The organism is Mucilaginibacter robiniae, from assembly GCF_012849215.1.
Classification (GTDB): domain Bacteria; phylum Bacteroidota; class Bacteroidia; order Sphingobacteriales; family Sphingobacteriaceae; genus Mucilaginibacter; species Mucilaginibacter robiniae.
In genome coordinates this window covers 1,498,667-1,614,009 of record NZ_CP051682.1, presented here as the reverse complement: position 1 = coordinate 1,614,009, position 115,343 = coordinate 1,498,667, and the positions used below count along the sequence as shown (strand labels likewise).

The following is a 115,343-nucleotide window of genomic DNA, read 5'->3' as shown; positions in this document are numbered from 1 at the left end:
AAAAAATTACATGGGGTAAGCTGGATATCCATACACCTAAGTTTATTGTTGAGTCTGACGCTACAATTGTAGTCCCTTTGATATTTGCTTGGATACTTAACCAATAATGGTGGTTTATAAACCTGCAATATATTAAATGAATAAACTTTTAAAACTATATAGTAAAAAAGCCCTTTTAAACAATATAAAGGGCTTTTTTTATTTCAGTTTAGAACGATTATAAATTAGAAACAAGTGTCACTAATTTGTCAGGCATAGTTTATAAAATTTTACTTTTGTGGACTGAAAAAGGCAGGCTACCTCTGTCTTTACAGCAGAATTGTTTCACAAACACAGAATTATTCAGCATAAATACGCTTTATGAGAAATATCTCATTACTTTTTAAACAGTTTTCAAGGTCGGTTTTACTCATCGCAGGATTAACTGTAATGAGCTTAGCTGCCCATGCGCAGGGCGATGCGGCTAAAGGCGAAGCTTTGTACAAAGCCAACTGTACCTCGTGTCACAAAATTGATCAGCGGCTTACCGGTCCTCCGCTGGGTTCAACTATATCATCAGAAACTGATGACAAGTGGTTAATCAAGTGGATTCAGAATAACCAAGCATTAATTGCTGCAAAGGATCCTAAAGCACTTAAGATTTATAATGAGTACAACCAACAAGGCATGAACGTGTTCACGAACTTGTCTGATGGTGATGTAACTAACATTATCACTTACGTTCGTGCTGAGTGGAAGAAAATGCAAGCTGCTCCTGCCGCTGGAGCTGCTGCCGGAACAGGTGCCGCTGCTGCTTCAGAAACCGGACCAAGCAGTACTTTGATTTTAGGCTTAATCGGCGTTATCATTGTTGCCTTTATTATTATACTGGTATTAAACCGTGTAATTGGCACTTTAGAACGTGTTCTGCTAAAACGTAAAGATTTACTGCCAGAAGAAGAAACGGTAACTACTGAAGGTGTTGCAGTTGATCGCTTTGCTTTAGTTAAGCAATTAGCTAAAAACAAAAAGCTGGTATTCTTCCTGATCTTGGCGGGTACAGTAGCTTTAGGTAGCTGGAGCTGGGTAACTATGTGGAACACCAATGTTCACCAAGGTTATCAGCCAGTACAGCCTATCAAATACTCTCACGAGTTGCATGCCGGCGTAATGAAAATCAATTGTCAATACTGCCACAGTCCGGCTTATAAAGGTAAAAACGCAACCATTCCATCGTTAAATATATGTATGAACTGTCACAAGGTGGTTAAAACCGAGTCGCCAGAAATTCATAAGATCTATGATGCATTGGGTTATGATCCGCAAACACAGAAATACGATACTACTAAGGCTCGTCCTATTCAGTGGGTACGTATTCACAACCTGCCTGATTTGGTTTACTTCAACCACTCACAGCACGTAAAAGTAGGTGGCTTACAATGCCAAACCTGCCACGGCCCTATCCAGACCATGAAAGAGGTGTACCAATATTCACCGCTTACCATGAAATGGTGTATTCAGTGCCACCGTCGTACTGAAGTAAACGGGAAAGGTAACGCTTATTATGACAATATCTTGAAATTGCATGATAAGCTGAAAAAAGGTGAAAAGGTAACAGAAGCCATGATGGGCGGTACCGAGTGTGCTAAATGCCACTATTAATTAATAACAAGAAACTTAGCAATTACAGTTTATATAGCTTAAATGGAAAGCAATAAAAAATACTGGAAAGGTTTAGAAGAGCTGAACAATACCCCGGAGTTTGTTGAATCAAACAAACACGAATTTGCTGAGTCTCTTCCGATTGAGGAAGTTTTAAGCGGCAATGGTCTTGCCGGTAAAACACCGCGCCGCGACTTTTTGAAAACTTTAGGTTTTGGTATCGGTGCAGTTTCACTGGCTGCTTGTCAAAAAGTTCCGGTTCATAAATCAATTCCTTACTTAATTAAACCTGAAGAGGTAACTCCAGGTGTAGCTAACTACTACGTATCTAGCTACAAAGGACATTCACTTCTGGTTAAAACCCGTGAAGGTCGTCCAATCAAAATTGAAGGTAACCCGAACGATGTACTGTCTAAAGGCGGTGTAAATGCTCAGGTGCAAGCTTCAATACTTAATTTATATGATGCAACCCGCCTAAAAGGGCCAATGCAGGATAATGGAGATGTAGCTTGGTCGCAACTGGATGAGTATGTAAAAGCTGAGCTGACTGCATTAAAAGCTAGTGGTAAAGCTATTTATTTAGTTTCATCAACTATCAACAGCCCTTCTACACTGCGTGCTATTGCTGACTTTACTGCGGCTTATCCAGCTACTAAACATATAACTTATGATGCGGTATCCTATACCGGCATCATTCAGGCTAATCAAAACAGCTTTGGTAAAGCCGTATTACCACACTATCGTTTTGATAATGCTGATGTAATTGTAAGCTTTGGTGCAGATTTCCTAGGTTCTTGGATTTCACAGGCTGAGTTTATGAGCCAATATGCGTCAAAACGTACCTGGAAACAAGTTGACGAAGGCAAAAAGATGTCTCGCCATATCCAGTTTGAAAGCCGCATGAGCTTAACTGGTAGTAACGCCGACGTTCGTATTCCGATTAAAGTTTCTGAAGAAGGCCCAGCTTTAGTTAACCTGTACAACGCCATTGCAGGCACTACTTTACCAGGTACTAAAAAGCTGAACAATGCTATAGCTGAAAATGCTATTGCCATTGCTGCTAAAGAACTGTTGAACGCTAAAGGCCGTGCCTTAGTGGTATCAGGCTCAAATGATGTAGCTACACAAGTATTGGTTAATGCTATCAACTCTTTACTGGGCAGCTACGGTACTACTATCGATTTAGATAATCCATCATACCAATACGCTGGTAATGATAATGATATTGTGGCTTTGATGGAGCAAATGAAAGGCGGTGCAGTAGGTGCCGTGTTATTCATGGGCGCAAATCCGGTTTATGATTACTATCAAAGCAGTGCATTTGCTGACGCATTAAAGAAAGTACGTTTAAAAGTATCTTTCGCAGGTCATGCTGATGAAACTGGTGCAGAGTGTAACATCTTAGCTCCAACACATAATTACCTTGAATCATGGGGTGACGAAAACCCAATTGAAGGTTACTATACCGTTGTTCAGCCAACCATCAACCCGGTATATGATACCCGCCAAGCTGAGCAAAGTTTACTGATTTGGGCTAATGCTCCGGTAAAAGATTATTATACCTACGTACGCAACACCTGGAACACTACATTGCTGGCCAAAGGCAATTTAGCCGGACAAGGTGGTTGGGAAGCGTTGCTGCAAAGCGGCTTTGTTAAGGCTGCTAATAAACCAGCAACTACTTACACCTTTAGCCGTGATTTGAATGCAGTAGCACAAACCATTTTGGCTCAAAGTGCTAAAGTAGCGGCCGACCAAGGTAAATTAGAGTTGCAGGTATATGAAAGCAACACTATTGGTGATGGTAATTATGCCAATAACCCTTGGTTGCAGGAGTTACCTGATCCGGTATCAAAAGTTACCTGGGATAACTTTGTATCCATGGCTCCTAAAACAGCCAACGATCTGAAAATTGAAGAAGGCGATTTAGTTAACATTAAAGCCAATAATTATTCAGCACAATTACCTGTGTTGCTGCAACCGGGTCAGGCTCAAGGCACCATTTCAATTGAATTAGGTTATGGCCGTACCAAATGTGGTAAAGTAGGCGAGGGTGTAGGCCGTAATGCTTTCCCGTACCGTTCTTTTGTTAATGGCACTTTCCAAGGTAACTTGGTAGCTGAAATTGAGAAAGTTGGTGGTGATAAAGTAATTCTGGCACAAACACAAACACACCACTCTTACGAAGGTCGTGATGTAATACGTGAAACTACACTGCAAGAATTTGTTAAAAATCCTGAAAAAGCGTTAGGTAAAGGCGAAAAGCATAAAACTTACGATTTGTGGGATGAATACGAGTACCCACAATATAACTGGGTAATGGCTATCGACCTGAATGCTTGTACAGGTTGTGGCGCTTGTGTGGTTGCTTGTAATGTTGAAAATAATATTCCGGTTGTAGGTCGTGATGAGGTTCGTCGTCGTCGTGAAATGCACTGGATTCGTATCGACCGTTACTACAGCTTTGACAACAAAGGTGAAACTGTAACCAAAGAGAAAGAGATTGATAAGTTAGATAACCTGGATCACGTATCGGTAACTTACCAACCGATGTTGTGCCAGCATTGTGATCATGCTCCTTGCGAAACAGTGTGCCCGGTATTAGCTACCACACACTCTTCAGAAGGCTTGAACCAAATGACTTATAACCGTTGCGTAGGTACACGTTATTGCGCGAACAACTGTCCATACAAAGTACGTCGTTTCAACTGGTTCAATTACTGGAACGATTCACGTTTCGAAAACTACCTGCAAAATGATTACACCGAGCTGGTATTGAATCCAGATGTAACTACACGTTTCCGCGGTGTAATGGAAAAATGTTCTTTATGCGTACAGCGTATTCAAGCTGGTAAATTACAAGCTAAACTGCAAAAACGTCCGTTGAAAGATGGTGACATTAAAGTAGCTTGTCAGCAAACCTGCCCAACTAACGCTATCGTTTTTGGTAACGTAAATGATCCAAACTCTGAAGTAGCTAAGGCGTTAAAGAGTGAAAGAACATACTATGTACTGGAAGAATTAAACGTGAAACCAGGTATTGGTTACCAGGCAAAAGTTAGAAACAGAACTGCAACAGAGGCTTAAACATTTACAAGAGACTATAAATATGGCATCTCACGGTGAAGCAATAATCAGGGAACCGTTAATTACGGGTAAAAAAATCACCTACGCTCAAATTACGAACGAGGTATTAAACCCTGTTGAAAATAAACCTAATATGGCTTGGTGGATTGGTTTCACCATGGCCTCATTGGGGGCAATGTTATGGACATTCTCTATCGGCTGGACTTTCTGGTACGGTATCGGAGCCTGGGGTTTGAATAAAACTGTAGGTTGGGCTTGGGATATCACCGGTTTCGTATGGTGGGTAGGTATCGGTCACGCTGGTACATTGATCTCTGCGGTATTATTAATTTTCCGCCAAAACTGGCGTAACTCTATCAACCGTTCAGCAGAAGCGATGACTATCTTCGCGGTTATTTGTGCGGCAACTTACATCTTTGGTCACATGGGCCGCCCATGGTTAGCTTACTGGACTTTACCACTACCTAACCAATACGGTTCATTATGGGTTGACTGGAACTCGGCCCTGATGATGGACGTGTTTGCGATTTCTACATACTTTTCCGTATCATTAGTATTCTGGTACACTGGTTTATTACCAGATATCGCCAGTATCCGCGACCGTGCTACTGGTTTACGCCGCCGTATCTATTCTATCCTTTCTTTCGGATGGACTGGTTCGGTAAAAACCTGGCAACGTTTTGAAACTGTATCATTAATCCTGGCTGGTATATCAACACCATTAGTACTTTCGGTACACACCATCGTATCTTTTGACTTTGCTACATCATTGGAACCAGGCTGGCACACTACCATTTTCCCACCATACTTCGTTGCAGGTGCGATATTCTCTGGTTTTGCCATGGTACAAACGTTGTTGCTGGTAGCTCGTAAAGTATTAGGCTTAGAAAACTACATTACCATGTTCCACATTGAATCTATGAACAAGATTATCTTGTTAACAGGTTCAGTAGTAGGTGTGGCATATATTACTGAGTTCTTCATCGCTTGGTACTCTGGTGTAGAAGCTGAGCAATATGCTTTCATCAACCGTTCAACTGGTCCGTACTGGTGGGCTTACTGGAGCATGATGACTTGTAACGTAATTACGCCGCAGCTGTTCTGGTTTAAACGTGTACGTATCAATATTCCACTTTCATGGATTCTATCTATTGTGGTTAACATTGGTATGTGGTTCGAGCGTTTCGTAATTATCGTAACCTCATTACACCGTGACTTTATTCCATCAAGCTGGGCTATGTTTTACCCAACCTGGACAGATGTGGGCATCTTCGTAGGATCAATCGGTTTATTCTTTACCATGTTCCTGTTGTTTATCCGGGTGCTGCCATCTGTAGCTATGGCAGAAGTGAAACTGCTGCTGAAATCATCTAGCGAGCAGGCCAAGAAGAAATTGCTTGATGAAGGGCATATAGAGCCTGAGCAAGCAGAGTTCTATAAAGAATCATTAGAAAAGTACGACAGTGTTGAACTATCTCAATACCAAAAAGCATAATCATGAGCAGCACTAAATTTATACTGGGTTGTTTTGACGACCCGGATGATATGATGCACGGCATCGAGAAATTACAAAAGAGCAGTATTCCAATTTACGATGTGTATTCGCCAATGCCTATACACGGTATAGAAGCAAAGTTGGGAATCAAAGAATCACGTTTGGGTTATGCTGCATTCTGTTTCGGTTGCTTAGGTGCTACAGTTATATTCAGCTTGGTGTACTATACACTGGTGCATGACTGGCCAATGAACATAGGTGGTAAACCGCATTTTGCAATTCCAAACTTTGTACCGTTTACTTTTGAGTGGACTATTCTGTTTACTGCATTTGGTATGGTGATTACCTTTTTCTACGCTACACACCTTTTTCCGGGCCGGGCACCACGAGTAATGGACTTGCGGGCTACTGATGACCGTTTTGTGATAGCAATTAATGCTAAAGGCAATGTGCCACATGATGATATTACCCGCCTGTTGAAAGAAGCTGGCGCCGTTGAAGTTAAGCATAACGACAGAAAATATGTTAGCTATGAGTAAAATGAAAATATTTGGTGTAACCATAGTTACAGCTGCTGCGGCTATATTGGCAACAGCTTGTAATGACAAGCGTAGCACCGGTTGGGAATATGCGCCAAATATGTACGAGCATATTGCCTTTGAATACGACCAAAAGAATCCAAATTTCAAAGACGGTAAAACTGCACAATTGCCTCCTGCTGGAACTATTCCGCTGGGCTTTACCCGCTTTGATTATCCTAATACCCGCGATGGTTACAATCTGGCCAGTACAGAAGTGAAAAACCCACTTGCAATGACCCAGACTAATTATGCAGAAGGTAAAGTATTGTTCGAGCACTTTTGCTCACCTTGTCATGGTATGACCGGACAAGGCGACGGATTAGTTGTTCAGCATGGTTATCCAGCTCCGCCTTCTTATTCTAAAGGACAATCATCACGCGGTGGCGCAATGAAAGATCTGACAGACGGTAAAATATATCATACGGTTACTTACGGTGTAAATGCTATGGGCTCTTATGCCTCTCAATTGGCACCTGATGAACGCTGGAAAGTAATCATGTATGTTCACCATTTACAAACTCTATAACTATTTATTTGAATGAGCACTCATCAACATAATTTTACAGAACGATTTGAATTTGCCGGCAAAGCCAAAACGCTGAGCTTGGTTGGTATCGTTTTAGGTGTGCTGGGTATTATTTACGGCTTTTTAAGTGGTGAACAAAATATCCAGCGTACGTTTTCAAACCTATTGCTGGGCAGTTATTATTTTGTAGGCATAGGTTTAGCTGGTGTATTCTTTTTAGCTTACCAATATGTAGCACAGGCTGGCTGGTCAGTAGGTTTATTGCGCATCCCCCAAGCTTTTGCACGTACGTTAGGTATTGGTGCTGTTATCTTGATTGTTATAGTAACCGCAGGTTTGTTAACCAAGCACCATATCATGGAAGAAGGCAAAGAAGTACTAGCTCCTTACCTGTATGCACATTGGGCTACTCCGGGCTTAACTACTCCGGGTAGCGAAAACTATGATGCTGTAATTGCCGGTAAAGCGCCTTTCTTAACTATACCTTTCTTCTTTGGTATGTTAATCATCTTATTAGGCTTATATACCTTATTTGGCCGTTTGCTGGTTAACTATTCAAATAACGAAGACGTTTTAGGAGGTATGCTGAATTACAACAAAAGCTTTAAAATTTCAGCGATATTCCTGGTAATATTTGGTTTTACTTTCCCGATTTATGCTTTTGGTACCATCATGTCATTAGAAGCACACTGGTTTTCAACAATGTTCGGTTGGTACAACTTAGCAGCCATCCACGTTACTGGTTTAGCAGTAATTGGTTTAACCTTGATTATACTAAAACAAAACGGTTACTTCTCATGGGTAAATGAAAACCATTTACATGATTTGGGTAAACTAATGTTTGGTTTCTCAATCTTCTGGACTTACGTATGGTTTGCACAATTCTTCCTGATTTGGTATGCCAACATGCCTGAAGAAACAGTATACATCTACCAGCGTTGGGAGCCGGAATATAAATTTTGGTACTGGTTGAACATTGGTTTAAACTTCGTTGCACCATTGTTTCTGTTGATGAAAAATGATGACAAACGTTCATTAAACAGAATGAAGATGGTTTGTATCATTTTAATCATCGGTCACTGGTTAGATTTTTATCAAATGATTATGCCAGGTACTATTGAGAAGACTAAAACTTTCGACATTCTTGAATTTGTACATTGTGCTTTAATTTTCTCAGGTTTCGCCGGATTGTTTACTTATCTGATGCTCACTGCGTTAAGTAAATTTGAATCGCTCGTACCTAAAAAGCACCCATTCATTGAGGAAAGTCTGCATCATCACATATAATATTTGCTAACTTTGTAAAACATTAGAAGACCAAACAAACATTTACAAATGGGATTCAATTTAATAAAATATAAAAAGTTTTTTTCGCTGTTAGCCGTTATGCTGTTGGGCATCAACTGGGTAATGGCTCAGGCTACCAGCTCTAATACAACGGCTGTAGATACTGGCGACAAAACCGCACAAACAGCTGGCATGTGGACAGGTGTTGGTTATTATGTATTATTGTTCCTGGTTGTTTGCATCGTTGTTGGCATTATTGGAAAAATTTTGAAAGTATACGACTTGACTTTGCAGATGCAAGGTAAAAAAGGCGTAAACTGGAATAATGTGATGTCTGTATTATTCATCGTTTTCATGCTGCTTGGCTTGGTTGGTGTATATTACTCCTTCACTGTACATGGCAGTATGATTTTGCCAGAGTCAGCATCTGTACATGGGGCTACCTTAGATACTATGATGTGGATTACGTTTGGTATTACAGTGGTGGTTTTCTTTGCTACACAAATCATGCTGTTCGTATTTGTTTTCAAATACCGTCAGTCCGATAAACGTAAAGCATACTACGTTCCTCATAATAACACTATTGAAAAGTTGTGGACTATTGTACCTGCGGTAGTGTTAACTATCCTGGTTGTATTCGGCTTCTTCGCTTGGAGAAAAATTACTAACACGGTTGATGCTAAAGGTGAAACAGCATCGTTAAATGTAGATGTGACCGGTCACCAGTTTGCTTGGGAAATTCGTTATCCAGGCCGTGATGGTAAATTAGGTGCTAAAAACTATAAATTGATTAACGGTACTAATAAATTAGGTATTGATTACAAAGATCGTAACAGCTTTGATGATTTACAGGCTGATACTCTAATGATACCTGTAAATAAATCAGTAAGGTTAAACATTATTGCACAGGATGTTATCCATAGTGTTTACATGCCTAACTTCCGTGTGCAGATGAATGCTGTACCGGGTTTACCTACCTTCTTCAAATTTACGCCTACTATCACGACTGCCGATATGCGTCAGCGTTTAGATCAGCCTGATTTCAACTATCACTTATACTGCAACAAAATCTGTGGTGGTAGCCATTACAATATGCAAAAGCTGGTTGTAGTTGTTACTGAATCGGAGTTCCAAAACTGGTTGGCTCGTCAAAAGCCATATCTAACCGATCAGATGAAAAAAGAAATGAAGCTGGCTGATAATCCGCTTTATCAAAAATCGGTATTACAAAATAGTTTAGCGTCAAATAAATAATTCAAGACTAGCGATTATGTCAACATTATCAGTTCAGGGTCACGGGGTTGCGCATCATGATCACGATCACGAACACCACCATAACGAAACTTTCCTGACAAAGTACGTCTTTAGTCAGGACCATAAAATGATTGCCCGTCAATTTTTGATTACGGGTATCGTAATGGCTGTTATAGCCATGGTATTGTCTATCTTATTCCGTATACAATTAGCATATCCTGATAAATCTTTTCCTTTTATGGAAACTTTGTTAGGTCGTTTTGCACCTGAAGGCCGTATCGATGCTAACTTTTATTTGGCATTGGTTACTATACATGGTACCATCATGGTATTCTTCGTATTAACAGCCGGTTTGAGCGGTACCTTCAGTAACTTGCTTATTCCTTACCAATTAGGTGCAAGGGATATGGCTTCACCTTTTATGAACATGCTTTCATACTGGTTCTTCTTCATTGCAAGTATCATTATGTTAAGTTCATTCTTTGTACAAAAAGGTCCTGCTGGTCCGGGATGGACCATTTATCCGCCGCTTTCTGCTATGCCAAAAGCTATGCCGAACTCAGGCTTAGGTATGACGCTGTGGTTAGCTAGTATGGTATTGTTTATTGCTTCTCAGCTAATGGGGGGTATCAACTATATCAGTACCATTCTGAACATGCGTACTAAAGGTATGGACCTTTGGAAAATGCCTTTAACTATCTGGGCTTTCTTCTTAACTGCTGTATTAGGTTTATTAGCTTTCCCGGTATTAGTTGCAGGTGTGGTTCTATTGATCTTTGATCGTAGTTTCGGTACTAGCTTCTATTTATCTGATATCGTTGTACAAGGTCAGCAAATGCCTTACGAGGGTGGTAGCCCAATTTTGTTCCAGCATTTGTTCTGGTTCTTAGGTCACCCTGAGGTATATATTGTAATTATGCCTGCAATGGGTATCGTATCTGAGGTAATGGCAACTAACTCACGTAAGCCTATCTTCGGTTACCATGCCATGGTTTACTCATTAATTGGTATTACTGTATTATCATTTATCGTATGGGGGCACCACATGTTTGTAACGGGTATGAATCCGTTCTTGGGTGGAGTGTTCATGATTACGACGTTGATTATTGCGGTACCATCGGCAGTTAAAACGTTCAACTGGCTGGCAACACTGTGGCGTGGTAATATCCGCTTCACACCTGCTATGCTATATTCTATCGGTTTCGTTTCCTTCTTCATTTCTGGTGGTTTAACTGGTATTTGGTTAGGTAATGCAGCGTTAGATATCAATTTACATGATACCTACTTCGTGGTAGCTCACTTTCACTTGGTAATGGGTTCAGCTGCTATATTTGGTATGCTGGCTGGTGTTTATCATTGGTTCCCGAAAATGTTCGGTCGTGAAATGGACGATAAATTAGGTTACCTGCACTTCTGGCTTACTTTCATTGGTGCTTACCTGGTATTCTTCCCAATGCACTTCATGGGCTTAGATGGTGTACCACGTCGTTATTATTCATTCACTGAAATTGAATCATTAAAACAGTGGATCTCAGTAAACACCTTTATCACTTGGGCTGCGATTATTTCAGCTCTGGCACAAGTAGCGTTCTTGTTCAACTTCTTCTATTCTATCTTCTTTGGTAAGAAAACCACGCAAAATCCTTGGGGTTCTACCACACTGGAATGGACTACACCAATTGAGCACATCCATGGTAACTGGCCAGGTGAAATACCAACTGTTTACCGTTGGCCTTATGATTACAGCAAGCCAGGGCATGATTCAGATTTCATCCCGCAAACTGTACCATTCTCACAAACTTTAACCTCAAATCTGCCACATGATTTTGAAGATAATCCTGTAGCGTTGGAAAAACATAAAGAGTGGGTGAACACTCAAAAGTCAAATGAGCAACAAGTAAAATAATACTTTTCTCAGGCTGATTATTTATAGGGTATCTGTTTAGGAAAAGTTTTCCGGTACAGATACCCTAATTTTTTAATATTTTTAAATGAGCATAGCAACAGCAAAAACAAAGTTTCAACAAATAAACCTTATTACTATTGTTTTGCTTTTTGTGTTAATATTAGCTGGTGGAGTAGTGCGTAGCAGTGGTTCTGGTATGGGATGCCCTGATTGGCCTAAATGTTTTGGCCGTTATATTCCACCTACTGATGTAAACGAACTACCTAAAGATTATAAACAAACGTACGTAGCTAAACGCATGAAAAAGAACCAACGCTTTGCCAAAACGTTGGATGTATTTGGCTATAGTGATTTAGCTACCCGTATCAGGCAAGATAAATCTATATTAGTTCCTGAAGAATTTAATGCTACCCGTACCTGGACAGAGTACATCAACAGGCTTGTTGGGGCACTATCAGGCTTATTTCTACTGTTATCTGCCGTTTACGCGTTCAATTACTGGAAGCAAGCTACCCGCATTCCGGTATTAAGCGTTGCTAACGTGATTTTAGTAGGCTTTCAAGCATGGCTAGGATCAATTGTTGTATCTACCAACTTGGTGGCTTGGATAGTTACCGTACACATGATATTGGCTCTTGTTATTTTAGCTATAACTATATATACTTATTATTACTCAAAAGTTCAGAGTAAGCCAGCCATAGAAAACAAGCTTATACCTCGTCTTTTAACAATATTAGCCGTGTTATTGAGTACTGTACAGATTGTATTTGGAACAGAAGTACGCGAAAAAATAGATGCAGTAGCTACTCAATACCAAGATCAGTCTCGTGGGAACTGGGTAAATGCAACCGGTAACATATTTACGCACCATCGCGACTTTGCTCTATTAGTGGTGCTGGCTAACGTTATACTGTTCTACTTTATTCGCAAAAGCTTTAATCCGCATTCTATTCACCAACAATTAATGAGCTTTGTGTTTTTGTTGATTATGTTGCAAGTGGGCACTGGTATTGCTTTATCCTATGCAGCCTTACCGCCAATAGCACAAGGGGCACATATTATACTAGCAAGCCTGATTTTTGGTGCACAATTTTACTTATTACTGAACTTAGGCCGAACAGCTAATTATACGGAGGTACGCAGATGAAGTGGGGTGATTTAATTAAACTGGTTAAGTTCAGGCTTACTTTCTTAGTCGTATTCTCTGCTTCTATCTCATTCCTGATTGGAAGTAAAGTGAATGGTGGTGACATTAACTGGATTAACTGGATCAAGCTGATTATAGGTGGGTTTTTGATTACCGGTGCGGCCAATGGCTTTAACGAGATTATAGAAAAAGACCTGGACCGTTTAATGAAACGTACAGCCGACCGCCCATTACCTGCAGGACGTATGACTAACGGACAAGCCTTGGTATTAAGTTTATTGATGGGAATGGGAGGTACTTATCTGTTGGGTAACTTAAATCTCCTTACAGGCTTCTTATCCGTATTTGCTATAGTATTATATGCATTTGCTTACACCCCTTTGAAACGTAAATCGCCTATTTCGGTGTTTGTAGGCGCTATACCCGGTGCCTTGCCACCGCTTATTGGCTATGTGGCCGCTCACCCTAAAATTGATCAGATTGCCTTAATTGTATTTGGCATTCAGTTCATGTGGCAATTGCCCCATTTCTGGGCTATTGCATGGGTTATTGATGATGATTACAAACTGGCAGGATTCAGATTATTGCCTACCGGAACCCGTAGTCGTGTAAGTGCTGTAGTCATCTTTATATTCACGCTGGCTTTACTGCCTGTAAGCTTACTGCCAACCTGGTACCATTATGGTGGCTATTATGTAGGAGTGGTCTCTTTAATTTGCAGCGTTATATTTTTGTACCAGGCATTTGTTTTAATGCGCACTTTAGAAGTAAAATCGGCCCGTTCATTAATGTTCGGCTCTTTCCTGTATCTGCCTATTGTGCAGTTAATGTTTTTGTTTGATTTTATCAATAAGTAAAACTTATGGCTCAATTACCTCAAGATAATACAAAACTTAATTTAGCGCCTAAACGCTTTAACATGTGGATATTTATATTCACTTCCTTTATGTTTTTTGCTGCATTAACCAGTGCTTTCATCGTGTATAGCGGCAGCAAAGGGCATGCACTTAATGTAATATTGCCTAAGGCTTTCATGTTTAGTACTGCTGCCATTATACTAAGTAGTAGTACCGTGTACATGGCTACACAGGCTGCCAAAGGCTTGCAGTTTGCCAAGCAGCGGTTGTATTTGTGGCTTACGCTGGCTTTGGGTATAATATTCTTTGTTATACAGATTTATGGCTGGTATGTATTAGCATTCCGCATGAATGTGTATTTCATCAATCCAAATGCTTCACAATCCTTCATTTATGTATTTTCAGGCATGCACCTGCTACACATTTTGGCAGGTTTGGTGTTAATAATTGTAAGCTTAGTTGGCACTTACCGGAAAACGCCACAGGTAATAAATTTGTTCCGGATGGAGATGGGTTCTATTTTTTGGCATTTTGTTGATATTATATGGATTTATCTCTACGTTTTTTTACTTTTGAACCAGAATTAATAACCATTTTTTAATAAGTACACATGAGTGCAACAACGGTTACATCACCTATAGATGAAGTGAAAACTACCCCTTGGTCGGGTGGAAGATCGCCGTTTTCAGTTGAATACGGCAAAATGATGATGTGGTTTTTCCTGTTATCGGATGCGTTTACCTTTTCGTCATTATTGATTGCTTATGGCGCCTTACGTTTCAGCTCCAATAGCTGGCCCGCGCCTGATCGAGTTTTTGAATCTATCCCGTTTGTAGTTGAGCATGGTGCGCCACTGGTATTCGTGGGTATCATGACCTTTATCCTCATTATGAGCTCAGTTACTATGGTATTAGGCGTTGAAGCCGGACATCGTGGTGCTCGTAAAGAAGTAGCCGGTTGGATGGTTGCTACTATTATTGGTGGTTTTATGTTTTTAGGATGCCAGGCTTTAGAGTGGACTCACTTACATAAAGATGGTTTTTGGTGGGGCAGTATTCCTCATCCTGAAGTATTGAAAGAGTTCTTCAACCACGGTCAGCCTGTATCTACTACTTACGCACAGCAGTTTGCTAATTTGTTTTTTACTATCACTGGTTTTCACGGTTTTCACGTATTCAGTGGTGTAATCATTAATTGTATCATCTTGGCAAATGTATTAGCTGGTACCTATGATCGTCGTGGTAGCTACCTGATGGTTGAAAAAGTAGGCTTGTACTGGCACTTTGTAGACTTAGTTTGGGTATTCGTATTTACCTTCTTTTATTTAGTTTAACCTCATAATCTGATTTAATTATGTCATCAGAAACACATCATCATACAGAACATCATGCCGATGAGCATGATACCATGACTCGTTCTAAAATATGGCAGGTGTTCTTCGTACTGCTGGGTATTACCGCAGTCGAATTCATTATAGCCTTAGCCTTGGTTCCGAAAGGTATCATTCCATTACATTTTGCCAACCCAATCTATATTCTGCTTACTTTAGCTAAAGCATTTTATATTGTGGCTTATTTCATGCACTTAAAATTTGAAAAAGTAGGTTTACTATATTCTATTTTAGTGCCTATTATTTTCATCATCGGTTTGATACTCGTATTAACCAATGAAAGTCACCACTGGGTGGATTTAAGGATGTAATGAATAACCTAAAAGGTACATTAAAAAAAGGTATAATCCTGGTGCTCATCTTAGCAGTACCAGGATTTTTATATTATTTACTAACTGTAAAAGGTAAAAACCGGTACAAACCTTTACCTTTTTACGGCCCCAAAATAGTAGCTAAAACCGGGCATAAGTTTCACGGTAAATACATTCCTGATACCATCTATCATAAGCTGGATGATTTTAAACTGATTGACCAGAATGGGCATCCAGTATCATTTAAAACTTTCCAGGGAAAAATTTTTATAGCCAGCTTTTTTTATACGCATTGCCCTACAGTTTGCAACGAAGTAAATAAGCATCTGGATAGCTTGGTATCAGCCTATGTTAAAAACCGAATGGTAAAGTTCATCACCATTACAGTTGACCCGAACCGTGATACACCTGACGCTTTAAAGCAATACGCACAGAAGTATAAAAAGCCTGATAGTAAATGGTTGTTTGCTACAGGTGATACTACTACCATCTACAATTTGGCACGTAAAGGCTTTCTGGTAAATGCAGCACGGGCTGGTGATGATTTTATTTACGATAACAATTTAATACTGATAGATCAGGATAAACGCATACGAGGCTACTATACCGGAACATCACCCGTAGAAGTAAGTCGGCTTAACGATGAGATAAAAGTGCAGATAGCCGAAGAGCTGCGTAAAATTAAAGCCCCTGAATTATAAACATGACTATAAGCGATAAATTTATATTCCGGTTTGTGGCCGGTATATCTGTATTTGTTTTTGTGGTAGTGGTTATACTAAGTATGAAAGTATTGCCAAAGCCGCATGTATCATCTGAACTGTTGTACTTTTTACCTAAGCTAAATGCCATATTAAATGGTAGTTGCAGTGTCTTGCTGTTACTATCACTTTATTTCATTACACATGGTAAAGTAGTGTTACACAAGCGCACCAATATTTTGGCTTTTACCTTGTCTTCACTATTTTTGGTATCTTACATTCTATTCCATTGGTTAGCGCCTGAAACCCGCTTTGGCGACTTAAATGCCGATGGGTCATTATCGCCAGAAGAAAAAAGTGCAGCAGGCAATATACGCTATGTGTACTATGTTATATTAATAACACACATTATACTGGCAGCTGGTGTTTTACCTTTAATACTGCTAAGTTTTTATCGTGGTTTGCAAATGCAGATAGCCAAACACAAAAAGCTGGTACGATGGACTTTTCCCATCTGGCTGTATGTAACCATTACTGGTGTAATTGTTTACATGATGATTGCACCATACTATAATTTTTAACACAGAATAAAGTATTTTTGTAAGAATATGAAGCGTTTAAAATTTGCATTATTTAGTGTACTGTTTATAGGGTTAGTGATAGTGAATGCAGTACCTGCAAAAGCACAATGCGCTATGTGTACCGCTAATGCCGAGGCTGGTACTAAAAACGGAAGTACGGTAGCCAAAGGTCTTAACGGCGGCATTATGTATTTGCTGGCTGCACCTTATCTGGCTGTAGCAGCTTTGGGCTTTGTTTGGTATAAAAAATACCGTCGTAAAAGCGTTGACATGAACATGGGCAACGAAAAATTTCACTTAAACTAAACTCTCTGGTTCTGCTTAGGCAGAAAAATTTAATAAAAGCTGATTATGGCACATACACCAAAAGCATGGGCGATGTTGCACGGCATGTGTCCGCGCTGTCGGCGAGGCAAAATGTTTAATGGCATGATGTACAGCATAAGCGGCAACAAAATGAATGAAGTATGCTCGCATTGCGGACTGCATTTTGAAATTGAACCCGGGTACTTTTATGCTGCCATGTACGTAAGTTACGCCTTAAACGTAGCCGAAGCTGTAACTCTGGCAGTAGCTACTTATGTGCTAACAGGCAATCTGGAATCGCCATGGTTGTATTTAGTTATCATATTACTGGGATGCGTTCTACTATCTCCTTTTAATTACCGTTACTCCAGAGTTATGTTGTTGTATTGGTTGTCACCCAAAATACATTACCAGCCTCAGTTAGATACCGATGATGATAAAGCCTGAAACATTCGCATTCCTGGCTGATTTAGCTGAGAATAATAACCGTGACTGGTTTCAGACCAATAAACAGCGGTTTAATGATGCCCAGGAAAACATGACAGCCTTTGCAGCCGAACTGATTAAGGCATTGGCTAATACTGATAGTTACGTAGATGCAGCAATAGAGCCTAAAAAAACGGTAATGCGTATTTACCGGGATGTGCGGTTCAGTAAGGATAAAACGCCTTACAAAACCAACATGGCTATAGGTAGGCTTACTCGTTATAACATACCTGAAATAGGCTATTGGCTGCAAATTGAACCCGGGCAGTCATTTATAGCTGGTGGTTACTGGATGCCCTCCAATGAACATTTAAAAGCTATACGGCAAGAAATTGATTATAGCGGATCAAAGCTGATACGAATTGTTGATGCCCCTGAATTTAAAGAGCTATTCGGTGAATTTCGTGATCAGGAACAGCTGAAAACATTACCGAAAGGCTACGAGGCCGATCATGAAAACATTCGTTTGCTCAAGCTGAAAAGCTTTATTGCTTATCGCGACTTGACCAATGAAGAGTTACAAGCTGAAGATGCAGTTAAAAAAGTAGCTTCGCTATGTAGTAAAATACAGCCGCTTAATGTATTTTTAAACCAAGCTATTAACTAAGCTTATACTTAAACAGATCATGAAAATAAAATATGGTTTACTGGCAGCCATTATATGCCTGATGATGCATTCGTGCGTTGTGTTATCTCCTAAAAAATACAAAACTTTAGTAGCTCAGCGAGATTCACTACAAAGCCGTACCAACAATTTAGAGGCAGAACTGGCCCGTTTGCAATCTGATACCGCTCGCTTACACCGTGAAATGACAGAGTTACAGCGCAACTACAACACGCTAAACGGAAGCTACAACGCTTTAAACAGTGAAAATAAAGCCAACTCCAGTCGGTTAACCAAATTGTCTGGGGATTTACAACAACGTGAAGCCCGTTTACAGGAAGTAGAAGATATATTGCGCAAGCGTGATGCTGCAACCAACGCTTTGAAAGATAAGCTGCAAAAAGCATTATTAGGCTTTCAGCAAAGTGGGTTATCGGTTGATATACGTAATGGTAAAGTATATGTATCGTTAACAGATAAGCTGTTGTTCCCATCAGGCAGTATTGTGATTGATGAACATGGTAAAGAAGCGTTAAAGCAACTAGCTGCAGTATTAAATAAGGAGTCCGACATTAATCTTTCTGTAGAAGGGCATACAGATAATCAGCGTGTAGTAAACCTGGGCCAGATTAAAGACAATTGGGATTTAAGTGTATTACGGGCTACTTCAGTGACCCGCTATTTAACAGAAGTAGAAAAGATAGATCCGCAACGTATTACGGCAACCGGTAAAGGCCAATATCAGCCTATTGATCCGGCTAGTACACCAGAAGCGCGGGCCAGAAACCGTCGTATTGAAATTGTGCTGACACCAAAATTAGATGAGTTATACAACCTCATTACCAAATAATCTGCAAAGCCTCTGATACAAATCAGGGGCTTTGTTGTTAATAGGCTAAATTGTGTAATATGAAAACTTACGCCATTATTTCTGATATTCATGGTAATTCGCTAGCCTTACAAGCAGTACTTAACGATATTAAAGTCCGACAAGTTGAAACCATTATTAACTTGGGTGATCATGTATTTGGCGCATTAGAGCCGGAGCAAACGGCCGAGCTATTGCGCCAAAATCCTATGTTATGCATAAGTGGCAACACCGACCGGGAAATACTGGAAAGTTTAGACAAACCATCCGAGAAAGAAAACATGGAAAGGGTGAAGGCTGATTTATCAGAACAGACAATTGCCTGGTTGAAAAGTCTGCCTCAAACTACCATTCACGATCAGCTGTTTTTTGTATGCCATGGTACGCCTGAGAGTGATAACGAGTATTTGTTAGAGCAGGTAACACCAGAAGGTGTGTTCGTTTATAATGATGAAGATTTGATAGCTAAAATACAGCATATAAAAGAACGCATTATTTTGTGTGGTCACTCGCATGTAAACCGGGTAATATATTTATCGAACGGGAAAATTATTCTGAACCCAGGTAGTGTGGGGTTGCCAGCATATTTGGGTGTAGGTGAACATCGTTTTGCGATGGAATCCATGACGCCACATGCCAAATACGCCATTGTGCATGCCGATGGTAATAATATTAGTATAGAACAGGTGCTTTGTGCTTACGATTGGCACCGGGCCTCAGAAGCGGCCTTGCGCAATGGTAGCGAAAAATGGTCTGCATTCTTACTACACGGAAGAATGCCCAAAGCCTTACGTATCGAAAGGTAAGGTGGGAGCTTTAAAAAAAAGAACCAGGAATATAAATATTCCTGGTTCTTTTTTTTAAAAGCTATTTTAGAAAGGGCTCTTAAAATCAGCAAACGTAGGCAGCAACTCATCTTTAGGAGATAAAAGAACATCTTTTTCGTTTATGCTCCAGCCAATAGCGAGTTGCGGATCATTCCAGATTACACCAATTTCAGATGCTTTGTCGTAAAAGTTAGTTACTTTGTAAGTGAAAATAGTGTTATCTTCCAGAGTTACAAAGCCATGTAAAAAGCCTGGTGGAATCCAGAATTGAACATGATTATCACCATTTAGTTCTACGGTTACATGTTGGCCGTAAGTAGGCGAATTTTTGCGTATATCAACAGCAACATCCAAAACGCTACCTTGCAACACACGTACCAGCTTACCTTGTGCAAACGGATCAGCCTGACCATGTAAGCCTCTTAGCGTTCCTTTTTGCGAAAAAGATTGATTGTCTTGTACAAAGTTGGCTGTAATACCTGCTTCTTGAAACTTTTGCTGATTATAGCTCTCGTAAAAGTAGCCTCTATCGTCAGGGAAAATGCGAGGCTCAATAATCAATAGTCCTTCGATAGTAGTTGTTGTAATTTTCATTTTTAGTTTATCGTTTTCATCAAGCTGTTGAACAACACAAATCGATTTTCAAACTGCTGATTGTGTAAGGTATGTAACCGATGCACATGGGTGCTGCTAAATTGATGATATTTGTTAATATCATCTGTCATGTATTGAATACAGTAAGTGGCTCCTTCGTTAGGTGAATCCAGCACGGCTAAAATCTGATGATTATCAAAGAGCCCGGTAGCTAAAACTGCGGGTATATGTTCCTTTTGTATCCATTGCAGCCATTCCTGTTCAATGGTATCATCTATCACAAAGGTTTCGTTATAAATAATCATGTACAGCAAAATTATAAATTATGATGAAGTATCTGGTCTGTCGCCCCGTAATATTCTGAAATGTTTACGTGCCTCTCCAATCCAAATACTACCTGGGTAATCGGTTATAATTTTCTGGTAGTAAGTTTTGGCGGTTGCATTATCATGCAGCTGGTTTTCGTAAACATCGCCCAGCATATATACCGCATCATCAGCCCATAAATCAAATTTGTGCTCTTCGCTAATAGTTTTTAAAGGCATTATAGCCGCTGTATAATTCTTCTGCTGAATCAAAATACGAGCTTTAGCCATTAAGATATCATCAACTAAGGTATTGCTCGGAAACTTCTTATCAATACTATCTAATGTCAATAGCGCTTTTTCGGGTTCTTCTTTAAATATAAGTAAATCGGCACGGGCATACATTTTCAGCGCAGCACCGGTAGTATCCGCTACAATGTTATCGCTAATGAGTAGTGATAAGTTTAAGGCATCGTTAGCAATTAACTGCGAGGTAGCTGCTTTTAACACGTTGAGCTGACCTTTAGCCCAGGTAAAATCACCGGTATAATAAGCCAGCTTGGCATTCCGGTAATTAGCATCTTGCGCCATAGAAGTGCCTGGATAAGCCTTTTCTACCTGGCTGTAAATAAGGGTAGCTTCCCAAGGCTGATTGTTCATTAAATAAACGTCGCCTAAATCTAATTTGCAACCTGCCAATAGTTGTGGCCGTATATTAGGAATGGCAATAGCCTGTTCCAGTAAATGCTGAGCCTCATTAAGCTTGTGCAACTTAAAAGCTTCCAGATTAGCTAGTTTTTGCATAGCAAACACGGTACTGGCAGTACGTCCAAACTCGTTCAATAAATCATTATAGTCTTTTTCTAAAAGCAGTAAATCAGCTGGTTGATATTTACCGGAGGTGATTTTCAGGCTACGGGTATTTAATAATTCAATTTTTGAAGGAATGTATAGCTCATCGCCTTTAGTATATTTAGTAAGCAAATATTCATAACCCCGTATAGCCTCGTCATAAGCCTGGTTATCGGTCAGTGTGCGGCATAGTTCATAAATATCATTACCATCGCTAGTTTTCAGGCGCCTGTCTATAGCCAAAACTTGATTAAGCGCTTGGTCATACTCTTTTTGCTGAAGGTACATCCAGGTAAGTAAACGCGTATAAACCAGCTGTTGCGGATCTTTTTGAATATGCTTTAGCAAACTCATGCGTAATACATTATAATCTGCTTCCCCTTCATATACCGATGCTAGTGTGCTTTCGGCCTGATTCATGTACATAGGGTTTTCAGGCAGATAATTCAGGTATTCTTCAGTTAGTGCAGCCTTGTCGCGCTTGTAACGATACAAACTAATCAGTTCCATAGAAAATACCATATTGTTGTGCAGCAGCTTACGGCCCTGCTGAAATATCTTAATGGCATAATCTACATTTTCGGCCTGATAAAACTGGGTAGCCAAGTTGGCAATGGCATTCTGGTCGGGCGGCAGGCTTTTTAATAAATCATCGTAAACCGCATTGGCCTTATCAGCATGGCCTTGCTGTGTATAAATGCGGCCTAAAGCCACGGCATACTGATTATCTTGCGGATGCTTGCGCAATTGCTTTTTGGTAATGCTTTCTGCCTCATCATACTTTTTCAGGTTAAGCAAGCTGTTCAGATAATAGCTATAATAGTTATCATTGTCCTGTTTATAGAGTTTTTGATAAATATCCAGTGCCTTTTGCTCCTCACCATTTATGGTAAACTGATGCGCTAGTTGTAAATCGCTGTTTTGTGCCCGTAAGGCAGTTACACTAATCAGGCAAATGGCCAAACATAAAAGTATATGCTTCATTCGGTTAAAAAATACATCTTTAAACATAGCTATAATTAGCCTGTTTACTAAGTGTTTAGTTTATTTACAACGGGTAAAATTGTAGTGACATTGCGCTTCACTAATTTAAAATTCTCTACTTTGAGATTTTTAAAAGTAAAGGGGTGTGCTAGCTATATCATGTTAAACCGTTTAAAGTTCATACTTTTCTTCGCTGTTATTCCTGTATGGTTAGGGTGCCATACACCAGCCGAAAGGCAAATACCTGTACGGGATTTCTTCAAAACGCCGGAGAAAAGCTTTTTCAAAATATCGCCTGATGGTAAATACGTTTCGTATCTGAAACCCTATAAAGATAAGCAAAACCTGTTTATTCAATCCTTAGCAGATGGTAAAGAAACCATGGCTACCTCATTTAGTGATTACCCGGTACGTGATTATTTCTGGACGTACAATAATCAATTGGTTTTTGTACAGGATATCATTACGCAGGATAAATTTAAAATGTATGCGCTGGATGTAAATACCTTGCACTTGCGCAACTTACTGAATGAAGCCAAGGTGCGCATGCGCTTGCTGAATTGCAGCAGAAATCAGCCTGATATTATCACTATTACTTCTAATAAGCGTGATTCGGCCAAGTTTGATGTTTATCAGTTAAATATCAAAACCGGCAATTTGAAGCTTTATTTGCAAAACCCAGGCAATATCATTGAGTGGTACCCTGATGATGACGGTAAAATTCGTTTAGCCAAAGCTTCGGATGGGGTGGATGAAACCATTTTGTACCGCGCTACCGAAAGCGGAGCATTCAGACCTATCATCAAAAATAATTTTAAAAACTCCGTTATCCCGATTGTTTTTACCGGTAAGGGGGCTAATTTCTATGCCTTATCTAACGTAAACCGCGATAAGATGGCTGTGGTTGAAATTAATGCGGAAAACGGTAAAGAAGTAAAAACTGTGTATGCCGGTAATAAGGCCGATATACTGGAAGTAGGGTATTCTTCTAAAAAAAGTTGTATTGAATATGCAGGTTGGGAAGATGCTAAACCTCACAAGTTTTACCTCGATACAAGTGCTAAACGCATTTACCAGGATATTAAAAAGCATCTGAATGGCGGCGTTATTCGTTTTGTAGGGCGTGATAGTGCCGAAAAGAAGTTTATTATTGATACTTATACCGACCGTAACCCAGGCACGTATTACCTTTATGAAAGCAATACAGGCAAGCTAACCGAGTTGGGCAACCTGAATGCCAGCATCAACCCTGATGAGTTATGTTCAATGCAGCCTGTTGCCTTTAAGGCATCGGATGGTATGCTGATTAACGGGTACTTAACCCTGCCACGAGGTAACAATAAAACCAACTTGCCGGTAGTGGTTATGCCGCACAATGGACCGTATAATAGCCCGTGGGGCCGTAATAATTGGGGGTATAGTGCCGATGTTCAGTTTTTAGCCAATAGGGGATACGCTGTTTTTCAGGTAAACTACCGGGGATCAACCGGGTATGGTAAGGCATTTAAAAGTGCCGGGTTTAAGCAGGTAGGTGGCAAAATACAGGATGATATTACTGATGGCGTAAAGTGGCTGATTACACGAAGAACTGCTGATCCGAAACGAATAGCTATTTTCGGCGGTGGCTTTGGCGGCTTTTCGGCACTATATGGTGTATCTTTCCATCCGGAACTTTATAACTGTGCCATTGTACAATACGGGTTAATTAACTTTTTTACTTACTTTAAGCATGGCCCACCGTTTTTTAAACCCTATCTGCAAATGAACTATGAAATGGTGGGTAACCCGGAAACGGATGCTAACCAGCTGCGAGCTATTTCGCCGGTGTTTCATGCTGATAAAATTAAGGCACCTTTACTAATCTTTCAAGGCGCTAAAGACCCTAGCGCCAACATTAGCGAGCTAAACCAGTTTGTGCGCGAGCTCAGAAACCATGGCGATTCAGTAACTTATGTTTTAAAAGATAACGAACGTACTTACTTTAAAAATGAGCGTAATCGTATGGAGATGTACGCACAGATTGAAAGATTTTTAAATGCCCATTTGAAAGTTAAACGATAGCTTTAACGCCGGCTTATATGAAAGCACATCAGCAAGGATATCATAAAAACTTTGTGCTTATTACGGCATTTCTGGTTTTAATATCAGTTACCCTCATTATTGCCTTAATTATTGCGTATCGTTTAACCGTTCGCAATGTGGAAAATGAATTTAATTTCCGCAAAATCAGTGTGCTGGAGCAAACCATTAAGCCTTACAACGATTTTTTTCAAAACCGTATACCCGAAATTACTTCGTATCAGGGCTTCTTGGATTCTGCATCTGCTGCAAATTACTCGGATTCTGTTTTTAAAGATTATCCGTTTGTTAAGCAGATTGTGTTCCGGGTTATTACCATCGGCAGCAAACCCCATAGCCAGCTACAAAGCACTGATTTGGCTACAGCTGTTAATCGTGTTTACCAATATTCGGTAAAGGGCGGGACGCTGCAAGGACAACGTAGACCCGCAACAGTTGCCAATGATGATTTTACCTCTGTTGCTGCCAAGTTTAACAACTATATCACTACAGCTGATACCTCACGCATACCCAACCAAGATGAAATTTATAAGGCTTTTTATGACGTAAAGCCAGATAAAATCAGTTACCTAAATATTCCTAGTCGGGAAGAGATTAAAAGTTATCGGATTATGCAAGTAACCGGTAAGCCAGCATCATTGTATAAGCAAAACATGATGACTTTCTTGCTGAATCCTAACTCTTTAAAAATAAAAAATACTCATCCTGAGCTATATCAGCAAATCTCTATTCAGCCCATTGTATATGACCCATTGAATGAGGACCCTAAGTTAACAGCTACAGAAGTTGCTTTTCCAGGTGCTTTTGCTGATTATAAGCTGTATTTTCAATCAGAGAAAAATCATTTGGTAGCTGAAACCAACCATCGCTTTATGCCTACTGCAGCTATTGTATTACTAATTTATATATTTCTGGTAACCATAGGCTGGCTCATTTACCGTAACTTGAGCGTAAATATGAAGTTGTTTAAGCTGCAATATGATTTCATTAACAACTTTACGCATGAGTTTAAAACGCCGGTAAGTGTTATTAAAATTGCGGGCTCTAATTTACGGGGTGAAGGGGAGCTTACCGAAAGGCAGCGCAAGCATTACGGTCGCATTCTGGATGAAGAAGCTGACAAGCTGAATGATCTGATGAACAAGCTGCTTTCCTTTACGCAGATTGAAAACCGCTCCATCAAACTGCATAAGGAAGAAATACACCTGGAAAATTTTGTTAAGAAGTATATAGACACGTTCAGCATTAAATATCCGAACTTTAAACTGAGTTACGAAGTAAGCAGCGTGTACAACTTTTACACCGATCCGGTGTTATTAGGCAGTATATTTCAGAACATGATTGAGAATGCTTATAAATACTCTAACCCCGACCGTAAAGAGTTGCATATCACCATTACTCATGAAAGGCGTAATATTTTATTCTCGTTTGCCGATAAGGGCATAGGTATTCCGAAAAACGAAATAAATAATATCTTTAAAAAGTTTTACCGCATAGAAAACCAATATAACCAAAATGGAAGCGTAGGCTTGGGCTTGGCTTTTTGCAAAGAACTGGTTAACTTTATGAACGGAGACATAACCGTAAAAAGTAAGCTGAATGAGGGCACTGAATTTATGATAACACTGCCTTACGAAAGTTAAAACATGAACACAGAAATTAAAATAGCACTGGTAGAAGACGACGAAAATCTGCGCTTTTTAGTAGCCGAACGTTTGGAAACCGAAGGGTATAAAGTACTGGAAGCCGCCAACGGTATTGAGGCCGAAAAGGTAATATTAGAAAACCAGCCCGATATTGTTTTGCTGGACTGGATGCTGCCTGGTAAGCAGGGGTCGGAGGTGTGCGCGGAGATTCGTGAGCAAGGTTTTGATAAGCTAGTGATCATGATGACGGCTAAAGCACAGGATATAGACAAGATTGAAGCTTACAACTTTGGTGTATCTGATTATATCACCAAACCCTTCAATATGGATGTGCTGGTGGCCATGATTGATAATAAAATTAAGTTTTCGCTTAATAGCAACGAAAAATCAGAAGTGTATCGGTTTGCCGATATGGAGCACCACCCCAACACGCACTTGCTGATTAAGAGTGGCCGAAAAGTGGAGTTAACCATTTTGGAGAACCGCATTTTACTATATTTCCTGAAAAATAAAAACAAGGTAATTAACCGCGAAGAGCTGATGATGGAAGTGTGGGGCTACAATGCCGATGTAAACACCCGCACGCTGGATATGCATATTGTGCGTTTGCGTAAAAAGATTGAAAGCAACCCTGATTCTCCGCAGTTTCTACAAACGGTACGCGGGGTAGGGTACAAATTTGTGTACGAGTAACAATTCAAACAGGCGCTTATAGCGCCTGTTTTTGGTATAGCCAAGCCGAAATGAACCGACCATAAAAGCTTTTCTGTGCTAACTTGTCATAATGGTACTTCATAAAGTAAGTACGCGTATCTGGTAAGTTGGTGGTATCTATTCGGCACAAAATTTTAAAAAACAGGTACATGGTTTTCAATAACCATTTTTGCCACACCGGGCCTGTAAGCTGAAAATCGGTATTCAACCACAAACCAGTAAGTTTAAGTTGCTGGTGTATGTGCCTGAAAACAGTTTGTAAGGCAGGCTCTTTGAAATTATCAAACAGAAAAGCCGTAAGCACCACATCAAAATATTCATTGCCAAAGTTTACGGCTGATATATCAGCCGTTATAAAATCAACCTGATTTTGGCCGTAGTTTCTTTTCTTCGCTCTGGCTACCATGCCGGAAGCTATTTCCACATACGTAATATGTAAGCCGTTGGGGTGTATTTGGGTTAGGGCCTCTAATACCTGCCCCGTTCCGCCACCTACAATTAACAAGCGGCTGTTGGCTGGTATATGAGTTAAATAATGGTTTTGTGCTTTAACCTGTGCCTTCCCGAAAACGAGATAAGATAGTGGGTCATAAAACCAGGCGGCATTGTGGTAGTTAGATGCCATAGCTGATTGCTTTAAAGATTAACAAGGCTACGTATTGCAAAATCAACACGCCATCCAGGTAAAAGAAATAATAGTATTCGTCGCGCGCCCGGGTTGATTTAAAAATAAGCCATCCGGTTAATAAGGCCGTAAGGGTAAGTGCCCAAAAATCAGCATTAAAGCCATTGTTTCTGAACAGGAAGAGTAGCACAATATAACCAGCTAACAATACCTGGCAAAACAGATAAGCCTTTTTCTCTCCAAAGGCTACGGGTATGGTTTTAAGTCCGGCTATCTGGTCCTGAAATAAATCACGAATATCAAAAGGCACGGTTAAAGCAGCTATAAACATAAAGCGCTTGGCTATGAGTATAATGGTATCTCTGGTGGATATACCATCCAGATGCTGATAATGAGCTTCCAGGACTGGCAGCAACACGCAGCTCAATGTCCAGACCAAGGTAATCAACAAGGGTTTTAAGCCAGGTATATGGCGTAATCCTGATTTTCGTTTACCACTGGTAAACAGTGGCAAGCCATAGCCGAAGGACAGGGCCGATAAAAAAATTAACAAGAACTCTGAATTTCGGGAGAGTAAGAAGAATAAAGGGATTAACGATAGTAAGGCAACAATAGTAATACTAATCATTAACCGGTGCCGAGCAAAAAACCAACGTACGCGCTGGTAAGGGGATTGTTCAGGATGCTTAGGCCGAATAATAAGAATGCAGAAGTTATATAACCCTAGCGTAGAAGTGAAAAGTAAAGCCAATACCGGGTACACTGGTGGCGACCCAATCAAGTAAAAAGTGACCAGCCCCTGTGCTACTGCACACAGTGCCATAAAGATATTGCTGAACAGCAAAAAGTCAAAGGCAGGTTGCAGTATTTTCTTCATCGTTATACATGCAATGATACGCAGCCTTTCTTTGTTTAAAAAAATTATACTTTGTTTTTTAATGCCGGATCGATGCCTGACTTTAAGGTAAATATGGTAATCTCAGGTAAGATGCCTACACGGCCCGGATAGCCTAAAAAGCCATAACCTACGTTAACATAGATTTGCTGCGCACCTTCACGGTATAGCCCGGCCCATTCTTTATACACAAACTCAATAGGGCTCCATTCAAAATGTTCGGTACGTACGCCAAACTGCATACCATGCGTATGGCCAGAAAACATCACATCAATTTGCGGATATTGCGGCAGTACCTGTGCCCGCCAGTGTGAAGGGTCATGTGAGAGTAGGAGCTTTACCGGTAAATCATCGGTGTTCTTCACCGCCAAGTCCATACGGCCATATTTAGGGAAACGGCTCAACTGGCCCCAGTTTTCTACGCCTAAAATGCCAATTTCTTCATTATCTACTTTCAAGCGGAGGTTTTCATTCATCAGCAAATCCCAGCCCATATTTTTGTGGGTAGCTATGAGATCATCCATGTTTTTCTTTTTGGCGGCTGCATCTGGCCACCAGGCATAATCGCCGTAATCATGGTTGCCTAAGGAGGAATAAACGCCCAGAGGCGCTTTTACCTTGGCAAAAATATCCTGGTAGTCGCGCATCTCGCTCGATATAGCATTAACCAAATCCCCGGTGAAGAAGATGAAGTCAGGCTTTTCCCGCATCAATAAATCAACACCACCAGTTACGGCTTTCTTATTATAAAAGCTACCGGAATGAATGTCTGATATCTGCCCCAGCTTAATGCCATCGAATACCTTAGGTAAATTGGGCAAGTATAAATTGCAATATCTCACCCGATAATCATATACGCCATTGATAATGCCATAACCCAAGCTTGCAAAAGGTAGTGCCCCGGCTAAAAGACCGGCTTTTAATAGAAATTCTGAACGTGGAATAGCGTTAGGCTTTGGCTGGTCATCTGTTGAAGCTTTTACTAATTCAGGTTTTGAGCGTTTCCGGTTAAGCCAAATGGCTAAGCGGCGCAAATCATCTATCACAATAAAAGGTAAAATACAAGCCTTACAAGCCAGTAATAAGAAGAACAAAAGTAAAATGGCGCCTTTTATGCCTAACCCAAACTTAAAGTAAACACCGGCTATCAGCCCAATGACCAGCAGAATGGATACAACCCAGTACGTTACCAGAAAGGATTTACTTTGCAGAAAACGCCATTTTTTTAGCGCTCCCCGTAAACCGTTAGTAATATAAAAGTCGGCTATTAACAGGCCGATACAAATGAGGATGATTGTAGGCGCTTGCCCCTCCATAAATTGTGTTTTAATATTTGCTGCTAATATAAAACGACAATGCGAGAAGCGAAGCCCATCTGTGCACTGATCGTTGAATTGTTCAGGCAAAATTCAGGTAAAGCTTTACTTCCCGCATCGGCGAGCGTATTTATATAGCGGATGCTTAATTACTAGTAACGATCATCGTCTTCTAAATCATCATCTTCAGGCTGCATGTTGAATAAACTGTCGAACATATCTGAAAAGGCAAAGCCATTATCCAAGAAACCTTTGTTCAATTGTGAAAACTCAGCCAAGCCATGCAACACAAACTCCATCAGCAATAATTGCTGTGTTTCACTCAGGCGCGGATGGAACTGTTTAACCAGATCTTTTAAGCCGGTAACTGAATTTAACGCTTTTTTATACTCAGCCAAAGGTAAACCATCAATCAATGACAGGTTGTTGCCACTGGCAAACCAGCTAACCACTTCATTGTACGGGTTGGCTTTTTTGCTTTTCTTAGATTTTTCCGGGTCAGGGAAAAACTGGAGCATTAAGGTACGTACAGCTTTGCCAATTAAAATATTAGCCACTTTAGCCGGACCTTCCAACTCGCCTTCATACACCAACTCAATTTTACCGGTAATGGCCGGGATAACGCCTAAAAAGTCGCTGATGCGTACAAAAGTGTTTTTCTCACCATTGATAATCATGCGGCGTTCGGCATTACTAATTAGGTTTTCGTAAGCGGAAATGGTTAAACGAGCTGAAACGCCCGATTTTTTATCGATATATTCAGAGTTACGAGCCTCAAAAGCAATTTGTTCTACCAAATCTTTTACTAAGCCGTCAGCCTCAACGGCTACCCGTTGTTCAGGCGATAATAAAGCTTCCTGTTGGGTGATTTTACGCGAAATTTCAACCGAACGCGGATAGTGAGTTAATATTTGGCTTTCAATACGGTCTTTCAGCGGCGTTACGATGGAACCACGGTTGGTATAATCTTCCGGGTTGGCGGTAAACACAAACTGTAAATCCAGCGGCAGGCGCAGTTTGAAACCACGTATCTGAATATCTTTTTCCTGCAAAATGTTGAATAAAGATACCTGAATACGAGCCTGTAAATCGGGCAGCTCGTTAATCACGAATATGCCGCGGTGTGCACGTGGAATCAAACCAAAGTGGATTACACGCTCATCAGAATACGTCAACTTCAATGTAGCAGCTTTAATCGGGTCAACGTCGCCAATTAAGTCAGCTACGGTAACATCTGGTGTAGCCAGCTTTTCGGTGTAGCGTTCGGAACGGTGTACCCAGGCAATCGGCGTTTCATCGCCTTTAGTTTCTACCTCATTATGGCCATACCATGAAATAGGTGCCAATGGGTCATCATACAATTCAGAACCAGCAATATAGGGTACGTACTCATCCAGCAGGTTAACCAGCAGGCGGGCAATACGGGTTTTAGCCTGTCCGCGTAAACCTAACAATAAAATATTATGGCGCGATAGAATGGCAGTTTGCAGATCAGGAATTACGGTATCCTCATAACCTACAATGCCTTCAAAGCCACCTTCGTGTTTTTGTAATTGTAAAATCAGGTTTTCTCTCAGCTCGTCTTTAACAGAACGGCTGCGATAATCGGTTTGCTTTAACTGACCGAGGGTTTTAATATCTAATTTATTCATTCTTTTTTAAGTAGTGCGGAAATCCGTGAGTCGAATAGTCCGTTGGTTTCATTAAAGCCGGAAGACGGTGAGTCAGTCCAGCGGTATGTTAAGTTGTAACGTATTTTCTGCTTCCGGACTCACGGACTCACCGTTTTCCGGACTCCACATTTATCTTACTGTTTTACGACGATTTTTAATGTAATCTTCAAATATGTACTCACCTAAGCCGGTTAATGAGCTATAGAAAGCACGGCCGCCATTGGTTTCGGTAAACTTGCGTACAAACTGCTGTAAGTAAGGGTCGCGAGCAATCATAAATGTAGTAATCGGTATTTTCAGGCGTTTACATTGTGCCGCCATGTTCAACGTTTTATTCACCACCTTGCGGTCTAAACCAATACTGTTTTTATAATACTTGGTGCCTTCCTTTAAGCAGGTAGGTTTACCGTCAGTAATCATAAAAATTTGTTTGTTCTGCGTTTTGCGACGGCGCAGCAAATCAGTAGCCAGTTCCAGCCCGGCGTAAGTGTTGGTATGGTAAGGGCCAACCTGTAAATACGGCAAATCCTGTAAGCTGATGGGCCAGGCATCATTACCAAAAACTACAATATCCAAAGTATCTTTAGGGTACTTGGTACGAATCAGTTCGGCCAGTGCCATCGCTACCTTTTTGGCAGGCGTAATACGGTCTTCACCATACAAAATCATGGAGTGCGATATGTCAATCATCAGCACGGTTGAGGTCAGGGTTTTGTAGTCCATTTCCTCTACCTCCAAGTCACGCTCGGTCATCATAAAATCGCCGATACCATGATTAACCTGTGCGTTGTGGATAGATTGAGTCATATCAATCTGATCCAAGCTGTCGCCAAATTCAAATTCACGCCGCTCAGAATTCTTTTCATCACCCTGGCCAGATTGTGGCGAACGATGATTGCCTTTACCTGACTTCTTAAGCTTACCGAAAATTTCTTCCAGCGCCGATTGCCGGATGCTTTGCTCTGTTTTGGCGGTAATATTAAACTCGCCATTCTGATTATCTTCGCTTAGATAGCCCTTCTGTTTCAGGTCGTCAATAAAATTACCCATGCCATACTCGTCATTGGTAATATTGTATTGTTTGTCCAGCTCATTCAGCCAGGCTAAAGCTTCGCCGGCATCGCCCGATGTATAGTTGAGCAATTCCAGAAATAACTTTAATAATTCATCAAATCCGCCTTTGGGTATTTCGCGGGGAACGTATTTGGAAAATCCAAAACCACGCATAATGTGCCTTTCTTTAAAAATAAATTAACGGAAAAAAATTGACTAAAGTTTAAGGCTGAAATAGAATGATTGATTTTATATAAACCCATGACAATAGAGAAACTACTTCAAGAGCAATGCATTGTCAAGTGAATTTTAATTAGAAACTTTTACAAATTAATAAACCTAGCGTTGTAGTCCGGAAGCTATAATTTCTTGTATGCTGCTTTCTTGGTAAATGGGGTTAGCACCACGATGGCTGGCTACATAGGCACCTACAGCACAAGCTTTTTCCAGCGTTTGCTGCATAGGTTGTTCGGCTATCAAACCAGTTAGCAGCGTTGCTAAAAATGCATCACCTGCACCAACGGTATCTTCTACCTTTACTTCAAAGCCAGAGTGTTCATAAAACTCTTCATCATGCCACACAATAGCGCCATTTTCGCCACGGGTTACACAAATAGTTTGCGGATTATACTTATAACGAAATTCGATAATCTGCTCTTTTAATGATCGGTTGCTACCGCCAATTAGCAAGGCAGCTTCCTCTTCGTTCATTTTAATTACATTAGCTTTAGCGGCCAGCGTTTGTATAGTATCCAGCGCATAGTGTGGTGGGCGTAAGTTTACGTCCAACACCCTTAAAGGAATATTTACTTCATCCAGTAAATCAAGCAGAGTATTGCGAGTGGTTTGTTGCCGACAAGCCAGGCTGCCGAATACAATAGCTGAGGATTGCTGAGCTTGCTCTAATAAATTACTATCCGGTTGTATATTATCCCATGATACTGGCTCAGGAATGTAATAACTGGCATGATGATTTTCATTCAGGCGCACAGTAACCTCACAAGTAGGTAGTTCATCATCCTGCTGTATTAGTGGTGAAGCCAGTTGGTTTTCCTGCAAAAAGTTAAGCAGATCAGTGCCGGACTCATCTGTACCTATGCGGCTGGCTAAAACGGCATTAATGCCTTGCTGACGTAGCTGACGGGCTACATTAAGCGGTGCTCCGCCTGCTTTTTTCTCTTCACCAAAGGCATCCCACAAAACTTCGCCGAAGCATAGTACCTGCTTGCTCATGTATTTTAAAGCTTAATCAAAAAGTGTAAAGCTAAAAGGTTTGGGCGGCGAAATTGTTTACTTTTAGGTTATGAAAAACTATGTACTCTCTTGCTTTTTGCTGCTTATTTCCTGTTTCTGTTTCGCTCAGGATAGGCAAGCCATTCTAAAAGTGCTGGAAACTCAAAGACAGGCCTGGAACCGTGGCGACGTAGAAGATTTTATGCAAGGTTACTGGAAATCAGACTCGCTCATGTTTGTAGGAACAGGTGCACCTACTTATGGTTGGCAAAATACCTTAGCCCACTACAAGAAAGTTTACCCTGGTAAAGCAGCTATGGGGCAGCTTACTTTCCATATCCTGAAAGTACAACTATTGGATGCTACCAACGCTTTTGTAATGGGAGGATGGCACCTGAAACGTGAAAAGGATGAGCCCGGTGGCTATTTTACCTTATGGTTCAGGAAGATTAAAGGGCAATGGAAGATTGTGGTAGATCATACTTCTTAAAGACAGAATCAAGAGTATAGAGTCAAGAATCAAGATTTTACCATGGGGAAGTTTTGAATAGAATAATAAGGTTTCATGAGTTTATTCAATTGATGGTGAATTTGTTAGGTACATACAATACTGACAAAACAATGCCACCACTGCCAATGGTTTGTCAGTGTTACAGGGTGTTACACTCTGTAACATGTAACACCTGTAACACTCACGATAACTTATTGTAGGGGGCTGTGTAACTGATGAGGTAGTCTGCTTAGCTATGCTAGTTGGAAAACATTTTTTATCCGCTGTGCTTATTACAAGCATTAATGATGAAAAAGCCGTTTGATTTAGATACCATGTTGGGCCGTATTGCCGAGGCTGTTGCAGCTTATCCTAAGGCGGCAATGTTTGATTTATACGAGCAAGGTTATACCTCGCTGTTCGAACAGTTAATCTCGTGCATTATCTCCATCCGTACGCTGGATGAAACTTCCATACCCGTGTCTTTACGGTTGTTTGCCAAAGCACGTACGCCTGAGGAACTGTTGAAGTTAAGCCCTGAAGAGTTGGAAACTCTATTATATGGCTCATCTTACCCAGGCCAAAAAGCTTATACCATGCTGGGTATAGCCAAAACTGCGGTTGAGCAATACAACGGCCAATTACCTGCCGATTATAAAGTACTTACCGACTTAAAAGGTGTAGGACCTAAATGTGCTAACCTAGCTTTAGGCATTGCTGCCCACCTGCCAGCTATCAGTGTGGATATTCATGTACACCGAGTGGTAAACCGTTGGGGCTACATCAAGGCTAGTCAGCCCGAAAAAACGTTGCTGCAACTGGAACTCAAAGTGCCGCAGGAACAATGGATTGATATTAACCGCTTGCTGATGCCTTTCGGTAAACATATTTGTACGGGTAATTTGCCCAAATGCTCTACCTGCCCGGTACTGGAATACTGCCAGCAAGTAGGGGTAACCAAGCATAGGTGATAGCGTGCGTAGTTAATGAATAGTAAAAGTGGTAAATAATAGGTATTATTGGTTCGGCTATCCCGGCCTGTACTTGAACCAATTTTGCATCTAAATACCTATGAAAGGTTTATTGACTATTGTACTACTGTTTTGTGGCTTTACGCACCTGTACGCCCAGGTTTGGCAACCCGATAACGGGAATGGTACTTACAAAAACCCCATTATTTATGCCGATTACTCCGACCCGGATGTGTTACGTACGGGTGATGATTACTAATGGTAGCTTCCAGTTTTACCTGTCAGCCCGGCATACCGGTGTTGCACTCTAAAGATTTGGTGAACTGGACTATTATCAATTATGTATATACCACCTTGCCATTTGACCGGTACAAGCAGCCACAGCATGGGCAGGGGAGTTGGGCGCCTTCTATCCGCTACCATAACGGAAAATATTATGTATATTTCTGTACCCCATCTGAAGGTCTGCTCATGGCTGAAACTACTAACCCCACTAAAAAGTGGGATTTGCATGTGGTGAAAAATATAGCCAATTGGGAAGATCCTTGTCCGTTTTGGGATGAGGATGGGCAAGCTTACCTGTTACATGGTAAAAAAGGAGCCGGACCAGCTATTCTACATAAAATGTCGGCTGATGGGCGGTCATTACTAGATACCGGTGTACTCATCTATCAGAACAAGCAAAAACAACCTACACTGGAAGGCTTCAAATTTATGGATAAGCGTGATGGCTACTATTATTTTGCTGCTCCGGCAGGTGGCGTATCTACCGGTTGGCAATCCGTTTTTCGTTCCAAAAACATCTATGGTCCATATGAAGATAAAATTGTACTGGCACAAGGTAAAACTGAGGTGAACGGTCCGCATCAAGGTGGCTTGGTGCAAACGCAAACTGGCGAGTGGTGGTTTATTCACTTTCAGGATAAAGGTGCTTACGGCCGCATCACCCACTTGCAGCCCGCCGTTTGCAAAAATGGCTGGCCTATAATAGGTGCCGACCCAGATGGAGATGGCATTGGCGAACCGGTGCTGACTTACCGTAAACCTAATGTTGGGCGCACTTATCCGCGTGCTGTGCCGCAAACCTCTGACGAATTTACACAAAACAGTTTGGGCTTACAATGGCAGTGGCAAGCCGAACAGAATGAAGCCTGGTATTCCTTAACTGCCCACTCAGGGCAAATGCGCTTGTATGCAACACCTGTTGCTACCGATACCGGCAGTTTGGTTTATGCCGGTAACTTGTTAATGCAAAAGTTTATGGCTCCGACTTTTCAGGCCACTACACAAATGTCGGCTCATCTAACTACCAACGGTGAACGGGCTGGGCTAGTGGTTTTTGGCAACGATTATACCTGTATTTGCCTGCAAAAAGAACAAGGCGCTTTATATTTAACTATTGATGAAGCTAAGCGTGTTAATAAAATATATCAGCCACATAAGCAATTAACCCGTATTCCAGTCAGTACACAAACTTTATGGTTCAGTGTAAGGGTGAACGCAGATGCTACATACCGCTATACTTACAGTACCGATGGCAAGAATTATAAGTCATTGGGCGACCAGTATAAGGCAGATAAAGGTTTTTGGGTAGGTGCCAAAGTAGGCGTTTTCTGTCTAAACCCTACAGCGCAGAAAACGGCTGGGTACGCTGATTTTGATTATGTTAGGGTAGAGAAATAAAAAAAGCCTCATTGCAAATATCAGAGCAATGAGGCTTTTTCTTTTTACCAACGCTTTAGCAAGCTCTATTTGGGCTGACCAGTGGCCAACGCCTTATTGGCACGTTCAACAGCTAAATGCTCTTTCCAGTCCATGTAGCGTTTTTTGTATTTGGCTTTCATGAAGTTATCAAACTTGCGCTGAACGGTAAGGTTGTATAAACTTTTAGCCTTAATAGCCCATGATTTATCCCAGGCACGTAGTGAGATAGAGAAAGAACCATCCAGGTACTTCATCCAATGCCAGTAACCGGTTGGCATAAACAGCGTGTCGCCATGCTCTAGAATGATTTGTTGGCCTTCTATACCATCTAGTGCCGGAAACTTGCTGAAATCAGGATTCTCAATGTCATAATCTTCCAGCGCATAAGTAGCAAACGGAATGCAATACAACCGCTCGCTCCATTTCTGATCAAACAAAATAATGTGCTTACGGCCATGAAAATGCGTATGGAAAATATGTGCCAAGTCAATATCATAGTGCAAAAACGTAACCGAACCCGCACCGCCAAAAAACATATTCGGGTACTTATCCAAAAAACCGCCCATTAAATCTTTAGGCGAGCGGTAATCATCAAGCAGGCCGGGAGCATGTTTAATCGGGTCGAACAGGAAAATACGCAGATCGGTAGGTTGCTTCTGTATCAGGTCCATGTAATCACCAAACTTCATTTCAGAAGCTGAAGCATTAATAGGCTTGGTAGGATCAGCTTTTGAACTATCATATAACGGCACTACTTGGTCGCCAACGGTTTCTTTCAAATATTCAAATGTCCACTTCTGTAAAGCCGGCCAGCTTTCCGTAGCTTTACGAATAACCAACGGTTTGCGGGGATTCAGGTAATTATTTACAAAATCTTCTTTACTGATATGATCTACGCGATCAATCGGATGCAGAATCAAGCCCATGTTCACAATAATTTAATATACAAAGCTAATCTAAAATTAATATGTCGGTTATGTAACCTTAATTATTGATAACCACCTGACAAAAATAAAGCCCGGCGCTCAAGGCAGCCGGGCTTCCAATATAATTTATATGAAAGAACTTAATTTGGCATCAGTACAGTATCTACTACGTGGATAACGCCGTTCTTCTGGAACACATCCTTAATAGTTACGGTCGACATGCCTCCTTTTTCGTCGGTAAGCACCAGCTTTTTACCTTTCATCATGGCTGTTAAGGTGCCACCTTCAACAGTAGTAAACTATGCTTTGCCACCACCTGCTTTAATTTTAGCCGCAATATCAGCCGAACTTAAACGGCCGGCTACCACATGGTAAGTTAAAATTTTAGTCAGGGTGGCTTTGTTTTCAGGTTTTACCAGGGTGCTAACCGTGCCTTCAGGTAATTTGTTAAAAGCCTCGTTAGTTGGGGCAAATACAGTAAAAGGACCATCACCTTTTAAGGTTTCTACCAAACCGGCAGCTTTAACAGCTGCAACCAGTGTAGTATGGTCTTTAGAGTTAATGGCATTATCAACAATATCTTTGGTTGGGTACATTGGTGCGCCGCCTACCATTACCGTTTGTGCTTCTGCTTTAGGTGCCGTTGCCATAGCTGCTATAGCAAAAGCCGCAATCAGGAATTTTTTCATAGTGTTGTGTATTTGTTGTAAGTAATATGCTTGAAATTACGGGGTAACCACACCTGCGGATTTTTACCACACCTACTTACTTACAACCCTAAGCGTTAAGTAAATGAAATCTGAAAAGCCTTAAAAAACGTTCGCACGCGCAATTTTAGAGCTTAAAAGGATGGGAGCCTCAGGATAGAAAATTGGCAAACACTAAAAAAATAATTCGGCAGCAATATGGTCGGCGTAGAGTTTGCCTGCTTGGGTCAAATACAGGGTTTGTTCACGTTGCTCTACCCACCCACGGGCAACAAAGTGTTGCGCCTCGCGAAGTAATTTAGTGCCCGAGCCGTGCTGCAAGGTTTCCAGTTGTTGTAAATTTAATCCCCAAATGGTTCGTAAGGCAGTCATGATGTATTCGTTCAACTGGTTTTCGGTAGTAAGTTCTTCCAGTTCGGCCGGAATGAGGTTAGTTTGTAAGGCTTTCAAATATTTAGCGTTATTAGCTACATTCCATTGTCGTGAAAGGCCATTGTATGAGTGTGCAGAAGGACCAATACCCAAGTAAGGCACACCTTTCCAATAATTAGAATTATGGCGCGAGTACTGGTTGGGTTGACAAAAGTTGGATATTTCATAATGTACAAAGCCTGCCGCTTCCAGCTGGTGCATCAGTATAGTAAACTGTTCGGCGCTTTGTTCATCATTCAGGGGTAAAGTTTGTTTTTTATTAATCAGGCTGGCGAGTGCCGTACGGGGCTCAACGGTAAGTGAGTAAGCCGACAGATGCGGAATATTCAGCCGCAACATGGTATCGATATTATGTTGCCATTTAGCAGGGGTAAGCAGCGGATAGCCGTAAATCAAATCGGCCGTTATGTTGGTAAAGCCAGCATCCTGCACCAGTTTTACCGAAGTCTCCGCTTCCTGACCTCGATGTGCCCGGTTCATCCACGCTAAATCCTCATCAAAAAACGATTGTATGCCAATGCTGAAACGGTTTACAGGCGTATGCCGTAATGCTTGGATTTTAGCAGCACTTAAATCATCAGGGTTGGCTTCCAATGTAATTTCAGCACCGGGTGTAATAGTGTGGTGCTGGTCAATGATTTCTAACAAAAAATCAATCTCGTTTGCATCCAGAAGTGAAGGCGTACCACCACCAAAATAGATGGTTTCGATAGGAGAACCAGCCAGATAGTCTTTCTGCAAAGCTATTTCCTGAGCCAGTGCCTGAACAATCTCGGTGCGGTATTTTTGCGATGTGCTGAAATGAAAATCACAATAATGGCAGGCTTGCTTGCAAAACGGAATATGAATATAAATACCAGCCATAAAGCTGCAAAGGTAAGGGTTATGGCAGCAAGAGTATAGCGTGAAACGTCAGGATAACATCATTAAGTTGTTTGATGATTTTTCTTGGCTTAACTAAATCAACTTATCAGAAAAAGCCTGTATATTCATTTTTAACAATAACCTAAGGGTATGAAAATAGCATTAGCATCTCCTCCAATTCCGAAATCCATTAATGAGGGTTTGTACTGGCTTGAAAAGCTGGTTGAAGAAGCGGCTGAGGCAAAGGCTGAAATTATATGTTTTCCCGAATCATACTTGCCGGGTTATCCCGGAATGGAATACCCGGCTCAGGACCGCTCACCGGAGAGTTTACAAACTGCTCTAGATCAAGTATGTGCTATAGCTGCTAAAAATGCTATAGCTATCATTGTCCCCATGGATTGGCACAGCCCTGCAGGATTATTAAATATAGCTCATGTGGTATCTGCCCAAGGAGAGGTGTTGGGCTATCAAACCAAAAACCAGTTAGACCCAAGTGAAGATGACATTTGGGTGCCGGGTACAACACGCAGGTTGTTTGAAGTGAACGGTATAAAGTTCGGCATTACGATATGTCATGAAGGATTCAGGTACCCGGAATCGGTACGATGGGCGGCACAACAAGGTGCTAAAATTGTTTTTCATCCGCATTTTGGTGGTAGTGATGTGAGTGGTGTTCAGCCAACCGAGTGGGGAAGTAAAAGCAACCCTTACTATGAAAAAGCACAGATGTTGCGGGCTATGGAAAATACCATCTATTTTGCAAGCTCCAATTACGCCTCCCGCTACCCCGATTCGGCCAGTGCATTGATTGCTCCGGATGGTACCTGTGTAGCTCATCAGCCTTACGGACAAGCCGGAGTAGTAATAGCCGATATTGACCCCGACTTAGCTACTGGCTTTTTAGCCAAGCGGTTTAAAAACCAGCTTTATGCCTGAAAAAGCGGATCTAAAACTTATTATTTAAACTAACTGGAACGTGGCTGTTTATTCTTGAACTTACACTCTTGACTCTTTTTTCTGTACTTTTGCACAAGTACATGCGCATTAAAGGGTTAATCATATTTTTGGTGGTATTGTTGCAGTCCGTAATCAGCTATGCACAGCAGACTGATTCAACAGCGGCAGCCCAGCCCGACAGTCTGCCTCGGCGGCGTGTTTATGTACGCCCATCGGCTGCAGCCCTGTTGCTCGATTCAGTAGCCCATGCTGAACAAGCCCGCCAGCAGTTCGTGTCCGATTCTTTATCTATGGTGTACGTTAAAACGCCTGATACCTTACGTCGTAATTTGTTTCTGGATAGCATGTTCAAAGCTTACCTGTATAAAGGTAATAATGGCTTTTTAACACGGCCGGGCGGTACCAAAAAAGGCATATTGCGCGAAGGTAGCGGCAGGCGTACACGCGACCAGTGGGTAATTGTTATTATTACAGCCTTGCTGGTGTACATGTCACTGCTTAACCGTATCATGAGTAAGGATATCAGTAATGTGCTGCAAGCGTTTTATAATAACCGTATCCTTTCGCAGGTAAGTAAAGAAGAAAACCTGCTCAACTCATGGACGTTTGTGGGGTTATTTCTGCTGTTTGGGCTTACTTTCGGCTTGTTTTTGTACCAGCTTACCGCCTATTTTGAAATTTATTATCGCATCAGCGGCATACAATTATTTCTGTCATTTGCCTTGCTTATTATTGTGCTGTTTGCCCTAAAACTCTTTGTGCTTCGGTTTATAGGTTTTGTGTTTAATGTTAACCGTTTGGTTGGAGAGTACATATCCATACTGTATTTAACCTACTTTAATATCACTTTTGTGTTTTTGCCTGTATCTCTGTGCATTAGCCTGCTGGCAGCATCTTATATACCTTATGTGCTGGTAGTGGCGCTACTGTTGGTGGTGGTTATCTTTATATGGCAATATTTGCGTAGTAGCGTTAATATTATTTCGAGTTTTAGATTTCATAAATTTTATTTATTTACCTATCTTTGTGCCCTTGAAATCTGCCCGATATTAATATTGGTTAAGGCACTTAAAAGTTAACACTTAGGTAGTTAAAGAACACACATTGGAAGACAGAAAGAAAAAGGTTAAAAGTATATTGGTTACTTTACCTAAACCTGAAAACGACAAAAATCCTTACGCAGAACTAGCTAAAAAGCTAAATCTGAAAATTGATTTCAGGTCTTTCATTCACGTGGAGGGCGTACCGGCTAAGGATTTCCGTAAAGAAAGAATTAACCTGGCTGATTTCACCGCCGTTATCTTTACCAGCCGTAACTCTGCCGACCACTTTTTCCGCATTTGTGAAGAGATGCGTTTTGAAGTTCCGGTAGATATGAAGTACTTCTGTTTATCTGAAACTATAGCCTTATACCTGCAAAAGTATATTCAGTATCGCAAGCGTAAAATATTTTTCGGTAAACAAACGGCCAGCGATCTGGCTGAAGTATTGAAAAAGCATTCGGGCGAAAAATTCTTGTATCCTTGTTCTGACGTAGCTGCTGAAGAAACGCAGAAGTTCTTATCTGAAAACGGCTATAACTTTACGCCGGCAGTGCTGTTCCGTACCGTATGTAGTGATTTATCTGATTTGGCTGATGTATTTTATGATGTAATTGCATTTTTTAGCCCATCAAGTATATTATCCCTGTATCAAAACTTTCCTGATTTTAAACAAAATAATACCCGTATTGCTGCCTTCGGAGTAACAACGCATAAGGCTGTGTTAGATGCCGGGCTTATTCTAGATATACCTGCCCCAACACCTGGCGCGCCTTCCATGACTATGGCCATTGAGCAATATGTCAAAATGGTAAATAAATAATTAGTAATTCTTCTTTCTTTTCGCTTAACTTTTTATCGTAATTAGCGTATAACTCGCTTGTAAGCTAATATAAGCAATTACGGTTTGGTATTTAAGCCATTGCTTTTAAAAGCTTATAAGTTTTTAATAGATTCATCCCTTCATTTTAAGGGTTTATCGAGTGTTAAGTTCTTTTAGAACAAAAACGAATTATATTAGCTTTTAAATATTAATGTAATTGAATATCAATTTGGAGATGAGGAGATTTTACTTTCTTTTATTGTTATTGTCAGGTGCGGTATGGAGTGGTTGTGGTACCAGTGATAGGGGAGAGGTGGTTGGCGTTCGTCAGCGTTTATTCAGACCCGAACTGCCTTATAACATGGTGTACGTGCCAGGTGGCTCTTTCTTGATGGGGCAAACCGATCAGGATGTAACCTTTGCACAAATTTCACAAACCAAGCAGGTTACCGTTTCTCCATTTTTCATGGACCAAACTGAGGTGAGTAACAGCCAGTACCACCAATTTGTAAATTGGGTGCGCGACTCTATCGCTATTACTACCTACCTGAACGACGATAAATATTACGTTAAGCCTAAAGATGCTAACGCAGCAGGCAATAAAAAATACATTAACTGGGATTATGTAAAAAAATACCCGGTTTGGAACGGTGCCCGTAAAGGACAAGCTTCAAACTCAGGCAAGCTGCAAGGTATGTATTACCAGGGCGATGATCAGATTTTGGGGCGAAATGAACTGGATGTTCGCTTGCTGAAGTATAACTATACCATAACCAACTTGCGTGAAGCTTCTAACTTACGCTTTGATAAAACCAAAAAACGTTCTGATTTCATTTTCCGTGATACTATAGCTATTTACCCCGATACGTTGGTTTGGCTGAATGACTTTGCTTATGCAGCTAACGAACCCATGGTAGAAGGTTATTTTTCACATCCGGCTTACCAGAATTATCCGGTAGTAGGCGTTAATTGGCGTCAGGCACGTGCGTTTACCATTTGGCGTCAGCGTTATAATGAAAATTATAAAGATGCCCGCCATTTACCCCGCCGTTTAGATTATAGCTTACCAACTGAAGCTGAATTTGAATATGCAGCGCGTGGTGGCCGTATTGGCACAGATTATCCTTGGGGTGGTCCTTATATTAAAAATTCAAAAGGTTGTTTGCAGGCTAACTTTAAACCTGGTCGTGGTAACTATACTGATGATGGTGGTCCTACTACTGTATCAGTACGCTCCTACTTCCCGAATGATTATGGCCTATATAACATGGCCGGTAACGTAGCCGAATGGACTTTATCTGCCTTTGATGAATCCTCATCTACCTTTGTGCACGATATGAACCCTACTTTTAACTACGATGCTAAATCTACCGATCCTGAGGTAATGAAGCGTAAAGTAGTACGCGGCGGCTCATGGAAAGATATTGGCTATTTTCTGCAAAATTCAACTCGTACTTATGAGTATCAGGATAGTGCAAAGGCCTACATTGGTTTCCGTTGCGTATCACACTTTGTGGGTCGTGATTTCAGAGACAAACGATAACTCCCATCGTATAAAAGATCTTATTTAAAACTAACTAACACCAAATTAAACAGCAACATCAAATTTATGGCTAACAAAAAACAAGCCCCAGCATGGGTAGGCAGCGTAATTAACTTCGGTGCCACCGTAGTAATTATTGGCTTATTATTTAAAATTCAACACTGGCCTTATGCCTCTACCTTCATTACTGTAGGTTTAGGTACAGAAGCTTTCTTGTTTGCACTTTTAGGTTTCTTCTCTTCTGATGGTGGGCCTGAGCAACCTACTATTACTGCCAACACCGCTACAGCACCTGTGCTGCAAAGCACCGGGCACACCGCAGCACTAGATAAAATGCTGGCTGATGCTAAAATTAATCCGGAACTGATTGGTTCATTAGGTGAAGGTTTAAGAACCTTTGGCGACAAAGTTTCTTCTATCTCTAAAGTAGCGGATGCCGGAGCTGCTACTACCGAATTTGCTACCAAACTGAAAGCTGCAGGTACCAGCTATGATAACTTGAGTGGCGCTTTTGCTAAAGCTTCAGCTAATCTGAATGAGTTGGCTTCTTCTGGAACTGATGCTAAAGCTTACCATGAGCAAGTAACCAGCCTGGCTAAAAACCTGAGTGCACTAAATGCTGTGTATGAACTGGAACTGCAGGATTCAAGTGCTCACCTGAAATCAATGAATAAATTCTATCAGAATTTATCAGCTACAATGAGCAACTTCAACGAATCATTAGATGATTCTAATAACTTTAAAGATGAAGTAGGCCGTTTAGCTAAAAACCTGGGTGCATTAAACTCCATTTATGGTAACATGCTAACTGCTATGAACCAACCACGTGTTTGATATTAATTACCAAACTAACAATCATTACACATCCAATTATTAGATTAACAACAACACATGGCTGGAGGTAAAGAAACCCCAAGGCAGCGAATGATAGGCATTCTGTACTTGGTACTATTGGGTTTAGTTGCGCTAAACGTGCCCGATAGTTTGCTAAATGCATTTAAAAATATCAGCGACAGCCTTTCGGCATCTAAATCAAATGTACAAACTGGTATTAATAACACTTATGATGCCTTTGAAAAAACAAAGCTGAAAGAGCAGCCTGACCGGGCTAAGCCTATTTACGATAAAGCGAAACAGGCCAGCACCGTTGCTAAGGAGCTGGACGATTACGTAGAAGGTTTAAAAAAGCAGTTGATTGAAAAAGCAGGTGGCTTCGACGAAAATCTGGGCGATTATAAAGGTCGTGATAACCTGGATATATCAGCCGATTTAATGGTTAATCATAAAAACGGTGAAGCCCTGCACAAAAAGATTGATGAAACACGTGATAAGCTGTTAGCATTGCTTGATCCTAAAGAACGGGAAACTACCAAGCTATCATTATCAGCCGATGCACCTGAAGCTAAAAAGGGGAATGCTAAACTGAAATGGGAAGAAGCTTACTTTGGTGATGGTATCCCGATGGGTGCTGCCATGACCTCGCTGAACAAAGTGCAGGCTGATGCAAAAAACGCTGAATCGGACGTGGTAAAACGCATTTTGGGTAAAGTTGATCAGGCTGTAGTGAACCTGGATAAATTTGCAGCTGTTGCTGTAGCACCAAGCAGCTACATCATTGCCGGTCAGCCTTACAAAGCTGAAGTGTTCCTGACTGCATCTGATTCTAAATCAAGCCCTGATATTGCTGTAAACGGTTCACGTTTACAAGTAGTAGATGGTAAAGGTCAATACGCTACAGGTACCAGCGGCGAAGGTATCCGTACCTGGGTAGGTACCATACGTGTACGCCAGAATGATGGTACTTTTAAAGAGTATAAAACAGCGCCACAAACCTACCAGGTAGCAAAACCATCAGCTACAGTAGCTGCTGATAAAATGAATGTACTTTATATTGGTGTAGGCAACCCGTTGTCGGTTTCAGCGCCAGGTATTCCGAAAGATAAATTACATTTAAGCATTACAGGTGGTTCGGTAAGTGGTTCAGGCGGCTCTTACGAGGCTAAAGTAAGCTCTCCGGGCACTGCAACAGTTACTGTATCAGGCGAAGCTTCACCGGGCCATAATCAAGTGTTGGGTTCAACACAGTTCCGTGTAAAGCGTATTCCTGACCCGAAAGCCGTATTTGGTGGCAAAAGCGGTGGTACAAGCGCAACAGCTAACCTAAAAGCGCAAGATCGCTTATTTGCCAAACTGGATAATTTTGAATTTGATGCTAAGTTCAACATTACCCGTTTCAATATGATTATTCTGCGTCCTCGGCAAGATCCTATTCCGCTGTCAACCAGTGGTGGCGAGCTTTCCGGCCAGATGCGTCAGGCCATGAGCTTACTTACACCGGGTTCTACCGTAGCATTTACCAACATTATTGCTGTAGGCCCTGATGGCTCGCAACGTGGATTGGATGATATAGTGTTCAGAGCAAACTAAGATAAAAAGATGAAAAGAACGGTTTTTGTAGTAGGCATATTCCTTTTGTTGGGCGTAAGTACTTTTGCACAACGTCGTACCACTCGCCGTACTCGGCGTAGTACACCAGCCCGGCAAGTAAATGCTTCGGGAGCACAGGGTAATGCGGCTAGCACTACTTTCAATGCACAATCTGCAGATACAGCCAGAAAGTTGGCCGGCAAGCCTTTTGAGCGCCCATTGGATGGTTATTTCAAAAAGACCAACATTTTAAGCGCTAAAGTAACGCCTTATCCAAATTTGAGGGAAGCTGACGTAGTGTATGCCAAACGTATTTGGCGTGAAATTGATGTGCGGGAAAAGATGAATACGTTTATGGCTTCGCCAAAAGCCCGTTTAATCGATATTTTGATGGATGCGATCAGCGCTGGTGAGCTAACCGCTTACGATCCGGCTCCAACTAAGGATGATCCGGGAGGTGATGCTTTTTCAACACCGCTTACGCCAGGTAAAGCCAGAGCTAAGCTAGCTGATAGCACGCTGATAAAGAAGTTTGATAAAGATGGTAACGAGATTGGTTCAGTAATGCAAGCTGGCGAGTTTAACCCTGATAGTGTAGTACGTTACCGTATTAAAGAAGATTGGGTGTTTGATAAACAGCGTTCTATATTTGAACCTCGCATTATTGGTATAGCGCCTATGATGAAGTTGAAAGTAGCCGGTTTAGATACCGATTATCAACCGATGTTCTGGGTGTATTTTCCGGATGCCCGGCAGGTACTGGCTACGAAAGAAGCCATTAGCCATAATAATGATGCTACCGGCCTGAGCTACGATGATATTTTTGTTAAACGTTTGTTCAGCAGTGTAATTGTTAAAGTATCAAACGATAAGGACGAGCGTATTAAAGATTATGCCCAAGGCATTGACCGTTTGTATGAATCTGAAAAGGTGAAAAAAACATTAATGGATTGGGAGTTGGATTTATGGCAATACTAATCCAATAAGCACCATCACCATTATAAAAAAATCCTTGGCCTAAAAGCCGGGGATTTTTTATGTCTATAAACCTTATAGGAATAGTTTTTTTATCGGTTGTACCCAAACTAATACACGGGTAATTTCTTTTACTATGATATAGTTGATTAATGATGTATTGAGGTACCCGCAGCATAAGTTTTGCTTAATGCTAAAGGAAATAGGCGAAGAAGGTAAATATTTGTAAAATTAGCTTCTTATTATCATATATTTTTTATATTCGAATAGCCTAAGCACTTGTTACATGATCATGCAATGTATTTGCCGAACCCCGCTTTGCTTAGCCGTTGTTACACGGTTAATAGTTAGTCCCGATCTGGTTAGTGTGTATCATATAATGTAGCTGATAAAACAGGCCCTGTGTACCTGATTTTAAAATTTGACTATTAAGCTGGATAGCTGCGTTTGCTTGTTAAAGAATGGCATAGCAGGTTATCAAATTAGTGTGACTAAGTTGTAAAATATATATTAAATAAGGAGTGTATAATTCTTAGTCTGCTTATAAAGTTAAGAGATTGTTATGGAGAAACATTATGGACAGGTAATTGAAAAGGTAATCAGACGTAATGGCTACAGCATTAGTGAGCTTGCACAAATGATGAATGTAAACCGAAGATCAATTTACAACTGGTTCGAGCAAAGAAGATTAAAAGCGGAAGTAATATCCCGTATGGGTGAGGTACTTAAATATGATTTTTCAAACGAATTTCCGGAGTTGTTTTCACCAGAAACGTTTGCAAAAGATGGAGCGGCAAAGGCAATTCATAAAGATGGTGAAGCTAATGGAGAGACTCCTGCAGAAATATCATGGAAAGATAAGTACATTAGTTTGCTGGAAAAATACAACGACTTGTTGGTTAAGAAGTTATCTTAACTTATTGCTATAAGAAATATTATATAATTAAAACTATAAAACTTATTATTGTAGATATTTCGCAATTATCCAACACCTGATATCTACATGTATTTTTATAGAATCTTTATAAGTAAGGCTCAGCATTCTTTGCCTCAAGATGAGCTAACCCAACTGTTAAACCAATCAAAAACACTTATTGAAGAACAGGATATAACGGGTGTGTTGGCTTGTGTGCAAGGTGCGTTTGGTACGCATGATGAAACTCACTTTATACAAGTACTGGAAGGCCCTAAGCCAGCTGTAGATTTAATATCAGATACTATAACGCACGATGGCCGGTATGGTGCCCTGCGGGTACTTAGCGAAGCACCTGTTGAAAACAGGCGGTTTGATAACTGGCACACTGCTTTTGAATGTATTAATCTGGAAGAGCATAAAGAGTTGAAGGCCTTTTTTCAACTTGATGATGATGTATTGCAGAGTAATGAGTTCCAGGAGGCTAATCCGTTGCTTGACTTTCTGAGTAGTTTTGAACAATAATAAATAAGGCCACTCACAAAAATGAGTGGCCTTATTTATATTTTTAGCAAAAGCTGTGTATAGCTTTAAGCAGGCAATGTATTTTCACTTTTGAAGTAGGCTATTACAGCTTGAGCTTGTTTTAAATTTACTACTTCTTGTAACTCATCTAAGGTAGCTTCACGTATTTTCTTTACCGATTTAAAGTACTTTAAAAGCTTCTCGGCTGATAAACGGCCTATACCCGGTACTAGTTCTAGTTCGGTTGCCAGCGTGCCTTTATCACGCTTTTTACGGTGAGCCGTAATACCAAAGCGGTGAGCCTCATCCCGCAACTGCTGAATGATTTTCAATGTTTCTGATTTTTTATCCAGGTATAGCGGGTACTGATCGCCTGGATAATACAGTTCTTCCAAGCGCTTAGCAATGCCTATAACAGTTAGCTGCTTTTCAATCCCCAGCAGCTTTAAACTTTTCAGGGCAGCCGAAAGCTGGCCTTTGCCACCGTCAATAATAACAAGCTGAGGTAAAGGCTGCTCTTCATCTAGTAAGCGACGGTATCGGCGGAAAACGGCTTCTTCCATTGTAGCAAAGTCGTTAGGCCCTTCTACCGTTTTTACATTAAAGAAGCGGTAATCTTTTTTAGAAGGCTTAGCATCTTTAAACACCACTATGGCAGATACGGGGTACTTGCCTTGAAAGTTCGAGTTATCAAAACACTCAATATGATGCGGCAGCTGGTTCATGCGCAAATCCTTCATCATTTGCGTCAGCAAGCGCTCTTGTTTTACTTCCGGGTTCAGCTTTTCATACTGGTCAATCTTTTCCCGTTTAAAGAACTGTACGTTTTTTTGCGATAAATCCAATAGTTTCTTCTTTTCACCCAATTTTGGAACGGTGAATTTGATTTGAGCATCTTCCAGTTCAATATCGAACGGTACAATAATCTCTTTCGACTGACTGTTGTACCGGCTCCTGAACTCAGATATCGCTAAAGAGAGCAGTTCCGCATCCGATTCATCCATCCGTTTTTTTAACTCCAGCGTTTGCGTTTGGATGATGGTACCATTCATGACCTTCAGGTAGTTTACAAAGGCATGCTTTTCTTCGGAAGCAATACTGAAAACATCTACATCGGTAATGGAAGAGTTCACAACAGTTGATTTGCTCTGGTAATTTTCCAGTAAATCGTATTTGCGTTTTAGCCGATGTGCCATCTCAAAATCCAGATTAGAGGCAGCACCTTCCATATCAGTTTTAAGGTTTCTAATTACATTGCTGATTTTACCATTCAGAATATCCTGTATTTCACCAATGCTGCGGTCATAATCATCTTCGGTCTGGTAATTTTGGCAAGGGCCTTTGCAGTTGCCTAGTTGGTACTCCAGGCAAACCTTAAACTTGCCAGCCGCTATATTGGCGGGGGTTAAGGCCAAGTTACAGGTACGTAGCGCATACGTTTCACGAATTACCCCCAAAATGGTATGCATCATACTTACCGAAGGGTAGGGACCAAGATACTTAGATCCATCGCGTATAATGTTCCGCGTCCAGAATATACGTGGGAAGTGCTCATTTTTGATGATAATCCACGGATAGGTTTTATCATCTTTCAGTAACACGTTGTATTTAGGTTTATGCTTTTTTATCAAGCTGTTTTCCAGCAGCCAGGCATCCACCTCGGTATCTACAATAGTAAAGGTGATGTTGCGTATTTTAGATACCAGTACTTTAGTTTTTGAACTTACCTGGTGGTCTTTTACAAAGTAGGATGATACCCGATTGCGCAAATCTTTAGCCTTGCCGATGTAAATCAGCTCATTTTGCTCATTCCAGTACTGGTAAACCCCCGGTTTATGCGGAATTTTTTTTAATGCTTCCCGATAATCAAACATATAGCTTCCCATTCCCCGTTATGGGGAAGTATAAAAAAGTTGTAAACTAATAAATGATAAATAGTTAGGTTTTGTTTGAAGTGGATGGACGAGGAATAGCCTTAGTAGGCGTGAGTGAAAACGTACCAAAGCATGGCTACTATACTATAGCCATGCTTTGGTACGTAGTTTTTATGATAGATAAATACGTATGAGTTTAGCAGTACGTAATTTAATTACTGCTGATACTTAAAAATCTATCTAATTTAAAATCCAAGCTTGTTATCCACCTCCGTAGTGCCTTGCTGCTGCTGGCTGTAAGCGCCGCAATCCAGCGTTACATTTAAGCCGCCTTTAGGCTTGGCAAAATCCACATTCTGCTTAATACCTAAGGCTGCATTGGCATAAACCTTTTTCATGTATAACGCAAAAATAGGCAATGCCGTATTCGCACCTTCGCCTAAACGGGTAGAACGGAAGTGCAAAGCACGGTCTTCACAGCCGGTCCAGATGCCGGTAACCAGCTGTGGTGTAATGCCGATAAACCAACCGTCGGAGTTGTTTTGGGTAGTACCTGTTTTGCCACCTATAGGGTTACGCAAACCATATTTGCTGCGCATGCGCCAGCCAGTACCTTCATCAATTACACCTTTCAGCATGTAGGTCATTACATAAGCAGTCTGCTCGTTCATGGCTTGTATTACACGAGGTTTTCCATCGTACAAAATATTGCCGTTTTTATCAGTTACGCGCAGCAGGTAAATAGGTTCTGTCCAAACGCCGCCATTGGCAAAAACGCTGTAAGCGCCAGTCATGTCATAAACCGAAGCATTAAATACACCCAAACAAATGGTTGGATAGGGTGGAACTGCTGAGGTAACTCCCATTTTCTTAATCAAATCCATTACTGGTTCAGGCTTTACCTCTTTCATGATGTGAGCTGTAACCCAGTTTTGTGAACGTGCCAAAGCTTTGCGTAAAGTAATCATGCCCTGTACGGTTTCTGATGGATCTGAGCCAGGGCACCAAGGCTTACCATAACCATAAATGGTATCAGGTACATTATTCACCTGCATACAAGGAGAGTAGCCATTATCAATAGCTACCGAATAGGTAAACGGCTTAGCAGTTGAACCTACCTGGCGGGTACCCATTTTTACCTGATCATATTTAAAATGCTCAAAGTTGATACCGCCCACCCAAGCCTTTACATAACCGGTGGTAGGGTCCATGCTCATGAGCGCATTACGCATAATCATTTTGCAGTACACTATCGAATCAATAGGCTTCATCGTTGTATCAATGTTGCCATGCCAGGTAAATAAAGTCATGCTGGCAGGATTGTTGAAATCTTCTTTAATCTCATCGTCCGATTTACCTTGCAGCTTTAATGCTTTATACCGGTCGGAGCGTTGCATGCCCTGATTTAACAGAGTTTGAAATTCTGGAATTTCTTTCCATAAGCTGTGACCGTGCCAATGCTGGTTGAACTGGGCTTGCAAATCGCGCATGTAGGTGCGTTGTGCATCTTCAGCATATTGCTGCATAGTATAGTTGATGGTAGTGTAAATCTGCAAACCATCACGATCCAGATCATACGGAGTGCCATCGGCTTTGTTAATATTTTGTTGATCCAGAATGCGCTGAATATCTTTTTTCAGTACCGACCTGAAGTAGGTAGCCAAACCATCGTTATGGTCAATCGGGTTAAAGCGTAAACCCAGTGGTTTTTGTTTAAATTCTTCCGCTTGCCCATCAGTTAAAAATCCTTCATCAGCCATGCGCTTTAACACAAAATTACGACGATTTTGCGCATTATCCGGGTGACGAATGGGCGAGTAAATGCCAGGCCCGTTTACCATACCGATCAGCAAAGCAGCCTGATCGGGCGTTAATTTATCGGGTGTTGTGCTAAAGTAAGTACGTGCAGCCGATTTAATGCCGTAAGTATTATAAGCACCAAAATCAACCGTGTTCAGGTACATGGTTATAATTTCTTCTTTGGTATAGTTACGCTCCAAACGTACAGCAATTACCCATTCCTGTAGTTTTTGAATAATACGTTTAAGCGGATTGTGTGAACGTTCAGAAAATAAATTCAGTGCTAACTGCTGTGTAATAGTACTACCCCCTTGCTTTTTACCGGCTAGGTTATATAAGATGATGGTAAAGGTGCGGCCAAAATCAATACCTGAATGCTCATAAAAGCGGTTATCTTCGGTAGATACTAAGGCATGAATTACATTAGGCGATATTTGATTGTAATTAACGTTTGAACGGTTTTGTACATAATAAGTACCCAACAATTGTTTATCTGACGACCATACCTCGGAAGCCAGATCACTTTTTGGATTTTCCAGATCGCGGAAAGAAGGTAACTGGCCGAAAACATTGAAGGCTGCCAACGCAAACATTAGTACTACAAAGGCTAAGCAGCCTAGTATAATTCCCCATACAGTGCGGTTGTATCTTTTAATGTCTTGTGGAGCAAGTTTAAATATCATTTCTTAATAATGTTTTTGATAATAGTCAATATAACTATCTAACGTCTTCCGGTCGGTTATTTTATCCAGGTTGGCTTGTGTAACAATAAAAAAGCTGTACTGGGCGGCCGGCACTTTCATAATTTGCGGCAGCAAAGGTACAATAGTGCGCGCATAAAATTTAGCATCATTCAGGCTCGAAAATCTACCCACGTAAATCATCTGGTTGTTTTCACCTACGGGTTTAAGCTGATGCTGAATGTTGGCTCCCTGATAATTGGTACGGTTAAACTGCCCTACACCAAACCGGGATGAGGATAAATTGACTGTTCCGGTGCTTACATTAATCACAAAGAAGTAGTTCGTACTATCGCGTAAATTAAAAATAGAAGGCGGTTCAACCGGCTGCGGAGTTGGTGTGCTGGTAGGAGCAGGCGCTGTTTTGGCTACAGCTGGCGTAGTTGCCGGTGTTGCTTTTACCGGAGCGGCAGGTTTAGCTTGTGGCTGTGCAGCCGCCAACTGCTGCTTAGTGGACTTTTGTATTACCGGTGCCGGTATAAACGGCATAGTATCAGGATCAGTATCTACCAATACTACAGAACGGGTAGCCATTTCAGCCTGGTTATCGTTAATGTAATTCAGGTGTTGTACTACTAACGGCGTAATAAGTCGGTCGTTAGGGTATTTGGTTGTAAGTTGCAGCAACTCATCTTTAAAAGGTTGCAGCTTCTCGTTATGACCGGCAGCCAGGGCGCGGAGGTAAGCAATTTGAGCCGCTAGTTTACTAGTCGGGTACATTTTTAGTAATTCATCGCTGCGGGTAATTACCTGTGCGTACTGCCGGTGTGCATACAAATCATATACCTGATTGTATAAGGCGTTCAGCTCAGTATCCTGATCATCCAGGTGGCGGGCATAGTCAGGGTCGGTAATTACTTTAGCAAAAGGGGTGCTGGCGTATTTGTCCAATAATATTTTTTTATACTCATCGGCTTTGCCAGGTTGTGCATCAGCATACAGGCGGTACAGATTATAATAAATAGCCGGCCGGTTAGGATCGTCTGGAAAGCGGCCTAGCAGCAATTCATAAATGCGGATAGCCTCAGGCTTATCATTCAATACATCACGGTAAAAGTTGGCGATATCTAAGTAAGCATTATACACGCGTAAGTCTGACTGTATTTTTTGAGCAGGCGTAAGCGGGATACTTTGCAATAAGCTTTGCCGATAATTATCGGCAGCTACTTGGGTAGCATTTTTTTGCAGATCGGCAGGGAGTACACTAGGCGCAACATTTTGCGTAGTGTTTAAGGTGTTAATAGTCTGATCGCTGTTCGAGCGTACACTGCGGCGCCAGTTATCTTCCAGCCGGCGGTTGCCCCACTTGCGCTTAAAATCATTAAACCCTTGGCTAATGGCAGCTGTGTTATAAAAATAAAAAGTACTGTTAGTACTATTCCCATTGGCTGTTGGGGTGCCAGCAGGTGCACCGTTGCCTTGTAATTGTACGTTGCCGGTGTTAGTGAAAGGATTGTTACTGTTGGCGCCTGCCGTTTGCTGCTGCAATTTCAATTGCACAATCTCTTCAATACGTTTATTCCGATCAGTTTCATTCAGGGTAGCCAGCGCTTGCAAGGTATCTTCATGAGCTATCAAGTGTAATCGATCTGCCAGTAATTGCAGGTTATCCGCTTTTTTACGAATGGTGGCATAACCCGGATAGTTAGGAGGCAAGTTAAGCAGGGTACTATCATAATAGTTTTTGGCCTGCACATAGTCGGCTTTGTTTTTAAAGCTGATATCAGCCAAACGCAAATAGGTTAATCCTTTCTGGGTTTGATTTTTCAGACTGTTCTTTATTGATAGATGATAGTTCTTAATAGCATCATCCACCTTGTTGTTACTTAAGTCCAGTTCGGCTAGTTGGTAGTAAATCTGATCGGTAAACTCCCGGTTGTTTTCATTGCGTAGTAAGCTGCGCAAGCGATCGGCACGGCTTAAATGACGGCCATTCTGATTATCTTCAATCCGAATGCGGTCAATATCAGCATTGAAGGCCATCTCGAAAGCTGCGTTGCTGTTCACAATATGCGTATAGCTATTGTAGGCTTCGGCAGGTTTGCCATTCAGTTCCTGTAACTGGGCCAGAATGAACGTCCACCGGCGGCGCTGTAAGGTTTGGTGAGTGGCTGCAATTGCTTTTAAGGCTAGTTCTTCTGCCTGAGGGTATTCTCGTATATTAATATAATACTGCAAACCGGCTGCATAAATTAATGCTGCGTTTTTACTTTTAGGCGTAACATCCAGCATTGCGGTGTCGAGTACATGCCCGGCTTGGGGCAGCAATTGTAAATACAGCAGCGACCGAATTTGCCATGATCGGGCTTCCTGTAACAAATCGGTTTGTTGCGGGTAGGAGCGTACTACGTAGCTGCAAAACTCGGTAGCGTTATAATAATTACCATACAGGTAGGCTGATTTAGCCAATAACAAGTAAGCATCACCTACATAATGGCTTTGCTCCTTGTTGGCTATAATGGTGTTAGCTTTTACCACTACCGCATCCAGTTCCTTATCAGTAACTGTACCTTCTCCACGTGCAATTGTATCTTGGTAAACCGGCAGGATACGGTCGTATGCATCAATAAAGCTAGCCGCATAAATTTCCTGCTTTTGACGCAATAGCTCATTGGCATTAAATAGGATATTATAATGAGCTGTTAAGTTTTGCAGATTACGGTTGATAGCGCTCTTATTTTGTAAAGAGCAACTGGCCAGTATCAGCAGCAGACTGCCTGCTAACAGATGTTTTATATAGCTTTTGAGTGTAGAGTAGCTTGAATTCAAAACCGACACGATAAAAGGATGGCTAATTTACTAAATACTATGCAACAGGATTGATAAATTTGCATGCGTTTTCTATACGCAAAAACAGCCGTTAAGTTATGAGCAAGCCTACCAATGATTATATAAAATATACCGGTATTGCCTTCCAGATGATATTTATTATTGGGGTGCTTACTTTTGTAGGGTACAAGATAGATGCTTATACTCATCACGATACACCTTGGGTAACGGCAGTGTTGGCCCTGGTGGGTGTTTTTGCTTCCTTATATCTAGTTATTCAATCCGTAAAGGAATGAAGCGGTTTTTTATTGCATTTGGTATTGCTACCATAATGATAGCCTTGCCGCCTGCATTGCTAAACTATGCTGGCAATGAAAAATGGCTGATTCCGGGTTTCTGGCTTATCTTTCAATTTTTCTCGTCACTTACATTTTTAATATGCCTGGGTGTAATATGGGGGCAGCTTAAAAATGGTACCCTGGGCGGCCAAATCTTTTTGGGGGCTACTACATTCAAGTTCATTTTATGCATGACAATTGCCTTGATCTATCTGCATAAATATCAGGTAAATGACGTTGTTTTTGTGCTTAACTACTTTTATCTATATTTCTTATATACTGCCTTTGAAATTTACAGTTTGTTGAGTAACTTGCGCGTCCAAAATAAAAAGGAAAAATCTCGCAATTAATGGATTTTAGGCACATTTTGAACTCAAAAAAAAATTTACTTCGCGTAATCTTAGGTGTTCTTTTTACACTAACCACGTGTAAAACTTTCGCTATACAGCAAGAAAATACCGCTGTGGAGGCTAAAAATGCAGAGCAGGAAGCCTTTAATCCAACAACCGCCATATTAGAGCATATTGCCGATTCTCATTACTGGCATGTGGGTGGCGAAAAATCAATTCCACTACCTGTTATTCTGTTTACCGATAAAGGTACTGAGTTGTTCTCAGGTTCAGTTTTTGAACATGGTAAAACTGCTTACCAAGGTAAGTATTATACCTACAAGCTGATTGATGATAAAATTAAAGTAGTCAATGCACAAGGTGAGTTGGATAAAGCAGCTTCACATCATGTTTACGATTTTTCTATCACCAAAAACGTAATAGCTATGTGGATTGCCGGTTTGCTGTTGCTGATTATCTTTATGAGCGTGGCCCAATCCTACAAAAAACGTGTGGGTAAAGCACCTAAAGGTTTGCAATCCTTCATTGAACCGATTATTGTGTTTGTGCGCGATGAAATTGCCCGCCCTAACATTGGCTACCGCTATCAGCGCTATATGCCGATATTGTTAACCATATTCTTCTTTATCTGGATTAATAACTTGTTAGGCTTAATTCCAATTTTCCCAGGTGGCGCTAACGTGACTGGTAATATTCTGCTAACTTTCGTAATGGCATTTATTGTGTTGCTGGTGGTAAACTTCAGCGCTAATAAATATTACTGGAAGCACATCTTTATGCCACCAGTACCGGTTTGGTTATATCCAATCATGATTCCGGTGGAGCTAATCGGTGTTATTTCAAGGCCATTTGCCTTAATGATTCGTTTGTATGCGAATATTTCGGCTGGTCACATTATCGTGTTGAGCTTGATATCGCTGATCTTTATCTTTAAAACGTTGTGGATTGCACCTGTTTCTATTGTGTTCGTGCTGTTCATGGATGTGTTGGAGTTGCTGGTAGCGTTTTTACAGGCGTTCATCTTTACCATGCTAACTGCGTTATTCATTGGTACCGCGGTAGAAGAGCACCATCATTAATTGCAAATAATTATACACTATATTTAACTTTTAATTTTTACAAACATGACTGGAAGTATTGCTGCATTAGGTGCAGGTTTAGCGGTTATCGGTGCAGGTATCGGTATCGGTCAGGTAGGTGGCAAAGCCATGGAAGGTATTGCTCGTCAGCCTGAAGCTTCTTCAAGAATTCAAACTGCTATGATCATTGCTGCGGCCCTTATTGAAGGTGTTGCACTGTTCGGTGTGGTAGTTGCCTTGTTAGGTAAATAATTTACCCAACACAAAAAACAAAAACCTTACTTGCAGCGGTTGGCGGCAGGTAAGGTTTTTAAAAGTTATAAAGTGTAAGTTAAACATAATCGAATTATAAAATATAAATGGAAGAATTATTTGACGGTTTATTGAATGACCATTTAGGCTTTGTGGTGTGGGCAGCTGTAGCGTTCGTGATCCTATTGGTTCTGTTAGCTAAATTTGCCTGGAAGCCTATTATGGCTGCTATTGCTGAACGTGAGCGCTCAATTGAAGATGCTTTGTTGAAAGCGGATGCCGCCAAAGAAGAAATGGCTCGTTTAACTAGCGAAAATGAAAGCTTGCTTAAACAAGCCCGTGCAGAGCGCGATTTGATTTTACAAGAAGGCCGCCACATGAAAGATCAGATTATTAATGAGGCTAAAGAGCAGGCACAAGCAGAAGGTGCCCGCATCATTGAAAGAGCACGTATAGAAATCAATAACCAGAAAGCTATTGCTTTGGCCGACGTGAAAAATCAGGTAGCAACTTTATCAGTTGATATTGCTGAGAAAATTTTACGCAAGCAAATTGCTACTCAGCAAGAACAAGATAAACTGGTAGCCGATTTATTAAAAGAAGTTGTAATAAAATAAGTTGCGCGTTTAATGTTGCAGGTTGCGAGAAATTTAATTGGCTACCTGTAATGCTAAGCACATAACTCGAAAAAATATGTCAGAAATAACAGTTGCCTATCGCTACGCTAAATCATTAATTGATTTGGCGGAAGAACGAAACGCCTTAGAAGCCGTAAAGCAAGATATGAGCTTTTTTGTGCAAACTTTGAAAGCTAATACACAATTACAAGCTGTATTACGCAACCCTATTATTTCGCATGATAAAAAGGTGAAAATCCTGGAAGCAATTTTTGTTGGTAAGGTTTCTGCCGATAGTTTGGCCTTCTTCAAAATTATGGTTAGTAAAAGCAGAGCCGGAATTTTGTATCCAACTGCTGTAGAATTTATCAACCAGTACAACATTATCAAGCATATTGTTAATGCAAAAGTGGTATCGGCTGCGCCGTTATCTGAGGCCAACAAACAGCAAATTATTGCTGACGTAAAAAGTATTGCAGGAGATGATGTGATATTGCAAACCAGCGTTGATCCGGAACTGATAGGTGGCTTTATCTTAACCGTAGGCGACCGTCAGATTGATACTTCTGTAAGCAGCAGCCTGAAAAGACTGAAAAAAGATTTTACTGCAGAAGCAGTATAATAAATTTATTATCTACATAACGCTAAATAAAAACAAACAATGGTAGAGGTTAGACCAGACGAAGTATCGGCCATCCTGCGTCAGCAGTTGTCGGGCTTTAAGTCGGAAACTGAATTAGAAGAAGTAGGTACCGTACTCCAGGTGGGTGATGGTATTGCCCGTGTTTATGGCTTGACCCAAGTACAATCAGGCGAGCTGGTTGAGTTCGAGAACGGTCTGCAAGGTATCGTTTTGAACCTGGAAGAAGACAACGTGGGTGTGGTATTACTAGGTCCTTCAGATGAAGTGAAGGAAGGTGATACGATTAAACGTACTAACAAAATTGCTTCAATTAGAGTAGGTGAAGGTATGCTGGGCCGTGTGGTAAACACCCTGGGCGAACCTATTGATGGTAAAGGTCCTATTGTAGGCGAAACCTACGATATGCCACTGGAGCGTAAAGCGCCAGGTGTTATTTACCGTCAGCCGGTAAATGAACCATTGCAAACCGGTATTAAGGCTATTGATGCCATGATTCCAATTGGCCGTGGTCAGCGTGAGTTGGTAATCGGCGACCGTCAGATTGGTAAAACTGCGGTTTGTATCGATACCATCATCAATCAAAAAGAATTTTATCATGCCGGTCAGCCGGTACTTTGTATATATGTTGCTTGCGGTCAGAAAGCATCAACCGTAGCTAACATTGTGCGTACGCTAGAAGATAACGGCGCTATGCCGTACTCTATCGTAGTAGCTGCCAGTGCTGCCGAGCCTGCACCTATGCAGTTCTTTGCACCATTTGCCGGTGCTGCTATTGGCGAGTATTTCCGCGATACCGGCCGTCCAGCCCTGATTGTTTATGATGATTTATCAAAACAGGCAGTAGCTTACCGTGAAGTATCTTTATTATTGCGCCGCCCACCGGGCCGTGAAGCTTATCCAGGCGACGTATTTTATCTGCACAGCCGCTTACTGGAACGTGCCGCTAAAATCAATGCCAACGATGAGATTGCCCGTGATATGAACGATTTGCCTGAGTCAATCAAGCATTTGGTAAAAGGCGGTGGTTCATTAACAGCATTGCCAATTATTGAAACACAAGCTGGTGACGTATCTGCTTACATCCCAACTAACGTAATTTCAATTACCGATGGTCAGATCTTCCTGGAATCAAACTTGTTTAACGCAGGTGTGCGCCCAGCTATCAACGTAGGTATTTCGGTATCACGTGTAGGTGGTAACGCTCAAATCAAATCCATGAAGAAAGTAGCTGGTACTTTAAAGCTGGATCAGGCGCAGTACCGCGAGTTAGAGGCTTTCTCTAAATTTGGTTCAGACCTGGATGCGGCTACCAAATCAGTACTGGATAAAGGTGCCCGCAACGTAGAAATTTTGAAACAACGTCAGTTCTCTCCGGTGTCAGTTGAAAAGCAAGTAGCTATTATTTACTTAGGTACAAAAGGCTTACTGCGTAACGTACCAGTAAATAAAGTACGTGAATTTGAAGTTGAATTCACTACCCAAATGGAACTGCGTCATCCTGAAACTTTAGCTGCTCTGAAAGCTGGTAAATTTGATGATCAAATTACCGGCGTATTAGAAAGCGTAGCTAAAGAACTGTCAGGAAAATATTAATATCAGTTACGGGTTTTTAGTTACGAGTTGCGTGTTTTTCATACGCGGAACCCGCAACTGAAAACCCGAAACCTATAAAAGAATGGCTAATTTAAAAGAAGTAAGAAATCGTATTGCATCTGTAAGCTCCACGCAGCAAATTACCAAAGCTATGAAAATGGTTTCGGCAGCTAAGCTGAAAAGAGCAACCAATGCCATTGTGCAGTTGCGACCCTATGCTACCAAGCTGAATGAGCTATTGGCTAATTTATCGGCCAGTATTGAAGATAATGCTTCACCATACTTACAAGAGCGCGAGCCAGTACGTGTGTTGGTGGTAGTTGTTGCTTCGAACCGTGGTTTGGCAGGTGCGTTTAATACCAATGCTATTAAAACAGCCAATAACCTGATTGCTGAAAAATACAGTGAACAACTGAGAGCCGGTAATGTATCTATCGTGGCTATTGGTCGTAAAGCGCAGGAGTATTATCAACGTCGTAAGTACAACGTAATTGGTGATAATAATGAAGTTTACAGCAACTTGGATTTTACCAACGTTTCTGTAATTACGGAAGCTATTATGCAAGGTTTCGTAAATGGCGATTACGACCGGGTAGAACTGGTGTATAACCACTTCCGTAATGCAGCAGTACAGGTTTTAACCAGCGAGCAGCTATTGCCAGTACCTAAAGCAGAAGCGGAACCTGATACCAAGTTAAAAGGTACTACTGCATCTTCACAAACCGACTACATTCTGGAGCCATCTCAGCAGGAAATTGTACAACAGCTGATTCCTAAAAATATCAAAATACAACTTTACCGTGCCGTGCTGGACTCTCATGCTTCTGAGCATGGTGCCCGCATGACTGCTATGGATAAAGCTACTGATAATGCCGGCGAACTTTTACGTTCACTAAAGTTATCTTATAATCAAGCCCGTCAGGCTGCTATTACTACCGAGCTTACTGAGATTGTAAGCGGTGCGGCAGCTTTATCCAACGGGTAATTACTTGTAAAGAATTAATTAAAAAGCCAAGCTTAACAGCTTGGCTTTTTTGTTTTACTGCCATGCCCGTCTAATTGTTGCTCAAATATAATTGTTAAACACACCCCACGTATTAGGTTGTCTTTTACAGATGTTCCAGCTATTTGGCTTTGTGTAACAAGTCTGTTGCAATAACGAGCCATAGGTTACATTTTAATTGCTCAAAGTATCAATAACAAAAGCTTAAAACTTAATGTTATGAAAATGAGCAACTTATTGGTGCTCCTGGCCGCGCTTTGCTTGTTGGGGGCCTGTAAAGGGAGTCCGGATCGATATGAAAGTTTGAATAAAGCCGATTCTGCCTCCATAACCACTGATAGTATAAATACTGATTCTGTTCAAAGCCGCTTAGTTAAAACTGCAGCTATGGAAATGAAGGTAGCTGATGTGCAAAAAAGCTGTGAGAGCATAACCCATCTTACCCGAAGTTACCACGGCTTGGTTATGCACCACCACATGAAAGCGGTAACAGAAGGTAGCCAGCGTATTCATTTAAATAAAGATTCTATTTTACTGGTTTCAGCATTTAGTACCGCTGCAGATATGACCGTGCGAATTCCATCTGATAGTTTAGAGCAGTTTGTGAGCCAAGTAGGCCACATGGGTTTGCGGGTAGATGTACGTCAAATGGATGTGGAAGATAAAACTTTAGATTATCTGGAAGCAAGCCTAAAGCAAAGTAACCGTTCGCAGATTGTTCATCAGCAGAACACCGGTAAGCTAAAATTTGAAGATCCTACCCAGGTAGTCACCCTGAAAGATGATATCACCAGTGAGAAAATTGCCAACAAGCGGATCGATGCCGCTGTAAAAAATAGCGTGGTTGATATTAGCCTATATCAAAACAATACCATCATGAAAGAAACAATAGCTAATGATGATACCGATAATTATCGTATTTCGTTCTGGAGCAGAATAGGTTTGGCGTTAAGCAGTGGTTTAACTATGTTTACTGATGTAGTTGTGTTATTAACCAATCTTTGGTTGTTTGCAATAGCTGGTGGTTTGATATGGCTGTTGGTGAAATGGTACAAGCGTAAAAGGCTTCCTACATCTCCTGCACTTAAAATTTAAATTTGTTAAGCTGAATTAAGCAAACATTTATATTTTTGTACGATTGTAATTAAAAAGTAAAGCCATGAGTTCAACACAAGGTGCAAACGAAACCAAATATTATGTATTTTTAACCTTAGCTATATTTGTGGGTATGGCTGGTGTGTTCGTCCGTTTCCTGGATGAAGTATGGGGCCACGGCTTTCTTTTTACCAGCCTATCAAATATCATTCTGATTATCGGTATACTGATGGCTTTACGTTGGGTATTTATTGTACTAAAGTAAACGCCAGCAAAGGTTAACTTATAAGATATAAAAAGCGGTTTCTATTAATAGAAACCGCTTTTTGTTTTAATATACTATCAGCTCCTGATAGTTGAACTTGATTATACAAACTAAAGCTTCTTGACGTTCAGCTTGCCAGCCTATGTTTTTCACGGGCTTGTAAACCCGATAATTTATCTTTCAATACACCACGTGCCCGGCATAAGGTAGTACGTGATACCAGTTCGGATATGCCCAGTACATTGCCAATCTCTTGGTGCGAGTAGCCTTCTATAGCATACAGGTTAAAAACATTCCGGTAAGTGTCGGGTAGCTGTTGTATCAAATGCAGCAAATCTTTAGCTTCCAAGTTATTGTTATTGTAAGTCATTTGCGTATGCATACCCTCGGGTAGTTCATCTGCTAACACCACTAATTTCTGTTTACGGTGTCTGGAAATAGCAGAGTGCACCATAATGCGGCGTATCCATCCTTCCAGGCTGCCTTCGCCGCGGTACTTGTGCATGGCACTAAATACTTTAATAAAGCCTTCTTGCATAACGTCCTGCGCTTCATCACGATCAGCAATGTAACGCAGACACGCAGTTAGCATACGTGGTGCCAGCAATTGGTATAATAATTCTTGTTGCTTGCGGTTATGTTGTTTGCAGCCTTCCCAAATCCGTTTCAACGTAGTTTCTGTAGCAATCATGACTTTGTCAATTTCTTGATTACCCTTGTGCCAATTTTAACACCATTTAAGTAAAGTATTGATAGCTAGTCATATAATTTTGAAAGAGCGAATAGAATTGTTCGATATCGAACACTAGCAGCATTGCACCGAACGCTTTTTAGCCAAGTGTACAATGCGTATCTTTGCACTATCCGGGATAAAAACCCGGCATATCAACATGATTAAAGAAATTGAACTGGTGTGCTCGCCCGAGCAACACGAAGATGAATCCGCTTTAAAAAACTTAGCAGCTATTGCTACTAAACTATCACCCAAGCGCATTATTGCTGTTCAGATTATAAAACGTTCTATCGATGCGCGTGGTCGCAAGGTAGTTTACCGTATGCAGGTAAAGGTTTTTGTAGATGAACCTTATCAACCTGAAAACTTCACTACCCACTACCCTGACGTTAAAGATAGAAAACCGGTAATTATTGTGGGCGCTGGCCCGGCTGGCTTGTTTGCTGCCCTGCAATGTATTTCATCAGGCTACAAGCCCATTGTTTTAGAGCGTGGGAAAGATGTAAAACAACGCCGGCGTGATTTGGCTAATATTAACAAGCAAGGCTTAGTTAATCCTGAATCCAACTACTGTTTTGGTGAAGGTGGGGCAGGTACTTACTCGGATGGTAAACTTTATACCCGGTCAACCAAACGGGGAGATGTAAACCAAGTTTTGAAAATATTTGTAGCACATGGTGCCTCGGCAGATATTTTGGTAGATGCTCGTCCGCATATTGGTACGAATAAGTTGCCGCATATTATCACTGCCATGCGCGAAACCATATTGAATGCCGGAGGCGAAATTCAGTTTGATACTAAAGTAACCGCACTGGATACTCAGTTTGATAAAATAGCCGGTGTACATACGGCGGCTGGCGATCATATCAAAGCAGATGCCGTTATACTAGCTACCGGCCATTCGGCACGCGATGTATTTGAAATGTTGCACCGGCAGAATGTTCTAATTGAAGCCAAGCCTTTTGCTTTAGGTGTACGTATTGAGCACCCGCAAGAAATTGTAGATAAAGCGCAATACCATTGTGATATACGCGGACCATACCTGCCGCCATCCTATTACAGTTTGGTAGAGCAGGTAGATAATCGGGGAGTGTTTTCGTTTTGTATGTGTCCCGGCGGTATCATTGCTCCTTGCTCAACCGAACCTGGCGAAATAGTAGTCAATGGCTGGAGCCCATCCAAACGGAATAATCCTTATGCTAATTCAGGTACCGTGGTGCAAATCAATCTAGAAGATGTTGTGGGCAATAATAACGACCCTTTTAAATTATTGCGTTTTCAGCAGCAGGTTGAACAAGCCGCTTTTGCAGGAGGTGGAGGTAACCTGGTTGCTCCCGGTCAGCGCATGATTGATTTTGTAGAAGGGCGAATTTCAACTGATTTACCTAAAAACTCCTATCTGCCCGGCGTAAAAAGTGTAGAATTAAAAGAAGTGCTGCCAGACTGGATACACCAGCGTCTGCAAAAAGCATTACCAGCGTTTGGCCGTAAAATGAAAGGTTATTACACCAACGAGGCTATTTTGGTAGGCGTAGAGTCGCGAACATCATCACCCGTAAAAGTTCCGCGTGATCGGGAAACTTTGCAGCATCCGCAAATCAGCGGTTTATACCCTTGTGGTGAAGGCGCTGGTTATGCAGGAGGCATCATTTCGGCAGCTATTGATGGTATTAATTGTGCATTAGCTGCAATAAAGCAGTTAGGTTAAAAATATAAGATTCAACAGCAATGCAATGTTGAAGGTTGAAAAGCAACCTCTAAGGTGTGTCTAAATACATAGTACATTTTAGAGGTTGCTTTTTCTATAACTCGCAATAAGGTTAAAATTTAAAGGTTTTCTTCCGAAGACGGCATAGCTTTATCTTCTGTTTTGGGTTCATCCCATCCCCATCGGCCTCGAGGCCCACACCGATGACGGCTGAACTGCTCCCGAAATTTCTCCCGATCTTCTGGACTCATGTTTTTGAATTTTTCTGCCATACGGTTACGCATCCACGGCGTGCCTCCGCCAAACCGTCCGCCACGGCCAAAGCCGAATAATATTTTACATAATATGAAAATCCCCATAGCCTGCCAAAAGGTAATTGTGCTTACATGCAAAATATCGGGCAGCAGGTTGTTCCACAATTGCATTACTATAAAGCTGATTATTGTTAAAAAAGCAGCAGCTATAATCGGCACGAAAATAAATCGGCCTTTATAAAATATTTTTCTCATCGTTTTTTACTTAATGTTTTGTTAACTCCTCGTACAATTGTTTTAATCGCTTACGCAGATGCAATACTGCATAGCGTTTGCGCGATACCAGCGTTTGTACATTTACGCCGGTACGCTCGGCAATTTCCTGAAACGGCATATCGTCCAGCTCCTGCCAAATAAATACCTGTTTCTGCTCTGGTGGAAGTTCATCTAATGCGGCAAAAAGTTCTTCCCAAAATAAGTTGCGCAAATATTCTGTTTCGGGGGTTTGGGCATCGGTGAATAAAATGGCGCTGTAATCCGGCTCATCGTCGGTGTCATTATTGCCAAACAAGTCGTCCAGTAAGCTTTCCGAATGCTTGCGGTATTTATCCGTAATTTTATTGCGGGCTACACGGTACAGCCAGGCCCCGGTTTGTTCAACCGGTGAGGCGTTGACCATTGCGCTCAGCTGATACCAGACATCCTGCAGTATGTCTTCAGCATCCGCATCATTTTTTACCCGCCTGCGGATAAACGACAGCAAGCTTTGGCCATAATCTTTAATGGCTTTCAGGAGGTAGCTGTTTTTTTCTTCGGGCATCAGAGCGGTAACCAAGGTATTTATGTTTTTATTTAGGCAGACGGCTTAGCCTTAAAAACATTTTAAGCAAATAAGAGAAATTTTCAGAAGGTTGAAAAGCATTGCAACAAGTAGATGCCCGTAAATAGGGCCGGCTAAAACATTGTGAACAAATTAGTTTTTCTATAACTATGGAAACTGCTCAACAGCTTCAATTCGAATTAAGTAATGTTTTTGATGGTCAACCCTGGTATGGCACCAACATTAACCGGTTGATTGGTCAGGTAAGCTGGCAAACAGCTTATGCTAAAACCAGCAATGGCGAAAATAGTATTGCTCAAATCATATTGCATATGATTGGTTATACTGAGGAAGTAATAAGTAGGCTACAGGGCAACCCGGCCGGTGTACCAGCCCGCGGGGATTGGCCGGATGCAGGTTTACCCGGCGAACAAAACTGGCAGGAATTGGTTGTTGAATTAAGTAGGGCCAATGATAACTTGATGCATGCGATGCAGGCTTTGCAGCCTAGCCAATGGGAACAACTCATTAACGATCAGCGTGGCAGTGAGCCCGTAACCAGTTATAAAGAACTTATACGTGGCTTTATTCAGCATCAGATTTATCATGCCGGTCAAATTGCTATATTAAACCATATACACCATGTTACTTAAAGAAAAGAAAACTTTGATATTAGGTGCCACACCCGACACTAGCCGCTATGCTTATCTTGCTGCTAACCGCTTGGTGCGCACCGGGCACGATATTGTAAACGTAGGTATTAAAAAAGGTGAAGTGGCCGGTGTACCTATTGAGAAACCAGAAACCATACATGCCGATATAGATACCATAACGCTGTATGTTGGGCCGCATAACCAGCCGCCGTTGTATGATTATATACTAAGTACCAACCCTAAGCGAATTATTTTCAATCCAGGTACTGAAAATCCGGAATTGAAAAAGCTGGCTCGCGAGCGGGGAATAGAAACACTATCAGCCTGTACATTGGTAATGTTATCAACAGGGCAGTATTAATTCAAAAAGTTTACTGTAAAAGGAGGGATATACTAGCTATTCAGCAGAATCGGTTAATGTTCCTCCTTTTGCAGACTGTGTACTTAGTATTCTTATTTCTTTCGGGTAGTAATTATTCATCCTATTAGGTAACAACTTTGCCCAACCCAGTACTTGCCCTACATACATCATTAAGCTCCATCCTTTACTTTCGGCGCTTAAATTATTAAGGTTCTCTTTCCGCAAATAGACAATGGCTTGCTCGTAAGTAAGTTCTGTTTGTAAAAACATATTTTTGTTAACCAATAAACTTAAAGCCAATTCATGGTCGGGTATTAAATCTTTACCGGCCATTTTACCTAAACGAATACCTGATTTTTTAATGTACAAGTATTGCTGTAAGGTATTTAAACTATCTTTGTGCACTTTCGGAATTACCAGCCAATCTTCATTTAATTTAAAAAAGTGTAGCTGGTCCGGGTTTTCAACATAAGATTTAAGCTTATCTATTTCCTTGTAATCAGGTTTTTGTGTCTTGGGTTTATAGTTAGATAAATAACCACTGCTCTCTTTTTTACGCAAGCAGGCTGCAAACAAGCCTTCACCTTTTACCTGATCCGGGTAAAACCGGTAACTCCAGGCTTGATGCCGGGCCGATTGGCTTTCTACAATACCCCATTCGGCAGGTACAGGTATGCGCACGGTTTCAACATCAAATTCTTCACAAAGCCAATCTAGAACTGCTTCATCTTCTTCATAAGAGTATGAGCAAGTAGAATAGATAAAATAGCCACCTTCCTGCAAAGCCGGATAAACATCAGCCAATATACGTTCCTGCCGCTGCTGGCACAAAGTTACATTAGCTTCCGACCATTCTTCCATAGCTGCTGGATCTTTGCGGAACATACCCGAGCCGGAACAAGGGGCATCCACTACTATAATATCAAAAAAGCTTTTCAGCGCACTGAAAGTTTTAGGGTCGTTGTTGGTGACTACTACATTAGCCCGCCCCCAGCGGTTTAGGTTATCGGTAAGTATAGGTACACGGGTTTTAATAATTTCATTAGCAACTAATAAATCATCTTCTTGCATAACAGAACTAATGAGTGTGCTTTTGCCACCTGGTGCGGCACATAAATCCAATATCTTTAATGCATCTTCATCATTACGGATATGCTTCAGTATATAATCAATAAACATAGAAGAAGCTTCTTGTACATAATAACACCCTGCATGAAACAGTGGATCAAATGTAAAAGAAGGACGATTGTTCAGATAATATCCATTAGCACACCAGGGCACAGGTTGCACATCAGGTACCGGGATAGCTTTAAATGGATTAATCCGAATAGATGTTGGCGATTGTCCATTTACATGCGTTTGTGTAAAGGTATCTTGCTGAAAGCCTGGTGCCTGATGTAATGAGGTTAAAAATCCTGACGGGAAATGTGCTGCTTGCATATATAATACAAAGATACACATTCACAACATGGCATTAACATAAGCCTGTAATTACGAAAAGAACAAAAAGAGTTAGTTACAAGCTAGTTGCAGTAAAGTTTTCAAAAAAGATAAAATATATTTGTTGGTCTGCTTTAAATGTCCTTATCTTTGATGCCCTGCAATTGAGTAGGGTAGTACATTGACAAAAGCGAAAAGCTTTTCAGGGATAAAAAACTTTTTTCAAAAAGTACTTGACGGGAGGTATAAAAAGATATACTTTTGCACTCCGTTTCGGAAGCGAGACGGTTAGTACATTGAAAGAGGGGGAAAAAGGGAAATGGGACCTGGAAGCTGAAGCGGCGGAAGGGGAGCTGGAGTGCCAGGGATTTAGCTGAGAAAGTAGGCTAAAAAAAACTTTAAAAAAGTACTTGACACGAAAGAGAAAGAAACTTACCTTTGCACTCGCAAACTGAAAGCCAGAAAAGTTCTGAAGTACGCTGAAAAGGCGGAAAGCTCCGAAAAAAATTAAAAAATAAATTTGGAGAAAAAGAAAAAAGCTTTACCTTTGCACTCCCAATCACAACGAAAGGGAAAATAAAAAAAAAGAAATCTTCGCAACGAAGATGGATTAAAAATCAGAAAGTCTATTCATCGCAATGATGACAGATATAAAAGCCTAAGCGAGATGCGGCGGCGAGAAAGTTCTTTTAAGAAGTAACATGTAGCGTAGCGGGAGGTAGTAGAAGTACTACACTCTGTCAAGAAAAACAAACCTTTAAGTTAAACTTCTGAATACTGTATAAAGATACAAATAATCAGATTTCTATTTTGAGTAATAGGGTCTGGATACAAACAAAACATTTTACAATGGAGAGTTTGATCCTGGCTCAGGATGAACGCTAGCGGCAGGCCTAATACATGCAAGTCGGACGGGATTGAGCTTTCGGGCTCATGAGAGTGGCGCACGGGTGCGTAACACGTATGTAACCTACCTTTATCAGGGGGATAGCCTCTCGAAAGAGAGATTAACACCGCATAAAATCACAGTGCAGCATTGCATAATGATCAAATATTTATAGGATAAAGATGGGCATGCGGGACATTAGCTAGTTGGCGGGGTAACGGCCCACCAAGGCGACGATGTCTAGGGGATCTGAGAGGATGGCCCCCCACACTGGTACTGAGACACGGACCAGACTCCTACGGGAGGCAGCAGTAAGGAATATTGGTCAATGGAGGCAACTCTGAACCAGCCATGCCGCGTGCAGGAAGACGGCCCTACGGGTTGTAAACTGCTTTTGTACCGGAATAAACCTTTTCACGTGTGAGAAGTTGAATGTACGGTAAGAATAAGGATCGGCTAACTCCGTGCCAGCAGCCGCGGTAATACGGAGGATCCAAGCGTTATCCGGATTTATTGGGTTTAAAGGGTGCGTAGGCGGCCTATTAAGTCAGGGGTGAAAGACGGTAGCTTAACTATCGCAGTGCCTTTGATACTGATGGGCTTGAATGCAGCTGAAGTGGGCGGAATGTGACAAGTAGCGGTGAAATGCATAGATATGTCACAGAACACCGATTGCGAAGGCAGCTCACTAAAGTGCGATTGACGCTGAGGCACGAAAGCGTGGGGATCAAACAGGATTAGATACCCTGGTAGTCCACGCCCTAAACGATGAATACTCGATGTTGGCGATATACGGTCAGCGTCTAAGCGAAAGCGTTAAGTATTCCACCTGGGGAGTACGCCCGCAAGGGTGAAACTCAAAGGAATTGACGGGGGCCCGCACAAGCGGAGGAGCATGTGGTTTAATTCGATGATACGCGAGGAACCTTACCCGGGCTTGAAAGTTAGTGAATGATTCAGAGACGAATCAGTCCTTCGGGACACGAAACTAGGTGCTGCATGGCTGTCGTCAGCTCGTGCCGTGAGGTGTTGGGTTAAGTCCCGCAACGAGCGCAACCCCTATGTTTAGTTGCCAGCATTTAAGGTGGGGACTCTAAACAGACTGCCTACGCAAGTAGAGAGGAAGGAGGGGACGACGTCAAGTCATCATGGCCCTTACGTCCGGGGCTACACACGTGCTACAATGGGCAGTACAGAGGGCAGCTACCTGGCAACAGGATGCCAATCTCAAAAAGCTGTTCACAGTTCGGATCGGGGTCTGCAACTCGACCCCGTGAAGTTGGATTCGCTAGTAATCGCGTATCAGCAATGACGCGGTGAATACGTTCCCGGGCCTTGTACACACCGCCCGTCAAGCCATGGAAGCTGGGGGTACCTGAAGTATGTAACCGCAAGGAGCGTCCTAGGGTAAAACCGGTAACTGGGGCTAAGTCGTAACAAGGTAGCCGTACCGGAAGGTGCGGCTGGAATACCTCCTTTCTGGAGCAGTATTCAACCAAGAAGAGACGAAAGAAGGCCAGTAAGGATAGAGAATTCTGCTACGCACATGTATTTCTTAAGATTAAAAGAAGAAAAGAGAAACCCAAAAGAAAAAGCCATATCAGTACTATAGCAATATAGAGTGGCTGTTATACCAACCAAAGTCTCGTAGCTCAGTTTGGTTAGAGCACTACACTGATAATGTAGGGGTCAGCAGTTCAAATCTGCTCGAGACTACTACTGGCAGGGTTGAAAGTTCAAGGTTAAAAGTTCCAAGCGAAAAGCGCGGAGAGCGAATAACCGGTAACTAACAACTATTCTTATGGGGAATTAGCTCAGCTGGCTAGAGCACCTGCCTTGCACGCAGGGGGTCAACGGTTCGAATCCGTTATTCTCCACGATGTGGTACAGACTCAAGAATATAGAATACAGAGTCAAGATAATAAAAAGTCTTGCATCCTGATTCTAAGCGCTTGATTCTAATCACAAAAAGTTCTTTGACATATTGGAAGAAGTAATTGAAAAACTGAGAAGACAACAGTGGGACAGTTAGTAAGTTACGAGTAATGCGTTGTGCGTTGCGGGTTTACCCGGAACAAACATCGCAGAGCACGCAATAGAAAACTATCCAAATAAAAGCATACCTATCTGAGCAAAAGCAGATAGTGTAGAAGAAAGTAAGAAAGGGCACACGGAGGATGCCTTGGCTCTCAGAGGCGATGAAGGACGTGATAAGCTGCGATAAGCTCGGGGGATTAGCAAATATGAATTGATCCCGAGATTTCCGAATGGGGAAACCTAATCTATTGAAGATAGATTGCAAATAGCGCGAACCTGCTGAACTGAAACATCTAAGTAAGCAGAGGAAGAGAAAACAACAGTGATTTCCTGAGTAGTGGCGAGCGAAAGGGAATTAGCCCAAACCGTTTATGTTACGGCATAGACGGGGTAGTAGGACTACGATGTGGTACAATATAAAGAAGCGGAAGGGCATGGGAAGGCCCGCCATAGAGCATGAGAGCTGCGTACGCGTAATGAGTATTGACCTAGTAGGATCCTGAGTACCGCGAGGTCGGAGACGCCTTGTGGGAATCAGCCGGCACCATCCGGTAAGGCTAAATACTCCTGAGAGACCGATAGTGAACCAGTACCGTGAGGGAAAGGTGAAAAGAACCCCGAACAGGGGAGTGAAATAGAACCTGAAACCGTGTGCTTACAAGCGGTCGGAGCAGACTTTGTTCTGTGACGGCGTGCCTTTTGCATAATGAGCCTACGAGTTACTCTTCTCTGGCAAGGTTAAGCGGTTAAGCTGCGAAGCCGAAGCGAAAGCGAGTCTGAATAGGGCGTGCAGTCAGAGGAGGTAGACGCGAAACCTTGTGATCTACCCATGGACAGGTTGAAGGTGCCGTAACAGGTACTGGAGGACCGAACCGATAAACGTTGAAAAGTTTCCGGATGATTTGTGGGTAGGGGTGAAAGGCTAATCAAACTGGGAAATAGCTCGTACTCCCCGAAATGTTTTTAGGAACAGCCTGGCGGTTGAGTTATTCAGAGGTAGAGCTACTAATTGGGTGCGGGGGAGTCAAATCCTACCAAATCCAGATAAACTCCGAATGCTGAATAACATTACGCTGGAGTGAGGCTCTGGGTGCTAAGGTCCAGGGCCGAGAGGGAAAGAACCCAGACCATCAGCTAAGGTCCCCAAATTACTATTAAGTTGAACTAACGAGGTCCGGCTGCACAGACAGCTAGGATGTTGGCTTGGAAGCAGCCATTCATTTAAAGAGTGCGTAACAGCTCACTAGTCGAGCGGCCGGGCATGGATAATAAACGGGCATTAAATAGTATACCGAAGCTATGGATTACATCATTAGATGTACTGGTAGGGGAGCATTCTGCCGCCGGTGAAGCATGACACGACAAGTGCATGTGGAGGTTGCAGAAAAGCAAATGTAGGCATAAGTAACGATAAGGCGGGAGAGAAACCCGCCCACCGAAAGACTAAGGTTTCCTGATCAACGCTAATCGGATCAGGGTTAGTCGGGGCCTAAGGATCAGCCGAAGGGCGATTTCCGATGGACAACAGGTTAATATTCCTGTACTTTTTACCACTGCGATGCAGTGACGGAGTAGTGACACTTCCGCGTTCTGACGGAATAGAACGTTAAAGGCCGTAGGTATAGATTGGGTTGTAAAGTACGCCCGGTTTGCTGAAAGCTGATAGTACCCAAAGCCCTCGGGTGGCGGGATAGTGAAGGTAATCAGACTTCCAAGAAAACCTGCTAAGCTTCAGGTGGTAAAAACCCGTACCGTAAACCGACACAGGTAGTCGAGGAGAGAATCCTAAGGTGCTCGAGTGATTCATGGCTAAGGAACTCGGCAAAATGGCCCTGTAACTTCGGGAGAAGGGGCGCTGTCAGCAATGGCAGCCGCAGTGAAAAGGCCCAGGCGACTGTTTAACAAAAACACATGGCTTTGCAAAATCGAAAGATGACGTATAAGGCCTGACACCTGCCCGGTGCTGGAAGGTTAAGAGGGGATGTTAGTCGCAAGGCGAAGCATTGAATCGAAGCCCCAGTAAACGGCGGCCGTAACTATAACGGTCCTAAGGTAGCGAAATTCCTTGTCGGGTAAGTTCCGACCTGCACGAATGGTGTAACGATCTGGGCGCTGTCTCAGCCATGAGCTCGGTGAAATTGTGGTATCGGTGAAGACGCCGGTTACCCGCAACGGGACGGAAAGACCCCATGCACCTTCACTACAACTTAACATTGATATCGGATACAGGATGTGTAGGATAGGCGGGAGGCCGCGAAGCGGGTTCGCTAGGACTCGTGGAGCCAACCTTGAAATACCGCCCTTTCTGTATCTGGTGTCTAACCCGGTAACGCCGGGGACATTGTTTGGCGGGTAGTTTGACTGGGGTGGTCGCCTCCAAAAAGGTAACGGAGGCTTTCAAAGGTAAGCTCAGTACGCTTGGTAACCGTACGGGGAGTGCAATAGCATAAGCTTGCTTGACAGTGAGGCAGACAAGCCGAGCTGGGTCGAAAGACGGATATAGTGATCCGGTGGTTCTGCATGGAAGGGCCATCGCTCAAAGGATAAAAGGTACGCTGGGGATAACAGGCTGATCTCCCCCAAGAGCTCATATCGACGGGGAGGTTTGGCACCTCGATGTCGGCTCGTCACATCCTGGGGCTGGAGAAGGTCCCAAGGGTTCGGCTGTTCGCCGATTAAAGTGGCACGCGAGCTGGGTTCAGAACGTCGCGAGACAGTTCGGTCCCTATCTGTTGTGGGCGCAGGAAGTTTGAGTGGGGCTGACCTTAGTACGAGAGGACCGGGTTGGACAAGCCTCTAGTGAATCTGTTATGACGCCAGTTGTACTGCAGAGTAGCTACGCTTGGAATAGATAAGCGCTGAAAGCATCTAAGTGCGAAACTAGCCACAAGATGAGACTTCCATTGAGGGTCGTGGTAGACTACCACGTTGATAGGTTACAGGTGTAAAGGTGGTGACATCATAGCCGAGTAATACTAATTGCCCGAAGCTTTCTTCGTCAACAGATCAGGTGCTGCATTCTTTCCGGATGCAGCACCACAATCAAAAACAATCAGCTGTGTCTTTTCAGCCATCAATCACTTCTTTCAATACTATGTCATTGTTGTATAGTCAGCGTCTTTAGCTACGGGATACCCGGATCTGAAAACCCGCAACGAAAAACAACATTAAAAATATTCAGGTGCCTATATCGGCGGTGTCCACCTCTTCCCATTCCGAACAGAGAAGTTAAGCCCGCCAGAGCCAATGGTACTGCGGTAACACGTGGGAGAGTAGGTCGGCGCCAACTCTTATCAATTACCCCCTCTAGGTCCATCCTACGAGGGGGTTTTTGCTTTTACAAACTTTGGAAATCCTGTAGGCTCACTCCGTACTCCATACAAAGAGCTACTGCCCCTTTGGGGAATGCAGTAGCTCTTTGTATTGGTAAGTAGGCTAGCTTAAGCAGGCAGGCCCGCCAAGAGCTTCTCCGGTGACACCGGTAAGTCCCGTACCCGGATCCCCGTGGCATGGTATACCGCATTCACCACCGCTGCCGCCATCCCCGTAATCCCTATCTCCCCTATACCGCGTGAACCAATCGGCGAAATAATGGTGTCTGGCTGGTCTATAAACTTCACGGTAAAATCTCCCATGTCGCCATGTACAGGTACCAGGTAGTTAGCTAAATCATGCGTCACAATACGTCCACGATTAGGGTCATATTCTGAACCTTCCATCAACGCCATGCCTATAGCAAAAATTTGTCCACCCATAATCTGGTTGGTAGCGGTTTTCTGGTTCATGACTTTACCAATGTCCATTACGCCGACTACTTTATCAATATATACTTTACCTAGTTCCGGGTCTACCAACACCTTCACAAAGTGAGCTCCAAAAGAGTGAAAAGAATACTTCTTTCTATCTACGGCTTGGTCTAGCTGCACTGCCGGATTTTGCTCACTTTCTTTTTGACTTGCATCACCACCATTACCACTTGCCGGATTGGCCTCCTGTGTTTCACGCGTGGAAACGTTGGTGGTGGCCTGAGCCTCTACTTGAGGTTTATTGTTACGGCCAAGTATTTCTGTGTAGCTTTCCCCTCTGCTGTTATCATTAATCAAAACCAGTTTGCCATCCTTTAATATTACGTTTTCTTTGGGATGCTTGTATAAAGGAGAGCTCTTATCAGCAATAGCTATTTCTATCACTTTTCCTAGGGCGCCAATAGCGGCGGCGCGAATAGCGGGGCCTACACTAGCGGTCACCTGCGAACCACCGGAATTTGCTCCTTGTGGGAAATCGCTGTCGCCTAATTTTACCTTTACCTTATCTACTGGTAAATTTAAGGTTTCGGCTGCAAGCTGGGTCATGATGGTATAAGTACCGGTTCCAATATCTTGAGTCGCACACATGAACTCGGCATGCCCATCAGCATATAAGATAGCTTTAGCAGATGATTTACTGCGGTTAGCCGGGTAAGTAGCCGTAGCCATACCATAACCTACCAAATATTTCCCCTCACGCATAGAACGTGGTTGTGGGTTACGGCTCGACCAGCCAATAGCATCTGCTCCCTGCTGGTAACAGGCTTTCAAATTTTTAAGCGAGAATGGCTTATTCTTTTGCGGCTCAATATCCGTGTAGTTGATTAAGCGCAATTGTACAGGGTCCATGTTCAGCTTATAAGCCAATTCATCCATGGCTATCTCCAAACTTACAGTGCCGGGCGCCTCGCCAGGGGCACGCATAGGGCAGGGGGTACCTTTATTCAGACGTACTAAACTATGGCTTACATCCACATTCGGGCAGGCATACAACATGGAGGTAGCTACTCCAGCAGTTTCTACAAATTCTTCTACAAAAGAAGTTTCAACAGTCGATGCATGTTTTATAGCCGTTAGTTTACCACTAGCATCAGCACCTAACGCTACGTTTTGAATAGTTTGTGAACGTCTGCCGCCTGTAGTAAACACTTGCTGACGCGTTAATGCCAGCTTTACGGGCCTGTTAACCAGCTTAGCTGCCATGGCTGCTACAACTGTGTTGGGCCATTGAAATCCTTTTGAACCAAAGCCCCCACCAATATAATAAGATATAACTCTTACCTTTTCTTTCGGCATACTTAAAAATTGAGATAGCAAGCCTTGGCTTCCCGCTACTGATTGGGTAGCATCATATACCATCAGCTTATCACCTTCCCAAGTGGCAATGGTAGCATGAGGCTCCATAGCATTATGGTGGTATACGGGGGTACTATAAGTTGCTTCTACTTTTACCGCTGCACTTTGCATTGCCTGTTCAGCATCGCCACGTTTTACCTGCACTTCCGATCCGCCTAAACCTTTAGCCGGTTTATAGGCCTTGTCCATATTTTTATGCAAGTCAAATTGTGGCTCTTGCTTATCATAGCTGATTTGTAATAAACTGGCACCATGTTGGGCCTGCTCCAAAGTTTCAGCTATGACTACGGCCACAAACTGTCCATCATAAAAAATGCGGTCACTTTGCAGGGGCAGCAGGTCTTTTTCGGCAAACTTACCCTGCCCAGGATCAGAGCCTTGCGGAAAATGCAGCTGCATCGCATTTTTATAGGTGAGTACATCAATAACCCCGGGCGCTTTTTTAGTCAGCGTAGTATTGATAGTATTAATATGTCCTTTAGTTACAGTACTCAGTACAGCAACGCCATGAACTAAATTATTTATCGAAAATTCAGCAGCGTAAGTTGCTGCTCCGGTTACTTTAAGTCGTCCGTCAACACGGTCAACAGCCTGTCCAACTAAGGGCGTGCTCATGCCATTCCTCCTACTTTAGTTAAGGCTTGTACCAAAGTACGTTTAGCCAGTTCAATTTTAAATCCGTTATCCTTATAAGCTTTAGCGCCGGTTAATGCCGCTTGTGCTGCTGCCTGGTATGCCTTATGTCCGGCTGGTTTCCCTACCAGCGCCTGTTCGGCTGCCATTGATCTCCAAGGTTTAGTACCTACGCCACCTAAGGCAATGCGCGCTGCTTTAATGGTTCCATTTTGTATATCCAACGCTACTGCTGCTGAAGCTAAGGCAAATTGGTAAGAGGCCCTGTCGCGTGCTTTCAGGTAGTGCGATTTGGCTGCAAAAGGTAATGCAGGTAGTTCAACCGAGGTGATGAGTTCACCAGGGTGTAGGTTATGTTCCAGATGCGGCGTTTGGCCAGGTAGTAGATGAAAATCAGCAAATGGAATAGTCCGTGTACCTTTAGGGCCTTGTACGTGAATAATAGCACCTAAAGCCGCCATAGCCACACACATATCACTGGGGTGGGTAGCTATACATTTATCGCTGGTGCCTAATACAGCATTATCACGGTTGTAGCCGGGTATGGCCGAACAGCCCGATCCGGGTACGCGTTTATTGCAAGGAAATTGTGTATCGTAAAAGTAAGGGCAGCGGGTACGTTGCATCAGGTTACCTCCAGTACTGGCGGCATTACGTAATTGTGCGGAAGCACCTGCCAGTATAGCTTCTGATAATACCGGATACTTTTGACTAATAACCGGGTGATAAGCCAGATCACTGTTCTTAACCAATGTACCTATCATCACGTTACCGTTAGATAGAACTTCGATTTTATTCAAGTTAAGTTGATTGATGTCAATCAGCGCTGGCGGGTTTTCAATGTAAAGCTTCATCAAATCAATGATGTTGGTGCCGCCAGCTATAAATTTAGCGCCATTGGTGGTAGCTGCCTGGCTAATGGCTGCTCCAGTATCATGGGCGCGGGAGTATTTAAATGGATTCATGGGGAGTTGATGGAATAAGTAAAGGCTATGCTTGTTGTTGTACCTCTTTAATAGCTTCCAGAATATGCTGATAAGCACCGCAACGGCAAATGTTTCCGCTCATCGATTCCCTGATCTCAGCATCGGTATGCGCATGACCTTCTTTTACTAAGCCTAAGGCCGAGCAAATTTGTCCGGGTGTGCAATAACCGCATTGAAAAGCATCATGCTTAATGAAGGCTTCCTGCATGGGGTGTAGTTGTTCGCCGTTTGCTAAGCCTTCAATGGTAACAACCTGGGCACCTTCGCACATAGCTGCCAGGTGCAGGCATGAGTTCATGCGCTTACCGTCAATCAGCACCGTACAAGCGCCGCATTGGCCATGGTCGCAGCCTTTTTTACTACCGGGCAATGCCAGCCTTTCACGCAAGGCATCAAGCAACGTAACACGCGAGTCAAGCGTTAAAGTTTGTGCTTTACCATTAATAGTAAGGTGAGTAGTCACTATTTCGGTGCCCAAGGCTGCTGCACCACTTTCAGGCATTACCGTTTCTGCTTGAGTAAGGAGTGGTGTGGCAGCTATAGTAGCACTGGCTAAGCCAATTTGGGTTAAAAATTCTCGGCGCGTTGAACCACTCAATGGCACATCCTGCCCGCCGTTATCCTGTTGGTTTTCGTATTCCGAATGTTCCATAAGTAGTTAGATCCAAAATGAGTATGGTGAATTGAAATACAACAGGTTAGGTGAATCAATGTTTAAACGCCAATGCTATTTGTAACGATTTTAAATTGCACAAGACAGCCTTGGTGCCCGAACCTAATCTGCACAGTATTGTTACATCTGGAAATCATCTCTTTCGGCTGGGAAACCAGTAAGAACCAGAGATTGACAGGAATTTAGATTATTAACGCTCCTAATACCATTATGTTTTAATATGAATAACGCTTTTGAACAAATTCAGCAAACTCCTGCGTGGCCGCTGGTGCATGCTGTGCCCGACCCTGAACTGGCGCAAACAGTTAAGCTCACCATTAACGGGCAAGAATGCCATTTAAAAATTGAGCCTTGGGTTAGTTTACTGGATGCCTTGCGCGAGTATATTGGCCTTACCGGAACTAAGAAAGGTTGCGACCATGGTCAGTGTGGTGCTTGCACCGTGATGGTAGATGGCAAGCGTATTAATTCATGCATGACCCTGGCTATCATGAAGCAAGGTTGCGAAATAACTACTATTGAAGGCCTCACCAAAGGAGATGAGCTGCACCCCATGCAGGAAGCGTTTATTGAACATGATGCCTACCAATGTGGTTACTGTACCCCAGGTCAAATCTGTTCGGCTGTGGCTTTGGTAAAAGAAGGCAAAGCTAATACGCGCGATGAGATTAGCGAACTGATGAGTGGTAACATTTGCCGTTGCGGCGCCTATACCAATATTGTAGATGCCATTATGCAAGCGAAAGGAGTGATGAATAATGAATAGATTCACTTACGTCAGTGTAACTGACCCGCAGGCAGCCATTGCAGAAATGGATGAACACGATAGCCCTAAGTTTATTGCCGGCGGCACCAACTTGTTGGATTTAATGAAGGAAAATGTAGAGCGTCCTGATCATTTAATTGATATCAATCATCTGGCTTTTAATAAAATTGAGGACGGTCCTGATGGTGGGCTGCGTTTAGGCGCGCTGGTTACCAACGCTGATACGGCCTGGAATGAGCAGGTAGAGCAGCGTTATCCATTACTTTCCAAAGCCATTCTGGCTGGTGCATCAGCCCAGTTGCGTAATATGGCTACTAATGGTGGTAACCTGATGCAGCGTACCCGTTGTTATTACTTTTATGATACGGCTACTCCCTGCAATAAGCGTGAACCGGGCTCTGGTTGTTCAGCTATTGGCGGCTACAATCGTATTTTAGCTATTTTAGGTACCAGCGAAGATTGCATAGCTACCCATCCGAGTGATATGTGTGTAGCTTTAGCTGCTTTAAATGCTACGGTAAACATCACTGGTAAAAACGGAGATCGTAGTATTCCGTTTGCTGATTTTCATAGGCTACCCGGCGATAGGCCTGACTTAGACAACACTTTAGATGCAGGCGATATTGTTACCTCCATTGATTTACCGGCTAATGGTTTTGCGAAAAATTTTGAATACCTGAAAGTACGCGATCGGGCATCCTATGCTTTTGCCTTAGTATCGGTAGCTGCTGCACTGGAATTAGAAGGTACACATATTAAAGAAGCCCGATTAGTCTTGGGCGGAGTAGCTCATAAACCTTGGCGCAACGCCGATGCTGAAGCGGTGCTGAACGGACAGGAGGCTACAATAGAAAACTTTGAAAAAGCAGCTGCTTTGGTACTGGAAGGTGCCAAAGGGTATGGTGATAACGACTTTAAAATTGAACTGGCCAAACGGGCTATTGTAAGGGCGCTGAAAACAGCTGCCGGAATGGAGGAAAACGTATGACCAGTAATTATATAGGCCAACCAGTTAGCCGCGTTGATGGCCGTGCTAAAGTAACCGGACAAGCTAAATATGCTGCCGAGTTTAACGTGGTGAATGGCATTGTATATGGGTTTGTGGTATCCAGCCCTATTGCCAAAGGAAAAATTACAGTTGTAAATACCCGGCAGGCATTAGCTCAAAAAGGCGTACTGCAGGTATTTACGCACGAAAATGTATCAGGCTTAGCTTGGTTTGATCGTAGTTATAAAGATCAGGATTCGCCATCAGATGGTTCGCCATTTCGGGCATTTCAAAGTCCTGAAATACAATTCAGCCAGCAACCTATTGCGCTGGTAGTGGCCGAAACCTTTGAGCTGGCCCGCTATGCTGCCGGTTTAATTCATTTTGAATACGAGGTAGATGAAAAGCTGGTAGCCGGTTTAGAAGAAAACCTGGATAAAGCCCGTAAGCCTAAAACTTATAAAGTACCTATGGCTAAGCCTCGCGGCAAAGCAGAAGATGCTTATGAGCAATCGGCCGTAAAACATCATGGCGACTATTACCACGGCAGTGAACACCATAACCCTATGGAGATGCATGCCACTACTGTAATTTATGGAGAAGATGATAAACTAATTATTTACGACAAAACTCAAGGGGTACAGAATAGTCAGAAGTACGTTAAAAATGTGTTTGGCCTTTCTACGGAAGAAGCCCGGGTAATTTCACCTTTTGTGGGTGGTGCTTTTGGTTCGGGTTTACGGCCGCAATACCAGTTGTATATGGCGGTACTTGCTGCCTTGGAGCTAAAGCGTTCTATTAAGGTAGTGCTTACGCGGCAGCAAATGTTCTCGTTTGGTCATAGGCCGGCTACACTGCAAAAAATTGTAATGGGCGCGTCTGAAGATGGCAAGCTGCAATCGATCATGAACCATGCTTATACCGAAACTTCGCAGTTTGAAGAATATACTGAAAACATCGTAAACTGGTCGGGCTACCTGTACCAGTGCGATAATGTAAAGTTTGATCATCAGATTGTACCGCAGGATGTGTACACCCCTTTGGATATGCGTGCGCCGGGTGGTGTAACCGGTGTATATGCTATGGAAGTAGCCGTAGATGAATTAGCTTACAAAGCCGGTAAAGATCCGCTGGATTTCCGGATATTGAATTATGCCGAAAAAGATCAGAATGATGATTTACCTTTTTCAAGCAAGGAGTTACGTCAATGTTACTTGCAAGGTGCCGAGCGCTTTGGCTGGAGCAAGCGTAACGCCGAGCCGCGCTCTATGCGTGAGGGCCATAGCCTGATTGGCTGGGGGGTAGCTACCGGTGCTTGGGAAGCTCAGCAAATGCCGGTACGGGCACGTGCATTATTTTCTATAGATGGTAAGCTGGTCGTAAGTTCGGCTACTGCTGATTTTGGTACCGGTACTTATACCAGCATGACACAGATTGCAGCTGACACCTTAGGGTTAAACATTGAAGATGTACTCTTTAAACTGGGAGATAGTAGTATGCCAATGTCGCCGTTATCAGGCGGTTCCTGGACGGCATCTTCGGTAGGTTCGGCTGTTTATTCAGTTTGTGAGAATGTAAAAAAGAAGTTATTCAGTTTAGCACGTAAGGTGGAGAATTCACCCTTTGCAAATAGCGATACTGAGGATGTCGTGTTTGATGGTGGCCGTATCAGCCTGAAAAGCAATCCGCAGGTTTATTTAACCATGACCGAGGTTATGCAGAAAAGCGGTACGAACGTAATTGATGAAGATACCATCTCGTTGCCGAATATGCTGAAGCAGAAATTCTATTCACGCTATACGCACTCAGCTGTGTTTGTAGAGGTGAAGGTGGATGAAGATTTAGGTACTATTCAGGTAAGCCGGGTAGTCAGTGCAGTAGCAGCTGGCCGTATCATCAATCCTAAAACAGCTCGCAGTCAGGTATTGGGTGGGGTAGTATGGGGTATAGGTCAGGCGTTGGAAGAAGATTCAGTGCTGGACAACCGCTTTGCCCGTTTCATGAACCACAACCTGGCCGAATACCACGTAGTCGTTAATGCCGATGTTAAAGACATTGACGTGATTTTTGTAGAAGAGCACGATGACGTAGTAAACCCGTTAGGTGTAAAAGGCTTAGGTGAAATTGGTATTGTAGGCGTAGCCGCAGCCATTTCCAACGCTGTTTATCATGCTACGGGCAAGCGAGTTCGCGATTTACCTATCCATCTGGATAAGGTGATGTAAATAGTTGATGACATTTTAAATGCTTCAGGCATTTGAATCATATACATTAAAACAACAATGGTGCAAGCATGATAGCTTGCACCATTGTTGTTTTAGTATTAGCCATAGCTGCTTGATGAGAAAATACAAGTTAACAAAGCTGATATTCATGCCTTTTACTTGTAATTTAATACGTTTTGTAGTTTATTCGTATAGATAAACTACAAACTTTGCTTCCAATGGCTTATTCCTGGTTTAAATATTTATTTGTTTTGAGCATAGTACTGACTGTAACAAAAACAAGCTATGCGCAGCCTGCTGTCCCATTCGAAATTACTTCACAAGGTCATATCGTCGTTAAAGCCAAAATAAATGGTGTTGAAGGCAACTTCATATTTGATACAGGTGCAGGCTTAACATTGGTAACTAAAAACTTTGCCAACAAACTGGGAACGTTACACAAGCAGGATGGAAGCTATACCTCTTTCCGGGCCACCGGGGAACCACTTACAGCAAATTTATACGATGTGGAGTCGGTTGCCTTAGGTAGCTTTACCGAACAACATGCGCAGCTAACCATTTTTAATGTGAACTTAGGCCCTATAGACGGATTAATTTCTTTAATGAGCTTCCGTAAGCAGCCCTTTACTATTGATTATATTCATAAGAAAATAATTTTTGAAACCGATAAAAGCTTGGCTGCTATTCATAAAAAGGCGCATGTAGTACCCCTGCAATTAGAGATTTCAAGAGATAAAGCTCTTGATGTATTTGCATATTTTACGGTAAATAACAAGCTAACTCTCCAGTTTTTAATTGATAGCGGTTCCGGTATGAATATATATAGACTCAATACCCGATACATTACCCCGCTGGGCATTGATACAGTAAATGCTACGAAAACTACTCACCCGAGCGAGTTTAACCCTAAAGTAGTAACCGCTATATATAACGCTAATGTGCAATCCATCGTTGCTAAAAGTTCAGCGGCTGTTGCCTGCCAAAATGTAAAAGCTTCATTTATTGATGGACTGATTTATGATGGTGTTGTTTCTTTAAACTGGATAGGCAAGCAAATAACTTTTGATTTGAAAAAGCAGGAAATGCTGGTGTGGTAAGTGCTGGTAATTAATGATACTGGTATTTATTACATATTTAGCTCTACTACAAGCTTAAGGTGTAAACCCCAAGAGGTGCTCTGTACAACTCCCTGATCTTCTCCAAAACATTCTTCACGTTAAAACCTTACTTTTGTGATTGTAGCGTTATTCATTCATGAGTACATCCGAAAAGACATTTACCCACATCAATCCTGACACCAACTACCCGGCTATGGTAGATGTGAGTGATAAGCAGGTTACCAAACGTACGGCCCGCGCACAAAGCATTGTAATACTGGGCGACGAGATTATGCGCCATTTGGCAGGTAATGATATCCAGACCAAAAAAGGTCCGGTATTTCAAACTGCTATTATAGCCGGTACCATGGCTGCTAAAAAAACGTCGGATCTGATACCGCTATGCCACCCGTTGGCCTTAGAAAACTGTAAAGTGGAAATTAGTGTGAATGAGCAGCAGGAAGTAGTAATTCAATGTACGGCTACTATTACTTCTAAAACGGGTGTAGAAATGGAGGCACTTACCGGAGCCAGCATTGCAGCCTTAACCATATACGATATGTGTAAAGCTTTTTCGCACGATATCATCATTAAAGAAACCAAATTGCTACAAAAAACAGGAGGCAAAAGCGATTATGGACAGTAAGCACGAAAAACACACCAAGCTAAGCCGACCTAATACAGGTGAGTTTAACCGCCATGAGCTGGCTATATTAGGTACTACGTGTGGCAACATTCGTAATCTAGCTAATATCTGGATACAGGCTTTATCCCGTCAGTACCGAATCGCCTTTGTGGATGCCGATCATAAAGCACCTGAAACGGATGCTGATTCGGCGTTGGCACATGGTGCCGCTTTGGAGTTTACCGACCGTATTAGCTATCGTAGCTTTAACTACCAGCAGGAGTTTAACAAATTTCAAAATCAAAGCTTATTTAATGGTCAGGATTTGGTGCTGATAAATGGTAATCATTTTAAAGCCCAAAGCCAAATTGTAGTTGTCGATCCAATAAAACCCTTAGATAAAAAGCTGGATAAACTTACCCAGGTAGTTTTGGTGCTACTTGCTGAAGGTGTTACTACAGTGCCCGAATACTTGCAACCCTACACACAGCATATTCCGGTGTTAAGCATGAATAATACGGAGGCTATTACTGGGTTCATCCGTCAATATATAACTGAAAATCTGCCCCCTTTATATGGCTTAGTACTGGCTGGCGGTAAAAGCCAGCGTATGGCCGCCGATAAAGGTAGCATTGCTTATTTTGGTAAAAGCCAGCGCTTACATGTGCATGAATTATTAAGCCAGCATTGTCAACAGGTATATGTATCGTATGCCGATGAGCAGGCTATTCATCATGATGAGCAGTTACCCGTAGTATTAGACACTTTTACCGGCTTAGGGCCTTACAGTGGCATTTTATCAGCCTTCCGCACCAATACCAATGCAGCCTGGATTACCCTGGCTTGCGATCTGCCTTACCTATCACCCGAAACTTTAGCTTATCTGGTGCAGCATCGTAATTCATCTAAAATAGCAACTGCTTTTATGGATGCCGAAAATAAGTTTCCGGAACCGCTAATTACCATTTGGGAACCGCGGGCATACCCGGTATTGCTACAGTTTTTAAGTCAGGGGTATAGCTGCCCGCGTAAGGTACTCATCAATTCGGATGTAGAATTATTAACCGTACCTGATGTACGCGAACTGCAAAATGCCAACTATCCAGAAGACCGGGAGCGGGCCTTGCAGTATTTGCAAGAAATTAAATCTGTGTGAAATCTGTTATCTTGGCCACATAAATCGACTTTAAAAGCACTATGAAAATTTTTAATCTGCTAGTAATTAGCTTTGCTGTTATTGCTGGTTTGCATGTTTCAACGGTTCAAGCACAAAGTGTTACCATCAGCGGTGATAATATTAAGCCCTTAACCATTAGCCGGGGCGAGTTTCAGGATATGAAACAAAGTGTTATTATGGCCAAAACGCATGATGAGAGGGTGCGCCGCTATACCGGTGTGCCGTTAGCTGATTTACTAACCCGTGCCGGTGTATTATTGGGTGATACCGCTAAAAGGCAAACCGTGATGAGCTATGTGGAAGTAACTGCTGCCGATAACTACAAAGCCATATATGCACTGGCCGAAATTGATCCGCTTTTTGCCAACCGCCCGATCATTTTGGCTGATCGGGTTGACAAAAAAGATTTGTCGGCTCAGGATGGTCCTTTTCAAATTATTGTACCTGGTGAAAAGAAACATGCCCGTTGGACACGCCAAGTAACTAATATTCGTCTGGTAGTGGTAAAACCATAATTACATTCTTCTGCATACTATGAAAAACTTAATTATTCTATTCCTCATCTTATCATCAGCTTTTACGGTTGATGCCCAAAAGCTACAAGTAGCTGTAGCCGCTAATGCACAGTTTGTAGCCAAAATGCTGGTTAAAGAATTTAAAAAAGAAACTGGTATAAAAGCCGACCTGATTGTAGGGGCCTCAGGCAAGCTCACCACACAAATAGAGCAGGGGGCACCTTTTGATATATTCCTGTCGGCTGATACCAAGTACCCGGATGAACTATATGCTAAGAAGTTGACGTTGAACAAACCAAAAATATATGCTTATGGCAGCTTGGTGATGTGGAGTAAAAAAAACATCAGCGTAGCTAAAGGTATTCGTTCATTAACCAATCCGGCTATCCAAAAAATAGCTGTAGCTAACCCGACTTTAGCCCCTTATGGCGAGGCTACTATGCAAGCTTTGAAAGCTACTGGACTAGCCACTACCTTGCAGCCTAAATTGGTATTTGGCGAAAGCATTGCCCAGGTAAATGAATATTTATTATCGGGGAATGTTGATGTAGCTTTTACCGCTAAATCGGTTGTGCTGGATATGACCCAAAAAAATAAAGGTAATTGGAAAGAAGTAGATGCCAGGTTGTACAAACCTATAGCCCAAGGCGTGGCTATACTGAAAAACTCAACCGGTAAAAATCTGGTTCATGCTCAGCGGTTTTATAAATTCCTGTTCAGCCGCGAAGCCCGTAGCATTTTTACCATATATGGGTATAAGTTCTAAATAAACACATTGCTGTGCTTACCGACTACCAACCCTTATGGCTTACCTTAAAACTGGCGCTGATTACTACAGTCTGCCTGTTAGCTATAGGCATTCCGGTAGCGGCTATATTGGCGCAAAGCAAATCAAAATTCAAGCCCTTTGCTGAAGCTATCATTAGTTTACCCTTGGTGTTACCACCTTCAGTATTGGGTTTTTACTTGTTACTGGCCTTTAGTCCGAATTATGGATTGGGTAAAATACTGGAAGCTACTTTTAACCTGCGGCTGGTGTTTTCGTTTACCGGCTTGGTTATCAGTTCTATCATTTACAGTTTGCCGTTTATGGTGCATCCGGTACAGGCCGGGTTAGAAGCATTGCCTGGTAGTTTGCGTGATGCTTCGCACACGTTGGGGAAATCAGATATTACCACATTCTTCAGGGTTCTGTTGCCAAATATTAAACCGGCTTTGTTATCAGGCATCGTGCTCACTTTTGCTCATACGCTGGGCGAGTTTGGTTTGGTGCTCATGATTGGCGGTAATATTCCTGGTGTTACCCGTGTAGCCTCTATTGCTATTTACGACGAGGTAGAGGCATTGAACTTTAACACGGCACATGTTTATGCCGCTATATTGTTGGTGGTTTCTTTCAGCATTTTGCTTACGGTGTACTTGACCAACAAGCGTTTGTTTAAACAGGTAGTAGCATGATTAAAATCAGCGTACGTAAAAAGCTGCATTTGGCTCATGGTTCATCTATGTTATCGGTAGATGCCGAGTTGCCTGCTCAGGCTTTTACAGCCTTATATGGGCCGTCGGGTGCGGGTAAAACTACTTTGCTCAAAATTATAGCAGGGCTGTTACAACCTGAAGAAGGTATTATTGAGGTGAACGGCGAAACGTGGCTCAACACGCATCGAAAAATTAATATGCCGATACAAAAGCGAAGTATCGGTTTCGTGTTTCAGGATTTTGCCCTATTCCCAAACATGACCGTTAGAGAAAACTTGTTGTATGCCTTGCCCAACCGTAAACAAACTGATGTTATTGAAAGCTTGCTGACCAAAGTTCATCTGAAAAATTTAGCCAACCGTAAACCCGATACTTTATCTAGCGGACAAAAGCAACGCGTAGCTTTAATACGTGCATTGATGCGAAAGCCGCAGTTGTTATTACTGGATGAGCCCTTATCGGCGCTGGATGATGCCATGCGGCAACATTTGCAGCAGGAACTGACAAGCTTTTACCAGGAGTATGGCATGAATGTACTAATAGTGAGTCATCACTTACCTGAGATTATCAAGCTTTCCAATCAGGTATTACAATTGGAAGGTGGACAATTGATAAAAGCAGGCACGCCAGATATGCTATTCAACCTGGAACAGAACCCTGATCAGCTACAGCTTATAGGCGAAGTGTTAAGTGTTGATGAACAGCAGGTAAAGCTCTGGGTAGAACATAGCATGATCAGCATTCCACTATCAGATAATACGGCTTTATGGAAAGCAGGCGATAAAGTGACGATAGCCTGTCATACCCGTGATTTACGTTTCAAAAAGCTTTCGTAACTTTATATCATTATACAAACCTTAGTGGGTTGCTGGTGTTGCTACACCAATACTGCCTGTAAGGTAGTTAGCATAAAACAGATACTTACTTATGGAAATATTGTTGTTTGGCATAACCCGCGAAATTGTGGGCCAATCCAAACTTACATTACCCGCCAGTGAAAACATAACTACGGTTAAAGCTTTAAAAAACTGGTTGGGTAATCAATACCCTGCTATTCAGGGCTTAACATCGTTGGCTGTAGCTGTGGATAATGAATACGTGCAGGATGATGATGTATTAAGCGGACATCACGAAATAGCCTTAATTCCGCCGGTAAGCGGAGGGTGATAAAACCATGTTAATTAAAGTTGTTGAACAGATTGATTTAAATGAGGCTTACGCTTACTTGCGTTCGCCGGATGCCGGTGCTGTTAACCTGTTTATAGGTACAGTGCGCAATCATTCAAAAGGCAAAGAAGTAGTAAGGCTTGATTTTGAGGCTTATGATGCTATGGCCATACAGCAAATGCAGCATGTAGCTGATGAGGCTGCCGCTAAATGGCCGTTGTGTAAACTAGCCATGATTCATGCTATAGGCGCTAAAGATCCCGGCGAGCCGGTAGTGGTGGTAGGTGTATCGTCTGCGCATCGTGAAGCATCGTTTGAAGCCTGTCGTTTTTTAATTGATGAGCTGAAAAAAACAGTGCCCATCTGGAAAAAGGAATTTTACGAAGATAATAGCGTGTGGATAAACGCACATCCATAATCTCATGGAAAAAAGTGTATTGATTGATAAATACGGAAGGGAACTGAACTACCTGCGGCTATCGGTAACCGACCGCTGTAATTTCAGGTGCTATTACTGTATGCCGGAAGAAGGTATTGACTTTGCCTCGCGCAAAGATTTAATGACCTTTGATGAAATGCTAACGCTATGCACCATCTTCTGCAACTTAGGTATTTCTAAAATTCGTATTACAGGTGGCGAGCCCTTTGTACGGAATGGCATTATGCCTTTTTTAAACAAACTGAGTGAGGTAGATGGCTTAAAAGAAATCACGGTAACCAGTAACGGTACATTATCTGATAAATATAAAGCAGAACTGTTGAGATTGGGTATTCGTAAGATCAACATCAGTCTGGATTCATTAAGTCGGGAGCGTTTTCATCACATTACCCGGCGTGATAGCTTTGACAGCGTTTATGCTGGTGTATTTCAGTTGCTGGATGCTGGTTTTGATGTAAAACTGAACTGTGTAGTAGCCGATAATAAAAATATACAGGATATAGTTCCGTTTATTGAGCTAACCAAAAATTATCCATTATCTGTACGCTTTCTGGAAGAAATGCCATTCAACGGCAGTGATGGCTCGCAAGTACTATCCGATTGGAATTACAAAACCATATACAATTACATCAGCGAGCATTATTCAGATATTAACCGCCTAATCAGTGATGCCAATTCAACTTCGGTTAATTACAAGATAGCTGGTTACCAAGGCAGCTTTGGTATCATTCCATCCTTCAGCCGTACATTTTGTGGCACCTGCAACCGCGTGCGCCTTTCAGCCACTGGCGAACTGCGTACCTGTTTATATGGTCCGCCGGTAACTAACCTGCGCGATCTGCTGCGTCAGGGCGCATCCATACCTCAGGTAGAGCAGGAAATACTGGCTGCTGTAGCCCATCGCGAACGTGACGGCTACGCTGCCGAAGCATTAAGTAACAACTCGGTACATAAATCTATGTCGGTACTTGGCGGATAAGCTAAGTACCTAAATAAGGTTATATATTTCATTAAGATATGCAGATTCATACTCCCCCTTCAGGGGACAAGGGGGCTGAACGTTATTCCCGTCAAACGCAATTAGCTAATTTCGGCGAAGCTGCTCAGCAAAAGCTACGGCAAGCCCGCGTGCTGGTAGTAGGGGCTGGCGGTTTGGGTGTTCCTGTATTGCAGTACTTGACTGGCATGGGCGTAGGTACCTTAGGACTGATTGATTCGGATGCGATTAGCTTAACCAATTTGCACAGGCAAATCCTTTATACAGAAGCTGAGGTAGGGCAAAGTAAAGTAGTTGTAGCTGCTGAGAAGCTAAAGGCGTTGAACAGCGAAATAAGTTTTGAGATTTATGAAGAAGCTTTAACACCACAAAATGCTTTAATCATTATACAGCAGTTTGATGTGGTGGTAGATGCTACCGATAATTTTGCTGTCCGCTACTTGCTGAATGATGCTTGTGTGTTATTAAATAAGCCTTGTGTGTATGGTGCTGTACAACAGTATGAAGGCCATGTAAGTGTATTTAATTATCAAGGCGGTCCTACTTACCGCTGTCTGTATCCTATACCACCATCAGCAGGCGAAATACCTGATTGTAATACAGCCGGGGTACTAGGTGTAGCGCCGGGTATTGTAGGATGCCAGCAAGCTTTGCAGGTGGTTAAGGTGCTTACGGGCGTAGGCAAAACTTTGTCTGGTCATCTGCAAATTTTTGATTTCTTAACCGACGATCAATATAAAATCAAGCTGAAAGCTAAGCCCGAAAGTCGGCAGATTACCAGTTTACAAAGCAGTTATGCTTCCCCAGTATGTAATACTGTAGCCTTACTCACGGCAGAAGAGTTGTATGACTGGTATGAAGCTAAGCAGCCTTTTCAGGTTATTGATGTGCGTGAGGCTAATGCTTTTGCAGAAGAGCACTTGCAGCACGCCGTATCTTACCCGTATTCAACATTCAAAGCTGAAGACATAGCTATTGTTGACAACGCACCTGTAGTGATGTTTTGTGAGAAAGGGGCTCGTAGTAATAAAGCAGCGCAATTGCTACAAAAGCTTTATCCATCGACTGCTATTTATAGCTTGGTGGGGGGGATGGATAATTGGCAGTATGAGTTTGATGAGGAGTATATAGTGCAGGGATAATATTTGTATTATGCTGGTGCTTTGTGAGGATAGGTAAAATGCTTTATTTCCGTTAGTGGATGTTACTTTTCTTTGATACAAAAGAAAAGATAACCACAAGAAACTAAGCATAAGCGTTCTCATGAACACCAATAAAAAATAAAACACAAAGTGAATAAACTTGCGGCTACGTTATGTTGCTTTGGAAGGTAGTGCTGTGGCTACTTAGTGCTACCCGCAATATTCCTGATGCCGCGAAAGGAAGGGTATTTATGTTTCTGTAGTTGAGTAGTTTACGTAAATTATCTACTTACACGTCATGGCGAGGTACGAAGCCATCTCTGCGGAGGTATAAACTAATATCTGTACCAACAGCAGAATCAAGCGCATAAATGAATTACAAACCGTTAATAAGAAGAGCGCAGGACTGGCAGAAAAGCGGGCCAGCGTAGGACATGAGCGCAGGAGCTTTTTTCTGCCTTGTCTTTTTGGTTACTTTTGTGATTAAGACAAAAGTAACTAGGCCCCTGCGGCCATGAGCAGACTAACTCTCATAAAGCATTAACTTTTAAATAAAGCAATAAACATGATCTCCGTACAAGAAGCGTTATCACTCGTTGTATCCCACAAAAAAGATCTAAGTATCGAAACTGTAGATCTGCTGCAATCTTATAAACGCATCTTGGCACAACCAGTAAAAGCAGATCGTGATTTCCCACCATTTCACCGGGTAACGATGGATGGTATTGCTATTAACAGTACAGCTTTTGAACAAGGTCAGCGTTCGTTTACCATAGAAGCTATTCAGCCTGCCGGCTCTCCGCAAATACAATTACAGAGTGCACAAAACTGCATTGAAGTCATGACCGGAGCCATGTTGCCGGTAAATACGAATGCAGTAATCCGGTACGAAGATTTAACCATCGAAAATCAAGTAGCTACCATAAACTTGGATACAGTTACAACTTATCAAAACGTGCACTTACAAGGTACGGATGAAAAAGCGGGTAACGTGTTGGTACAAGCAGGTGAGCAGATAACGCCAGCTATTATCGCTATAATGGCTTCAGTAGGTTTAGCAGAAGTGCAGGTTTACCGTTTACCCAAAGTAGCCGTATGCTCAACTGGTGATGAACTGGTAACGGTTACGGAGCAGCCGCAAGCACACCAAATTCGGCAATCAAACAGCTATATGCTATTAGCTGCCTTGAAGCAAGAAGGCATCCTGGCCAACTCATACTACCTGCCCGACGAACCTAATGCCATGATTGCTCAATTATTAAGCATGCTGCAACAGTATGATGTATTGTTGTTTTCGGGAGCGGTATCTAAAGGTAAGTTTGACTTTTTGCCGCAGGTTTTACAACAACTAGGCATGCAAACCATATTCCATAGTATTGCCCAAAAGCCGGGCAAACCTTTGCTGTTCGGCAAGTTTAATACCGGTGCTGTAGTGTTTGGCTGTCCCGGTAATCCGGTTTCTACCTGGGTATGTTACCAGCTATATTTCCGAACATGGCTGTATGTCTCTTTGCAGCAAAAGCCTAAACCAGTAATAGCAACGCTGACCAAAGACATTGTTTTTAAACCTGCATTAACTCAGCATGTATTAGTAAAGCTCAAGCAAGTTGATGAAAAGCTGATGGCTGAACCGGTAGATACCTCCACTTCCGGTGATATGGTGAACCTGATGCAAGCCGAAGGCTTTATTAGCTTGCCGGCCGAGCAAACTCATTTTTCGGCTGGTTCATTATTTCCGGTGTTGCTGTTTGATAATTAAGTAGCCAATATGGTTTTTCGGGATAATTGCTTTTGCAAGAGGTTAAAGCCAATGGTTGCTGCCAAGCATACACCGCCCAATGTCCACCATAGCAGGTTATAACCGCCCCAGTAAATAGCTTGGCTGCCTAGGGTAGGGGCAATAATTTGTGCAACAGACCATGCCATGCTGTACAAACCGGCATACTGTCCGGTGTTTTGTCCGTTGGTACGACTAATCCAAAAGGCATTCATGAAAGGCATACTCATAATTTCGCCAATGGTAATAAAGCCTACTACGAATAAGGCTGACCATCCCGAAGGTGGTAATACATTCAAAGCCATAAAGCCAAGGCCAGTAAGCAGTACACCCCAACTGATATAGAACAAGCCCGGCCGACGGCCTTCCAGTTTGTGTACCAGCACCATTTCAATAGCGACGATAAGTAAGCCGTTCAAGGCCATCAAAAAGCCAATAAATTGTTCATTAAAATGCCATTGTAGTTTGTAAAACACCGGCTGCATAGTAAATAATTGAAAAAAGCAGGTGGCAAACAGTATAACCAGGCCGGTAAAAACTAAATAAGTACTATCCTGGTAAGCAGAAGCAGAACTAGAGATTATTTTGCTTTTAACCTTCGCTACTATAGGTTGCTTATATACCGAACGAGGCATCAGCCTTAACAGCAATAAAGCCGAGAAAATATTGGTACAACCATCTACCCAAAACAGCAAATGGTAATTTACCGAAGCCAGAAAGCCGCCCAATGCACCGCCACAAGCCCAACCCAGGTTTACCGCCAATCGGTTTAAAGAATATGAGCGCGTACGGTTCTCTTCACTGCTGTAATGAGCTATAGCGGTAGAGTTAGCTGGCCGAAAAGCATCATTACACATGCTCAGGATAAAGGATACAACACAAACCCCTGCAAAGCTTTGCTGTAAGCCCAATAGAATAAACAAAGAACCACCGCTGAGCAGGGCACCTAGTTGTACATCATAAAACCCATAGCGATCTGTAATGCGGCCACCCATAAATGCGCCGGCAACTGAGCCAGCACCAAACATAGCCATTATTATACCTGCTTGTACAATGGTGAAATGTAGTTGCTGGGTACAGTAAATAGTCATGAAAGGAATAACCATGGTTCCGCTACGGTTTACCAGCATTACAAACGATAAATACCAGCTATTGCGTGACAATCCGCTGTAAGCTTTTTTATAGAGTTGAATAGTACTGTTGAGCATAATTTAACTTAACTCATTATACCTGTCATTGTCTGTGAGGACACAGACAACGGCAGTAAAGGTTATGGTATTCTAGAACACTTTATGTGTTGACTATAAAATATCAGCCATAAAAAAACCACTGCCTCATATACGCTAAGCAGTGGTTTTTACTTTATTAAATAAGGTTGTTTTGCTTAAATGCGTACAATATCAGCTCCTAATGCTTTCAGTCGTTCGTCAATGTGCTGATAGCCGCGTTCAATTTGCTCAATGTTGTAAATGGTAGATTTACCTTGAGCTGATAAGGCTGCAATCAGTAATGATACGCCGGCACGAATATCGGGTGAGGTCATGCTGATGCCGCGCAACTGTACCTGCTTATCTAAACCAATTACCGTAGCACGATGCGGATCACACAAAATAATTTGGGCACCCATATCCAGCAGTTTATCTACGAAGAACAAGCGGCTTTCGAACATTTTTTGATGAATCAGTACCGAACCTTTAGCCTGAATAGCGACCACCAAAATAATACTTAACAAATCGGGAGTAAAGCCAGGCCAGGGAGCATCGGCAATCGTCATGATGGAACCATCAATAAAGGTTTCAATTTCATAATGATCTTGTGCCGGAATGAAAATATCATCACCTTTCAACTCAATCTTAATACCCAAGCGCCGGAAAGTATCAGGTATAATACCCAATTCTTTATATTGAACATTCTTGATGGTGATTTCAGACCCCGTCATGGCAGCCAAGCCGATGAAAGAACCAATTTCAATCATATCAGGCAACATGCGGTGTTCGGTACCTTTCAGCTCAGTTACACCTTCAATAGTAAGCAGGTTAGAGCCAATACCGATAATTTTAGCACCCATGCGGTTCAGCATTTTGCAAAGCTGTTGCAGGTAAGGTTCGCAAGCTGCATTATAGATGGTAGTAGTACCTTTAGCCAGTACAGCAGCCATTACAATGTTGGCTGTACCGGTTACCGAAGCCTCGTCTAGCAAAATATAGGTGCCTTTCAAATCACTGGCATCTACCCGGTAAAAGCCTTCTTCAGGGTTGTAATTAAAGCGGGCACCTAATTTTTCAAAGCCCAAAAAGTGGGTATCTAACCGGCGGCGGCCTATTTTATCACCACCAGGTTTCGGTATAGAAGCTTTACCAAAGCGGGCCAGCAATGGGCCTACAATCATGATAGAACCCCGTAAACTGCCACCTTTGGATTTAAAAGCCTCTGACTGGAAGAAATCCAAATCAATATTAGCGGCTTCAAAAGTATAAGTATCTGCCGAAAGACGTTCGACCGTAACGCCCATATCGCCCAGCAGTTCAATAAGCTTATTTACATCCTTAATGTCGGGTATATTGCTTACCGTTACTTTTTCGCTGGTAAGTAATACTGCCGAAAGAATTTGCAGAGCTTCATTTTTAGCGCCTTGGGGAATGATTTCGCCCTTTAACTTTTTGCCGCCCTGAATTTCAAATGCGTTTTTCATATCTGTTCGTTATCAGTAAGTACCGGAAGTTATAGTCCGTACGCTATAATTTTGCAAAGATGAAATTTAAAATGCAAAAAACGATAGGCTGGTGGCAGAATATAGCGTATTAGAACCTAAGCTATATGCGCTATGCAGAAGGCAAATTAATCTAAAACCATCATGGCGAGGTACGAAACCATCTCTGTGCAGGCATGAACAGCTTGTTGGCTAGATGGCTTCGCTATCACTCGCCATGACATAAGGGAGATGATGCAGTACTATTTCAACTGTGTTAATGCTTCGCGTATGCGAGGTATCATACCTTGTATATCTTCCAGGGTTGAGGTGCCTACTGAAGCGCGGAACCAATTTACGCTATCATCAGTACCAAATGCTGAAAAAGGAACCAAAGCTACTTTGGCAACTTTAATCAGGTAGAAGTTAATATCGGCCGATGTTTGCAGCAAATCGCCAGCAGGTGTGGTTTTACCGGTATAATCTACTTTCACCGTTAGGTAAATAGCGCCCATAGGTTCAATCGCATCTACTGCGAAACCTTCTGTTTTCAATTGCTGAAAACCTTGGTATAAAGTATTCAGGCATTCCTGTATGCGGGCACTGAAGTTATTCAAGTAATTGTGCAATGGCTCGGCTTGTTGTATATATTGGGCAGTAGCTACTTGTTCGGCTTTAGGTGCCCAGGCACCCATGTGGCCTACAATAGAACGCATTTTAGCAATAATATTTTCCGGACCAAAGCCCCAACCTACACGCACACCAGTAGCAGCCAAACATTTTGATATACCATCAATATATACGGTGTAATCTTTTAATTCAGGGCGCAAAGTAACCGGATCATAATGCTTTTTACCAAAGGTAAGCATGGCATAAATCTGATCGTACATAATGTACAACGGTTTTTCACCAGGTTGGCGACTGGCATTTTCAGTAATTATCAAGTCGCAAATTTCTTCCAGATCAGCTTTTTCAAACATGGTGCCGGTTGGGTTTTGTGGCGAACACAGACACAACAGGGTAGCGCCTTTCAGGTGCGGTTTTAAATCGGCCGCTTTAGGCAAAAAGTTGTTCTCGGCATCAGTCGGAATCTGTATTTCTACAGCGCCGGTAATATGGCAGTAATGGTTATTGTTCCAGGATGGGGTAGGATAAATTACTTTATCACCGGCATCTACCAAAGCCAAAAAGGTGGAGTAAATTAATGGGCGTGAACCGCTAGCAATTAAAATTTCATGAGGGGTAACATTAATATGATGTTCTTCAGCTAAAAAGGTAGCTACCTGCTTGCGTAGTTCCAGCATACCATCGGCCGGTGGGTAATTGGTATGATTATGCTGATAAGCTTCTATAATATCCTGTTTTAACTCATCCGGTATAGGATAAATCTGCGGATCAAAGTCGCCGATAGTCAGGTTGGCAATTTGCTCACCTTGGCGGCGCAGCTCATTAATTTCATTACCTATTTTGATGATTTCAGAACCTTTCAGGGTTTGCGCTAATACTGATACGCTCATAACTAATAAATTGAGCGGCAAAGATAGGTGTTTTAGTATCAAGAGTACAGCGGCAATACTCAAGACTTTTCTAACAGTTGTGTTACGTAATAAGCTTGTTGAGGTATTTACAAAAGAAAAAAGCCTGCCTTTTTCAAAAGGGCAGGCTTTTTTCTTTAATTATTTTCCTTTTAGCTTAAGCTATTGATGGTTTACGCATTTTAATAATGCGCATCCAATGCAGGGCTTTCATTACCGGGTAAACCGGGTCAACTTCAAACCAGCGTTTGCCAAAGTTAGGGCTGTTTGGAAATTTATGGTGATTGTTCTGGAACAGTTCGCCTAACATGAAAAAGTCGAAAGGTGTAGTATTTTTTGATTTATCGCCATTATCAAAGTTAGAGTAGCCATATTTATGACCGCACCAGTTAACAATAGCGCCATGTAACGGGCCCATAATAAATTGGATAGGCAACAGTAAAAACATCCACCACTGGGTAGCAAAAGCTACATAAAACCAAGCGTATAATAGCCCAAACATCAAACGGGTTGAATTTAATGAACCATAATAATCTATTAGTCGCCATTCCGGGTAATTGCCTTTAAAGCGTGCTTCCGGTTCTTTCACTCTGCGTTCGTGTTCACGAAAGCTGATAGCTGTACGGTACATCATCTGAAATACATCGGTAAAGAAGTGAGGCGAATGCGGATCTTTTTCAGTATCACTGTAAGCATGGTGCTCACGGTGCATAATTGCATAAGCTCTCGGATTCAGGAAAGAAGAACCCTGGCTGATAAAAGTTAACGTGTGAAAAATACGCTCAGTGATTTTGTGCGTTGTAAACATTTTATGCGCCGCATACCGGTGCAGATAAAAGGTTTGAAAGAACAAAGACAAGAACCAGTGGGCTACAAAAAAGATAATGATTATCACAGTATGTAATGTATAATGAGTATATAAATTATCGTAATAGTTAATAATTGGCTGCAAAAGTACTATTAAATTATGGAATAATAACACTTTTGAATGCTTTTAAACGATTTTGAAACCTAACTAGTTTTACCAATTACCACATATATTTTTATTAATTGATAATCGCTTGGGGTTCAAGAATACCAAATTGTTCGGCTAAAAGCTGATACGATTGCAAACGGTCTTCAAAATGCTCGGTGATGGTAACGGCTATGAGTTCATTTACCTCATAGGTATTGGCCATTTGGGTAAGCTGCGCTTTTACCACATCAGGAGTACCTGTAACTACACGTCGGCGGTTAAGTTTAATGCGCTCCTGCTCGGCTAAGGTGTATGTTACATTTTTAATATCATTATAGTTTACCGGCATCAGGTTGCCGCCTTTTTCCAGTTGTGTAAACCGGTAGTCCATCAAAGCTTGTTGCTGTTGTATTCTTTCTTCATCTTCCGAACAGAAAACAAATAAGGCTACATTAGTTTCGGGTTGAGCCAAATCAGCTGATGGCTGGAAACGGCTGCGGTAAAGTTGTACAGCCTGTGCGCCGCCTACTGGATTAATAAAGTGCGCAAACGAAAAACCCATTCCAAAATGGGAAGCAAACATGCTGCTTTGTCCGCTGCTGCTAAGCAACCAGGTAGCCGGTACCGTTTGTACTTGTGGAATGGCGCGTATTTTGGTGCCAACCGGGCCGTTTTCGGCAGTATCATGAAAATAATTCTGCAAGTCCATCAACTGTTCAACAAAAGCTTGTTCACTGAATTGGTTGGATGGGTTAAGTACCGAAGCCGTAAGGCGGTCGGTGCCTGGTGCGCGGCCCATACCCAAATCTACCCGGCCTGGAAACAAGGCTTCCAGCATTCGGAAGTTTTCGGCTACTTTTAAAGCGCTATGGTTAGGCAGCATAATGCCGCCTGAGCCTATACGCAGGTTTTTAGTTTGGCTGCCCAGGTAAGCTAGCAGTACTTCGGGCGTGGAGCCGGCAAGGCTGCCTATATTATGGTGTTCTGATATCCAGAAACGGGTATAACCTAGTTGGTCGACAAAGCGGGCCAGTTCAATAGTTTCTTGTACGGCTTGCTCGGCAGTAACGCCTTTACGTACTGGCGACTGATCCAGCACGCTTAAACGAATTTGTTTCATATCCATGTATATACAATAATCAGGCTATGTAACAGGTTAGGTAATATCAAATTTGTTTTGTTGCGTTAAGATTATAAATTGATTGATCACTTTTACTTTAATTATGTTCAGATAGATTTTGACAGGTACTCTAAAATTATTCGTATTCAATATAAAACTGAATTATGATGCACTTGCTATTCATGTTTACCATGATTTTTTCTCAGCCTACTGATACGTTGCATTTAGCGGCTGATCTTAGAAAAGATAAAGCCATTTTGGCCGAGGAGCATGGTTATTACGTTGGGCAACCAAGTAAATATCACTTTGAAATATTTGAAAAATATGCAAAGTTGAATCTGACAAACTGTAAGTATTCAAGAAAAAAGGTCGGCAAGCATGTCATCAACTCTTGGAAGAATGTATCTGCACATTTAACAATATTTCAAGTGCAGAGTGTAATTGAAGTTGATACAATATTTGAGTTTGAATCTCTTAATGTAAATTCTGTTCACAAAGCTCCAAATGAAAAGTATCATATAAAAGCTACATTCTATTATAGGTCTTATATTATTGATGATGGCAAAAAACCTCAGCTTGTTTATATGAGTGAGTTGAAATCCGGACTTTTACAATACAGTGTAGGAAATAAGGTGACATTTCCTATTTATGAAGATATACCAATTGGACAGCAATATCCAAATTTAAAAGAAATCTTAAAAGTTATTGGAATGTATAGAGAATAGGTACTGGAGTTATTACTGATTAAAGATAAAAAGCGCCTACTGAAAAACTAATTGCCAAATATTAATTTGAGTAAAATAAAATATCAGTTTTCAAGAGAAACGAGGTATGCTTATGGAACAATTGTCTTAGTAACTGATGATTGATAATTGTTGTAGAATTATCACTATTATTATCTATGTAATAAACTATGTAAATCTTATTTGCTTAACCATAAACACTGACAAACTAGTGCCACCACTGCCAATAGTTTGTCAGTGTTACAGGGTGTTACACACTGAAACATGTAACACCTGTAACAGTAAGCAAATCATTCAACATTTTGCATCATCTTACATAAACGACAGCGAATTGCCTGTTGGGATATGTGTTACCTTAACTTCTGGTATATGCTGTTTCAGCCATTGCGCCATAAATGCTGAGCCTGGCTCTTCGCTGGCAATATGTCCTAATACAACTAGCGCCGTGGTTTTGCCGGTAGCCCGGGCATCTCTGATATATTCGGCCGTTTCCCATTCCGATAACTCACCACACAAAGCTACATCAGGCTGATACTTGCTGATGGCCTCAATTTGGCGTTGGCCACCAGCCGAACCCGGCATATAAATGGCGCTTTTACATACTTGCTGCGTGTTACCAATATAACGTACCATTTGAATGTTTAAACTTTTCTTGGCATGCGCAATGATATTAGCCAGTGTTGTAGGCGGCAAATTATAAATGTACTGGCTGGAAGTGCTAAATTTTTGCCACCCTAATTGGTCAACAGCGCCTTTTACAACACCATCGGCAGCCAGGCTATGTATATAGTCGTGGTTGCGCCATATCGCTATGTTGTGTTTTCTCAATAGATCGGTTTTGTAGCGGTAAACCTCATCGTGCTCCAGCCATTGGGTATTATCAGCATGGTTGTAAAAAGTAGGCTCGTGTGCAATAATAAAATTGGCATTCAGGTCTATAGCTTTTTTAATTAGCTCAATGGTAGCAAACATAGTAGTTACCACGCCGGTTACCTGAATATCCCGGTTGCCTGCTTTTAAAGTATCTACCGTGTTAGGGAAGGGTGCATTTGGGATCTGGCTGATAAACTTATCCATAATCTGTCCAACGGTTATAGGTTCTGCATCTAAAAAATTTGCTGCATGGCTTACCAGCGGTGCAGAAAATAGTAGTGCAGCGCCTGCGGCACCAGCCGTATGATGAATAAATTTCCGGCGGTTGATAGAATCGTCTGGGTTAGCAGGCTTATTTGGCATGAGGATTAATTTTTTCAAAGATATAGAAAGCACAAATGCTGTAAAACGGAAATATTTAGCTCTTAACTATTTTTACAGATTATATTGCTGATTTAACCAGCTGATTTACATAAAAATTAGCAGCAAACCACTTGCACGTCAAAGAAATACTCGTATCTTTGCAGTCCCGAAATTACGGGGTATAGTAAACTGTTTAATTAATTTAATATAAAGCAAGTGAATACGTTAAGTTACAAAACTGTCTCAGCCAACAAAAAGACCGTTAACAAGGAATGGGTAGTTGTTGACGCACAAGGCGAGATTTTGGGGCGCTTAACCTCTAAGATTGCATCAATCATCAGAGGAAAACACAAGCCAGGCTTCACCCCAAACGTAGACTGCGGTGATAACGTGATTGTTATCAATGCAGACAAGGTAAAACTGACCGGAAACAAATTCAGCGACAAGCAATATGTTTCTTACACTGGTTACCCTGGTGGTCAGCGTTTCATTTCTCCTAAGGAGTTAATGGCTAAATTCCCTGAGCGTGTAATTGAAAAAGCCGTTCGTGGTATGTTACCTAAAAATCGTTTGGGCAGAGCTATTTATGGCAACCTGTATGTTTATGCCGGCGCCGAGCATCCGCACGCTGCACAAAACCCAAAAACCATTTAACTTTTTAATTTAAAACGAGAAAAGAAATGCCAACAACTAACACTTCAGGCAGAAGAAAAACAGCTGTTGCCCGCGTTTACTTAAACGAAGGCAGTGGCGCCCTTACCGTTAACGGTAAAGATTACAAAGAATATTTCCCTACCTTACCTTTACAATACGTAGCTACTCAATCTTTACTGGTTTCTGGTTCAGAGGGTAAATTTGACGTGGTTGCTAACGTAACCGGTGGTGGTGTAAAAGGACAAGCAGAAGCTGTTCGTTTAGCTATCGCTAAAGCTATTGTTGAACTTGATGCGGAGAAAAAACCAGCTCTACGCGCTAAAGGTTTAATGACTCGTGACCCACGTATGGTGGAACGTAAAAAACCAGGTCGCCGTAAAGCACGCAGAAGATTCCAATTCAGTAAACGTTAATTTTTTAAGGAGGACACAACAATGGCAAGAACAACATATCAGGACTTACTGGATGCAGGTGTACACTTTGGTCACCTTACCCGCAAATGGGATCCGAAAATGGCTCAGTACATTTTCATGGAGCGTAACGGTATCCATATTATCGATTTAAATAAAACCTTAAGTAAGGTTGAAGATGCCGCAGCGGCTATCAAACAAATAGTAAAATCAGGCCGTAAAGTATTATTTGTAGCTACTAAAAAGCAAGCAAAAGATATCGTAGCTGATTATGCTAAAACCGTAAACATGCCTTTCGTAACCGAGCGTTGGTTAGGTGGTATGTTAACTAACTTTGCTACTGTACGTAAGTCAATCAAAAAGATGTCAAACATCGATAAATTGACTAAAGATGGTACTTACAGCAACCTTTCTAAAAAAGAGCGTCTGATGATTCAGCGTGAGCGTGTAAAACTGGAAACTTTATTAGGTGGTATTTCTGACCTGAACCGTTTACCAGCTGCTCTGTTCCTGATCGACGTTAAGAAAGAGCACATCGCTGTTTCTGAAGCTTTGAAGTTAAATATCCCAACCTTTGCCATGGTGGATACTAACTCTGATCCTTCAAACATCGATTTCCCTATCCCGGCTAACGATGATGCAACTAAATCAATTTCTTTGATTACCGGTATCATTATCCAAGCTATTCAGGAAGGTTTAGACGAGCGTAAACGCGAGAAAGAAGACGAAGCTGAAAAAGAAGCAGCTGCATCAAAAGCTAAAGCTGATGGTGGTGACGAAAACACCCGTCGCCGCAGAAATGCTGCTGAAACTGAAGCGCCGTCAACCAGTACTGACGTTACCGCTAGTGAAGGCCACGGCGCATAAGTGCCTGCTTCTGTAAAGAGCGTATAAAAGAATAAATTAAACTATTGTGGATTGTAGGAAAGATTGATAGATCTGACATACAATCCGCAATTTTTATAAACAGACTGTTGTAAAGCGGTATAAACGAGCCAATAGCTCATTGCTATTATCTATTTACAATTAATAAATAAACAAAGACATGTCTACAGTACAAATTTCTGCATCAGACGTTAACAAACTGCGCCAGCAAACAGGTGCAGGTATGATGGACTGCAAAAAAGCTTTGACTGAAACCAACGGCGATTTTGAAGCAGCCATTGATTACTTAAGAAAAAAAGGAGCTAAAGTAGCTGCCAGCCGTCAGGACCGTGAATCAAACGAAGGTGTGGTTATTGCCCGCACTTCAGAAACTGCCGACCGTGGTGTAATTATTGAATTAAACTGCGAAACTGACTTCGTAGCTAAAAATGCAGAGTTTATTGCTTTTGCTAACGCAATTGCTAACACTGCTGTTCAAAATAAACCAGCTACTATAGACGATTTATATAACCTGGAAATTGACACTGAAACCAATCGTGTAAAATTAGGTGAAGCTATCACCGACATGACTGGTAAAATTGGTGAAAAGATCGGTGTATCTAAATACGAAGTATTAGAAGCTGGAAAAGTTGTGGCTTACATTCACGGTAACTTCCGTTTAGGTGTATTAGTTGGCTTAAGCGCTAACCCTGCCGGTGCTGAAGAAGCTGGTAAAGACGTAGCTATGCAAATTGCTGCTATGAACCCAGTTGCTTTAGATAAAGATGATGTTGACGCTACTACTATTGAGCGTGAATTAGCTATTGCTCGTGAGCAAATCCGTGCTGAAGGTAAACCTGAAGCCATGGTAGAAAAAATTGCTGCTGGTAAGCTGAACAAATTCTATAAAGATTCAACTCTGTTAAATCAGGAGTTCGTAAAAGATCCATCTAAAAGCATCGCTCAGTTCCTGAGTGGTGTTGATAAAGGTTTAACTGTAACCGCGTTTAAGCGAGTTGCTTTAGGAGCTTAATTTTAAAATCCCCGCCTTTTATGAAAGGCGGGGATTTTTTTTGCATTCTACTTTTATTCAAACAGCCATGTTAACAGCTTTATACAATACTCTTATCGTATTTAACGGTCAGGTTACTGATGGTAAAGCTGTTATTATTGAGAATAGTCAAATTCAGGCGGTAATTTCTGTAAGTGAAATACCAGCTCAGGCTGAGCGTATTGACTTAAAAGGTGCTTACTTAGCACCAGGGTTAATTGATTTACAAATTTACGGTAGTGGAAAGCAGTTGTTTGGTGGGCATCCATCAGTAGCAGCTTTGCAGGAAATGGAGCTTGATTTACTACAGAAAGGCTGTACGGGCTTTTTAGCAACTGTGGCTACCAATATTGATGAAGTGGTTGTAAAAGCTATAGAGGCGGCTAAGGCTTACCGGCCGCAAGCTATAGGTAGCTTTCTAGGTTTGCACATGGAAGGGTCGTATATCAATCCGTTACGTAGAGGTGCACATCTTGAGCAGCACATCAAAAAAGCTACTCTGAAAGAAATAACGAATTGGATTAATTTGGGCGAAGGTAAAATCAAGATGATTACGCTGGCTCCCGAACTGCAAGATGCCGAAGTGCTCGAGTATTTAGCGCAGCAGAACATTATCCTTTCATCAGGGCATAGTGATGCTACTTATCAGCAGGCAAAAGATTTCATCAACAAGCCCATCAATGCAATAACACATTTGTATAATGCTATGCCGCCTATGCATGATCGGGTACCCGGCATTATACCTGCCATATTTGAACATAAACCTTACACCAGCATTGTAGCTGATGGCGTACATGTTGATTTTTCCATGATTCGGTTAGCCAAACGCGAATTGGGGGATAAGCTGTTTCTGATAACCGATGCAGTTACTGAATCAACTGATGGGGTATACCCACATCGATTTGATAAGAATAGATATGTAATGCCTGATGGAATCCTGTCAGGTTCTGCCTTAACATTGTTGAAAGCTGTGCAGAACTGTGTACAACATGCGGGAATCAGCTTAGGCGAAGCTGTGAATATGGCATCACTTTATCCCGCGCAACTAGCCGCATTAGCAAGTAAAGGAAAAGTTGAAGCCGGATATGACGCGGATTTAATTATTTTTGACTCGGAATTTAACATTCAGTTCACGTATTATAAAGGTAAACGATACTAACATTATATTAACTAAAACACTATAAACACGCATTCTGCATGAAATACAAAAGAATTTTACTGAAACTAAGTGGCGAATCGTTAATGGGTGACCGCCAATATGGTATTGACAATAACCGTGTACTGCAATATGCACATGATATAAAAACAGTGAGTGAAGCTGGTGTCGAGATTGCTGTAGTAGTGGGTGGAGGTAATATTTTCAGAGGACTAAGTGCCGAAAAATCAGGTATGGAACGTGCACAGGCTGATTACATGGGTATGTTGGCTACTGTAATTAACTGTATGGCTTTACAAAGTGCACTGGAAGGTATTGGGGTAGATACTCGTCTGCAATCGGCTATTAAAATGGAGCAGATTTGCGAGCCGTACATTCGCCGCAGAGCCATGACGCATTTGGCAACCGGTAAAATTGTGATTTTTGGTGCAGGTACCGGTAACCCTTATTTTACTACAGATACCGCAGCTTCATTAAGAGCTATCGAGATTAAAGCTGATGTGGTATTAAAAGGAACCCGTGTGGATGGAATTTACACTGCCGATCCGGAGAAAGACCCGACTGCCACTAGGTATGATGAAGTTACTTTCCAGGAGGTGTATGATAAAGGTTTGAATGTAATGGATATGACAGCTTTTACGTTATGTCAGGAAAATAAGCTGCCAATTATTGTATTTGACATGAATAAGCCAGACAACTTCCGCAAAGTAGCTGAGGGAGAACCTATCGGTACTTTGGTAAAGTAGAACAGGAATACAAAACCAGAACCAAGAAATAAGAGCCAAGGATCAAGTAGTAATATTGTATTTAGTAAATACTAGAGTACTACCTTGTTTTTTGGCTCTTATTTCTTAGCTCTAAATTCCAGTAGTTAGCTATTCATAATCTCTTCTATCTCTGCTGCCTCCAGCGGAATGTCGGCCATCAGGTCAATGTTGCCATTTTCGGTAATTAAAATATCATTCTCCAGCCTAATGCCTAAACCTTCTTCCGGAATATAAATGCCCGGTTCGCAGGTTAAAATGTTGCCAACTTCAAAAGGCTTGTAGCGGCTGGCATAATCATGTACATCCAACCCCAAGTGGTGCGAGGTTCCATGCATGAAATATTTTTTGTACAAAGGCATTTTTGCATCCTGTTTATCTACCTCGTGCCGTTTTAATAAACCAAGTTCAATAAGCTCACTGGTCATTATTTTACCTACCTCATCATGGTAGTCATTCCATACCGTTCCGGCTACCAGCATCTGGGTAGCTTGGCGCATCACCCGTAACACGGCATCATATACCTGCCGTTGTCTTGGCGTAAAGCGCCCGTTAACTGGTACAGAACGGCTCAGGTCGGCATTATAGTTAGCGTACTCTGCACCAAAATCAAATAAAATTACCTCACCATCTTTACAAATCTGGTTGTTGTCATTATAGTGCAGAATGGTGGCATTTTTACCAGAGGCAATAATGGGGCTATAGGCATGGCCGGTGGCACGTTGCCGTATAAACTCATGTATAATTTCAGCTTCTATTTCATATTCAGCTACGCCGGGCTTTACAAACTTTAATACCCGTACAAAGGCATCTTTAGTAATGGTGCAGGCTTTTCGGGTTAGCTCAACTTCAACGGCCGATTTTACCGGACGTAAATCGCGCAGTATGGGTGCGGCGCGTTCATAATGGTGTAGAGGGTATTTACTGCGTAAGTCGGCCAGTATGCGTAGATCACGGTATGGAACAGTATGTACATACCGATCATTTTCATTAGTATTAATATAAATATGGTCAGCATAATGAATAATACTGTGTAATATAGCATCAAAATCCTGCAACCAATATATTTGTTGAATACCTGATACCTTACGTGCTTCCTCTTTGGTATATTTATTACCTTCCCATACCGCAATGTGTTCGTTGGTTTGTCTTAAAAAAAGTACTTCTTTGTATGCCGGATTAGGACAATCCGGAAAAAGCAACAGTACACTTTGCTCCTGATCAATGCCTGTCAAGTAAAAAAAGTCAGGATTTTGTTTAAAGGTGAAATTTTGATCGCCACTCCTTACAAATTCGTCATTTGCATTGAATAAAGCTATGGAAGATGGCTTTATTCGCGAAACGAAATTTTTTCTATTTATGATAAATAATTTATCGCCTATGGATGAATATTTCATATTTAACAGTTTTTAATTTTTATAAAAACAATATTTTCCATTTCTTTGTCTCCAATATTACATGAATTGGAACGGTGTTTGGTAAACGTTCAAACATAAAACTAATTTTCAAAGTAAAATCACAATTAAAATTGTTTAATCTTAAAACTATGAACTATTCTACATTAAAGAAAACAGTCGCTTTTTCGTTTGCGTCTTTAATGGCAGTAGGAGCAGCTAAAGCTCAAACTTCCACTACTGACACAACTATGAAAATGTCGCAAACTGGTACTGCCAAAGTATTTGGTGGTCGCGGTCAGTACAAAACATTAAGCTTTGGCGTTAACGCAGGTATCTTATCACCTGCATTAGCTACCGGTGGCGTACATGATTTCACTGATTACAACGTTGAGTTAGGTTACGGTGCGTCATTAAGATGGCAACTGGCTCACTCATTCGGTTTACAATTAGATGCACAAGGTGGTGAAGTATCAGGTGATAACTTCAGCGCTATTGGTCGTACTCGTGACGGTTTGCGTTCTTATGACACTCGTATCTGGTCTGGTACTTTGAGCGGTGTTGTTAACGTAGCTCAAATTGATTACCTACGTCGTAAAAATGCTATCACTTTCTTCGTTAAAGGTGGTGCTGGTATGGTATGGTATCATCCAGAAGTTATTACTCAATCAGGTGCATTTGCTGAATATCTGAACTCTGATGGTTCAAAACATTACGTAAAAAGCTTAGTAATCCCTATCGGTGCTGGTGTTAAATTCCGTCTATCTGACGCGTTAAACTTCACCTTAGGTTACACTGAGAACTTTACTGATGACGATAACTTAGACGCTTTAAAACGCGGTTACCCATCTAAAGATAAATACTCATACGGTTACGGTGGTTTCGAATATACATTCGGTTCTTCATCAAAACCAAACCTGGATTGGGTAAACCCAGTAGCTATGATGTATGACGAACTGTATGATGCAGCTTTACGTCAAGAAGTTGAAGCTTTAAAAGGCCGTGTTACTAACGTTGAAAATGCAGTTAACGACCTGAAAAAAGATTCTGACGGTGACGGTGTATCTGATCAATTCGACAAATGCCCAGGTACTCCTGCTGGTACAGTAGTTGATGGTGCTGGTTGCCCAATCAAATTCCCTACTGATACTGTAGCTACTGCTACTGCTGCTGCTTACTCAAACATTCAGTTTGACTTCGATAGCTCAGTATTACGTACTTCATCTTACGGTGTACTGGATGCAGTTTCTGCTGATATGCGCTCTAACACTGGTAAAACTGCTGAATTAGACGGTTACGCTTCATCTGAAGGTACTGCTGCTCACAACATGCGTTTATCAAAAGACCGTGCTAACTCAGTAAAAACTTACTTAGTTAACTCAGGTGTTGAAGCTCGTCGTTTAAAAGTGAAAGCATATGGTGAAACTAACCCAATTGCTGACAACTCAACTGAAGAAGGACGCGTACAAAACCGTCGTGTTGAGTTCAAACAAAAATAATTTAACACACTTTTGATACTAAAAAGGGCTCCGGGTTATCCGGAGCCCTTTTTTTATTTACTTTTGTTGTATGTACTTTTTCCGTAAAAAAGACGATAACCGGCCAACAAGTTTTAACCTGAAAGTGATGCACATCATCAATGCTACGGCTATAATTATGTTTGTGCTGGGCATCATCTGGAAACTGATTGATTGGTTTATACTAAAAAAATAATGAGCACCGTAATCAACACTACCAATGCACCTGCACCTATTGGCCCATACAGCCAAGCTGTTTTAGCAGGTAACCTGTTATTTGTATCTGGCCAAATTGCCTTTCATCCGCAAACCGGCGAATTGCAGCTACAATCTATTGATGCCGAAACCCGTCAGGTAATGGACAACGTTAAAGCTATCCTGACCGAAGCTGGCCTTGATTTGAGTGCCGTGGTTAAAACCAGCATATTTTTGAAAGATATGGGCAACTTTGCTGAAGTAAACGAAATATATGGGTCATACTTTACCAGCAACTTTCCGGCCCGTGAAACTATACAGGTAGCGGCTTTGCCTAAAAATGTAAATGTTGAAATTTCTGTAATCGCTTATAAAGCCTAAGCTAACTAGCTTAGGCATATTATGTCTTGAACACATCCGTATTTCAAACACCTATTGATTATTTAAAGGGTACTGGAACTGCCCGGGCCGAAGTTTTGAAAAAAGACCTCGGCATTTTTACGTTTGAGGATTTGCTGCGGCACTTTCCGTTCAAGTACATTGACCGTACGCGCTTTTATAAAATCAGGGATATACAACCTGAATTACCCCACGTGCAGGTAATTGCCCGCCTTACGCATAAAGAAATTTTAGGCGAAAAGCACACCAAGCGGCTGGTAGCTCAAGTACAGGATGATACCGGTGTAATGGAATTAGCCTGGTTTCAGGGTATCAAGTGGGTAGAGAAGAGTTTGATAGTAGGCAAAGCTTACATCATTTTCGGTAAGCCAGGTTCGTTTAACGGCAAAGCTCAAATGGCTCACCCTGAGTTGGAGCAGTACTCGCCCGAAATACTAAAGCGTAAAGGTAATTTAACTTTACAACCTGCCTATAACTCTACCGAAAAGCTGAAGCAGTTTTCGTTAGATAGTAAAGGTTTACAGAAACTGGTAGCTGGTTTGCTGGAGCAGCACGCTAAAGATATTCATGAAAACCTGCCACTTTACCTTCGTCAAAAATTCAAGCTAATAGACAGGGCTGATGCTTACCGACAGATACATTTTCCTGAAAGCCCAGAGCAGTTATATGAGGCTGAACACCGGCTAAAGTTTGAAGAATTGTTCTTTATACAGCTTAAGCTGTTGCGTAATAAACTGCTACGTACCCATAAGTTTAAGGGTAATATTTTTGAAAAGGTTGGCGACTACTTTAATACCTTTTACCAGCATAAAATTCCTTTTCCGCTTACCAACGCGCAAAAGCGTGTACTAAAGGAAATACGGATAGATACCCAACGCGGCGTGCAAATGAACCGTTTGCTACAGGGCGATGTAGGTAGCGGTAAAACTGTGGTGGCCCTGATGAGTATGCTGCTGGCTATTGATAATGGTTTTCAAACCTGCATGATGGCGCCTACTGAAATCTTGGCCAATCAGCATTATGCTTCGCTAAAAAGCTTGGTGGGGGATGATTTTGTAGAGATTGCTTTGCTTACCGGATCAACACCGAAAAAAGCCCGAAAAGTCCTTCATGAACAACTAGCCAGCGGACAGCTTAAAATATTAATTGGTACTCATGCACTTATTGAAGATGCTGTGCAGTTCCAGAACTTAGGCTTCGTCGTAATTGATGAGCAGCATCGCTTTGGGGTTGAGCAACGTGCCAAGCTGTGGCGTAAAAGCGTTATACCACCGCATGTACTGGTCATGACGGCAACACCCATTCCCCGTACCTTGGCCATGACCTTGTATGGCGATTTGGATGTATCAGTTATTGATGAACTACCAGCTGGCCGAAAGCCTATCGAAACCAAACACTTTTATGAAAGCCAGCGCTTAGTAATGTTTGGGTTTATGCGGCAGCAAATAGCTTTAGGCCGGCAGGTGTATGTGGTATATCCGTTAATACAGGAGAGCGAAAAGCTGGACTTGAAAAACCTGGAAGATGGTGCCAATACCTTATCGTATGAGTTTCCGTTGCCCGAGTACCGTATCAGTATTGTGCATGGCAAACTATCAGCCACTGAAAAGGATTTTGAAATGCAGCGTTTCGTGAAGGGCGAAACACAAATTATGGTGGCTACTACCGTAATTGAAGTAGGGGTGAACGTACCTAATGCTTCGGTCATGATTATTGAAAATGCCGAACGTTTTGGTTTATCGCAATTGCACCAACTGCGGGGTAGGGTAGGACGTGGTGCCGAGCAATCATATTGTATTTTAATGAGTAGCCAGAAACTAAGCCGTGAAGGTAAAGTACGGCTGGAAACTATGGTGAGAACCAATAATGGTTTCGAAATATCTGAAATTGACTTACAGTTGCGCGGACCAGGCAACATTGAAGGTACGCAGCAAAGCGGCGTATTAGATTTAAAGCTGGCTAACTTAGCTACCGATCAGGAGCTATTACTGCAGGCTCGTAAAGCAGTAGAAGATATTTTTGCGCAAGATCCGCAGTTGGCTTTGCCCGAAAATCAGGTATTGCAACTGGCTTTTCAGGTAAAAAATGCCGGTTTGAGTTGGGATAAAATTTCCTAATCCCTATCTTAACGGCGGTAATTTAATAATATCCCTAAACACCGCTGATGAAACTCAAAGCTATTGCCTTGTCCTTAATGGCAGCTACCTCGCTGACCTTATCTGCACACGCACAAGATTCGCTAATGTTGCGCAAAATTTATGATGAAGAATTAGTGAATGGAAAATGCTATGATAACCTACGTTATTTGTGTAAACAGATTGGCCCTCGGTTAAGTGGTTCGGCCAATGCCCAAAAGGCAGTAGAGTGGAGCAAAAAGCTGATGGAAGGTTACGGGTTCGATCGTGTTTACCTGCAGGAAGTAATGGTACCCCATTGGGTACGTGGCGAAAAAGAGCAAGGCCAAATTGTAGCAGGTAAAACCCGCATCCCAGTAGCTTTGGCTGCGTTAGGGGCTCGGTAGGTACGCCAGCTAACGGCATTACAGCCGAGGTTGTTGAACTGCACAGCCTGCAAGAACTACAAACCTTAGGCGAAGCTGGTGTTAAGGGTAAGATAGTATTTTTTAACCGCCCGTTTGATGAGCGCTTTATTGAGGCCGGGCAAGCTTACGGTACTGCTGGCGATCAGCGCAATATGGGGCCGGGTGCAGCGGCTAAATACGGTGCTGTTGCCGTTATTGTACGCTCGTTAACTTCCGCCTTAGATGATTATCCGCATACGGGTAATACCAATTACGGCAACAATCCTAAAATACCGGCGGCTGCCATATCTACTATAGCAGCGAATAAATTGAGTGAACTGTTAAAATCTAAAGTAGCACAGCCGGTTCAATTTTACTTGAAAGATAATTGCCAGATGTTGCCTGATGTACTTTCGTACAATGTAGTGGGCGAGATTAAAGGCACCGAGAATAACAATAAATATATTACTATTGGCGGCCACTTGGATTCGTGGGATTTGGCTGAGGGCGCACATGATGATGGTACCGGCGTGATGCAGTCGGCAGAAGTGCTGCGCATATTTAAGGCTTTAAGCTATAAACCTAAAAACAACATACGGGCTGTGTTTTTCATGAATGAAGAAAACGGCCATAAAGGGGGCACTAAATACGCCGAGCTTGCTGCTCAAAATCATGAAAATCATATTGCCGCTATAGAAACCGACGAAGGTGGCTTTACGCCGCGTGGTTTTAGCTTTGATGGTGTCAATCCTGCTTTGGTACAAAAGGTAAATGTGCAATGGAAAAAGCTGCTGGAACCTTATGAAGTTGACCACCTGATACCCGGCGGTAGTGGAACCGATATTGAACCACTGAAATCGCAAGTACCATCTGTAATATTAATTGGTTTCCGTCCAGACTCGCAACGGTATTTCGATATTCACCATACCCCAAATGATATATTTGAAAACGTTAATAAACGGGAGCTGGAACTAGGCGCGGCTTCTATAGCCTCGCTGGTATATTTGATTGACCAGCATGGATTAAGCCTGTAAGTGCTTGCTTATCCTTTCGAGAACCTTGTAGAGTAAACAAAAGTTCTGAATGTAAAAATAGTACCGCATTTAACTATTTTGAAAATATTTAGAACAGGTTAACATTCAACAATGTTATTTTTGCGGTTCATCAATACCGAATAATACCTTGGAAGAACGAGAGGATTCTATAACGCAAAAAGATTCATTTGCGGCCCTACGCTATAAAGATTTTCGCGCATACTTAGGTATGCGTTTCTTTTTTACATTCGCTTACCAGATGCAGGCCGTAGTTATCGGCTTTTACATTTACCAGCTCACTAAAAGTGCTTTCTCATTAGGATTAGTGGGTTTGTGTGAGGCCATACCGGCTATTGGTATTGCCTTATACGGCGGCTATGTGGCAGATAAATCTGAAAAGCGAAAAATGCTATTGAGCATCTTCGGCGTGGTGCTATTTGCATCACTTACTATATTTATCATCACTTTAAAAAATATAGCACCATACATTCATGCCGGCTGGATAGTGCCCATTATTTATATAATGATATTCTTTAATGGCGTGGCCCGTGCTTTTTATGGCCCGGCTACATTTGCTATTTACGCACATAGTATCCCGAAAGAATTATATCCTAATGGGAGTACCTGGAGTAGTTCCAGCTTTCAGGTGGCTACTATTTTGGGGCCTGCTGCTGGCGGGTTGATCTATGGTACTTATGGTATTACTGCTGTTTTTGTGGTTATATTGATACTGCTGCTGATCTCTTTCGTATTAGTGTACCTGTTGCGTAGTTACCCGCCGGTGTATGTGCCTAAAGAAAGTATCTGGGTAAGTTTGAAAGAGG

The 115,343-nt window shown here is 42.0% G+C and carries 107 protein-coding genes, 2 tRNA genes, 3 rRNA genes and 1 pseudogene (2 of these 113 running past the window's edge); 84 read left to right on the top strand and 29 right to left on the bottom strand.

What is annotated here, in order from left to right; genetic code table 11:
• The 21 genes from HH214_RS07200 to HH214_RS07100 all read left to right on the top strand — a co-directional run.
• Positions 1–107, top strand: the final stretch of a protein-coding gene (locus tag HH214_RS07200; RefSeq protein ID WP_169606678.1) for a deoxyhypusine synthase family protein. Its footprint begins 874 nt before the window's first position; the window shows 107 of its 981 coding nt (coding positions 875–981); the start codon falls outside the window, past its left edge; the stop codon is at positions 105–107.
• Positions 108–429: 322 nt separating this feature from the next.
• Positions 430–1,641: a c-type cytochrome gene (locus tag HH214_RS07195; RefSeq protein ID WP_315853198.1), complete on the top strand. Its 1,212-nt coding sequence runs from the start codon at positions 430–432 to the stop codon at positions 1,639–1,641.
• Positions 1,642–1,683: 42 nt separating this feature from the next.
• Complete coding sequence (locus HH214_RS07190) at positions 1,684–4,728, top strand: TAT-variant-translocated molybdopterin oxidoreductase (RefSeq protein WP_169606676.1); 3,045 nt, start codon at positions 1,684–1,686, stop codon at positions 4,726–4,728.
• A gap of 22 nt (positions 4,729–4,750) precedes the next feature.
• Positions 4,751–6,223, top strand: coding sequence for an NrfD/PsrC family molybdoenzyme membrane anchor subunit (gene nrfD, locus HH214_RS07185; protein WP_169606675.1), 1,473 nt, complete (start codon positions 4,751–4,753; stop codon positions 6,221–6,223).
• 2 nt (positions 6,224–6,225) lie between these two features.
• Positions 6,226–6,762 carry a DUF3341 domain-containing protein gene (locus HH214_RS07180; RefSeq protein WP_169606674.1) on the top strand — a complete coding sequence of 179 codons (537 nt, stop codon included), beginning with the start codon at positions 6,226–6,228 and terminating at the stop codon, positions 6,760–6,762.
• Complete coding sequence (locus HH214_RS07175) at positions 6,755–7,330, top strand: c-type cytochrome (RefSeq protein ID WP_315853197.1); 576 nt, start codon at positions 6,755–6,757, stop codon at positions 7,328–7,330. The genes HH214_RS07180 and HH214_RS07175 overlap by 8 nt, the downstream gene beginning before the upstream one ends.
• A 12-nt stretch (positions 7,331–7,342) precedes the next feature.
• Positions 7,343–8,617 (top strand): quinol:cytochrome C oxidoreductase, encoded by a 1,275-nt coding sequence (locus HH214_RS07170; protein ID WP_169606672.1) that lies wholly within the window; start codon positions 7,343–7,345, stop codon positions 8,615–8,617.
• A gap of 48 nt (positions 8,618–8,665) precedes the next feature.
• Complete coding sequence (locus tag HH214_RS07165) at positions 8,666–9,871, top strand: cytochrome c oxidase subunit II (protein WP_169606671.1); 1,206 nt, start codon at positions 8,666–8,668, stop codon at positions 9,869–9,871.
• Between the two features lie 16 nt (positions 9,872–9,887).
• On the top strand, positions 9,888–11,777 hold the full coding sequence (locus tag HH214_RS07160) for a cytochrome c oxidase subunit I (RefSeq protein ID WP_169606670.1): 1,890 nt from the start codon (positions 9,888–9,890) through the stop codon (positions 11,775–11,777).
• An 85-nt stretch (positions 11,778–11,862) separates the two neighbouring features.
• On the top strand, positions 11,863–12,924 hold the full coding sequence (locus tag HH214_RS07155) for a COX15/CtaA family protein (RefSeq protein ID WP_169606669.1): 1,062 nt from the start codon (positions 11,863–11,865) through the stop codon (positions 12,922–12,924).
• Positions 12,921–13,781, top strand: a complete 861-nt coding sequence (gene cyoE / locus HH214_RS07150; protein WP_169606668.1) for a heme o synthase — start codon at positions 12,921–12,923, stop codon at positions 13,779–13,781. Before HH214_RS07155 ends, cyoE begins: the two co-directional genes overlap by 4 nt.
• 5 nt (positions 13,782–13,786) lie before the next feature.
• Positions 13,787–14,368: a cytochrome c oxidase subunit 3 gene (locus tag HH214_RS07145; protein WP_169606667.1), complete on the top strand. Its 582-nt coding sequence runs from the start codon at positions 13,787–13,789 to the stop codon at positions 14,366–14,368.
• Positions 14,369–14,391: 23 nt separating this feature from the next.
• The gene (locus tag HH214_RS07140) at positions 14,392–15,114 is read left to right on the top strand and encodes a cytochrome c oxidase subunit 3 (protein WP_169606666.1); all 723 of its coding nucleotides are present in this window, start codon (positions 14,392–14,394) and stop codon (positions 15,112–15,114) included.
• 20 nt (positions 15,115–15,134) lie between these two features.
• Positions 15,135–15,482 carry a cytochrome C oxidase subunit IV family protein gene (locus tag HH214_RS07135; RefSeq protein WP_169606665.1) on the top strand — a complete coding sequence of 116 codons (348 nt, stop codon included), beginning with the start codon at positions 15,135–15,137 and terminating at the stop codon, positions 15,480–15,482.
• On the top strand, positions 15,482–16,183 hold the full coding sequence (locus HH214_RS07130; protein WP_169606664.1) for an SCO family protein: 702 nt from the start codon (positions 15,482–15,484) through the stop codon (positions 16,181–16,183). The genes HH214_RS07135 and HH214_RS07130 overlap by 1 nt, the downstream gene beginning before the upstream one ends.
• A 2-nt stretch (positions 16,184–16,185) precedes the next feature.
• A complete protein-coding gene (locus HH214_RS07125) occupies positions 16,186–16,764 on the top strand; it encodes a DUF420 domain-containing protein (RefSeq protein WP_315853196.1) in 579 nt (192 codons plus the stop codon).
• Positions 16,765–16,791: 27 nt separating this feature from the next.
• A complete protein-coding gene (locus tag HH214_RS07120) occupies positions 16,792–17,070 on the top strand; it encodes a hypothetical protein (protein WP_169606663.1) in 279 nt (92 codons plus the stop codon).
• A 45-nt stretch (positions 17,071–17,115) separates the two neighbouring features.
• The gene (locus tag HH214_RS07115) at positions 17,116–17,517 is read left to right on the top strand and encodes a DUF983 domain-containing protein (protein WP_169606662.1); all 402 of its coding nucleotides are present in this window, start codon (positions 17,116–17,118) and stop codon (positions 17,515–17,517) included.
• Positions 17,501–18,163: a DUF2461 domain-containing protein gene (locus HH214_RS07110; protein ID WP_248282228.1), complete on the top strand. Its 663-nt coding sequence runs from the start codon at positions 17,501–17,503 to the stop codon at positions 18,161–18,163. The genes HH214_RS07115 and HH214_RS07110 overlap by 17 nt, the downstream gene beginning before the upstream one ends.
• A gap of 19 nt (positions 18,164–18,182) precedes the next feature.
• Positions 18,183–19,010 carry an OmpA family protein gene (locus HH214_RS07105; RefSeq protein WP_248282227.1) on the top strand — a complete coding sequence of 276 codons (828 nt, stop codon included), beginning with the start codon at positions 18,183–18,185 and terminating at the stop codon, positions 19,008–19,010.
• A 59-nt stretch (positions 19,011–19,069) separates the two neighbouring features.
• The gene (locus HH214_RS07100) at positions 19,070–19,834 is read left to right on the top strand and encodes a metallophosphoesterase family protein (protein ID WP_169606661.1); all 765 of its coding nucleotides are present in this window, start codon (positions 19,070–19,072) and stop codon (positions 19,832–19,834) included.
• 66 nt (positions 19,835–19,900) lie between these two features.
• Here the strand turns inward: HH214_RS07100 and rfbC are convergent, their stop codons facing one another.
• From rfbC to HH214_RS07085, 3 genes are read right to left on the bottom strand one after another with little or no spacing between them, the layout of a single operon-like run.
• Positions 19,901–20,449 (bottom strand): dTDP-4-dehydrorhamnose 3,5-epimerase, encoded by a 549-nt coding sequence (rfbC, locus tag HH214_RS07095; protein WP_169606660.1) that lies wholly within the window; start codon positions 20,447–20,449, stop codon positions 19,901–19,903.
• Between the two features lie 2 nt (positions 20,450–20,451).
• Positions 20,452–20,754: a DUF4286 family protein gene (locus HH214_RS07090; protein WP_169606659.1), complete on the bottom strand. Its 303-nt coding sequence runs from the start codon at positions 20,752–20,754 to the stop codon at positions 20,452–20,454.
• Between the two features lie 18 nt (positions 20,755–20,772).
• Entirely contained in the window at positions 20,773–22,590 is a 1,818-nt protein-coding gene (locus tag HH214_RS07085; RefSeq protein ID WP_169606658.1) for a tetratricopeptide repeat protein, read from the bottom strand.
• Positions 22,591–22,749: 159 nt separating this feature from the next.
• Between HH214_RS07085 and HH214_RS07080 the strand changes: the two genes are divergently transcribed.
• The 3 genes from HH214_RS07080 to HH214_RS07070 are packed head-to-tail and all read left to right on the top strand — an operon-like array spanning position 22,750 to position 27,008.
• Positions 22,750–24,651 carry a S9 family peptidase gene (locus tag HH214_RS07080; RefSeq protein ID WP_169606657.1) on the top strand — a complete coding sequence of 634 codons (1,902 nt, stop codon included), beginning with the start codon at positions 22,750–22,752 and terminating at the stop codon, positions 24,649–24,651.
• Between the two features lie 17 nt (positions 24,652–24,668).
• Entirely contained in the window at positions 24,669–26,312 is a 1,644-nt protein-coding gene (locus HH214_RS07075; protein WP_169606656.1) for a sensor histidine kinase, read from the top strand.
• A 3-nt stretch (positions 26,313–26,315) separates the two neighbouring features.
• Positions 26,316–27,008, top strand: coding sequence for a response regulator transcription factor (locus HH214_RS07070; RefSeq protein WP_169606655.1), 693 nt, complete (start codon positions 26,316–26,318; stop codon positions 27,006–27,008).
• 16 nt (positions 27,009–27,024) lie between these two features.
• Here HH214_RS07070 and HH214_RS07065 read toward each other — a convergent pair whose 3' ends face one another.
• The 6 genes from HH214_RS07065 to HH214_RS07040 all read right to left on the bottom strand — a co-directional run bounded on the left by HH214_RS07065 (position 27,025) and on the right by HH214_RS07040 (position 33,824).
• The gene (locus HH214_RS07065; RefSeq protein ID WP_169606654.1) at positions 27,025–27,654 is read right to left on the bottom strand and encodes a class I SAM-dependent methyltransferase; all 630 of its coding nucleotides are present in this window, start codon (positions 27,652–27,654) and stop codon (positions 27,025–27,027) included.
• Positions 27,644–28,531, bottom strand: a complete 888-nt coding sequence (locus tag HH214_RS07060) for a UbiA prenyltransferase family protein (RefSeq protein ID WP_169606653.1) — start codon at positions 28,529–28,531, stop codon at positions 27,644–27,646. The genes HH214_RS07065 and HH214_RS07060 overlap by 11 nt, the downstream gene beginning before the upstream one ends.
• 44 nt (positions 28,532–28,575) lie before the next feature.
• On the bottom strand, positions 28,576–29,865 hold the full coding sequence (locus HH214_RS07055) for a metallophosphoesterase (RefSeq protein WP_169611070.1): 1,290 nt from the start codon (positions 29,863–29,865) through the stop codon (positions 28,576–28,578).
• Positions 29,866–30,017: 152 nt separating this feature from the next.
• Positions 30,018–31,517, bottom strand: coding sequence for a sigma 54-interacting transcriptional regulator (locus tag HH214_RS07050; RefSeq protein ID WP_169606652.1), 1,500 nt, complete (start codon positions 31,515–31,517; stop codon positions 30,018–30,020).
• A gap of 150 nt (positions 31,518–31,667) precedes the next feature.
• Positions 31,668–32,765 carry a vWA domain-containing protein gene (locus tag HH214_RS07045; protein ID WP_169606651.1) on the bottom strand — a complete coding sequence of 366 codons (1,098 nt, stop codon included), beginning with the start codon at positions 32,763–32,765 and terminating at the stop codon, positions 31,668–31,670.
• 165 nt (positions 32,766–32,930) lie between these two features.
• On the bottom strand, positions 32,931–33,824 hold the full coding sequence (locus HH214_RS07040; RefSeq protein WP_169606650.1) for a carbohydrate kinase family protein: 894 nt from the start codon (positions 33,822–33,824) through the stop codon (positions 32,931–32,933).
• Positions 33,825–33,894: 70 nt separating this feature from the next.
• Between HH214_RS07040 and HH214_RS07035 the strand changes: the two genes are divergently transcribed.
• The 4 genes from HH214_RS07035 to HH214_RS07025 all read left to right on the top strand — a co-directional run bounded on the left by HH214_RS07035 (position 33,895) and on the right by HH214_RS07025 (position 36,968).
• On the top strand, positions 33,895–34,314 hold the full coding sequence (locus tag HH214_RS07035; protein WP_169606649.1) for a YybH family protein: 420 nt from the start codon (positions 33,895–33,897) through the stop codon (positions 34,312–34,314).
• Positions 34,315–34,619: 305 nt separating this feature from the next.
• Positions 34,620–35,285 (top strand): endonuclease III domain-containing protein, encoded by a 666-nt coding sequence (locus HH214_RS07030; protein ID WP_211166325.1) that lies wholly within the window; start codon positions 34,620–34,622, stop codon positions 35,283–35,285.
• 100 nt (positions 35,286–35,385) lie between these two features.
• Positions 35,386–35,544: a hypothetical protein gene (locus tag HH214_RS21930; protein ID WP_211166324.1), complete on the top strand. Its 159-nt coding sequence runs from the start codon at positions 35,386–35,388 to the stop codon at positions 35,542–35,544.
• Complete coding sequence (locus HH214_RS07025) at positions 35,544–36,968, top strand: glycoside hydrolase family 43 protein (protein ID WP_211166323.1); 1,425 nt, start codon at positions 35,544–35,546, stop codon at positions 36,966–36,968. Before HH214_RS21930 ends, HH214_RS07025 begins: the two co-directional genes overlap by 1 nt.
• A gap of 65 nt (positions 36,969–37,033) precedes the next feature.
• Here HH214_RS07025 and HH214_RS07020 read toward each other — a convergent pair whose 3' ends face one another.
• The 3 genes and pseudogenes from HH214_RS07020 to hemW all read right to left on the bottom strand — a co-directional run bounded on the left by HH214_RS07020 (position 37,034) and on the right by hemW (position 39,918).
• Entirely contained in the window at positions 37,034–37,915 is an 882-nt protein-coding gene (locus HH214_RS07020; RefSeq protein ID WP_169606648.1) for a cupin-like domain-containing protein, read from the bottom strand.
• A 140-nt stretch (positions 37,916–38,055) separates the two neighbouring features.
• Positions 38,056–38,604: pseudogene (locus HH214_RS07015) on the bottom strand (fasciclin domain-containing protein).
• A 192-nt stretch (positions 38,605–38,796) separates the two neighbouring features.
• Entirely contained in the window at positions 38,797–39,918 is a 1,122-nt protein-coding gene (gene hemW, locus HH214_RS07010; protein WP_169606647.1) for a radical SAM family heme chaperone HemW, read from the bottom strand.
• A gap of 150 nt (positions 39,919–40,068) precedes the next feature.
• Between hemW and HH214_RS07005 the strand changes: the two genes are divergently transcribed.
• The 9 genes from HH214_RS07005 to HH214_RS06965 all read left to right on the top strand — a co-directional run bounded on the left by HH214_RS07005 (position 40,069) and on the right by HH214_RS06965 (position 49,124).
• Positions 40,069–40,857 (top strand): carbon-nitrogen hydrolase family protein, encoded by a 789-nt coding sequence (locus tag HH214_RS07005; RefSeq protein ID WP_169606646.1) that lies wholly within the window; start codon positions 40,069–40,071, stop codon positions 40,855–40,857.
• Between the two features lie 101 nt (positions 40,858–40,958).
• The gene (locus HH214_RS07000; protein ID WP_169606645.1) at positions 40,959–41,957 is read left to right on the top strand and encodes a DUF4271 domain-containing protein; all 999 of its coding nucleotides are present in this window, start codon (positions 40,959–40,961) and stop codon (positions 41,955–41,957) included.
• Between the two features lie 25 nt (positions 41,958–41,982).
• The gene (locus tag HH214_RS06995) at positions 41,983–42,741 is read left to right on the top strand and encodes a uroporphyrinogen-III synthase (RefSeq protein WP_169606644.1); all 759 of its coding nucleotides are present in this window, start codon (positions 41,983–41,985) and stop codon (positions 42,739–42,741) included.
• Positions 42,742–42,976: 235 nt separating this feature from the next.
• The gene (gene porK / locus HH214_RS06990) at positions 42,977–44,284 is read left to right on the top strand and encodes a T9SS ring complex lipoprotein PorK/GldK (protein ID WP_169606643.1); all 1,308 of its coding nucleotides are present in this window, start codon (positions 42,977–42,979) and stop codon (positions 44,282–44,284) included.
• A 66-nt stretch (positions 44,285–44,350) separates the two neighbouring features.
• Entirely contained in the window at positions 44,351–45,118 is a 768-nt protein-coding gene (porL, locus tag HH214_RS06985; RefSeq protein ID WP_169606642.1) for a type IX secretion system motor protein PorL/GldL, read from the top strand.
• Between the two features lie 57 nt (positions 45,119–45,175).
• Positions 45,176–46,711 carry a type IX secretion system motor protein PorM/GldM gene (porM, locus tag HH214_RS06980; protein ID WP_169606641.1) on the top strand — a complete coding sequence of 512 codons (1,536 nt, stop codon included), beginning with the start codon at positions 45,176–45,178 and terminating at the stop codon, positions 46,709–46,711.
• Positions 46,712–46,720: 9 nt separating this feature from the next.
• Positions 46,721–47,689, top strand: coding sequence for a type IX secretion system ring subunit PorN/GldN (gene porN / locus HH214_RS06975; RefSeq protein ID WP_169606640.1), 969 nt, complete (start codon positions 46,721–46,723; stop codon positions 47,687–47,689).
• A 559-nt stretch (positions 47,690–48,248) separates the two neighbouring features.
• On the top strand, positions 48,249–48,602 hold the full coding sequence (locus tag HH214_RS06970; RefSeq protein ID WP_169606639.1) for a helix-turn-helix transcriptional regulator: 354 nt from the start codon (positions 48,249–48,251) through the stop codon (positions 48,600–48,602).
• Positions 48,603–48,689: 87 nt separating this feature from the next.
• Positions 48,690–49,124, top strand: coding sequence for a BLUF domain-containing protein (locus HH214_RS06965; protein WP_169606638.1), 435 nt, complete (start codon positions 48,690–48,692; stop codon positions 49,122–49,124).
• A 65-nt stretch (positions 49,125–49,189) separates the two neighbouring features.
• Here HH214_RS06965 and uvrC read toward each other — a convergent pair whose 3' ends face one another.
• The 3 genes from uvrC to porW all read right to left on the bottom strand — a co-directional run bounded on the left by uvrC (position 49,190) and on the right by porW (position 56,316).
• Complete coding sequence (gene uvrC / locus HH214_RS06960; protein ID WP_169606637.1) at positions 49,190–51,010, bottom strand: excinuclease ABC subunit UvrC; 1,821 nt, start codon at positions 51,008–51,010, stop codon at positions 49,190–49,192.
• Between the two features lie 233 nt (positions 51,011–51,243).
• Positions 51,244–53,481, bottom strand: a complete 2,238-nt coding sequence (locus tag HH214_RS06955; protein ID WP_169606636.1) for a penicillin-binding protein 1A — start codon at positions 53,479–53,481, stop codon at positions 51,244–51,246.
• 3 nt (positions 53,482–53,484) lie between these two features.
• Positions 53,485–56,316: a type IX secretion system periplasmic lipoprotein PorW/SprE gene (porW, locus tag HH214_RS06950; RefSeq protein WP_169606635.1), complete on the bottom strand. Its 2,832-nt coding sequence runs from the start codon at positions 56,314–56,316 to the stop codon at positions 53,485–53,487.
• 89 nt (positions 56,317–56,405) lie between these two features.
• Between porW and HH214_RS06945 the strand changes: the two genes are divergently transcribed.
• From HH214_RS06945 to HH214_RS06900, 10 genes are all read left to right on the top strand, one after another.
• Positions 56,406–56,603: an AtpZ/AtpI family protein gene (locus HH214_RS06945; protein ID WP_169606634.1), complete on the top strand. Its 198-nt coding sequence runs from the start codon at positions 56,406–56,408 to the stop codon at positions 56,601–56,603.
• Complete coding sequence (locus tag HH214_RS06940) at positions 56,600–56,995, top strand: hypothetical protein (RefSeq protein WP_169606633.1); 396 nt, start codon at positions 56,600–56,602, stop codon at positions 56,993–56,995. The genes HH214_RS06945 and HH214_RS06940 overlap by 4 nt, the downstream gene beginning before the upstream one ends.
• The gene (gene atpB / locus HH214_RS06935) at positions 56,995–58,074 is read left to right on the top strand and encodes a F0F1 ATP synthase subunit A (RefSeq protein WP_169606632.1); all 1,080 of its coding nucleotides are present in this window, start codon (positions 56,995–56,997) and stop codon (positions 58,072–58,074) included. The genes HH214_RS06940 and atpB overlap by 1 nt, the downstream gene beginning before the upstream one ends.
• Before the next feature lie 45 nt (positions 58,075–58,119).
• On the top strand, positions 58,120–58,326 hold the full coding sequence (gene atpE, locus HH214_RS06930; RefSeq protein WP_169606631.1) for an ATP synthase F0 subunit C: 207 nt from the start codon (positions 58,120–58,122) through the stop codon (positions 58,324–58,326).
• A 107-nt stretch (positions 58,327–58,433) separates the two neighbouring features.
• Positions 58,434–58,943 (top strand): F0F1 ATP synthase subunit B, encoded by a 510-nt coding sequence (gene atpF, locus HH214_RS06925; RefSeq protein WP_169606630.1) that lies wholly within the window; start codon positions 58,434–58,436, stop codon positions 58,941–58,943.
• A 76-nt stretch (positions 58,944–59,019) separates the two neighbouring features.
• Positions 59,020–59,565 carry an ATP synthase F1 subunit delta gene (gene atpH / locus HH214_RS06920; RefSeq protein WP_169606629.1) on the top strand — a complete coding sequence of 182 codons (546 nt, stop codon included), beginning with the start codon at positions 59,020–59,022 and terminating at the stop codon, positions 59,563–59,565.
• Between the two features lie 39 nt (positions 59,566–59,604).
• Positions 59,605–61,179 carry a F0F1 ATP synthase subunit alpha gene (gene atpA / locus HH214_RS06915; RefSeq protein WP_169606628.1) on the top strand — a complete coding sequence of 525 codons (1,575 nt, stop codon included), beginning with the start codon at positions 59,605–59,607 and terminating at the stop codon, positions 61,177–61,179.
• A gap of 82 nt (positions 61,180–61,261) precedes the next feature.
• Complete coding sequence (gene atpG / locus HH214_RS06910) at positions 61,262–62,164, top strand: ATP synthase F1 subunit gamma (RefSeq protein WP_169606627.1); 903 nt, start codon at positions 61,262–61,264, stop codon at positions 62,162–62,164.
• 237 nt (positions 62,165–62,401) lie between these two features.
• A complete protein-coding gene (locus HH214_RS06905; RefSeq protein WP_169606626.1) occupies positions 62,402–63,277 on the top strand; it encodes a DUF4349 domain-containing protein in 876 nt (291 codons plus the stop codon).
• 64 nt (positions 63,278–63,341) lie between these two features.
• Positions 63,342–63,542, top strand: a complete 201-nt coding sequence (locus HH214_RS06900) for a hypothetical protein (protein WP_169606625.1) — start codon at positions 63,342–63,344, stop codon at positions 63,540–63,542.
• A gap of 127 nt (positions 63,543–63,669) precedes the next feature.
• Here the strand turns inward: HH214_RS06900 and HH214_RS06895 are convergent, their stop codons facing one another.
• Positions 63,670–64,233, bottom strand: coding sequence for an RNA polymerase sigma factor (locus tag HH214_RS06895; protein WP_169606624.1), 564 nt, complete (start codon positions 64,231–64,233; stop codon positions 63,670–63,672).
• 199 nt (positions 64,234–64,432) lie between these two features.
• Here HH214_RS06895 and HH214_RS06890 point away from each other — a divergent pair, with 199 nt between their 5' ends.
• Positions 64,433–65,983 carry an NAD(P)/FAD-dependent oxidoreductase gene (locus HH214_RS06890; protein ID WP_169606623.1) on the top strand — a complete coding sequence of 517 codons (1,551 nt, stop codon included), beginning with the start codon at positions 64,433–64,435 and terminating at the stop codon, positions 65,981–65,983.
• Between the two features lie 119 nt (positions 65,984–66,102).
• On the opposite strand, the gene HH214_RS06885 is transcribed toward HH214_RS06890, so the two are convergent.
• Together HH214_RS06885 and HH214_RS06880 are read right to left on the bottom strand one after the other, a co-directional pair.
• Positions 66,103–66,492 carry a hypothetical protein gene (locus HH214_RS06885; RefSeq protein WP_169606622.1) on the bottom strand — a complete coding sequence of 130 codons (390 nt, stop codon included), beginning with the start codon at positions 66,490–66,492 and terminating at the stop codon, positions 66,103–66,105.
• Positions 66,493–66,502: 10 nt separating this feature from the next.
• Entirely contained in the window at positions 66,503–67,057 is a 555-nt protein-coding gene (locus HH214_RS06880) for an RNA polymerase sigma factor (RefSeq protein WP_169611068.1), read from the bottom strand.
• A gap of 170 nt (positions 67,058–67,227) precedes the next feature.
• Here HH214_RS06880 and HH214_RS06875 point away from each other — a divergent pair, with 170 nt between their 5' ends.
• Entirely contained in the window at positions 67,228–67,710 is a 483-nt protein-coding gene (locus HH214_RS06875; protein ID WP_169606621.1) for a DinB family protein, read from the top strand.
• On the top strand, positions 67,700–68,071 hold the full coding sequence (locus HH214_RS06870) for a CoA-binding protein (protein ID WP_169606620.1): 372 nt from the start codon (positions 67,700–67,702) through the stop codon (positions 68,069–68,071). The genes HH214_RS06875 and HH214_RS06870 overlap by 11 nt, the downstream gene beginning before the upstream one ends.
• Before the next feature lie 36 nt (positions 68,072–68,107).
• Here the strand turns inward: HH214_RS06870 and HH214_RS06865 are convergent, their stop codons facing one another.
• Positions 68,108–69,511 carry a methyltransferase RsmF C-terminal domain-like protein gene (locus HH214_RS06865; protein WP_169606619.1) on the bottom strand — a complete coding sequence of 468 codons (1,404 nt, stop codon included), beginning with the start codon at positions 69,509–69,511 and terminating at the stop codon, positions 68,108–68,110.
• Between the two features lie 846 nt (positions 69,512–70,357).
• Here HH214_RS06865 and HH214_RS06860 point away from each other — a divergent pair.
• The 5 genes from HH214_RS06860 to rrf all read left to right on the top strand — a co-directional run bounded on the left by HH214_RS06860 (position 70,358) and on the right by rrf (position 75,723).
• Positions 70,358–71,876: ribosomal RNA gene (locus HH214_RS06860) — 16S ribosomal RNA — on the top strand.
• 162 nt (positions 71,877–72,038) lie between these two features.
• Positions 72,039–72,113, top strand: a tRNA-Ile gene (locus tag HH214_RS06855).
• An 87-nt stretch (positions 72,114–72,200) separates the two neighbouring features.
• Positions 72,201–72,274: transfer RNA gene (locus HH214_RS06850), tRNA-Ala, on the top strand.
• 272 nt (positions 72,275–72,546) lie between these two features.
• Positions 72,547–75,433 (top strand): 23S ribosomal RNA (locus HH214_RS06845).
• A gap of 178 nt (positions 75,434–75,611) precedes the next feature.
• Positions 75,612–75,723, top strand: a 5S ribosomal RNA gene (gene rrf, locus HH214_RS06840).
• Together the 16S, 23S and 5S rRNA genes with 2 tRNA genes alongside form the textbook arrangement of a ribosomal RNA operon.
• 151 nt (positions 75,724–75,874) lie before the next feature.
• Here rrf and HH214_RS06835 read toward each other — a convergent pair.
• The 3 genes from HH214_RS06835 to HH214_RS06825 are packed head-to-tail and all read right to left on the bottom strand — an operon-like array spanning position 75,875 to position 79,867.
• A complete protein-coding gene (locus HH214_RS06835; protein WP_169606618.1) occupies positions 75,875–78,211 on the bottom strand; it encodes a xanthine dehydrogenase family protein molybdopterin-binding subunit in 2,337 nt (778 codons plus the stop codon).
• On the bottom strand, positions 78,208–79,194 hold the full coding sequence (locus HH214_RS06830) for an FAD binding domain-containing protein (RefSeq protein WP_169606617.1): 987 nt from the start codon (positions 79,192–79,194) through the stop codon (positions 78,208–78,210). Before HH214_RS06830 ends, HH214_RS06835 begins: the two co-directional genes overlap by 4 nt.
• Before the next feature lie 25 nt (positions 79,195–79,219).
• Positions 79,220–79,867, bottom strand: coding sequence for a (2Fe-2S)-binding protein (locus HH214_RS06825; RefSeq protein WP_169606616.1), 648 nt, complete (start codon positions 79,865–79,867; stop codon positions 79,220–79,222).
• 241 nt (positions 79,868–80,108) lie between these two features.
• On the opposite strand from HH214_RS06825, the gene HH214_RS06820 reads away from it, so the two are divergent.
• The 15 genes from HH214_RS06820 to HH214_RS06750 all read left to right on the top strand — a co-directional run bounded on the left by HH214_RS06820 (position 80,109) and on the right by HH214_RS06750 (position 94,264).
• Positions 80,109–80,654 (top strand): (2Fe-2S)-binding protein, encoded by a 546-nt coding sequence (locus HH214_RS06820; RefSeq protein ID WP_169606615.1) that lies wholly within the window; start codon positions 80,109–80,111, stop codon positions 80,652–80,654.
• Entirely contained in the window at positions 80,647–81,642 is a 996-nt protein-coding gene (locus HH214_RS06815; protein WP_169606614.1) for an FAD binding domain-containing protein, read from the top strand. The genes HH214_RS06820 and HH214_RS06815 overlap by 8 nt, the downstream gene beginning before the upstream one ends.
• Positions 81,639–83,867, top strand: coding sequence for a xanthine dehydrogenase family protein molybdopterin-binding subunit (locus tag HH214_RS06810; protein WP_169606613.1), 2,229 nt, complete (start codon positions 81,639–81,641; stop codon positions 83,865–83,867). The genes HH214_RS06815 and HH214_RS06810 overlap by 4 nt, the downstream gene beginning before the upstream one ends.
• A 251-nt stretch (positions 83,868–84,118) precedes the next feature.
• A complete protein-coding gene (locus tag HH214_RS06805; protein WP_169606612.1) occupies positions 84,119–84,964 on the top strand; it encodes a retropepsin-like aspartic protease in 846 nt (281 codons plus the stop codon).
• 157 nt (positions 84,965–85,121) lie between these two features.
• Complete coding sequence (gene moaC, locus HH214_RS06800; protein ID WP_169606611.1) at positions 85,122–85,610, top strand: cyclic pyranopterin monophosphate synthase MoaC; 489 nt, start codon at positions 85,122–85,124, stop codon at positions 85,608–85,610.
• On the top strand, positions 85,600–86,745 hold the full coding sequence (locus tag HH214_RS06795; protein ID WP_169606610.1) for an NTP transferase domain-containing protein: 1,146 nt from the start codon (positions 85,600–85,602) through the stop codon (positions 86,743–86,745). The genes moaC and HH214_RS06795 overlap by 11 nt, the downstream gene beginning before the upstream one ends.
• A 41-nt stretch (positions 86,746–86,786) precedes the next feature.
• Positions 86,787–87,281: a molybdopterin-dependent oxidoreductase gene (locus HH214_RS06790; protein WP_169606609.1), complete on the top strand. Its 495-nt coding sequence runs from the start codon at positions 86,787–86,789 to the stop codon at positions 87,279–87,281.
• A 19-nt stretch (positions 87,282–87,300) separates the two neighbouring features.
• Entirely contained in the window at positions 87,301–88,047 is a 747-nt protein-coding gene (modA, locus tag HH214_RS06785) for a molybdate ABC transporter substrate-binding protein (RefSeq protein ID WP_169606608.1), read from the top strand.
• 14 nt (positions 88,048–88,061) lie between these two features.
• Positions 88,062–88,739: a molybdate ABC transporter permease subunit gene (gene modB, locus HH214_RS06780; RefSeq protein WP_169606607.1), complete on the top strand. Its 678-nt coding sequence runs from the start codon at positions 88,062–88,064 to the stop codon at positions 88,737–88,739.
• A complete protein-coding gene (locus HH214_RS06775) occupies positions 88,736–89,596 on the top strand; it encodes an ATP-binding cassette domain-containing protein (RefSeq protein WP_169606606.1) in 861 nt (286 codons plus the stop codon). The genes modB and HH214_RS06775 overlap by 4 nt, the downstream gene beginning before the upstream one ends.
• A 91-nt stretch (positions 89,597–89,687) precedes the next feature.
• Complete coding sequence (gene moaD / locus HH214_RS06770; protein WP_169606605.1) at positions 89,688–89,927, top strand: molybdopterin converting factor subunit 1; 240 nt, start codon at positions 89,688–89,690, stop codon at positions 89,925–89,927.
• Between the two features lie 7 nt (positions 89,928–89,934).
• A complete protein-coding gene (locus tag HH214_RS06765) occupies positions 89,935–90,345 on the top strand; it encodes a molybdenum cofactor biosynthesis protein MoaE (RefSeq protein WP_169606604.1) in 411 nt (136 codons plus the stop codon).
• Between the two features lie 4 nt (positions 90,346–90,349).
• Complete coding sequence (gene moaA / locus HH214_RS06760; protein ID WP_169606603.1) at positions 90,350–91,345, top strand: GTP 3',8-cyclase MoaA; 996 nt, start codon at positions 90,350–90,352, stop codon at positions 91,343–91,345.
• 38 nt (positions 91,346–91,383) lie between these two features.
• Positions 91,384–92,505: a HesA/MoeB/ThiF family protein gene (locus HH214_RS06755; protein WP_169606602.1), complete on the top strand. Its 1,122-nt coding sequence runs from the start codon at positions 91,384–91,386 to the stop codon at positions 92,503–92,505.
• A 565-nt stretch (positions 92,506–93,070) separates the two neighbouring features.
• Positions 93,071–94,264 carry a molybdopterin molybdotransferase MoeA gene (locus tag HH214_RS06750; protein WP_169606601.1) on the top strand — a complete coding sequence of 398 codons (1,194 nt, stop codon included), beginning with the start codon at positions 93,071–93,073 and terminating at the stop codon, positions 94,262–94,264.
• Here the strand turns inward: HH214_RS06750 and HH214_RS06745 are convergent.
• The 5 genes from HH214_RS06745 to HH214_RS06725 all read right to left on the bottom strand — a co-directional run bounded on the left by HH214_RS06745 (position 94,261) and on the right by HH214_RS06725 (position 100,587).
• Positions 94,261–95,490: an MDR family MFS transporter gene (locus HH214_RS06745; protein ID WP_169606600.1), complete on the bottom strand. Its 1,230-nt coding sequence runs from the start codon at positions 95,488–95,490 to the stop codon at positions 94,261–94,263. The two genes, HH214_RS06750 and HH214_RS06745, sit on opposite strands and share 4 nt — an antisense overlap.
• Before the next feature lie 176 nt (positions 95,491–95,666).
• The gene (murA, locus tag HH214_RS06740) at positions 95,667–96,974 is read right to left on the bottom strand and encodes a UDP-N-acetylglucosamine 1-carboxyvinyltransferase (protein WP_169606599.1); all 1,308 of its coding nucleotides are present in this window, start codon (positions 96,972–96,974) and stop codon (positions 95,667–95,669) included.
• Between the two features lie 260 nt (positions 96,975–97,234).
• On the bottom strand, positions 97,235–98,488 hold the full coding sequence (locus HH214_RS06735) for a pyridoxal phosphate-dependent aminotransferase (RefSeq protein ID WP_169606598.1): 1,254 nt from the start codon (positions 98,486–98,488) through the stop codon (positions 97,235–97,237).
• Between the two features lie 175 nt (positions 98,489–98,663).
• A complete protein-coding gene (locus HH214_RS06730; RefSeq protein ID WP_169606597.1) occupies positions 98,664–99,401 on the bottom strand; it encodes an acyl-CoA desaturase in 738 nt (245 codons plus the stop codon).
• Between the two features lie 151 nt (positions 99,402–99,552).
• Entirely contained in the window at positions 99,553–100,587 is a 1,035-nt protein-coding gene (locus HH214_RS06725) for an LLM class flavin-dependent oxidoreductase (RefSeq protein WP_248282226.1), read from the bottom strand.
• A gap of 158 nt (positions 100,588–100,745) precedes the next feature.
• Between HH214_RS06725 and HH214_RS06720 the strand changes: the two genes are divergently transcribed.
• Entirely contained in the window at positions 100,746–101,306 is a 561-nt protein-coding gene (locus HH214_RS06720) for a hypothetical protein (protein ID WP_211166322.1), read from the top strand.
• Positions 101,307–101,636: 330 nt separating this feature from the next.
• Here the strand turns inward: HH214_RS06720 and HH214_RS06715 are convergent, their stop codons facing one another.
• The gene (locus tag HH214_RS06715; RefSeq protein WP_169606595.1) at positions 101,637–102,560 is read right to left on the bottom strand and encodes a Nif3-like dinuclear metal center hexameric protein; all 924 of its coding nucleotides are present in this window, start codon (positions 102,558–102,560) and stop codon (positions 101,637–101,639) included.
• A gap of 216 nt (positions 102,561–102,776) precedes the next feature.
• Between HH214_RS06715 and rplM the strand changes: the two genes are divergently transcribed.
• The 6 genes from rplM to pyrH all read left to right on the top strand — a co-directional run bounded on the left by rplM (position 102,777) and on the right by pyrH (position 107,441).
• Positions 102,777–103,214 carry a 50S ribosomal protein L13 gene (gene rplM, locus HH214_RS06710; RefSeq protein WP_169606594.1) on the top strand — a complete coding sequence of 146 codons (438 nt, stop codon included), beginning with the start codon at positions 102,777–102,779 and terminating at the stop codon, positions 103,212–103,214.
• A gap of 26 nt (positions 103,215–103,240) precedes the next feature.
• Entirely contained in the window at positions 103,241–103,627 is a 387-nt protein-coding gene (rpsI, locus tag HH214_RS06705; protein WP_169606593.1) for a 30S ribosomal protein S9, read from the top strand.
• 21 nt (positions 103,628–103,648) lie between these two features.
• A complete protein-coding gene (rpsB, locus tag HH214_RS06700) occupies positions 103,649–104,491 on the top strand; it encodes a 30S ribosomal protein S2 (RefSeq protein WP_169606592.1) in 843 nt (280 codons plus the stop codon).
• A gap of 178 nt (positions 104,492–104,669) precedes the next feature.
• Positions 104,670–105,521 carry a translation elongation factor Ts gene (tsf, locus tag HH214_RS06695; protein WP_169606591.1) on the top strand — a complete coding sequence of 284 codons (852 nt, stop codon included), beginning with the start codon at positions 104,670–104,672 and terminating at the stop codon, positions 105,519–105,521.
• A gap of 67 nt (positions 105,522–105,588) precedes the next feature.
• Positions 105,589–106,698 (top strand): N-acetylglucosamine-6-phosphate deacetylase, encoded by a 1,110-nt coding sequence (nagA, locus tag HH214_RS06690; protein ID WP_169606590.1) that lies wholly within the window; start codon positions 105,589–105,591, stop codon positions 106,696–106,698.
• Positions 106,699–106,736: 38 nt separating this feature from the next.
• Positions 106,737–107,441 carry a UMP kinase gene (gene pyrH / locus HH214_RS06685; protein ID WP_169606589.1) on the top strand — a complete coding sequence of 235 codons (705 nt, stop codon included), beginning with the start codon at positions 106,737–106,739 and terminating at the stop codon, positions 107,439–107,441.
• Positions 107,442–107,566: 125 nt separating this feature from the next.
• On the opposite strand, the gene HH214_RS06680 is transcribed toward pyrH, so the two are convergent.
• Positions 107,567–108,856 (bottom strand): aminopeptidase P N-terminal domain-containing protein, encoded by a 1,290-nt coding sequence (locus tag HH214_RS06680; RefSeq protein WP_169606588.1) that lies wholly within the window; start codon positions 108,854–108,856, stop codon positions 107,567–107,569.
• A gap of 149 nt (positions 108,857–109,005) precedes the next feature.
• On the opposite strand from HH214_RS06680, the gene HH214_RS06675 reads away from it, so the two are divergent.
• From HH214_RS06675 to HH214_RS06650, 7 genes are all read left to right on the top strand, one after another.
• Positions 109,006–110,352, top strand: a complete 1,347-nt coding sequence (locus tag HH214_RS06675; RefSeq protein ID WP_169606587.1) for an OmpA family protein — start codon at positions 109,006–109,008, stop codon at positions 110,350–110,352.
• 70 nt (positions 110,353–110,422) lie between these two features.
• Positions 110,423–110,566, top strand: coding sequence for a DUF6728 family protein (locus HH214_RS06670; protein WP_169606586.1), 144 nt, complete (start codon positions 110,423–110,425; stop codon positions 110,564–110,566).
• Complete coding sequence (locus HH214_RS06665) at positions 110,566–110,946, top strand: RidA family protein (RefSeq protein ID WP_169606585.1); 381 nt, start codon at positions 110,566–110,568, stop codon at positions 110,944–110,946. The genes HH214_RS06670 and HH214_RS06665 overlap by 1 nt, the downstream gene beginning before the upstream one ends.
• Before the next feature lie 26 nt (positions 110,947–110,972).
• Positions 110,973–113,081 carry an ATP-dependent DNA helicase RecG gene (gene recG / locus HH214_RS06660; protein WP_169606584.1) on the top strand — a complete coding sequence of 703 codons (2,109 nt, stop codon included), beginning with the start codon at positions 110,973–110,975 and terminating at the stop codon, positions 113,079–113,081.
• Positions 113,082–113,128: 47 nt separating this feature from the next.
• Positions 113,129–113,485 (top strand): hypothetical protein, encoded by a 357-nt coding sequence (locus tag HH214_RS22055; protein WP_248282225.1) that lies wholly within the window; start codon positions 113,129–113,131, stop codon positions 113,483–113,485.
• A gap of 173 nt (positions 113,486–113,658) precedes the next feature.
• On the top strand, positions 113,659–114,519 hold the full coding sequence (locus HH214_RS06655) for a M20/M25/M40 family metallo-hydrolase (protein ID WP_390622375.1): 861 nt from the start codon (positions 113,659–113,661) through the stop codon (positions 114,517–114,519).
• A 148-nt stretch (positions 114,520–114,667) separates the two neighbouring features.
• Positions 114,668–115,343, top strand: partial view of an MFS transporter gene (locus tag HH214_RS06650; protein ID WP_169606583.1) — the 5' portion only. It continues 611 nt past the right edge of the window; the window shows 676 of its 1,287 coding nt (coding positions 1–676); the start codon lies at positions 114,668–114,670; the stop codon falls past the right edge of the window.

Excerpts from the sequence above, each read along its gene's own strand:
- HH214_RS06895 (WP_169606624.1), bottom strand. The coding sequence starts at position 64,233 with ATGATTGCTACAGAAACTACGTTGAAACGGATTTGGGAAGGCTGCAAA.
- HH214_RS07070 (WP_169606655.1), top strand. The coding sequence starts at position 26,316 with ATGAACACAGAAATTAAAATAGCACTGGTAGAAGACGACGAAAATCTG.
- HH214_RS06965 (WP_169606638.1), top strand. The coding sequence starts at position 48,690 with ATGTATTTTTATAGAATCTTTATAAGTAAGGCTCAGCATTCTTTGCCT.
- HH214_RS06665 (WP_169606585.1), top strand. The coding sequence starts at position 110,566 with ATGAGCACCGTAATCAACACTACCAATGCACCTGCACCTATTGGCCCA.
- HH214_RS07115 (WP_169606662.1), top strand. The coding sequence starts at position 17,116 with ATGGCACATACACCAAAAGCATGGGCGATGTTGCACGGCATGTGTCCG.
- cyoE (WP_169606668.1), top strand. The coding sequence starts at position 12,921 with ATGAAGTGGGGTGATTTAATTAAACTGGTTAAGTTCAGGCTTACTTTC.
- HH214_RS07000 (WP_169606645.1), top strand. The coding sequence starts at position 40,959 with ATGCGCATTAAAGGGTTAATCATATTTTTGGTGGTATTGTTGCAGTCC.
- HH214_RS06715 (WP_169606595.1), bottom strand. The coding sequence starts at position 102,560 with ATGCCAAATAAGCCTGCTAACCCAGACGATTCTATCAACCGCCGGAAA.
- HH214_RS06750 (WP_169606601.1), top strand. The coding sequence starts at position 93,071 with ATGATCTCCGTACAAGAAGCGTTATCACTCGTTGTATCCCACAAAAAA.
- atpG (WP_169606627.1), top strand. The coding sequence starts at position 61,262 with ATGGCTAATTTAAAAGAAGTAAGAAATCGTATTGCATCTGTAAGCTCC.
- HH214_RS07100 (WP_169606661.1), top strand. The coding sequence starts at position 19,070 with ATGAAAACTTACGCCATTATTTCTGATATTCATGGTAATTCGCTAGCC.
- atpB (WP_169606632.1), top strand. The coding sequence starts at position 56,995 with ATGGATTTTAGGCACATTTTGAACTCAAAAAAAAATTTACTTCGCGTA.
- HH214_RS06825 (WP_169606616.1), bottom strand. The coding sequence starts at position 79,867 with ATGGAACATTCGGAATACGAAAACCAACAGGATAACGGCGGGCAGGAT.
- rfbC (WP_169606660.1), bottom strand. The coding sequence starts at position 20,449 with ATGAAAATTACAACAACTACTATCGAAGGACTATTGATTATTGAGCCT.
- atpA (WP_169606628.1), top strand. The coding sequence starts at position 59,605 with ATGGTAGAGGTTAGACCAGACGAAGTATCGGCCATCCTGCGTCAGCAG.
- HH214_RS06680 (WP_169606588.1), bottom strand. The coding sequence starts at position 108,856 with ATGAAATATTCATCCATAGGCGATAAATTATTTATCATAAATAGAAAA.
- HH214_RS06940 (WP_169606633.1), top strand. The coding sequence starts at position 56,600 with ATGAAGCGGTTTTTTATTGCATTTGGTATTGCTACCATAATGATAGCC.
- porK (WP_169606643.1), top strand. The coding sequence starts at position 42,977 with ATGAGGAGATTTTACTTTCTTTTATTGTTATTGTCAGGTGCGGTATGG.
- rpsI (WP_169606593.1), top strand. The coding sequence starts at position 103,241 with ATGCCAACAACTAACACTTCAGGCAGAAGAAAAACAGCTGTTGCCCGC.
- HH214_RS07050 (WP_169606652.1), bottom strand. The coding sequence starts at position 31,517 with ATGAATAAATTAGATATTAAAACCCTCGGTCAGTTAAAGCAAACCGAT.
- HH214_RS06900 (WP_169606625.1), top strand. The coding sequence starts at position 63,342 with ATGAGTTCAACACAAGGTGCAAACGAAACCAAATATTATGTATTTTTA.
- HH214_RS07025 (WP_211166323.1), top strand. The coding sequence starts at position 35,544 with ATGGTAGCTTCCAGTTTTACCTGTCAGCCCGGCATACCGGTGTTGCAC.
- HH214_RS07035 (WP_169606649.1), top strand. The coding sequence starts at position 33,895 with ATGAAAAACTATGTACTCTCTTGCTTTTTGCTGCTTATTTCCTGTTTC.
- HH214_RS07030 (WP_211166325.1), top strand. The coding sequence starts at position 34,620 with ATGATGAAAAAGCCGTTTGATTTAGATACCATGTTGGGCCGTATTGCC.
- moaC (WP_169606611.1), top strand. The coding sequence starts at position 85,122 with ATGAGTACATCCGAAAAGACATTTACCCACATCAATCCTGACACCAAC.
- HH214_RS07090 (WP_169606659.1), bottom strand. The coding sequence starts at position 20,754 with ATGATTATTTATAACGAAACCTTTGTGATAGATGATACCATTGAACAG.
- porL (WP_169606642.1), top strand. The coding sequence starts at position 44,351 with ATGGCTAACAAAAAACAAGCCCCAGCATGGGTAGGCAGCGTAATTAAC.
- HH214_RS06675 (WP_169606587.1), top strand. The coding sequence starts at position 109,006 with ATGAACTATTCTACATTAAAGAAAACAGTCGCTTTTTCGTTTGCGTCT.
- HH214_RS07140 (WP_169606666.1), top strand. The coding sequence starts at position 14,392 with ATGAGTGCAACAACGGTTACATCACCTATAGATGAAGTGAAAACTACC.
- HH214_RS06830 (WP_169606617.1), bottom strand. The coding sequence starts at position 79,194 with ATGAATCCATTTAAATACTCCCGCGCCCATGATACTGGAGCAGCCATT.
- modA (WP_169606608.1), top strand. The coding sequence starts at position 87,301 with ATGAAAAACTTAATTATTCTATTCCTCATCTTATCATCAGCTTTTACG.
- HH214_RS06955 (WP_169606636.1), bottom strand. The coding sequence starts at position 53,481 with ATGATATTTAAACTTGCTCCACAAGACATTAAAAGATACAACCGCACT.
- HH214_RS06945 (WP_169606634.1), top strand. The coding sequence starts at position 56,406 with ATGAGCAAGCCTACCAATGATTATATAAAATATACCGGTATTGCCTTC.
- HH214_RS07060 (WP_169606653.1), bottom strand. The coding sequence starts at position 28,531 with ATGAAGAAAATACTGCAACCTGCCTTTGACTTTTTGCTGTTCAGCAAT.
- porM (WP_169606641.1), top strand. The coding sequence starts at position 45,176 with ATGGCTGGAGGTAAAGAAACCCCAAGGCAGCGAATGATAGGCATTCTG.
- HH214_RS07045 (WP_169606651.1), bottom strand. The coding sequence starts at position 32,765 with ATGCGTGGTTTTGGATTTTCCAAATACGTTCCCCGCGAAATACCCAAA.
- porN (WP_169606640.1), top strand. The coding sequence starts at position 46,721 with ATGAAAAGAACGGTTTTTGTAGTAGGCATATTCCTTTTGTTGGGCGTA.
- HH214_RS06875 (WP_169606621.1), top strand. The coding sequence starts at position 67,228 with ATGGAAACTGCTCAACAGCTTCAATTCGAATTAAGTAATGTTTTTGAT.
- HH214_RS07020 (WP_169606648.1), bottom strand. The coding sequence starts at position 37,915 with ATGGGCTTGATTCTGCATCCGATTGATCGCGTAGATCATATCAGTAAA.
- HH214_RS07040 (WP_169606650.1), bottom strand. The coding sequence starts at position 33,824 with ATGAGCAAGCAGGTACTATGCTTCGGCGAAGTTTTGTGGGATGCCTTT.
- nagA (WP_169606590.1), top strand. The coding sequence starts at position 105,589 with ATGTTAACAGCTTTATACAATACTCTTATCGTATTTAACGGTCAGGTT.
- moaA (WP_169606603.1), top strand. The coding sequence starts at position 90,350 with ATGGAAAAAAGTGTATTGATTGATAAATACGGAAGGGAACTGAACTAC.
- tsf (WP_169606591.1), top strand. The coding sequence starts at position 104,670 with ATGTCTACAGTACAAATTTCTGCATCAGACGTTAACAAACTGCGCCAG.
- moaD (WP_169606605.1), top strand. The coding sequence starts at position 89,688 with ATGGAAATATTGTTGTTTGGCATAACCCGCGAAATTGTGGGCCAATCC.
- nrfD (WP_169606675.1), top strand. The coding sequence starts at position 4,751 with ATGGCATCTCACGGTGAAGCAATAATCAGGGAACCGTTAATTACGGGT.
- HH214_RS07120 (WP_169606663.1), top strand. The coding sequence starts at position 16,792 with ATGAAGCGTTTAAAATTTGCATTATTTAGTGTACTGTTTATAGGGTTA.
- HH214_RS07165 (WP_169606671.1), top strand. The coding sequence starts at position 8,666 with ATGGGATTCAATTTAATAAAATATAAAAAGTTTTTTTCGCTGTTAGCC.
- HH214_RS07005 (WP_169606646.1), top strand. The coding sequence starts at position 40,069 with ATGAAAATAGCATTAGCATCTCCTCCAATTCCGAAATCCATTAATGAG.
- HH214_RS07145 (WP_169606667.1), top strand. The coding sequence starts at position 13,787 with ATGGCTCAATTACCTCAAGATAATACAAAACTTAATTTAGCGCCTAAA.
- HH214_RS07135 (WP_169606665.1), top strand. The coding sequence starts at position 15,135 with ATGTCATCAGAAACACATCATCATACAGAACATCATGCCGATGAGCAT.
- HH214_RS06870 (WP_169606620.1), top strand. The coding sequence starts at position 67,700 with ATGTTACTTAAAGAAAAGAAAACTTTGATATTAGGTGCCACACCCGAC.
- HH214_RS06670 (WP_169606586.1), top strand. The coding sequence starts at position 110,423 with ATGTACTTTTTCCGTAAAAAAGACGATAACCGGCCAACAAGTTTTAAC.
- HH214_RS06725 (WP_248282226.1), bottom strand. The coding sequence starts at position 100,587 with ATGGATATGAAACAAATTCGTTTAAGCGTGCTGGATCAGTCGCCAGTA.
- HH214_RS06765 (WP_169606604.1), top strand. The coding sequence starts at position 89,935 with ATGTTAATTAAAGTTGTTGAACAGATTGATTTAAATGAGGCTTACGCT.
- HH214_RS22055 (WP_248282225.1), top strand. The coding sequence starts at position 113,129 with ATGAAACTCAAAGCTATTGCCTTGTCCTTAATGGCAGCTACCTCGCTG.
- HH214_RS07190 (WP_169606676.1), top strand. The coding sequence starts at position 1,684 with ATGGAAAGCAATAAAAAATACTGGAAAGGTTTAGAAGAGCTGAACAAT.
- HH214_RS07065 (WP_169606654.1), bottom strand. The coding sequence starts at position 27,654 with ATGGCATCTAACTACCACAATGCCGCCTGGTTTTATGACCCACTATCT.
- HH214_RS06755 (WP_169606602.1), top strand. The coding sequence starts at position 91,384 with ATGCAGATTCATACTCCCCCTTCAGGGGACAAGGGGGCTGAACGTTAT.
- HH214_RS07080 (WP_169606657.1), top strand. The coding sequence starts at position 22,750 with ATGTTAAACCGTTTAAAGTTCATACTTTTCTTCGCTGTTATTCCTGTA.
- HH214_RS06820 (WP_169606615.1), top strand. The coding sequence starts at position 80,109 with ATGAATAACGCTTTTGAACAAATTCAGCAAACTCCTGCGTGGCCGCTG.
- HH214_RS07180 (WP_169606674.1), top strand. The coding sequence starts at position 6,226 with ATGAGCAGCACTAAATTTATACTGGGTTGTTTTGACGACCCGGATGAT.
- HH214_RS07055 (WP_169611070.1), bottom strand. The coding sequence starts at position 29,865 with ATGGAGGGGCAAGCGCCTACAATCATCCTCATTTGTATCGGCCTGTTA.
- pyrH (WP_169606589.1), top strand. The coding sequence starts at position 106,737 with ATGAAATACAAAAGAATTTTACTGAAACTAAGTGGCGAATCGTTAATG.
- HH214_RS07155 (WP_169606669.1), top strand. The coding sequence starts at position 11,863 with ATGAGCATAGCAACAGCAAAAACAAAGTTTCAACAAATAAACCTTATT.
- HH214_RS06815 (WP_169606614.1), top strand. The coding sequence starts at position 80,647 with ATGAATAGATTCACTTACGTCAGTGTAACTGACCCGCAGGCAGCCATT.
- HH214_RS07075 (WP_169606656.1), top strand. The coding sequence starts at position 24,669 with ATGAAAGCACATCAGCAAGGATATCATAAAAACTTTGTGCTTATTACG.
- HH214_RS06745 (WP_169606600.1), bottom strand. The coding sequence starts at position 95,490 with ATGCTCAACAGTACTATTCAACTCTATAAAAAAGCTTACAGCGGATTG.
- HH214_RS06880 (WP_169611068.1), bottom strand. The coding sequence starts at position 67,057 with ATGCCCGAAGAAAAAAACAGCTACCTCCTGAAAGCCATTAAAGATTAT.
- murA (WP_169606599.1), bottom strand. The coding sequence starts at position 96,974 with ATGAAAAACGCATTTGAAATTCAGGGCGGCAAAAAGTTAAAGGGCGAA.
- HH214_RS07160 (WP_169606670.1), top strand. The coding sequence starts at position 9,888 with ATGTCAACATTATCAGTTCAGGGTCACGGGGTTGCGCATCATGATCAC.
- HH214_RS06890 (WP_169606623.1), top strand. The coding sequence starts at position 64,433 with ATGATTAAAGAAATTGAACTGGTGTGCTCGCCCGAGCAACACGAAGAT.
- atpH (WP_169606629.1), top strand. The coding sequence starts at position 59,020 with ATGTCAGAAATAACAGTTGCCTATCGCTACGCTAAATCATTAATTGAT.
- HH214_RS07085 (WP_169606658.1), bottom strand. The coding sequence starts at position 22,590 with ATGAAGCATATACTTTTATGTTTGGCCATTTGCCTGATTAGTGTAACT.
- HH214_RS06865 (WP_169606619.1), bottom strand. The coding sequence starts at position 69,511 with ATGCAAGCAGCACATTTCCCGTCAGGATTTTTAACCTCATTACATCAG.
- HH214_RS06835 (WP_169606618.1), bottom strand. The coding sequence starts at position 78,211 with ATGAGCACGCCCTTAGTTGGACAGGCTGTTGACCGTGTTGACGGACGA.
- HH214_RS06735 (WP_169606598.1), bottom strand. The coding sequence starts at position 98,488 with ATGAGCGTATCAGTATTAGCGCAAACCCTGAAAGGTTCTGAAATCATC.
- HH214_RS06720 (WP_211166322.1), top strand. The coding sequence starts at position 100,746 with ATGATGCACTTGCTATTCATGTTTACCATGATTTTTTCTCAGCCTACT.
- HH214_RS07110 (WP_248282228.1), top strand. The coding sequence starts at position 17,501 with ATGATGATAAAGCCTGAAACATTCGCATTCCTGGCTGATTTAGCTGAG.
- HH214_RS07170 (WP_169606672.1), top strand. The coding sequence starts at position 7,343 with ATGAGCACTCATCAACATAATTTTACAGAACGATTTGAATTTGCCGGC.
- rpsB (WP_169606592.1), top strand. The coding sequence starts at position 103,649 with ATGGCAAGAACAACATATCAGGACTTACTGGATGCAGGTGTACACTTT.
- atpE (WP_169606631.1), top strand. The coding sequence starts at position 58,120 with ATGACTGGAAGTATTGCTGCATTAGGTGCAGGTTTAGCGGTTATCGGT.
- HH214_RS07105 (WP_248282227.1), top strand. The coding sequence starts at position 18,183 with ATGAAAATAAAATATGGTTTACTGGCAGCCATTATATGCCTGATGATG.
- atpF (WP_169606630.1), top strand. The coding sequence starts at position 58,434 with ATGGAAGAATTATTTGACGGTTTATTGAATGACCATTTAGGCTTTGTG.
- HH214_RS21930 (WP_211166324.1), top strand. The coding sequence starts at position 35,386 with ATGAAAGGTTTATTGACTATTGTACTACTGTTTTGTGGCTTTACGCAC.
- HH214_RS06810 (WP_169606613.1), top strand. The coding sequence starts at position 81,639 with ATGACCAGTAATTATATAGGCCAACCAGTTAGCCGCGTTGATGGCCGT.
- HH214_RS06885 (WP_169606622.1), bottom strand. The coding sequence starts at position 66,492 with ATGAGAAAAATATTTTATAAAGGCCGATTTATTTTCGTGCCGATTATA.
- HH214_RS06970 (WP_169606639.1), top strand. The coding sequence starts at position 48,249 with ATGGAGAAACATTATGGACAGGTAATTGAAAAGGTAATCAGACGTAAT.
- HH214_RS06775 (WP_169606606.1), top strand. The coding sequence starts at position 88,736 with ATGATTAAAATCAGCGTACGTAAAAAGCTGCATTTGGCTCATGGTTCA.
- hemW (WP_169606647.1), bottom strand. The coding sequence starts at position 39,918 with ATGGCTGGTATTTATATTCATATTCCGTTTTGCAAGCAAGCCTGCCAT.
- HH214_RS06795 (WP_169606610.1), top strand. The coding sequence starts at position 85,600 with ATGGACAGTAAGCACGAAAAACACACCAAGCTAAGCCGACCTAATACA.
- HH214_RS06790 (WP_169606609.1), top strand. The coding sequence starts at position 86,787 with ATGAAAATTTTTAATCTGCTAGTAATTAGCTTTGCTGTTATTGCTGGT.
- HH214_RS07195 (WP_315853198.1), top strand. The coding sequence starts at position 430 with ATGAGCTTAGCTGCCCATGCGCAGGGCGATGCGGCTAAAGGCGAAGCT.
- HH214_RS07130 (WP_169606664.1), top strand. The coding sequence starts at position 15,482 with ATGAATAACCTAAAAGGTACATTAAAAAAAGGTATAATCCTGGTGCTC.
- uvrC (WP_169606637.1), bottom strand. The coding sequence starts at position 51,010 with ATGGGAAGCTATATGTTTGATTATCGGGAAGCATTAAAAAAAATTCCG.
- HH214_RS06905 (WP_169606626.1), top strand. The coding sequence starts at position 62,402 with ATGAAAATGAGCAACTTATTGGTGCTCCTGGCCGCGCTTTGCTTGTTG.
- HH214_RS07125 (WP_315853196.1), top strand. The coding sequence starts at position 16,186 with ATGACTATAAGCGATAAATTTATATTCCGGTTTGTGGCCGGTATATCT.
- HH214_RS07175 (WP_315853197.1), top strand. The coding sequence starts at position 6,755 with ATGAGTAAAATGAAAATATTTGGTGTAACCATAGTTACAGCTGCTGCG.
- HH214_RS06655 (WP_390622375.1), top strand. The coding sequence starts at position 113,659 with ATGGGGCCGGGTGCAGCGGCTAAATACGGTGCTGTTGCCGTTATTGTA.